The organism is Streptomyces sp. NPDC003300, assembly GCF_040610915.1.
Lineage (GTDB): Bacteria > Actinomycetota > Actinomycetes > Streptomycetales > Streptomycetaceae > Actinacidiphila.
This window is the reverse complement of sequence record NZ_JBEXNE010000014.1, coordinates 56749-168337: the sequence shown is the minus strand read 5'-3', so window position 1 is coordinate 168337 and position 111589 is coordinate 56749. Positions and strand designations below refer to the sequence as shown.

Below are 111589 nucleotides of genomic sequence, written 5' to 3'. Positions count from 1 at the left end.
CTCCCGTGTCCGCCTGTCCGGGTGTCCGCCTGTCCGGGTGTACGGGCCTGCTCTCGCGGGTGACACCATCGGTGGGTGATCGACCTCGGATACGCCCTTTCGCGCCGCTTTCCCGACCCGCCGCAGATGGATTACCGGACGGCGGATGTGCGGACCCTGCGGCACGATCTGTTCTGCGGGGATGTGTATGTGGCCGAGGACGAGCGGGAGTTGTCCACAGGCTGGGGATGGGTGCCGGTGCTGGACTTCGCCTGGGCGTTGTGCGACATCGTGGAGGAACTGGACCGGGACCCGGCGGGGAGCAGGGCGGCGCGGCCGCAATATGCGGAGTTCGACTTCACGGAGTCGGCGGACCGGCTGAGGTTCGTACGGCGTTTCGGCTATGTGGACGTGACGGCCGACTGGGTCGAGGACGAGCCGCCGTTGTCCTTGCACCACGCGGAACTACGGCGGGAGGCGCGGGATTTCCTGCACGATGTGGTGGCCGACCTCACGGATATGCACGAGGGCCTGGACGGAAATCCGGTGATCTGGGATCTGCTGAGCCGTTTCCCGCGGGTGCGAGGCGGGTGTGAGGCGGATGCGGGACGGGCGTGAAGCGGATGGTGTGAGGCGGTCACGGAAGTGAGGGCGCCGCTTGACCTCAAAGTCGCTTGAGGTTGTTGGCTGGGGTCCGCACGCGCCGCGCCCGTACCCCGACAGGAGACCCGCCATGCACGCCGTACGACTGCACGCCTTCGGCCCTCCGGAGAATCTGCGGTACGAGGAGGTGCCGGACCCCGTGCCGGGCGCGGGGCAGGTGCGGATCGCGGTCGAGGCGGCCGGAGTGCACCTGGTGGACACCACGCTGCGGGCCGGTAAGTACGAGGGCGGCCCGATGCCCGCGCCCGAACTGCCGACGATTCCGGGCCGGGAGGTGGCGGGCACCGTGGACGCGCTCGGGGACGGCACCGACCCGGCGTGGCTCGGCCGCCGCGTCGTCGCGCACCTGGGCATGGTGCCCGGCGGGTACGCGGGGGCCGCGGTCACCGACGCCGCCCGGCTGCACGCGCTCCCCGACGGCCTGGACGCCGCCGCGGCCGTCGCGATGATCGGCACGGGCCGTACGACGGTGGGCATCCTGCGGCTGGCGGAACTGCGGGCGGCCGACACCGTGGTGGTGCTGGCCGCCGCGGGCGGCATCGGGACGCTGGTGGTGCAGTACGCGCGGCAGCTCGGCGCGACCGTCGTCGGCGCGGCGGGCGGCGCGGAGAAGACCGAACGGGTCCGCTCGCTGGGCGCGGGCCTCGCCGTCGACTACGGGCGGCCGGAATGGACGCGGGAGGTGCGGGACTTCCTCGGGGGCGCGGGCGCGACCGTCGTCCTCGACTCCGTGGGCGGCGGCCTCGCGCGCGCCGCGGTCGGCCTGCTGGCGCCCGGCGGCCGGCACCTCGTCTACGGCTGGTCCTCGGGCGAACCGTTGCGTTTCGCCGACAGCGAACTCGCCGAGCGCGGCATCACCTCGCGGGTCGTCGTGGGCCCGGCCCTCCAGAAGTTCACCGGCACCCCGGAAGGGATGCGCGCCCTGGAGACCGAGGCGTTGGAGGCCGCAGCCGACGGCCGGCTGCGGCCCGCCGTACAGCGTTTCCCGCTCGCGGACGCCGCCGGGGCGCACCGGGCGCTGGAGTCGCGGGCGACGATGGGCAAGGTCGTCCTGATCCCGTAGCCGGGACCTCGGGCGGGGGACGGCGTACGGCCCGCACACGCGCTCGCCGGGTGCCGTCTTTCCGTCTTGGGAACTCCTTTACGCTCCCCGAGAGTTCTCAGATCGCGTACGGACCACGTACCGAACCCCGCCCGAGGAGAGACCCGCTCATGGCCCTGTGGGACCGCTTGAAAGACTCCACCAAGACGATGCAGACCCAGCTCAACGCGAAGAAGAACGACCTGAAGAGCGGGGCCTTCCGCGATGCCAGCATGGCGATGTGCGCGCTCGTGGCCGCCGCCGACGGCTCCGTCGACCCGTCCGAGCGGCAGCGCGTCGCGTCGCTGATCGCGAGCAACGACGTGTTGCAGAATTTCCCGGCGCCCGACCTCCAGCGCCGTTTCGAGGACTACCTGACCAAGCTCACCGCCGACTTCGCCCTCGGCAAGGTGGCGATCCTCCAGGAGATCGCCAAGGTGCAGAAGAAGCCGACGGAGGCGCGTGCCGTCATCCAGATCGGCATCGTCATCGGCGGCGCCGACGGCGACTTCGACAAGACCGAGCAGGCCGTCGTGCGCGAGGCGTGCTTCGCGGTGGGCCTCAACCCGGCGGAGTTCGACCTCTGACCGGCCCCGCGTGACCGGGGGTCTCCGTCACCGGGGGCTTCCGCGACCGGGGTTCGTGGTCCGGTCGAGTTCGTGATCCGGCGCCCCTGCCTCCGGCGGTGCGCGGCCTGGTGACAGCCGCGCCGCCGGGCGGCACATGCCGCGTGCCCATTTTTGGCCATATTGGGCTGTTCGAATGACATGACCCTCCGCGTCCCCATATCTTCATGCTGATACCAGCGGAAACCGGTACAGCACTGCGCGCCACCGGGCGACTCCTGGGGAAGCGAGGTGCTGACCGTGCCGGTGGGGGGCTCCGCGTGCCGCGCGGCGGCCGTGGCGGTACGAGCCGTCACACCGGTCGCCGTCGCCGTCTTCGCCGTCGCTGTCTTGGCAGGCGTCGTGGCCGGGGCGGGCCGGGCGTCGGCCGCGACGGAAACCGGCAGCGGCGGGGAAGCCGGGAGCGGCGGGCACCAGCCGGTGACCGTGGCGGTGTGCGTCGACGGCAGGATCATCAGCCGACTGCTGCATCTGGATGTCTCCTTACGGCTCCCGGTGGGCCGCCTCACCGTGAAGGTCGGTGAACCCTGCGGCCCCAGGCCGCCGTCCGGCGGGGGCTCGCCGACACCCACGCCGACGTCGTCCCCGACCCCCACCTCCTCCCCCTCCCCCACGTGCACCCCCACCGCGGCCCCGACGGCCTCGGGCCCCGTAGCCGTACCGCCGCCCGTGACGCCGCCCACGAATGGCGCGGGCCGCCCGACACCGTCCCCCGCGGGCTCCGCGCCCGTTCCTCCCCCCTCCGCAGCGCCGGCCGCCGCGTCCGCCCGGCACCGTACGGCCGCCGGGCCCGGCGTACGCCCGGCCGCGCCCTTGTCACCGACGCCGTCGTCGGCCGGGGACGACGACGCGAAGCCGCGCGGCACGGGCGCCGAACCGCCCTTCGACGCGCAGCCGCCGCCGTCGCCCGGCCCCGACGAGAGCGTGTCGCGCTGGTGGCTGCTGTCGATGCTGGCCGTCCTGTTGCCCGCCGCCCTCGCGGCCCTGCCGCGCTTCGTCGCACGTCGCCGCTGACCTCGGTTCGTCCGGAGCGGTCGCGTCGTCAGAAGTCACGTCGCCCAGAGGTCGCCTCGCCCAGAGGTCACCTCGTCCAGAGCAGGCGCGCACCCGCGCGCACCGAACCACCTGAGACCTGAGCACCGCCGTACCGAAGCCCCAGGAGTCGTATGTCCATGTACGTCGTCTCGCTGCTGTCCGTCCTCGGCGGTGTCGCCTTCGCCGTCCTGCTGGGCCACTTCCTCGGCCAGGAACAGCGGCTGGCGAGCGTCGAGTTCAACGGTCAGGCGCTGTCGCTCATCGGCGGTGTCCTGCTCAGTTCCTTCATCCTGCTGACCGGTTTCCAGGTCGCCGGCAGCTGGTCCGCGCTGAGCACCGCGCGGTCCCGTACGTACGACGAGGCCAGGGCGCTGGGTGACACGTACTGGGCGGCGGGCGGTCTCGCGAGCCCCGACCGCGTCAAGGTGCGGGCGCTGCTGCGGCAGTACACCTCCGACGTCAGGACCGTGGAGTTCCCCGAACTCGCCCACGGGCACACCAGCCCCGAGGCATGGCATGCCCTCGACCAGGTGCGCGCGGCCGTCGGCGCCGCCGCGCCCGGCCACCAGACGGCGAAGTCCGCCGCCACGACGGCGCTGGCCACGGTCTACGAAACGCGCACCGACCGCGCCGCCGAGGTCAAAGCGGGCATGCCCCGGATCACCTGGCTCGCCATGCTGGTCGCCGGCGGCTTCCTCATCGCCTTCCCCCCGGTCCTCGGCCTCACCGCCACCGCCCGCCATCTCGTGGCCCTCTGTTTCGTGGGCGCCGCCATCGCCTTCGCCATCTGCCTCACCGCCCAGCTCAACCACGCCTTCCAGCACCCCTTCGGCGTCCGCGACACCGCCTTCACCTTCGCCGAGTCCCGCTTCCACCAAATGGACGGCTGACGTCCTGCGGACGGCTCGCCGCCGCGAGCGCGCCTCAGCCGTAACGAACGGCAGCCCGTTGCCGCGCGGGTGGACGGCGGGGGCGCTTCAGGGGGCGGGGGTCACCACTGCACGTCCGCCACCAGGGGGCGGTGGTCGGACAGGGGGGTCAGGGGGGCGGTCGCCGAGGTCCGGGCGGGGCGGACCGAGGAGGGCGGGACGCCGTGGGCCAGGATGTGGTCGAACTGGACGAGGGGGCGGTGGGCGGGGTAGGTGGGGGTGCGGGCGAGGTCGTGCCAGCGCTCGCGGCCGGTGGCGGCGAGGACGGTCCTCGGTACGGCGCCGGTCAGGTTGAAGTCGCCCAGGAGCAGGTAGGGGCGGGGCAGGTCGGCGATCCAGCGGCGTACGGCGGCGAGTTGGCGGGCGTTCCAGCCGGGCACGAAGGACAGGTGCAGGGCGACGGCCGTGAACGGTCCGGCGTCGCCCTCCAGTACGGCGGCCAGCACGGCCCGCGGCTGGTCCCGTACCCATACGAGCCCCGGCCGTCCGGCCACCCGCAGCGGCAGCGCGAAGGGCGCGGGTGCGAGCCGCCGGGCCCGCCAGTGCCGTACCGGCAGCCGGGTGAGCAGGGCGACCCCGTGCGCGGGCGCATCGCCAGCCGCGTCCGTGTCCGTATCCGCACCCGCACCCGCACCCGCACCCGCACCCGCACCCGGTGGACCGTAGACCCGGAGGTCCGGCGCTTTCGGGTCGAGGACCCATCCCTCGCCCGGGACGGACCGGCCGTGGACGGCGGAGGCGAAGCGCCAGTGCGCGGCGCCCATCGCGTCGGCCGCGACCCGCGCCTGGTCGATCCGCCCGGACCGTTCCTGGGCGCGGTCGACCTCCTGGAGTGCCACGACGTCGGCGTCCAGCGCCGCCACGGCCGCGCCCAACGGCTCCCCCGCCGCCTCCCCCACCCCGAACGCCACCGGCCGCCCCCCGGTCATCGCCTGCCCATGCAGCACGTTAAACGTCACAAAGCGCACACTCCGACGATAGCCACACCCCCGGTGACCAGCAGCGCCCGACCGGGGCGGGCCGTATCCGCGAGTCGGGTGCCGCGAACCGCCCGGCGCGGACCGAGCCGTCGGTGAACCCCCTGCCGGTCGGCCGCCCCCCCGGTGCGCGGACTCCCGCGAGATCACCGACCCGCCGGAAGCCAACAGCCCGCCCGCCCAAGGCCGTTGGGGCCGGCCCGGCGCCGGGCCGCCCCGCGGGCAGCGTTCCGGCCACCACGGGCGGCCTCGGTCCCCCGCCCCCGGGCGGCAGCCCAGAGAGCGCTCTCACCACATCTTGACGGCAGCGCATGTACACGGGTTCAATCAACTTCGCTCAGTTGTCTACACCACCGGACGCCCCGCCTCCGCGCCGCGACCGGTTCACCGCCGCGCCCGTTGCACCCCCGCTGCATCCGCCGCACCCGTCACACCCCGCCGTACCACCGCATCCGCCGCCGTATCCGCGGCACCGCTCCCCCCTCCGCGTGTTCCCTGGCAACTCTTCCCGTCCGCCGATTGACGGACCGTCAGGAGCTCTCCGTGACCCACCGCTCATCCCCCCACAGCAGATCCCCGCGGTCGGCCTCGCGCGCCCGCACCTTCTCCGGACCCGCCGCATTCCGCGCCTTCCGCGCCTTCCGCGCATGGCGTCAACTCGCCCTCGCCACAGCGCTCGGCGCGCTCGCCGTGTTCGCCGTCGGCACCCCGTCCGCGGACGCGGTCACCGTGCCGGGCGCGCCGTCCGGCTGGACCACCGTCTTCAGCGACGACTTCGCCGGCGCGGCGGGCAGCGCGCCGAACGGGTCGAAGTGGACGTACGACACCGGCCCCGGTGCGAACTTCGGGACCGGCGAGATCGAGACGATGACCAACTCGACCAGCAACGTCCACCTGGACGGCAACGGTCACCTCAACATCACCGCGCTCGGCAGCGGCACCAACTGGACGTCGGGCCGCATCCACACGCCCACCGCGGTCGCGGGCGCCCCGGCGGGCGGCAAGTTGCAGGTCACGGCGTCGATCCAGCAGCCCAGCCCGGCCAACGGCCTCGGCTACTGGCCCGCGTTCTGGATGCTCGGCCCCGGCCAGTGGCCCGAGAACGGCGAGATCGACATCATGGAGGACGTCAACGCCCTGTCCCAGGTGGCGGGCACGATCCACTGCGGCACGTACCCCGGCGGTGTCTGCAACGAGGGCAACGGCATCGGCAGCGGCCTGCGCGCGTGTTCCGGCTGCCAGAGCGGCTTCCACACGTACTCGATGATCCTCGACCGGACGAACACGTCCAACGAGTCGATCACCTTCTACCTCGACGGCGCCTCGTACTTCAGCGTCAGCGAGGGCCAGGTCGGCGCGGCCACCTGGCAGGCGGCGTACGACCACAACCTGAACATCATCTTCGACCTCGCGATGGGCGGCGGTTTCCCCAACGGCGTCTGCGGCTGCACCTCGCCGAGTTCGGCGACGACGTCCGGCGGGACGATGAGCGTCGGATACGTGGCCGCGTACACGACGACCGGCGGCGGTACGACCCCGCCGCCGTCCGGCGGCAAGGCCATCACCGGCTACGGCGGCCTGTGCCTGGACGACCGCGCGTCGAGTACCGCCAACTACAACCCCGTTCAGGTCTACACGTGCAACGGCACGGCCGCGCAGCAGTGGACCGTCGTGGAGGCGGGCAGCACCCTGCACGTCCTGGGCAAGTGCCTCGACGTCAACGGCGGCGGCACGGCCAACGGGACGCTGGTCGATCTCTACGACTGCAACAACACCGGTTCGCAGGTGTGGATACCGCAGTCCAACGGGTCGTTGTACAACCCGCAGTCCAACAGGTGCCTGGACGACACCGGTTGGTCGACCACCGCGGGCACCCAGGTGGAGATCTGGGACTGCACGGGCGGAGCCAACCAGGTCTGGCACCTGCCGTCCTGACGGTATTTCAGCTCTTGACGACCTGAGGCCCCGACGGCCTACGGCACTCCCGGCCCCAGGTTCTGACGTTCTTCCAGGCAGTCCCCCCACGCGAGCCGCCGCCCCGACGCACCGACGGCGGCGGCCCGCCTGCCACCTCCAAGGAGGAGTACGTGGTCTCCAGACGATCCTTCGTCACCGCGGTCGGCGCGGGCGCCGCCGCCGCGAGTTCCCCGCTGTGGGCGCGCGGCCTGACGTCGCGGGCCGCGGCGGCCGGTCCGTCACTGCCCGTCTCGCTGAAGAACAACTCGGGCAACGGCACGGTCTACGCCTACATCAGCGGCTCCGACAGCTCCGGCTGGCCCGGCTTCGTCACCTCGTCCGGGCGCTTCCAGCGGCTGCCCAGCCCCTCATCCGTCCTGACCCCGATCGCCGACTTCTCCCTCCAGTTGGGCGCCTCGGGCTCGGCCGCCACCACCTTCACGCTCCAGGACTACGTGATCGGCGGCCGGGTCTGGTTCTCGGTCGGCAAGAAGATCCAGTTCTACGTCAACCCGCCCGGCGGCAACGGCGGCGTACCCGGTCTCGTACAGCCCGGTTTCACCAGTAGCGACCCCAACTGGCTGACCAACTGGACCTTCTGCGAGTTCACGTACAACAGCGCCAACCTGTACGCGAACATCAGCTACGTCGACATGGTGGCGCTGCCCGTCTCCATGGCGACGACCGGCAGCGGCGGTTCGCAGTCGGTCAGCCCGCTGCCCTCGGGCGCGCTGGCCTCCATCGCCTCCGGGCTCCAGGCGCAGCACGCCGCCGACGGGGCGCCGTGGGACAAGCTGGTCGCCACCGACTCCTCGGGCGCCGCGCTGCGCATCCTGGCGCCCTCGCACTCGCCGACCGACTTCGGCGGGTACTGGAACAACTACCTGAACAGCGTGTGGAGTTACTACCAGTCGCACACGCTGACCATCAACGGGCAGGGCGGCATCGGCTCGTACTCGGGCACCGTCTCCGGCAACACCCTGGTCTTCTCGGGTCTGAACACCAACGGCGTGCCGTTCACCAAGCCCAGCGCCGTCGACATCTTCGGCTGCGCCAGCGGCCCGCTCTACAACTCCGGCGGCGACGCCCGCGGCGCGGTCGCCGCCCGGCTGGCCGCCGCCCTCAACCGCAGCTCGCTGCTGGTCGGCGGCGGCAACAACCAGCCCGACGGCGTCGCGCCCTCCGCGTACTACACGGACGCGACGACCAACCACTACGCGCGGCTCGTCCACAAGTACGCCAACGTCGGATACGCCTTCCCGTACGACGACGTCGGTCCCACCGGCGCCGCTCCCGTCGACGGTCACATCCAGGACGGCGCGCCGACCTCCTGGACGGTCTCGCTCGGTCCCGGCGCGGGCTCCGGCACCACCCCGCCGCCCGGCGGTGGCGGCACGGGCGCCTACTCGACCGTCCAGGCGGAGTCCTACAGCGCCCAGAGCGGCACCCAGACCGAGGCGTGCACCGACTCCGGCGGCGGCCAGGACGTCGGCTACATCTCCAACGGCGACTGGCTCAAGTACGCGGCCCTCGACTTCGGTTCCTCCTCGCCCCTGCAGTTCACCGCCCGCCTCGCCTCCGGCGCCGACCCCGGCGTCAGCGGCGCCCTCCAGGTCCGCCTCGGCAGCACCACCGGGACCAAGATCGCCGAGATCGACTTCGGCAACAACGGCGGCTGGCAGAACTGGCAGACCGTCCCCGCCAACGTCACCGCCTCCGTCACCGGCACCCACGACGTCTATCTCGTCTTCTCGTCCGGCTCCTCCGCCGACTTCCTCAACATCAACTGGTTCACCTTCACCCACTGATCCGGGTCCGTCCCTCAGCCTCCGCCGGGTCCGGGCCGCGCGATGTGCGGCCCGGCCCCAGCGGGTGGGGAACGTCAGATCAGGACGTCCTTGTAGTAGACGCTCGCGTAGCGGGTGGAGCTGGTCATGGAGGGGCGGGAGGCGAAGCCGAAGCACAGGCGCGGGTTGTCGTTGACGGTCCGGTAGACCATCATCCCCTCGGGCTCGCGGTAGAAGAGGGTCTTGCCTGCCGCGGTGAAGGAGCGCTGGACGACCTTGCCGGTGTTCATGTCGGTGGCCGTCACGTAGGAGTTGATGTCGGCGGGGTCCTCGTGCCCTGTGCCGTCCAGCGTGTAGAGGTAGTTGTCGAGGAACGTGTAGCCCTGGAAGGTCACGGAGCCGTTGCCGAGGGTGGGTTGGGCGAAGTGCGCCAGCGGGCTGGAGAACTGGCCCGCGGCGGCGTCGGCGAGCGAGAACAGGCTGTAGTGCATGCCGCCGCTCTCGCTGCGGCGGACCAACAGCCGTTTGTTGACCGGGTCGGTGGCGCAGGAGATCGTCTTGCTGCCGGTGAGGAACTTCTTCACCGACGACGGGGTGCCGCCGTTGACGAATTTGAAGCGGGCGAGCGCCGTGCCGCGACCGGCGTCACTGTGCTGGTCGGAGTCGCACTCCATCCAGATGTAGGACGCGGTGCCGACCGGCTCCACCCCGATCGACACACCGTGCCCCGCGTTGCTGACGTGCATGTGGCCGGTCAGGCCGCCGCTGATGCTCAACTGGTTGACGCACAGGTCGTCGCCGTCGCTGCCGTTCTGGATCTGCGCGATGTACAGGCGCCGGTTGACGTTGTCGTAGGCCATGCCCTGCATCGCGTGGTGCGTCTCGTGCAGCGACACCCCGCGGAACCGCTCGTACGACGGTTGCGACAGGTCGAACCGTTGGGAGGCCGGGACGTCGGCCGCTGCCAGTGACTCGCTCAGCGCGACGCCCGCGCCGACTCCGAGCAGGCCGGTACCGGCCACTTTTAACGCCGTGCGGCGCGAGAGGGATCGCGACAGTGATTTCGACATTGCGCCACCCTGGCACCACCCTTCACACCCCGCAATGCCCAGGGCGGAGGCGGGGCGGGCAGTCCTACGGGGCGGGCGGCTGCACGGGGCGGTCGGTCAGACGGCGGCGGGCGGCTGCACGGGGCGGGCGCTGAGTTCCTTGGCCGCCTCCGTGAGGTCCTTGGCGGTGTCGATGGCCCGCCAGTAGGCGCCCTGAGGGATCGGGAAACCGGCCAGCCTCCGCTCGCGGGCCAGCCGCGGGAAGGTGGTGCGCTCGTGGTCGCCCCGGTCCGGGAGCTGGGCGGTGAAGCCGGGCGCGAAGACGTACACGCCCGCGTTGATGAGGAAGGGCGAGGGCGGGGCCTCGATGAAGTCCAGCACCTGGCCGAACTCGTTGGTCTCGACGGCGCCCCACGGGATACGGGGGCGGGCCAGCGCGAGGGTCGCGATCGCGTCGCGCTCACGGTGGAAGGCGGCCATCTCGCGGAGCGAGAAGCGGGTCCAGATGTCGCCGTTGGTGGCGTACCAGGCTTCGTCGGGCCGGGGCAGCGAGGCCGCCGCGTACTTCAACCCGCCGCCGCGGCCCAGCGGTTCGCGCTCGACGACCGTGGTCACGTTCAGCGGCTGCGGGGTGCCGTCCAGCCACTCCTGGAGCACCTCGGCGAGGTGGCCGCAGGACACGACGGCGTCGGTGACGCCCTCGGCGGCGAGCCACGCGAGCTGGTGCCCGATGATCGGCGTCCCGGTGCCGGGGATCTCCACCATCGGCTTGGGGCGGTCGTCGGTGTACGGCCGCAGCCGCGAGCCCTGGCCGCCGGCCAGGAGCACGGCCTGGGTGACCGGCGCGGCGTCGTGGCGCGAGGCGTCATCCGGCGCGGCGGCGTGGTGCGTGGCCTCGGCGCGCGAGGCGTCGTGGGCGGTCGAGGGGGAACGGTCGTCGGCGCGCGTCATGCAGCGCACCCTATGCGAAGGCGGCGTACGTCCCGCACCGGGCGGGCCGTACGCCGCAAGGGGTTCCTCGCGCGTGCCGGTGGTGGGAGGCGGCCGGAGAGGCCGCCGTCAACAGCGATGTCAGCCGACCGAGGCGACGCCCGTCGCGAAGGCGGTGTCGCACACCGGGCGCGACCACGCCTGGGCGCGCTGCGTGGCGCCGTCGTACTTGGCGACGGCGGCGCGCCCCAGCGACCGGGCGATCGACGCGCAGTACCGTGCGAGCGACGGCTGACGCGCCATCTCGACCTGCAACTGGGTCAGAGCGGCGCCGGGGTCCTTCTCCTGGAGTTCGTCCAACAGACGGCGGCGCAGCACCTCCTGCGGTGCCTTGGAGGCATCCTGCGCGGCAACCTGCTCCTTCGTCTTCGCGGATGCGGTGAGCACCTGCGAGTCGGAGGAGGAGTCCGCCCACGGGACGCGGGTGACGGCGAGCGTTCCCGACAGCACGAGAACGACCGGAAGAACGAGCGCGAATGTCTTGCCGAGACGGCGAGCTACCTGGTTCACGCATCGGATCGTAGCGACTGGTGATGATTTGGCGACATTTAGTCACCCTGACGAGGGAGTGAAAATCTCGGAGAGGGTGTTCGGGTGTTGACGAACACACCCGAAAGGCCGGATATGCGTATGTATTTGTCGACAACGTGTACGGATGGCGGGGGTGGGGGCGAGGCGGCGACGCGGCGGCGCGGCTCAGGTAGCGGCGGCTCACGTACCGGCGGGGCACGTACCGGCGGGGCACATACCGGTGGCACACGGCGACGGCCCGCCGGTACGTGAGGAGTCACGTACCGGCGGGCCGTCGGCGTGGAGGAACCGGTGGATCAGCGGTTGTCGGTCAGGCGCTCGCCGGAGGAGGTGGCGAAGACGTGCGTCTCACCGGCGCGCGGCACGACGTGCAGCACGGAGCCCTTCTCGGGGATCGCGCGGCCGCCGACGCGGATGACGACGTCCTTGTCCTCGTCGCCGACCTTGGCCGAGCCGTACACGTAACCGTCGGCGCCCAGCTCCTCGACGACGTTGACGGTGACGGCGAGACCCGCCGGGCCCTCCTTCGTCAGCGCCTTGGAGCTGTCGTTCTCGGAGACGATGTCGAAGTGCTCGGGGCGGACGCCGACGGTGACCGTACGGTCGCCCTTGTCGGACGCGGCCTGCACCGCTTCGCGCTCGACGTTCACGACCGCGTTGCCGAACTTCACGCCGCCGTCGGTGATCGGCACCTCGATGAGGTTCATCGCCGGGGAGCCGATGAAGCCGGCCACGAAGAGGTTCGCGGGGCGGTCGTACATGTTCCGCGGGCTGTCGACCTGCTGGAGGATGCCGTCCTTGAGGACCGCCACGCGGTCACCCATGGTCATGGCCTCGACCTGGTCGTGCGTCACGTACACGGTCGTGACGCCCAGACGGCGCTGGAGGCTCGCGATCTGCGTACGGGTCTGGACGCGGAGCTTGGCGTCGAGGTTCGACAGCGGCTCGTCCATGAGGAACACCTGCGGCTCACGGACGATCGCGCGGCCCATCGCGACACGCTGGCGCTGACCGCCGGAGAGCGCCTTCGGCTTGCGCGCCAGGTACTCGGTGAGGTCCAGGATCTTCGCGGCTTCCTCGACCCGCTTGCGGATCTCGGCCTTGTTGACGCCCGCGATCTTCAGGGCGAAGCCCATGTTGTCCGCGACGGTCATGTGCGGGTACAGCGCGTAGTTCTGGAACACCATCGCGATGTCCCGGTCCTTCGGCGGCAGGTGCGTGACGTCCCGCTCGCCGATCCGGATCGCACCCGCGTTGACGTCCTCGAGACCCGCGAGCATGCGCAGGGAGGTCGACTTGCCGCAACCCGAGGGCCCGACGAGAACCAGGAACTCGCCGTCCCCGACCTCGATCTCCAGGCCGTCCACCGCGGGCTTGTCGCCACCGGGGTAGATGCGGGTCGCCTTGTCGAACGTGACAGTTGCCATGACTGATTACAGTCCCTTCACCGGCAGGAACGTGCCGGACGATCCGAGTAAAGGAAGGATTGGTCCAGTCCACACTGTGTGAACCTTCCCGTGACGCTACCTTGCCCCCCGCCCCTTGTCACCAGCCCCCCGCCCCCCACTTTCCCTCCCACCCCCCGATCCGTGCCCGCTACACTTCTCCTGCGCCTCCTTAGCTCAGCTGGCCAGAGCACCGCTCTTGTAAAGCGAAGGTCGTCGGTTCGAATCCGACAGGGGGCTCTCTGTTTGTGCTGGTCAGGTGCCCCGCCGTCCTTGTGGGCGGTGGGGCCTTTCCCGTCCGGCACACATTCAGCACACATCGTGTCCCGGACGGGGTGGGGAGGAGGCAGCCGGTGCCTCCCAAGGACGAGTTGGCGAAGCGGCGGTACGACAAGCTCGTGGACCGGGTCGAGACGCTGGTGCGCGCGTCGCTGAAGCCGGAGTACCGGGGGTATGGCGGTCGGCTCGTCCTGAACGCCGAGGACATCGAGGAGCTGGGCGGCTCGCCCGACGAGATCCGCCGAGCGGCCCGTGCGGTCGGCCGGCGCCTGGGCTGGAAGACGCTGACCCGCGAGATCGACGGCCGGATCTTCATCCTGGACGACCGGGAGCCGCCGCAGCCGGTACGGGATTTGATGGCGCGGCGCGCGACGGACGCGCTGGACGCCTTCTTGGGCAGGGACGACTGACGGACGCCGCCCTCGCTCGGGAGTGGGGACGACGTCCGGCAGTGAGTGGGTCGGACGGTTGTCAGGGCGGTAGCGCGTTCTCCTCTGTCAGGGCGGCCAACTCCTCGGCGGCCTTCCTGGCTTTGCGTTCCGCCTTGGCGGCCTTCGCCTGGGCCTTGGCGAGGATCATGTTCCGGCGTTTGTGCATCTTCTTGGAGACCTCGTCCAGCCGGTCGGGGAAGAGGTGGCCGTAGACGTCGAGCGTGAGGGTCGCGGACTTGTGGCCGAGCATGGTCTGGACGACGTTGACGTCCGCGCCGCTCGCGATGGCGATCGAGGCGGCGGTGTGCCGCAATTTGTGCGGGGTCAGTTGGAGGTGGCCGAGGTCTGCCGCCCCGACCGCTGGGTCGAAGAAGCGCTGGCGGAAGTTGCGGATGCGGAGCGGGCCGCCGTGCGGGGCGGTGAACAGCAGCTCGTCGGGTGCGTGTTCGGCGACGTAGGCCGTGAGGTCGTCCACGAGGAACCGGGGTAGCGGGACGGAGCGCCGCTCGTGGTTCTTGGGCGTGTCCAGGTAGAGCTTGCCGCCGTCGTCCGCGTACGCCTCGGCGATGTAGGCCCGGCGTGCGCCGAGGTCCACTCGGCCGACCTTCAGCGCGGACGCTTCGCCCCAGCGCAGTCCGGTGTAGGCGAGTAGCCGGATGAACAGCCCGTACTCGCCCGCTGCTTCGGCGAGCGCTTCGACCTGTACCTCGTCGAGGTAGACGTGATCGGTGGGGGCGACTTTCGGAAGCGGGACGCCGGCTGCCGGGTTGAAGGCGATCCGGTGTGCCTTCACCGCGAAGCCCAGCACGCGGCTGAGGACGACGTACGCCTTGCGGACGCTGCGTGGGCTCAACTTGCGGCCTTCGGTGGCTTCCCCGGAGAGCAGGTCGGCGAGCCATTGAGCCACGTCGTCGTAGCGGACACGGTCGAGCGGGGTGCTTCCCTATTTGGGAAGGACGTGGACGTCGAGCACGTTGCGGTAGCGGTTGTGGGTGGAGCGCTTCAGGTGGACCTGCGCGGCGAGCCAGGACTCGGCTACCTCCGCCAGCCGGGCTCGTCCGGCGGACGGGTCGCGGTATGAGCCGTCGCCGAGGCGAGATTCGATCCGGGTCCGCTCGGCTTCGGCGTCGACCTTTCGCTGGACCGTTTTCATCTTCGGCTTGCCGTCAAGGCCGTACCAGCGCACGCGGTAGCGGCCGGGCGGGGTCCGTCCTGCCTGCCTCGCTTTGGCCACGGCCTGGGTATAGGCGGTGTGGTCGGCGCGATCCTCTATCCAGACGCGGGCCATCAGGCACCGGTCCGGTGGTGCGGGGTGTTCGTTATGAACAAGCGGTTCTGCTCCCTCTGTATTCGGTTAACGGGCTTGGTAAAGGTACCCGTCGCCCGCTCCGTTGAACACTGGTTCAGGCTTTTTCTTTTTCGCATCCGGGTGCCTGGTCGCAGTGTCCGGGGATGAATTTACGACCCCGTTAAGCCTGTCGTTTTGTTGGCGGCACATTCCGTGCCAGCTTCCCGCGCCAGAAGTTCTGGAGCGGCATGTCTCCTGGTGAGGTGCTGTGATGGGGCGGCTGGTCGGCGGGTTTGAGTTCTGTACGTTACCTCTGGTCCGGCCGCCGGTTGGCATCCTTCACGATATTTCAGAGTCAAGTGCCGAATTATTTGGTCGGCAGCCTTTCTGCTCCTACGGTTGTGTCCTTCCCGGTCGCTCGTGGCTGGGTTCTGTAACGGCCGCCGTTCGGCGGAGGAGAAAGCGAGAAGGATTGCAGAAGGCGAAGAATGATGTAGCAGGGGTGCGGCGTGCGCTGGCCACTCCGGTGGAGGTGTCGGAGTTCTTGGGCGTGCCGGTGGCCACCCTCTACCAGTGGCGGCACCGGGGCATCGGGCCGAAGGTCCACAAGCTCGGGCGGCACCTGCGGCCGGTCGTCGTCTGCGACAGGAGCCTTTCCCCTGTCGTCCTCTTGCACCATGGCGTGCCTCCTTGTGCCAGTGCACTGAGACAACCGGTTCGCGGCGGCTCCCGGCGGACATGCCCTCGGACGCCAGGGCGGACTTTTCGCGGCAGCGCGGACTTTTCACGGTCCCACCCGGCGCTACGGTGATCTCGGAGGCAGGAGGAACGCATGCCCGAGCAGACACGGTTCGAGCGCGAGTGCTACGACCGCGGATGGTCCCTGTCGACGACGTTCCTGGCCGCGTTCGCCAGGACGGCACAGGAGATCGGCGAGGAAGTCACCGTGACCGGACGCCAGTTGCGACGCTGGAAGCAGCCTGATCCGCCGCGCCCGCGGGCCGCTGCGTGGCGCACGCTGCACGCCATGTTCGGCACCTCCCCGGCAGACCGCGGGTTCCCGCAGCCTCCCGCCGGCTTGCCCGGTTACGACTCGTCGCACGGCATCGAGCGACGAGCGTTGCTCAGCGGAGCCTTGGGCACAGCCGTTGGCGCCACCTTCACCACCGACAGCGCCGTCGGTACCGCTCACCTCAATGAACTGCGCGAAGGCCTGCGTAGCCTGTTCGCCTTGGACAACGCGTACGGTTCCGCCGACGTACGGCCCTTAGCCGTACGTCACCTTGCACGCGTCCGCCGCGTCATCAACACCGGCACCTACCCTGACAGCATCGGCCGCCAACTCCACCTGCTCGCGGGAGAGACCGCCGAGCACTGCGGCTGGCTCGCCTACGACGCAGGCGCGCAGAACGACGCGTCGCGCTACTGGGGGGACGCGCTCACCTCGGCGACCATGCTCGGGGACGACAGCTTGCAGATCCTGGTGATGGCCAGCATGAGCCTGCAAGCCGTGCACGTCGATCGCCCCCGTGACGGCCTGGAGCTGGCTCGCGCCGCCCGGCGCAAGGCCAAGGCGCTGGGCTCCACCGCCTTGGAGAGCCTGCTCGCCACTCGCGAGGCCCGTGCGCTGGCGGCGATAAGAGACGCGCCGGAGGCCCGCCGGGCACTGGCCGACGCCATGCGCCTGACCGAACGCGCCGCGAAAGGCCGCCCAGGGCCGGCCTGGGTCGACTTCCACGGGCGGGCCGAACTCGACTTCGCCCAGGGCCTGCTGTTCACCGACCTCGGCCACCACCGCGCCGCCATCCCGTACCTCCAGGCCGCGCTGTCCCACCAGGAGAGCCAGTACGGCCGCAACCGTGCCCTGTACCGGCTGACTCTCGCACGCGGCCTCGTCCGGGCCGGAGAGGCGGACAAGGGCGCGGCCGAGGCCGTGGATTCCCTCGGCCATCTCGCTGAGGTCCAGTCGGGTCGCGTCCTGCACCGCCTCGCCGAGGTGCGCGACCTGCTCGCCGAAACCGGCAGTGCGGGCGTGCGCGAGCCGGTCGAAGTCCTCAGCCACCACATCCAGGAAGCGGAGAGCACAAGATGACCAGCATTGAGGTGACCGTGGGCGTACACGAAGGCCAGGACGCCGCCGAGCAGCTCGACGCCATCCTGCCGGTGTACGAAGAGGCGTACGCCGAACCGCCGTACCTCGAAGGTCCCCGGGATGTCGCGGAGTTTCTGGAACGCTTCGCCCGCCAGACCCAGCGCCCCGGCTTCCGCATGGCCGTTGCCTGCGACAGCGACGGCGCGCCGGTCGGCTTCACCTTCGGCTACCGCCTGCCCCCGGACACGACCTGGTGGAAGAGCGCCCTCACCCCGCTCCCCGACGACTTCACCACCGAGACCGGCGACCGCACCTTCGTCATCATCGAGCTGGCCGTCCGCGCCCCGTGGCGCCGCCGCGGCATCGCCCGCCGCCTCCACGACGCCCTCGTGACAGGCCAACCCGTCGAACGCGTCACCCTCACCACCCGCCCCGAACCCGAAGCCGCCCCCGCCCAATCCGCCTACGCCGCCTGGGGCTACCGCACGATCGGCCTATCCCAACCGTGGCCTGGGGCACCGATCTACAACTCACTCGTCTTGGACCTCGGCTGAACGGACGGGTGGTCCGGCTGATAGCAAGGAGTTAATGAGTCGGGTGGCCGCGGACCGGGACAGAATCAGCGCTGTGCTGCCCGATCCGTCAGCAGTTCAAGGGGAAGTCCGAGTTGTTGTGGCAGTGCTGCGAACCATGTGCTGAGTAGATCACCGACGCTTGTGGTCGCGATATCTGCGCGTGCGACTCCGACGCCTAGAACCTAGCGCGGCTCGCTCGGCCGACGAGCTTGCGGAACTTGGCTACGTCCCACCGGGCTTGGTCGAGCCGCAGCTTGCCGAAGTGCCCATCAGCGTGCGCGACTGGATCCCGGCTCAGACCTACGCGACCAAAGCCGTACGCGCCCAGGCACACGCCCGTGGCTCCGCGCACCGTCTGGCCACGCTCGCCACCGCCGACCTCGGTCGCGGCAACCCCGAGCAGGCCGCCGCCCACAGCCTCACCGCCCTCACCCTCGCCCAGGGCCAGGAATCACAGCGCCTGCGCGACCGCTTCGTCCGCCTGCGCGGCCTGCTCGCCGACCACGGCTCAGCCACCGCACGGGACGCTGTCGAGCAGATCGACGCGTCGCTGTCCCTGCCGCTGTGACCGGGCCGATGCAATACCGTCCCAGGCACCCCACAGGCAACCAGGGATGGAGCACGCCCATGTCGGTCTGGAAGAACCACGGCGAGAAGACCGTCTACGAGAACCCCTGGCTGACCCTCAACCTCGCCGACGTCGAACTCCCCGACGGCCGTCACCTCGACCACTACCTCATCCGCCAACGCCCCGTCGCCCTGGCCACCACCGTCAACGAAGCCGGCGAAGCCCTCCTGCTGTGGCGCCACCGCTTCATCACCGACAACTGGGGCTGGGAACTGGCCGCCGGCGTCGTCGAAGACGGCGAGGACATCGAAGCCGCAGCCGCCCGCGAAATGCTCGAAGAAACCGGCTGGCGCCTGGGGCCGTTGCAGCACCTCCTGACGGTCGAGCCCTCCAACGGCCTCACCGACGGCCGCCACCACGTCTACTGGTCCACCAACGCCAAACACATCGGCCACCCCGAGGACGACTTCGAATCCGAGCGCCGCGAATGGGTCCCGCTCTCCGCGGTCCCCTCCCTGATCGAACGCGGCGAGATCCGCTCGGCCAACGCGGTAGCAGCGCTTCTTCTTCTCCACCACATGCATGTGGTGGCCGGTTGATGCTGCTGGGGGCTACGCTCGTTTGGCCAGGTAACGTCTTGCGATTTCCCTCGCACCTGATGGGTTCATGCGCATGCGCGCGAACTCGATGCTGACATCGAAATGCTGGGCCACCCGGTCGTCTGGCCAACCGTTGATCGCAGCTCTAATGGCGGCCTTCTTGGGTACCAGAAGTTCTGCAGACAGTGCGAGAGCTTGCTTCTCACGCGGATCCCTACCAGGCTCCAAGGAACGGCACCCATCATCGCTGAAAAGAATGCTGTCGAACTCGTGCTCCAACAGCAGGTGGGCCATCTCATGGGCCACGTTCGACCGGCGTCGTTGTGGTGAGTGAGAAGAGTTCTCGATGATAAAGCGTCCGCTTCCCGCGGGCACTAGAGCTGCAGACCAACGTCCCGGCTGATCGTCTGCGAAGTGTTTCAACGCCTCAGCGGAGCAGCCTTGATCGGCGAGGTGGCTGATTGCGTAGACCGGGATTCCCCATTCACTGCAGAGCCGCGATAAGTCTAGGCAGTCGAACGGAGTCGTTCCTATGTGAGAGCGCTCCTCTAGGGCAAGCTCCTCCAAGGCCGACTTGGTCCATCGCTCTGCCATGCTTCACTCCGTACGGGCGTCCCGTTCTGCTGTGAAGCGACGCATTGCCGCGCCGATCACCTCTTCCAGATACTTAACATCTTCTTCGCTCAAATCGCTACGAGATCGAAGAAGAGGGGCTAGCTGCACCAGTAGCTCTGGCTCTCCCGCTGATTGCCTCGTGCTGCCAATCTCGGAGTCGACCATGAAGCTCTCCGCCGGCGCACCTAGCCAGTGCACCAGTGCCGCGAAGGCGTCGACGTCCGGCCGGTGTCCGTTGGCGAGGCGCGTCATGGTTGAGGGGCTCACTCCCACCTCCGCTGCCAGCTGCCGCCACGACAGCTTCTTTGTTGTCCGTGCGGCGTCCAGGGCTGCGTATAGGGCGACCACGTTCACGCGGGTCCGGGCCATCGCCCTCCTCCTTGGGTTGGTCGCTCCTTTCTATCAGTGTTCGACATCTCAAACGACACGTGCTAGCTTGATCACGCACTGTTCGACATCTCAAACAGTGACAAACTCTCGATCCATGTGGCTGAGGTATGGGCAAGACACGCTCATCACCGAACAGCACAAGAGGAGGAACCCCTGATGGGATACACCGATGACGCACTGACCGAGGTACGCGGCCAGATCGATGCGCACCCTGCGCCCCTCTCTGCAGCACGAGACCGGCTGAGCCTTGTTCGTTCCATCGCCGAAGGCTTCCACGGGGCACTGCGAACCTACTCAAGTGGTTCGTTGGCTCAGCGGACATTCATCCACCCCGTCGGCGACGGCGACGGTGGGCTGGTTCTGAACCGCAGTCAGTACCCGGAACTCGGCCCTGACGGTGGCGGGGAGACACCCGACCAGATCACGTCTGAGTTGTGCGCCGTGCTCGGGCCAGCAGTCCGCGAGAAGTACCGCAACGCTCGATGTACGACCTCGAAACGTGGGCCCAAAATCTTCTTCGGAGACCCCGTAGAGGACCAGGATCCAACGGTGGACCTGGTGGTGGCCCTGACCAGGAAAGGGAGGGCTGGACTATGGATTCCCAACCTCAAGACCAACGTGTGGGAGGCATCAGACCCTGAGGGGCACGTCGACCTGTTCACCTCCGGCACGTCGTCGGAAAGGCGGACGCGTCGTCGTGCGGTACGACTCCTCAAGGCGTGGAACAAGCAGTGGGCTGAGCCAGGCTTCTCCTCCCACAACCTGACCGTCTGGGCATGGGAGTTCATCAAGCCTGGTATGGGAGTCGCAGTTGCGGTGACCACCGTTCTCAATGAGGCTGCGAATCGCGTACGTTCAGGCGCTGCAACACAGGACCCGGCGGAAGTGTCGCCGAACGTCCGGTTGCTGATCGACCGTACGCGAGCCGAACGCCGACTTCGCATCGCTGCGGAGGCAATGACGGATGCGCTGGAGCAGGACGACGATCGTGACGCGGTCAAGGCGGCTCTCTACAGAGTGTTTGGCAGGGGTGGATACGTAAAAGAGCCCCCGCCCACCTTGGCGCCCAAGGCCACCCTTCTTCGCGGAACTGGCATTGTCACTACCACAGCGCTGGGTTTGAGCGGAGTTGCAAGGTCTTTGCCTGCCACGCGAGCTTACGGTGAACCCGGAGCGAACGAGTGACCCCGCGGCCGGCCTGGAATATACCGGCTTGGTACGCCAGGCCGGCCGCGCGGATTGTCTTCGTGCGACGCCTGATCGCGTGCGGTCAGGTCGCCCGGATCATGACGACGCACCCTGATTTCCCCGGTGCATTCTCGATCAACGTCAGATTGCGAGTGGACGATCTGCCTGTACGTAGCGTCACGATCGTGTTCACGCGCAGGAACGCCCTAGTTCCACGGGTATACGCGGATGGACCATCTCGCTCGCCCCACCGGTACACGGATCGTTCCTTGTGCATGTGGTACCCGTACGATCCGCCGGAGCAGCGCTGGAGACTGAGGGACGGCCCGGAGGTACTCCTGGGACTGGTCGTGGCGCATCTTCTTCGGGAAGAATGGTGGCGGCGCACCGGCGAGTGGCCGGGTGAGGAAGCACCCCATGCGCCACCAGAGGCATGAGGGACGGGGAGGTCGCCCGTGGTCACATCCCCGGTGGCCCTGTTCGCTTTATCCGGCGGCCTCCGTAACGCCGCAGGGGCCGGAAAATTACAGAGCAGCGCGGTCAGCATGTTGACGACCACGGTGTTGTCCGGGGTTGTCTTGGCTGCATTTGTCACAGCGGCCATCAATCTTTGGCAAACGCGACGGAGGTCCAAAGAAGAGGAGCGGGATCGCCTCTCGGCAGCGTTCGCGGAGGCCTACGCGGCGTACAGCGCGTACAACGAGATGCCCTTCGCCATACGTCGGCGTCGGCGTGACCAACCCACGGAAGAGCGCTACCGACTCTCCGAAGCCCTGCGCGACATACAGTCCAGGCTCGCCTACCACCTAGCCTGGACTGCAGTGGAGTCAGAGGATGTGGGTAAAGCATACGCGGAGTTGCTGCTTCAAATGCGACGGACCTCTGGAGTCGCGATGCATGACGCCTGGTTGTCTCCCGCCATTAGGCGCGATAGTTCCATGAACATTCCCTTCAGTGTGGTCGACCTCCGGTCGCTGAAGCCGTATGAGCAAGCGTATATAGACGCTGTTCGAAGGCATCTGGCGCTCCTCACGCCGTGGAAGGCGACGTAGCGGCGTTCGAGGAGCCCCGCGGCTGACCTGCCGGGTTGCTTGTCCACTGGCACACGCTCAGAACGCACAAGCCTGGAAACCGCCCGCACCACTGGGAAGGGCTGAACGCTGTTTCTGATGATCAGCCACGTGACAGCCGCGTCACTGTAGGCCAGTCGCCCGCCCCGAGGGAACGTGTAAAGCCGGGGTCGTCGGTTCGAACCTGACAGGGAGCTTCACCAAGTATTAGGGCACGCCCCATGTGACCGACCTTTTGTTTCGCTGACTCTCCTGTCGCTAGCAGCCTCCTCGAGGGGCACAGTTTAGGCCCTCCAGTGGCCGAACGTCCGAACGCTTCGTGCTCACGCGCCTATGTATGCGGACTATGCGGTGCCTACAGAAAATCGCCTGAGTGACCGCGGAAGGCGGCGTACGATCCGTCAAAGCCTTGCGAGGGGCGGTTACAGCGAGGGCATGGACATGACGCTGGCGCACGAGTGGCACGACAGAACGATCGCCGCACTGAAGAAGGCCCTTGACGAGGGTCTGGACCAGCCCGAGACGGCTGCGCGCATGATCGCGCTACTCGGCCCCGAACCGCAGGCGCACGCCGCCTCCGTCGTTCGAGCGTTGCAGTACCACCCAGTGCCACGACCGCATCTCAAGGATCCGGGTTCGCGAATCTACGCTCCGATGTTCGAGATCGGTGGAAGCTGCCATCCTGAGCCGCTGGGTGAGGCGACGGAGGAGACGCTCTCGGCCTGGGTGGATGCTCTTGATCTGCTTGCCGCATATCCGCTGGTGGTCGCGCGGCTCGCGGATCTGCTGTGGTTGCGACGGTTCGGTGCCAAGCCCTACGTGTACGCGCAGGCGGCACAGCAGGCCCTGCGTGCACTGTGGGGCTACCCGAGTATCGCGGAAGTGTATCGAGCCGACTGTCTAACCCGGGCGCTTGACATCACCGCCGAGGCGGGGATGAAGGAGCACGCCGTCGAGACCGTCGGGGAACTCGTTTCGGCGGCGAAGCAAGTTCTGGCGACTCCCGAGCCGATGCCAGGACCGTGCCTGCGGCTACTGACCCGGTTGGCCGCGCTGCCGGCCAAGCAACGTCCCGTGGAACTGGCCGGCCTCCTAGACGTCGCCGGTACTGCGTTCAGCGCGGATCCCTTCAGCCTCGGTGCGGTCATGCAGTTGCGCCTGCAGTTGGCAGGGGCAGATCCCGAGACGCGCCGGACCGTCGCCACCGACATCGTGGAGTTGTGGGAACAGGCAGCGGAAGACGCCGCCGCACCGCTGGTCGCGATTCGCGACCTTGAACAGGCCCTGGCGGTGGCGCGCACAATGGGTCTACGCGAGGACACGCAGCGCCTGCTGGTGCGCTTGCAGGAAATTAGCCGCGGCGACCAGGGTCTCGTCGAGTTCTCCGCAGAGGTAAACCTTCCGTCCGAGCACGTCGAGGCGTTCATTGGCCAGTTCCTCGCGGGAGACGATCCACGCGCATGGCTCGCCAGGTTCGGCAGTTACTGCCCTGTCCAGGCCGATCGCGATGCAGTCGCCGAGCAGGTGCGCGCCGCAATGCGCGAATCGCCGATTTACTATCTGATTACGCTCGTCAAGCTCAACGTGCAGGGACTGCCCGTCAAGATCCTCTCCGGAGACGACGCTCGCTTCGCCCAGGCCGTCATCGATCACGACACGCGCGGCATCACGTCCTGGGGCGTGTTCGCAGGCGAGATCCTCGGCCGGATCGTGGCTGACCCCCGGACGACGCCGGAAGCGATTGCTGGCTTCCTGACCGGGGGTATATTCGACGGACAGGTCTCCGGCGGTCTGGTGCGCGCCTTCGGCCACTTTGCCGCAGGCTGGTACGAAGAGGCCCTCCTATGCGCCGTTCCGCGCCTGGAAACGGCGCTTCGGTCAGCGTCGATGGAACTGGGCTTGGTCGTCTACACGGAACCGGCGGCCGCGCGAAACGGCCTGGGAACCTTCGTCGGCCTCGGCGAATTGCTTGCCGGACTCAAGGGGCGTACGCCCGATGCCGAGCGGGCCTACCTGACGCTGCTGCTGTCGGACCCGTTGAGCCTGAACCTGCGCAACAGGGCGCTGCACGGTCTCATGCAGCAGGTGTCCAAGCAGGACGCGGCGCTCGCACTGCACGCTGCCGCCACCGTCGCCTTGTGGCACAGGACCACCACCAACGAGGGTGGCGCGAGCCCAGCAGAGAGCTGACTATTTTCCCCGCGGCACCGCGGCCTTGGTGGTGCCTACAGGCGGCCGGGAGCGGTAGCGGGTCGCCCCCGTCGATAGTTGCCACGCTCGTCAAGTGGATCGAGTAGGAGAACGGTCAGGCGTACACCGAAGACTCCGGGGCAACCGAGCCCAGGTCTTCGTCCGTACGCCTGCGTACGGTCCGAAGTACCTGCAGACGCGGGCCGACGGCGTGTGGACGAACAACCTGTTGGCGCTTCCTGAGCGCTGATCGGCCTCGGACCGGGCCGGTAGTGCGGCCCGGTCCAAACGTTCACCCTTCGTATCCAGGTTCTCCCCGGACGGCTCTCGCCATGGGATGTCCGGGGCAACGTGCGTTCCACCTGTGTCCTGTACCTCAAGCCGTCAAGACCGCAGCGGCCCGCATCCGCCCGGCGACGAGCCCGCCGAACTCGGTTACGTCCAGCCCGGCCAATCGAGGCCCAACTCGCCGAAGCTCTGATCAGCTTCGGCGACTGGTACCTGGCCCAGACTTACGCCACCGAAGCCGTACGCGACCCACGCCCGCGGCCTGGCCACCCTCGCCACTGCCGACCTCGGCCGCGGCGACCCCGAACAAGCCGCAGCCCACAGCCTCACCGCCCTCGTTCGAGGCCAGAAATCACAGCGCCGGCGCGATTGCAAACTGCGCGAGATCTTGCGGTCCGTCGCTCCGCACCGGTATCGAAAGTCGAAGTCGCCAACTCAGTGCGACCTCGGCCCGATGGCATCATCGTCTCCTCCAAACACCGGGCCTCTTAAGCCGATGACGGTCAGCCGAACACTGCGCTGAAATCGCAGATCACGCTGATGACACATCTTCGGCCCTGCCCCAAGGGTGCCTTGGGGCAGCGATGTGTCGTTATTGCCCATACTGGCTCGCAACAGGTGACAAAATGCTGCTTCGCAACAAGGGGAGGGTGCAATGGGGTTTGGGTTTCGGGTGGGTGTTCCCGGTATGAGCGTGCGGGTTTCCACTCGTGGAGTGCGGGCGTCGGCTGGTCCCCGCCTGGCTCGAGTCAGTGTTGGCCGGGGCGGAGCACGCGTCTCCTCGGGGCTCGGACCCCTCTACGCATCTGGTGCACTCGGTGGAAGGCGGCGTCGTACGAGTACGCGTCGCGCGACTCGGACGCGAGCCGCAGTCCCTTCCGCGACCCAGTTGGAACGCGTTCGACGCCAGGTGGAGCGGGCGCGTCAAGACGCAGAGCGGGACGCGGCAATCGCGCAGCTGCGGGAGATGCGCCGACAGACGACCAGCGTGCACTTGCAGGAGTTCCCGCAAGCACATCCACCGGTGGTAGAGGCCCCTCCTCAACTCGGTCTGCCTTGGGCGCGCTCGGAAGCACGGTCCTTTCATTTGAGCGGTATCGGCGTTCTCGCTCGTGCTGACCGTGCGGCTGCGAAGCAGGCTGCCGATGCCGACGCTCCTGCGTATCTCGCGTCGGAGACCGCTCGCCTCCGTGCCCTTCACGAGCAAATGCGGACGGAGGCGGAGGACTGGTGGCGCGCACTTGTGGCGAACGATGAGACGACCGTCTGCGAGGCGGTCAACTTCGCATTCTCCGACAACCCTGCCTCGGGCTGCGCTGTGGGTGTCGATGGGTCAACGCTTTCCGTGGTGATTCGCCAGCCTGACATTGACTCATTGCCCAACCAGACGCCGAGCTTCACGCCCAGTGGCCGCCAAACCCTCAAGGCGCTCACCAAGCGGGACCGCACGCTGTGGTGGTTGACGTCATTGGGGTCCAACATCATCGCAACCCTCAAGGAGGGCTTTGCCACCGCGCCGGGGATCATGGCCATTGACCTGGCAGTGCTTACGCGGCTACCTGACACCATGCGCCTTGGCTTTGTCGCGTACGGACAGTGGACGCGGCGCACGATTGAGGCCGGCCCGTGGCGGGAGCCGCAGGACTCCCTGCGGTTTATGGACATCGGACAGGACGTCGCATGTTCGGTGACCACGACCTCATCCGGGAACCTGTCCAGCGCGATCAAGCCCCTCGATACCAGCCGACTCCCGGGCCTGCAGAGCCTACTGGAACACGTTCAGGACGACGGGGAACCAAGCGCGTCACCAATGGCAGACCTGGACGGTGATCTACGCGCGAATGTCCTCGATCGCGACCACGGGACAGTGCAAGATCCGTACCAGGCTCGTGCGTTCTCCGATTGGAAGCAAGAGGCTGAACCGCAGCGGTCCACAGCGGCTGTTTCCTCTCCGCCTCTGGCGCCGGAACCGGTGGCGATGACTCCGGGGCAGACAGTTCCACTCCCGGAGCAGGCATGGGATGGCCTACTAGTCGCCTTCACGTTCGCGGGTGCGGACGCAGATCTCACACTGTTCCTCACAGACGCGAACGGCCGTGTCAGCTCCGACGACGACTTCGTCTTCTACAACCAGCCCTCAGCCGCCCAGGGCGCGGCTCGCCTCCTGGGCAAGCAGAGGGAAGGCTGGTCCACGGTCGAGCGAGCCACCGTTCATCTGGCCGCCCTTCCCTCTGACGTCCACCGTGTGACCATCGCCATCAACATGGATGTCGACACCGGTCTTACCTGTGGCTCTCTTCGGCACGCCTCGCTGTACCTGGACTGTGCCAGCAGGGCCGCGTGGACGTTCCAACCAGCACCTGACTCGAACATCAGGGCGATGGTCGTTGCGGAGCTCTATCGGCATCAGGTCAACGGGCAGCCTGGTTGGAAGCTGCGGGCGCTCGGCCAGGGCTGGTCCGACGGGCTCGACGGCCTCGCGCGCGCCCACGGAGTCGATGTTGACTGATCGTGCAGGCGAGTCCGCCTGTGACCCGTCATAAGGCGCTGATGGCACGGATTCAGCACACATGGGCCTGGAAACTGACGCGAACCGACGGCAACCGGTGAACGGTGTTTTGGCTGTTCAGAGGCACTACGGTCCCCATCGCCGCAGGTCAGCCGCCCACCCCGAGGGAACTTGTAAAGCGAAGGTCGTCGGTTCGAATCCGACAGGGGGCTCTTCTTTTCACCCCGGATGACCTGCAGTTTTGGTCGTCTGGCGGCTTCGCCGTCGGCCTCGGACCCCTCGTCCGGGGCCTTCTGCGTGAGCGATGCGTGAGCGGACGCCGCGTCCGGCTGCGGCACGACGGCCAACGTGGGAGCACTTTTCGGCTGGTCCGGGTGGGCGGCGCGCGGGATGAGACCGGCCGCGCGTTCGGCGATGGCGCGGTCGAACTCCGGCAGCAGGCTGGTGTAGGTGTCCGCGCTGATCGCGATGGAGGAGTGGCCGAGGGTCTCCTGGATGTCCGCGCTCGGAGACCTCCTGCACACCACCGCCCGCAGTGCACCGCCAGACACCCAGGCTGAACTCCCGGCGGCTACCGAGTTCAACCGCGCCCGCCGCTCCGCCATCCGCGCCGACCCCACCACAGCAGCAGCCCTGCGAGCAGCGGCCAAAAACCTCGTCCACGCCCCGTCGGACCCCGGCGGCCTCGCCGTAGCCGTCATCTTCACCCTCCTACAACTGGCCATCGCCGCCGCCCGCTAGTACGAGCAGCGCGGCTACCAGCAGCAGGCAGCCGCCGCCCACGCCAAGGTCACCCACCTGCACGCCGGCTATCAGCAGGCCGCAGCCCCGGTCCTGGCCGACTTCGCCCACCGCACTCCGCGCCCGGAAACGGCCCAGCGATTCCAGACCGCCGTCCGGCAGGCCATCCCCGACCAAGCCGACCGCATCCTGGCCGACGCCGCCTGGCCCGCACTGGCGACCACCCTTGCCCAAGCCGAAAGCGCCGGACACCACCTCCCGAACCTCCTCCGGCAGGTAGCACCCGAACGCGAACTTGAAACCGTCCAATCACGCGCCGAAGTCATCAACTGGCGCCTCACCGCGATCCCAAACCGACGCGCCCATGCACCCCAGGCCCGCAGCACCACCGCCCGAGGTACGCCAGCCGCCTCGGGACACGTACAGGCGTCGCGACCGACCGACGCGCCTGACCGACGGGCACCCAAGAGGTCGTAGGTCGGCCACCAACCGACTGCTGTGCGGAGCAGTTCGGAGGGGTCCACCGCGTTTGTGGACCCCTCCGTGGCCGGACCCATCTTCATTTCATCCGCGGCTGAGCGAGCAATTTCCGTAGTTAGGCCCGGCGACTTCGGTGTTTCGCGCCGGCGCTCTTTGTCGGCGACTGTCCCGGCGCCGGCGGCGGGGCTGTCCCGGGCTGTGCTGGGCCGTCGGCTAGGAGTATTGCCTGCCAGGCCCGTTCCTGGAGTTCGTGGATGCAGGGTCCGCATGCGTACATCGGTGCTTGGACTCCGGCGACGTTCGCCGGGCCGATCCACAGGACGCGGGTCCACTGCTGGCCGCAGAACAGCCAGCAGTAGCCGTCGGTCCAGTCGTTGTTGTCATCAGTGGATGCCGGTTCAGGTAGGCCGCCGCGGGCGAAGGCGGCAATTCCGGGGATGACCCGGTGCTGTAAGGAGACTTTCGTCAGCACAGCTCTGCTCTCCGGTGCTCACTGCCTTCGCAGGGCCGCCGCGGGCTCGCCGCTCTTGTTGGTGTCGGCGAAAAGGAGGGTGGGTTCGGCGAGGATGTCGCGGCCGGCCTCGCTCTTGTAGATGGCGTCGACACTGCCGAAGCGGGCTTCCGAATAGTCGAGGCCGAGGCGGGCTGCGGCGTCGCGGACGGACGGCTCGTCGGGTCCTTCGATCTCCAGGAAGGTGGGGAGGTCGGGCCAGGTGTCGAAGTCGAAGGCGACGTCGCCGAGCTGCCATTCCTCGCGGAAGTTTTCCTGGTAACGGACCTCTCGCAGGCCGAGGTTGGTGAGGATCTCGGCCATGGCGTGGAGGTCGCCGACCTCGGTCTCGATCTCGGTCGTGCCGTGGATGGACGTGGCGTCGGTCACCTGCTTGAGGGTGAGGGTGGTGCGGGTGCCCTCGTTGCGCAGGCGTACCCACTGGGAGCCGTCGAGGACGTCGCTCTCGAAGATCTTCCGGGTGAGCAGGGTGCGGGGGAACGCCTGGACCGCACCGAGCCCTGCCAGCTTGGCCTGGAGGCCGGTCACGTCGACGGCGAGGAACTTCGCTTCGTATTCGTGCTTCATGATCGGTTCATGCCCTTTCGGAGGTCACTGGGAGGTGCGGGTCGCCAGGAGTACGCCCATGGGATGGGTGTGCGGGTGAGGCTGGCCGATGTGTGGAAGCTCGGTGAACTGCACAGTTCTCACGGTCAGTTGGATGTTCCACCAGTCGCAGAAGCGCTGGCTGAGCTTCTCGGCGGACGTGTAGTGCTCGCTCAGGTGGTGCCGGGCCGTGACGGGCATCATGAACTCCGCGCCGAACAGACCGTGGACGCGCACGAGGCCCTGCATACGGGTGATGAAGTCGGCCAGGGGACGGTGGTGGTTGGCACTGTAATTCCAGGAACAGCTCGTCCAGACGGCGTCGTACTGCGCGTCGGCGGGCAGCCCGGCGTCGAGGAAGTTCCCTTCCACGATGTCCACGCGATCGGACAGCCCTTCCTGCTGAAGCCGCTCGATCAGGCCGGGGGCGTGGGCCTCGGTGCCGTCGGGCAGGCGGACGAGTCCGCCCTGAAGGGCTACCGGGTCTCGTTCGATCGCAGTGACACGGTGGCCGGTTGCCGCCAACGGCAGTACCAGCCTGCCGTCGCTCGCGCCGATGACCAGCACAGTCGCGTCAGGGCCACCATGTTCCGACAGGGCCGCGCGGAACTGGGGGAAGAAGGTGAGGGTGTGCTCCCACCGGCTCAGGGTCTGCACCGCTGGCTCCTTGGGCAGTGACGTCGAGGATGGCGTGGACGACCTGTTCGGGCGTGCGGCCCGTGGTGTTCACGCGGTGCATCGGGAAGGGGGCGTAGGCGTGGGTGATCTGCTCGGCGACCTCTTCGGCGAGGCCGTCCCAGCGTGAGGTCGGCTTGTGGCGGGCGGCGAGTCTGCGTCGGCGTTCGGTCTCATCGCACACGAGGCTGTACGTGACGGGCTCCGGCAGGTTCGGCGGAAGGGTGATGCCGAGGCGGGAGCCGAAGGCGCGGTGGTTGGCCAGGCAGCGGGCGAAGTAGCTGTCCACGACGACCGGAGTGCCGGCGGACAGGTGCCGGCGGATGTCGTCGGTGGCGGTGAAGAGGGCGGAGAGGTAGAAGGCCATGCGGGCTTCAACGTTGTCCCGAGCGTCGATCTCCCGGCGCAGCGACAGGTAGAGCGCGGGCACGGTGGGGACCAAGACCGCCCTGCGGGCTGCGGCGAGCAGCGGTGCGACGGTGGACTTCCCGGTGCCGCGTAACCCTTCAAGGCTCTCGAAGAGCGGCTGGTCAGGCACGGGCGTAGATCACGCCGGGCACGGCGAGGGCGAGTTCGTCGGTGGCGGAGGGGCGGTGGACGACGTGCCCGGCTTCCTTGTCGTACCAGAAGGCGTTCGCGTCCTTGCCGACCGCCTTGCAGGACATCGTGAGTGCGCCGCGCGGGTCGGCCTCGATCCGGGGGATGGCGGCGGTGCCGCTGAGCGGTTCGCAGACCTCGGGTGCGCCGTCCTCCGACAGGTCCTCGTCCACGATGACCTCGATGGTGAGGTTGTCGGCGGTGCGGAGCTGCTCGCGCAGGCGGCCGTACGCGGCAGTGCCGCTGATGAGGAGTTCGGGGTGGTGGGCGGCGTTGCCGACCGGCCGCAGGTGGTGGAGCTTCAACTGCCTTGCGCCGTAGTCCTGGAGGGTGCGGGCGAGCGGCAGGACCTCGTCGATGTTCCGGGCGTTGACCGTCATGGTGGCGCCGGTGGGGATGCCCAGGTCGCGGGCGTGAGCCAGGGCGGACAGGGCGCCCTGGTAGCTGCCGAACTTGCGGATGGCGTCGTTGGTGGCGCCGTTGCCCTCCAGCGAGATCCGCAGCAGGTCCAGGTAAGGGGCGATCTCGGTGAGGCGGCGCTCGATGCGGTAACCGTTGGTGCAGATCTCCACGTGCAGGCCCAGCTCCTGCTTGGCGTACCGGACGACCTCGGGCAGATCTTTGTAGACGAAGGGCTCGCCGCCGAGGAGGTTGACGGCCTCGGTGCCGCACTCCTTGTGCATCAGCCGCATCAGCGTGATGGCTTCTTCAAGCGTGAACGCGTCGGCGTGCTGGAGGCGTTCGCCGTGGAAGCAGTGCTGGCAGGCGAAGTTGCAGCGGTAGAGCAGTTGCAGGTAGAGCATCCGGATCGTCTTGATGCCGGTGATCTCCGTGATCATGGTGACCTCCCTGGGCGTGGTGCCTGGGTTGAGGCCCTGATCGTGGCCGGGCTGCACGGGACCGCGTCACCGCGTAAAGGGACGCGCCCAGGACGTCCTGGGACGTTTTCAGGCTCGCGCGATGTCCTCCAGGAGGCGAAGGACGCGGTCGGTGTCCGACAGGTCGGGCAGGACGACGGGGGCGCCGGCGGCTTCGAGTGCGGCGGGGCTGTCGACACCGGTGGCCACGGCGATGATGTGCGCACCCGAGGTCAGGGCGGCCTCGACGTCCCGGGGCGTGTCGCCCACCAGCACGACGGGAGAGCCGGCGGGGAGGCCGCGGTCGCGCTGAACGCGGCGACGGGCGACGTCCACCAGGTGTGGACGCTCCTCGGCGTCGGCGCCGTACGCCCCGACCGGCAGGTCAAGAAGGGCGTCCAGGCCGAAAGCCGAGAGCTTCACGCGGGCGTTGGCGGCGATGTTGCCTGTCAGCACCGAGGAGACCCAACTAGGTTGTGCGGCAGCGGCTTTGAGTACGTCCTGCACTCCTGTCAGCGCTGTTCCCCGAGCTTGGAGCGCTCCAAGCCGACCCGCGCCCGCGCGGATCAGCGCGGCTTCGACGTCCGGCCACGCGGGCTCGGCCACACCGTTCCGGCCGAACATGTCCCGCATGATCAGGCGGTCCGTACGCCCCTCGGTGACGGCCGCCTCAACTGGACGGCTTCCCGTCACGGCCTCGTACGCGGTGGCGTAAATCTCCTTGCTCACACCGGCGTTGTCGATGAGCGTGTGGTCGATGTCCCACAGAACGATGAGCGCCATATGCCCAGCGTAGGTGCCGTACGGGAACGGCCGATTCCGCTGGCCGCGGACCAATCGGGCTTGCTCACCTGCCGCGCCCTGCACTTGTATGGCTTCTGTGAACGAGCGACTTCACTCCGTACTCGCCCAGCGTGGTGTCACGCCTGAGTTGCTCGCCGAGGCGTGCGAAGTGGACCCCAAGACCGTCGGCCGCTGGCTCGGCGGACGCATCCCTCACCCCCGGCACCGCCACCGCGTCGCCCAACACCTCCGCGTGGAGGAGACCTTCCTCTGGCCCGCCCCACAGGCTTTGAGCAGGCCGGCGGCCGGCGCCCAGGGCACGGAGCTGCTCGGCACGTACCCGAATCGGGCCAGCGTCCCGCGGGAGACGTGGCTGGGCCTGCTCCAACAGGCCCAGGAACAAATCGACCTCCTCGTCTTCTCCGGCACCTTCTTCGCCCAGAGCAACCCGCACGTCGTCCGTATGCTCGCCGCCCGCGCTGCCGACGGCGTCCGCGTACGGCTGTGCTTCGGCGACCCGAGCGGCCAGGCCGTCTCCATCCGGGGCCGCGAGGAAGGCATCGGTGACACCCTTGCCGCCAAGATCCGCGCCTCCCTCACCTACTACCGGTCACTGTTAACGGTGACCGGCTGCGAAGTGCGGCTGCACGACACCACGCTCTACACCTCGCTCTTCCGCTACGACGACACCCTGCTGGCCAACCCGCACATCTACGGCCACCCCGCCAGCGCCAACCCCGTCCTCCACCTCAAGTGGGCCGAGACCAACGGCTGGTTCGACACGTACGCTCACAGCTTCGACGCCGTCTGGGCCGGCGCACGCCCCTGGACGCCCGACTGGGAAGAGGCCACCGCGCATGGGCAGGACTGAGTACTACAACGACCCCAACGCCCCCAAGGCCAACACCCTCATCCCCGCCAGCAACCTCCTGGTCGTCGACGAGACCGGCGCGATCCTCCTCCAACGCCGCCGCGACACCGGCCAATGGGCGCTCCCCGGCGGAGCCCAGGACATCGGCGAGACCGCCGCCCAGTGCGCGATCCGCGAATGCCTCGAAGAGACCGGCATCATCGCCGAGATCACCGGCTTCCTCGGCGTCTACACCAACCCCAAGCACATCGTCGCCTACACAGACGGCGAGATCCGCCAGCAGTACGAGAACACCTACATCGGCCGCCCGGTCGGCGGCGAGCCGACCATCAACGACGAGGCCGACGGCGTCCGCTGGGTTAGTCCGAAGGACCTCGACGCGTACGACATCCACCCCAGCATGCGCCAGCAGATCGGCGACTACCTCGCCGGCACATACCCCTACCTCGGCTGAGCGTTCCCCATCGCCGCCTCCACCCGCGCCACGGCCGCGTAGATCTCCGGCTCCGCCCGCCGAATGAACCGCCCCACAATGCTGTCCGCCCCGTATCGGCTTACGATCTCGGCCACCCGCTCCGGCGCGGTGGTCGGCTCCCCGTCAGGCGTCGTCGTCATGTCGCAATACACCAGCGCATCCACCAACAACTGGTCCTCCAGTAGCGGAAACTCGGCCTCCAGCACCTCCCGCAACCCCCGCTCCTCCGCCTCCAACAACGCGAACGAATGATTCGCCACCAACCGCGTCACCCGCTCATCAACCCCATGCTCATCCCGCAGAAACCGCGCCCCGTCCAACGGATGAAACCCGGTGACCGCCAGTCGAGGCGCATACCCCACATCGTGCAGAACGGCGGCCGAGAGCAGCAGTTCGGCTTGGTTTCCCACGACGACGGTCAGGGTCGCTGCCCGCGCGGCGACACCCTGCGAATGCACCCACCGCCGTGGCAGCGGCAGCGCGAGTTCTGCCCCAGCGATCTCCCATGCCCAAGCCACAGATCCTCCGCCGTGTCCCGATGCCCGCGTAGGTCGCCCCTCGCTGAGGCTCTATCCCAACGTGTCCTGCGGACAGCATTCACAGAACCTACCCACGTCCCGTCCGTCCACCGAGTCTGCGCGGACCCACAAACGCCAAGCTCAAACGCCATCCGCGTAGCGCAGTTCTGAATTTTATGGACCGTATGTTCGAATTTGGCGTGCTTTGCAATCCAGTCCCACGCCGATCGCTGCACTGGGTTCTTGGTATGCACTATTCCCCTATACGTCGTTCCCCCTATCCTGGCGATCACGCGACGGGGAGGGGGGCCAGTGGCGTTAGAGGCGACCAGTTGGCAGAAGGAACAGGTCAGCCGCGCGTACGTGCACGCCCTTGCAGCACAGGGCGGCTATACGATATGCGACTGGAACGTCGACAAGGATGGCGTTGACGTCACCCTGAGGTCGCGCGGCCTGATGGTTGATATTCAACTCAAATGCACACAGAATCCGCGTACTGTCCGCGGTGGCTATAGTTTCGACCTCGATATCGAGACCTACGACAAACTGCGAGATCCGGAACGTTCAGCCCCAGGCCACCTTGCCTTACTGATCGTGCCACCGGACATCGGCCGGTGGGTAACTCATCAGTCGGAATCCATCGTTCTGTCTTGTCATGGTTACTGGGCTTCACTTCAGGACTTAGGGACGGCACGCGGCACCGTCTCAACGGTTGTCCGCCTGCCCGACTTTCAGCAGCTCACGGTGAAGGCCATGGGCAGTATGTTCGACGCAGCGCGGCGCATGACCACCGGTGCCGCCCGGGGGTTGCTCTGACATGGCGCACAACGAGTTGGAGTTCGGTCCTGAGCAGGTCCGCAGTTATCTCAAGGTGACCGGCTGGACGCCAGTCTCCGGCGGTGACCTTGCCGAGCTGTGGAGCCTTCCCGGTCCGGCGGAGGAGGTCGTCCTGATCCCCATGAAGCCGGGCGCACCGGACTTCCCGAAGAGGTCCCGTATCCTGCTCCGCGACCTCTCCCGGATCGAGACCCGTCATGAATCTGCGGTCCACGACGCCATCGCGACGGTCTACCACGATGTAACCGACCTCCGAGCCTCACACCCCTCGATGGCGGACGGCTCAATTCCGCTGGAGGCCGGCTATGAGATGTTCATCTCCGCCAAGCGGCTGCGCGTGGCATCGGCCGCAGCGACCATCCGCAGACAGGGCCACTTCCGTAATTTCCCCGCACGGGCACGTGATCAGGCCCGTGAAGTGCGGCTCGGTCAAACCCGTCGGGGATCGTACATTGTGCCGATCATCAGTCAGGCCCGGTCTTCCGAAGACGTTTATGCCCCAGGGCAGGAACAGATTGATATCCAAGTCGAGGAAACACTGTTCGACCGGCGCGTAACTGCCACGATGTCTCGCGCACTTGGCGTATTGGAGGAGATGGCCAGCGCCGAGCGAGAACCCACGACGAGCGAGATTTCCGACTCAGTCGGTGAAGGTGTCTCGTATGAGTTGTGCCAGGCGCTCAGTAAAGTGGTCAGCACGGAATCAGTCGATGCTCTGGATGTGACTTTCAACTGGTCAAGGGTGGCGGCACCGCCCCCTGGGTCCTCACCCCACGTGGAGTTCAATCACGCCGCCATCGAAGTCGTGAACCGGGTATCCGACCATCTCAAGACCAGGCTCTACACCCGCGAGCACATTGTCTATGGCATCGTCACCAATCTCAGTCGAGAGCCCGATGACGAAACTGGGCGGGTGGGTGTCAAGACGGTCATACACCGTCGCGCCAGGTCTGTGTGGATTGATCTCCCTGACGTCTCCTACCACGAGGCTGTCCGGTGCCACGATGCAGGCATCCCTGTGCGCGTCCGAGGGGTTCTCAGCAGCCCTCCGGGTGGTCAAGCCACCATGCAGGTCACTGATTTCGGCCCGGACCCCTCCCTCGGGCCCGAGTTGTAGGGCCTTCGTGACCTCTTGTCCTGGTCGTCCCTGACCTCCCCCCGGGAAGCCTTCGACGCCTTTGCTTTCCTAGCTGACTGAGGAGTGCGCCGCGGGGCGTTTGAAGACCTGACGACCGTGCCACACGATGTGCTTTGGATTCACGGCGGGGCGTCCGGGGCGGGACGTGGTGATGTTCTGACCATGCAGGGTGTCGACGGTGCGACCCGCCGCGCTACGGGTCACGTACGCCTGGGAGACCTGGATGGACAGGCTGGGGGTAAGACCAAGGACGCCTATATCGAACAGGGTGTGGTGAAGGGAGCACAGGGCCAGGCCGTTACTTAGTTCATCGGGGCCGTTCTGGCTGCGCCAACGGATGTGCGCGGCCTCTAGTCCGACGGGGTTGCGGCCAAGAGCGCCGTCGAATCCGCAGAAGGCGCAGGCGTACGCGTAAGCGCGCAGCACCTCCTCCGCGAATCCGGTCCGGCGGGGCCGCTTCTTTGCCGATGGATTGTGAGCTACGTCTTCAAGTGCCTGAAGGTCCAGGTCGGCGGCGTCGCAGATCGGGGTCTCCAGAGCAGGCGTGAAATGCTGCTCCAGCAAGAGCCGAACTGCTGCCGCCAGCGTGCCCGTGTCGGCCAACAGACGGTCGATGTGCGGGTGCAATCGGCCGTGGACACCTCGGTCGCGCAGGGCGCTGCCGCTCTCCTGGGCGTCCGGGCCGATGGGGTTTCCGTCCCGGTCCCGCAGGTCCCACAGCTCGCGCTCCAGGTGGACGAACGGCATAGCCGCCCGTGACTTGGCCCGCGACACGCTGGCCATCGGCGGCCCGAAGTCGTTGATCATCCGGCTGACGGGCTCCTCGGCCTCGTCGTACGTGACCACCGTGGTGCCCGTAGCGGCGAACCGACCAAGCAGCCACAGCACGAGCAGCGGCTTGTGCGGGGCCCGGCCACCGTTCACCTGGGCACGCCGGAGTTTCTTCAGCGTGCTCAGCAGTTCGTCACCTGTCACATGGACATACTTTCATCCCCGGAATCCAACTGCGGATGCGTGAGCACTGCGTGAGCATTGCGTGAGCGGATGCCCCGAGACAGGCCATCCGGAGCTGGACGGTGCAACCCACCGCATGGCGCTGACCAGCCGGGCCAGCACCACGCGACATGGTCAGCTATTCGGGATCATGATCTCTGTCGCGCTTGTAAGCGAAGGTCGTCGGTTCGAATCCGACAGGGGGCTCTTTGCTTGTGCTGGTCAGGGGCCCGGCCGCCCGAGGGGGCGGCCGGGGCCCTTCCCGTCCGGCACGCATTCGGCACACATCGCCCCGGGCGCCGGCTTGAGTGATCCTCGGCCGATCGCTGCGCGCACGGCGTCCTCACACCGGCGGTCAGCGGTCGGCGCTGCCGGACGGGACGACCCATTCAGCGGGCTGGCCGGTGAGGGAGGTGATCATGTCGAAGTCGCCGTCGTAGTGGAGGACCGTCAGCCGGTTCAGCTCAGCGGTGGCGGCGACAAGGAGGTCCGGAAGGGACAGAGCCCGATGGAAACCCGCGTTCAGCGCGTGGCGCTGGACCTCCAACGCGCGGGTGAAGGTGTCGTCATTGCTGTGGTGATAGTCGAAGGCGTGCAGCCAGGTACTGATCCGTGTTGCCTCCGAACCGTCCCGCGCGGAGTGGATCATCTCGTACTCGGTGGGCTGGCACACGGCGAGTAGGTAGCGCTCGTGAAGGGGCTTGAGCACTTCTCTGACGCTCGGTTTCGTCCAGCGTGCGAGAGCGGACTTGTCGATCAGGTAGCGGTCCTGCATCAGGCGGCGCGGCCCCCGTCCCGATCGCCGTCGTGCTTGAGGGAGCCGTCGGCGTTGCGGGGACCGGTGCTCTCGACGATCTCGCTGAAGTCGATTTCGCCGGCGTCCATGGCGTCGAAGAATTCCTGCCGCAGATGCCGCTTGACGGCGTCTTCCATCGCCAGGCGAACGGCCTTCGCCTTCGTCTTGGTGTCGAAGATGCGCATCGCCTCGGCGACCATATCTTCATCGAGGTCGATCACGGTTCTGGCCATGTCGGTGACCCTCCTCAGCGGCTAGTCCGACTAGAACGATACCGCTGATCATGGGAAGTCGATATCGTTTTGTCTCGGTCGTCATCATGGCACGCCTCGAACCAAGGGTCGGCTTGCCGGGCGAATCCGGAGCGCTTGCCGACGCTCAGCCATTGCGCCGCCGAGTGGGCCCGCCGTCGTTCTGGCTGCAGGGCGGCCAGCGGGAAGGCGGGCAGGCTCGGGCCCCGGGGGGATCGGCGTGGCGTGAGGACCGCGCCCTCTGGGGCGGGGGCGCGGTCCTGGGGGTGGGGAAGGGTCAGGAGGTGCGGGTGGGGGACGGAGCGGAGGGGTCTCCGAGGACGTGGAGGCCGAGGAGGCCGCCGATGGCGCCCTGGGTGGGCTTGGGGGCCGGGGCGGACGGGGCGGGAGCCTCCGGCTGGGAGGGCGGGGCGGGCGGCGGGGCCTGCGAAGTCCCGCCGGAGGAACCGCCGCTGGAGGAGGACGTCGAGCCGCTGGTCGGGCGGGAGCCCGCGGAGTGGCCGCCGCCGGTCGACGAGGAGGACGTGGACGACGAGGACGTCGGCGCCTTGGACGTCGGCTGCCCCTTGGCCTTCTTCTTGTCCTCGCCCTTCTTCTTGGACTTCGGGGACGCCGACGGCTTCGGCGACGCGCCCTGCGGCCCGCTGCCGCCCGAGACCTCGGGCAGCGGGGAGCCGGGCAGATTGTTGGTCGGGATGACCGTCGGCCGCTGCGGCCTGTCGTCGTGCGTGCTGGACGCGCGGACGGCGGCGCCGAGCACCGAGCCGATCAGCAGCGTCAGACCGGCGATCACGGTGGCGAGCACCGTGCCGCGCCGCAGCACCCGGCGGCGCAGGTCCCACACCGTGACGCGCGGGCCGAGCCGCCGCCAGGCGTCCCCTGCGAGGTGACCGTCGATGGAGTACACCGGCGCGCCCGCGATGATCAGCGGGCTCCACGCGGCGAGGTAGATGAAGTCCGGGGCGTCGTACACCGGGACCGTCCGCCAGCTCACCGTCACCAGCAGCGCGATCGACAGGCCCGCGCCGAAGAAGGCCGCGACACGCTGCCACAGACCGCAGACGGTCAGAACGCCGACGACCACCTGGAGGAAGGCGATGCTCAGGCCAGCGCCCACCGGGTGGTTGAGCGCGGCGTCGCGCAGCGGCTCCGCGAGGGCCCACGGGTGCAGGGAGTTGAGCCAGGTGACCATCGAGCCGCGCTTGCCGCCGTCGAAGTAGACGGGGTCGCAGAGCTTGCCCATGCCCGCGTAGATCGACACGAAGCCGAGGAAGATCCGCAGCGGGAGCAGCACGATGCCGAGGTTCATCCGGCGGTCGGGGTACCAGGCGTGCTTGGCCGGTTCGCCGTTGCGGGTACGCGGCCTGCGCTCGGCGCCGTCGACGGACGAGGAGTCGCCGACGTAGCCCACCCGCTGCTCGTCGGAACCGCCGTCCGCGCCCTCGTCGTACGCGCCGGTCGCCGGGCGTACGCCGCTGAGCAGGCCGGTCGGGGACTGCGCGCCGCGCTGGCCCACGACGGTCGGCACGGGGGGCGCCGCCGTGGTGTCGTCGATCCGCGGCAGCACCTGGGTGGCCGCGCCGGAGGAGTTCGCGCCGCCGGCCACGCCCGCGCGGCGGACCGCCTGGAGCAGTTCCCCGGCCGCCGGGTCGCCCGGCGTGGAGCGGCCCGACCACACCACCGGCGACAGCTTCCGCCGCCCGGCCGCGCCGGGCCGCGCTTGCGTCACGACGGGGATCTGCGCGGTGTCGTCGAGGCTGAGGGCACGGCCCGGGGTCGCGCCGAGCTGCACCCGGAAGCTCGCGTGATTGACGATGACCTGGGCGGGATCGCTCGGCACCCTGGCCATGCTCAACGGAGCGGGCTCGTCGAAGCCGGGCAACCCTCCCCCCGTAGGAGTGCGGGGTGTTCTGGTGTCCACACTCATCTAACCGAGTGACGGACGTTTAGGACACTGCCTCCGCGCCCCCACGATGTCCGAGACCCGTCAACGCCCGGTCAGCGCCCCGGCGATGACGATTCGAAGACGCGTCCGAGAACGCCTCAGGAAGGGTCACAGGGCGGCTCAGAGCCTGCGCCGCGCAAGCTTTTCAGGCCCGGCGCCACGACCCGGTGCCACGACCCGCCACAGACGCGGCGCCACAGCCCCGGCGCCACGACCACAGCTCAGGCCCGGCGCCACGACCCCGGCGCCACAACCACCGCTCAGGCCCTGCGCCGCGACGCCTCGTACAGCACAACACCCGCCGCCACACCGGCGTTCAGCGACTCCGCCGCGCCGCCCGGCATCGGAATCCGCACCAGCAGGTCACACGTCTCGCTGACGAGCCGCGACAGCCCCTTGCCCTCGCTGCCCGCGACGATGACGACGGGCCCCGACAGGGCGTCCAGCTCGTGCAGTTCGAGGTCGCCGTCCGCGGCCAGGCCGACGACGGTGAGCCCGGCCTTCTGGTACGACTCCAGGGTGCGGGTGAGGTTGGTGGCGCGCGCCACCGACACCCGCGCCGCCGTACCCGCGGACGTCTTCCACGCACCGGCCGTCATCCCGGCCGCGCGCCGCTCGGGCACGACGACGCCGTGCCCGCCGAAGGCCGCCACCGAGCGGACGACGGCGCCGAGGTTACGGGGGTCGGTGACACCGTCGAGCGCGACGATCAGCGGGTCCTCGCCCGCGTCGTGCGCGGCGGCGGCCAGATCGTCCGGGTGCGCGTACTCGTACGGCGGGATCTGGAGCACCAGGCCCTGGTGGTTCAGGCCCGCGGTGAGCCGGTCGAGCTCGGGGCGCGGGGCTTCGAGCAGCGGTACGCCGCGGTCGGTGGCCAGCCGCAGCGCCTCCCGTACCCGGTCGTCGTTCTCGATGAACTGCTGGACGTACACAGCTGTGGCCGGGATGTCGGCGCGCAGCGCCTCCACCACCGGATTGCGGCCGACGACCAGCTCGGAGGTCGACTTGGAGCCGCGGCCCGACGGGCGCCGGGACTGCGAGGAGACGGCCCGCTTGGCCGCCGCGTTGGCGACGCGGTTCTTCTTGTGGCCCTTGCGCGCCTCCGCGGGCGGCGTCGGGCCCTTGCCCTCAAGGCCCCTGCGCCGCTGCCCGCCGCTGCCGACCGTGGCGCCCTTTTTGTTGGATGTACGGCGGTTCCTGCGCTGGCTGTTCCCGGCCATGGGGCACTCTCACTTCGCTTCGGTCATGCTCGCCGGACATGGGTCCGGCGTACGGATATACGGGTCGGGTCGGGTCGACGGGTCGGGCCCGTCGGCCGGGGCCGCGGAGGCGATCCGCCAGGAGGCGGTCCGCCACGGAGGCAGTCGGCCGCTGAGGCGGTCGGCCGCGGGATCGGTCAGCCGCGCAGCGTCCAGCGCGAACCCGTCGGTGTGTCCTCGATCTCCAGACCCGCCTGTACGAGCTGGTCGCGGATCGCGTCGGCGGTCGCGTAGTCCTTGCGGGCGCGGGCCGACTGCCGCTGTTCGAGGACCAGCCGGACCAGGGAGTCCACGACGCCGTGCAGGTCGTCGCCGCGGTCGGCGCCCGTCCAGTGCGCGTCGAGCGGGTCGAGGCCCAGCACTCCGAGCATCGCACGGACCTCGGCCAGACGCGCGACCGCGGTCTCCTTGTCGTCCGCCGTCAGCGCGCTGTTGCCCTGCCGGACGGTGGTGTGGATCACGGCGAGCGCCTGCGGCACTCCCAGGTCGTCGTCCATCGCCTCGGCGAAGGCGGGCGGCACCTCGGCGGCGGGCTCGACCGGCCCGGCTTTCTCGATGACCCGCTGCACGAAGCCCTCGATCCGCGCGAAGGCGGACTCCGCCTCGCGCAGCGCCTCCTCGCTGTACTCGATCATCGACCGGTAGTGCGGGGTGCCCAGGTAGTAGCGCAGCACGATCGGCCGCCAGCGCTGCACCATCTCGGAGACCAGCACCGAGTTGCCGAGCGACTTGCTCATCTTCTCGCCGCTCATGGTGACCCAGGCGTTGTGCACCCAGTAGCGGGCGAACTCGTCGCCGTACGCCTTGGCCTGCGCGATCTCGTTGTCGTGGTGCGGGAAGATCAGGTCGATCCCGCCGCCGTGGATGTCGAAGACGCTGCCCAGGTACTTGTGGGCCATCGCCGAGCACTCCAGGTGCCAGCCGGGACGGCCGCGGCCCCACGGCGTCTCCCACGACGGCTCGCCGGGCTTGGTCGACTTCCACATCGCGAAGTCCCGCTGGTCCCGCTTGCCGGTCTCGCCCTCGCCCTCGGGCTGGCGCAGATTGTCCAGCTCCTGGTTGGACAGCTCCAGGTACTCGGGGAACGAGCGCACGTCGAAGTACACGTTCCCGTCGGCCTCGTACGCGTGCCCGCGCTCGATGAGGCCGCGCATCATCTCGATCATCTCCGGTACGTGGCCGGTGGCGCGCGGCTCGTACGTGGGCGGCTGGCAGCCCAGCGCGTCGTAGCCCGCGGTGAAGGCGCGCTCGTTCTCGTACCCGATCGCCCACCACGGGCGGCCCTGGTCGGCCTCCTTGGCGAGGATCTTGTCGTCGATGTCCGTCACATTGCGGATGAACGTGACGTCGTAGCCGCGGTAGCGGAACCAGCGCTGGATGATGTCAAAGTTGAGCCCGGACCTGATGTGCCCGATGTGCGGGGCCGCCTGCACGGTGGCGCCACACAGGTAGATCGAGACGCAGCCCGGCGTGAGCGGGACGAAGTCACGGACCTGGCGCGCGTTGGTGTCGTACAGGCGAATAGTCACTCCACAAGGGTAGTGGCCCGGAGCGGGTGCCTTGTGCGGTCTGACACAGGGCACACACAACGGTGACAATCGGCTGTACGGCGACCCCCGCGCCCCGGCCCCGCCCGGCTGGACGGCGGCCCGGCCGTACGGACGGCGGCCCCGCGCGGCTCAGCCGTGCTCGACGATCCGGTCCGCGCTCACCCGTACGACGACACGCACGTCCCCGGGCTCGTCGTTGCCGTACTCCTCACCGGTGTACTTCCGGCTCAGCGCGTTGATCAGGTCGTCGCCGCCCTCACGGGTGAGGGTCGCCGTGCCCCGGATCTCCAGGTACTTGTACGGGTTGTCGACCGGGGTCACCAGCACGGTGGTGCGGGGGTCCTTGAGCAGATTGAGGTGCTTGCGACGGCCCTCCTTGGTGGAGACGAGCACGTCGTCACCGTCACGCGTCACCCACACGACGGACAACTGGGCCTGGCCGTCGGGCTGGAGGGTGGCGATGGTCGCGAAATTCTTGCCGTCGATCAGGGCGCGGGCGGAGTCCGGGAGGGCGGCCATGAGCGGGTCCTTTCACATGCCGGGGCGGTGATCTTCCGGCTACGCAACGTGCCGGACGGGCGGAGAATTCCCTCACCCGCCCGTGGGTTTTCCTCGCTCACTCGTGCGGGTGAGCGCGGACCACCAGTGCCGTCGCGACGGCGGCGAGGCCGTCGCCGCGGCCGGGGAAGCCCAGGCCGTCGCTGGTGGCGGCGCTCACCGAGACGGGGGCGCCGACCGCCGAGGTCAGGACCTTCTGGGCCTCGTCGCGGCGGCGGCCGATCTTGGGGCGCTTGCCGACGACCTGGACCGCCACGTTGCCGATGACGAAGCCCGCGTCGCGCACGATCCGGGCGGCCTCGGTGAGCAGGGCGGTCCCGGAGGCGCCCGCCCACTCGGGCCGGTCGGTGCCGAAGTGGGCGCCGAGGTCACCGAGCCCGGCGGCGGAGAACAGGGCGTTGCAGGCCGCGTGGGCGACGACGTCGGCGTCGGAGTGCCCGGCGAGCCCCGGCCCCTCCCCCTCCCAGAGGAGTCCGGCGCACCACAGCTCGCGCCCTTCCTCGAAGGCGTGGATGTCGGTGCCGATGCCGACCTGGGGAAGCACGTAGCCGGGCGGCAGGCCGGAGCCGGGCAGACCGGGCGCGGACAGGCCGCCGCCGGGCAGACCGGACCCGGACGGATCGCCGCCGGGCAGATCGGACCCGGACACCCCGTGCCCGAGCGGGCCGTCAGTAGCCATCGGTGGCCCTCCTGCGGGCGAGTACGGCCTCGGCGAGTACGAGGTCCAGCGGGCGGGTGACCTTGAACGCCTCTTCGTGGCCCGGCACGACCAGCACCGGTACGCCGAGCTGTTCGACCATGCTCGCGTCGTCGGTGACATCGCGGGTGACGGTGGCGTGCGCCTTGGCGAGCGTGCCGCGGTCGAAGCCCTGCGGGGTCTGGACGGCGCGCAGCAGGGCGCGCTCCGGGGTGCCGGTGACCAGATGGGTGACCGCGTCGACGCTCTTGACGGTGTCGGCCAGCGGCAGCGCGGGGACGACGGCGGGGGCGCCGCCGCGTACCGCCTCGACCACGCCGTCCACGGTCTCCACCGGCACCAGCGGGCGGGCCGCGTCGTGCACGAGGACGACGTCCACGTCGTCGGGGAGCGCGGCGAGGCCGAGCCGTACCGACTCCTGCCGTACGTCACCGCCGGGGACGACCCGTATGTCGGTGGACTCGGGCAGGCCGTGGGCGTCGAGCAGCGCCCTGACCGCGGGGACGCCCTCGGGCGGGGCGACGACCACGATCACGTCGACGGCGCGGGCGCGGGCCATCGCGCGGACGGCGTGCACCAGGATGGGCACCCCGCCGAGGGTGCGCAGGGCCTTGGGCGCGCCGGGGCCGAGCCGAAGTCCACGGCCGGCGGCGGGAATGACTGCTGCGGTACGCAGGTTTGTGTCCTTGTATGAGGTGGGTATCGCCTGGGAGTACCCCCAGCCGAGGTTGGGGACAGTGCCGGGCAAGCGCTCACCGCGGACCCCTTCCGTGAAGTCCGCGGGGATGTGCCACGCCCGGTACCGCCTGGTGAGCGGTGCCGTATGTCTCCGGCCGTATGTCTCCGTACGCGGGCACAAGCATGCCGCAGCACCCGGTCGTCATGCCCGACCGGGTGCCGCGGTAATTCCCTCGGGTGGTGTTTCCGGGGGCAGTGCGTCGCCGTACGTCACGGTCGGCGTGGCCACGCCGATTGAGACGAGAAACGAGAACCTCGATGGCACGTGGTGGGCGCGCGCGAGGATCTTAGGACGCGAGAACCTCGTCGAGCAGCGCCTCGGCCTTGTCCTCGTTGGTGTTCTCCGCCAGAGCGAGTTCGCTGACCAGGATCTGCCGGGCCTTGGCGAGCATGCGCTTCTCGCCGGCCGACAGGCCGCGCTCGCGCTCACGACGCCACAGGTCGCGGACCACTTCTGCGACCTTGATGACATCGCCGGAAGCGAGCTTCTCCAGATTTGCCTTGTATCGCCGGGACCAGTTGGTGGGCTCCTCGGTGTACGGCGCGCGCAGCACCTCGAAGACCCGGTCCAGACCCTCCTGACCGACCACGTCGCGTACGCCGACGAACTCCGCATTGTCCGCGGGCACACGTACCGTCAAGTCGCCCTGGGCGACCTTGAGCACCAAGTAGGTCTTGTCCACGCCTTTGATCTGGCGAATTTCGATTGCCTCGATCAGCGCGGCCCCGTGATGGGGATAGACCACGGTGTCGCCAACCTTGAACGTCATGTGACAGGTACCCCTTCCGTGGCTATCCAGGGTAACACGGGAACGCCCTCATCTGAATGGCGTTTTCGCAGGTCAGAGCATATCTCAGGGCTTGACAACGGCCCCCGGGACGTGCTGGAGCATGCCTCCCGCGCGAGGTATCCGCAGGTGGGAGCAGGTATACGGGGAGGCTGAAACGCCGCCGTTACAGGCTCTACCGCCGCCGAACAAGGGGCAGTACGTCCCTATTTGTCGCTCCCGGACGAGTGGATCATCGCTACTCCGTTCGGGAACCTGCCCGCAGATGATCCAATTTTGCACAGTCGTGGAACAACGGCGGAACACTCGCGGAAAACCGGCCGCGCCGATCATGAACGACGTCGGGTAATCACGTCGGGGGAATGCGGAATGCAATGGGTACGCGCGCCCGGCCCGCCACCGGGCGGGTGAACCGCGCGGGTGAGCCGGGCTCCCAGGGGCCACCCGGTGCGCGGGCGCGTCAACGGCTCGGTAATCTAAGGCCGCTGGAAGATCTTCCGAACCTGATCTAGGAGATGCCGCCGCCGTGGTCCGCAGCTTCCGTCGCGGCGCCCTCGCCGCCGTTTTCGCGCTCTCGCTCGCCCCGCTCGCCGCCTGCGCGGCCGGGAACGACGCGCAGACCCTGAAGGTCCAACCGGACAGCGACTCCGTGACTCACGGCGTGATCAAGGTACAGAACGCCGTGGTGCTCACCCAGAGCGCCGGCAACGGACCCGCGACGGTCTCCGCGCGCCTGTTCAACAACGGCGACGACGCCCAGACCCTCCAGTCCGTCCAGCTCGGCTCGACCAGGGTCACGCTCGCGGACAAGGACGGCGGCCAGACCGTCAGCGTCCCCGGCCACGGCACCGTACTCCTCGGCGGCAAGGGCAACCCGTCCGCCGTCGTGGACAGCGGCACCGAGGCGCTGCGGGACGGCGACGTGCAGAACGCCGTGTTCGAGTTCAGCTCCTCCGGGCCCGTCGCGATCCAGCTCAACGTGATCCCGGCCACCGGCGACTACCAGCAGTTCGGTCCCAGCTCGCTGCCGACCACCCAGGCGCCGACGCCGAGCACCACGCCGACCGGTTCTGCCACGCCCACCGGCTCGGCCACGCCGACGGACACCGCGACCCCGACGGGCACCGCCACCCCGACCTCCTGAGGTCGGTTTTCGGACAACCTGAAACGGCCCGGTGGCACGCTCGCCACCGGGCCTTTCCCGTATACGAATCCGGGACGCGCTCTGCCGTCCGCGCGCTGTGTCAGGGCCCGGGTCCAACGCCCGGACCCGGGGTTACGGCTCGAACTTGTAGCCCAGGCCGCGGACCGTCACGAGATAACGCGGCGCGCCCGGGTCGGGCTCGATCTTGGCGCGCAGCCGCTTGACGTGCACGTCGAGGGTCTTGGTGTCACCGACGTAGTCGGCACCCCAGACCCGGTCGATGAGCTGCATACGGGTCAGGACGCGGCCCGCGTTGCGCAGCAGCATCTCCAGCAGGTCGAACTCCTTGAGCGGGAGGTCGACCTTGCCGCCGGAGACGGTGACCACGTGCCGGTCGACGTCCATCCGGACCGGACCGGCCTCCAGGGCGGCCGGGGAGATCTCCTCGGGCTCGCCGCGGCGGCGGAGCACCGCGCGGATGCGGGCGACCAGCTCCCGCGAGGAGAACGGCTTGGTCACATAGTCGTCCGCGCCTATCTCCAGGCCGACGACCTTGTCGATCTCGCTGTCCTTGGCGGTCACCATGATGACCGGGACATTGGACTTCAGCCGGAGCTGGCGGCAGACCTCGGTGCCGGGCAGGCCCGGCAGCATGAGGTCGAGCAGCACCAGGTCGGCGCCATTGCGCTCGAACTCGTCCAGCGCGTCGGGCCCGGTCGCGGATATGGCGACCTCGAAGCCCTCCTTGCGGAGCATGTACGACAGCGCGTCGCTGAAGGACTCTTCGTCCTCGACGACGAGTACGCGTGTCACGGAAGGACCTCCGGGGCGGGGATGTGTTCGGGGAGAGAGCGGAAGAGCTGTTCGTCCGACGGCTCGTCCAGCGACTCCTGGTCGGAATCGAGATCGGAGTCGCGGTCGGAGTCGGGATCGGAGTCGGGGTCCGCGTCCGCCTCGGCCACAGGATCGGTGCCGGGCGGCAGTGCGCGGTCGCGGGCGATCCCGGCTTCGGGAAGCCGCAGTGTGAAGGTGGAGCCCTGACCCTCGGCGCTCCACACGGTGACCTCCCCGCCGTGCGAGGCGGCCACGTGTTTGACGATGGACAGCCCGAGCCCGGTGCCGCCGGTGGCCCGCGAACGCGCCGGGTCGACCCGGTAGAAACGCTCGAAGACCCGGTCGCGGTCCTTCTCGGAGAGGCCGATGCCCTGGTCGGTGACGGAGATCTCAATGAGATCCCCGCCGGGTGCGTTGATCCTGCGCCCCGCGATGCCGACCCGCGTACGGGCCGGACTGTAGTTGACAGCGTTCTCGACGAGATTGCCGAGGGCGGCGGCGAGCTGGCCCCGGTTTCCCCATATGTGCAGGTCAGGGGTGGTTCCGGTAGCCATGGTGATCTGTTTGGTGTTGGCCTGGTGACGGCAGCGGTCGACGGCCTCGGCGACGAGGTCGTCCACGGCCACCGGCTCGGCGTCGTCGAGCAGGTCGTCGTCCTGGACCCGGGAGAGGTCGATGATCTCCTGGACCAGGCTGGTCAGCCGGGTGGCCTCGATCTGCATCCGGCCCGCGAAGCGGATGACCGCCTCGGGGTCGTCGGAGGCGTCCATGACGGCCTCCGACAGCAGGGAGAGCGCCCCCACGGGGGTCTTCAGTTCGTGGCTGACATTCGCCACGAAGTCACGGCGGACCGCCTCGATCCGCCGGGCCTCGGTGAGGTCCTCGACCAGCAGCAGCACCAGCCGGGAGCCCAGCGGGGCGACCCGCGCCGAGACCGCGAGACCTTCGCCGCGGCTCACACCGCGGCGCGGCAGGTCCAGTTCCACCTGCCGTATCTCGCCGTCCCGCCGGGTCTCGCGGGCCATCTGCAGCATCTGGTCGACGGCCAGCCGGCCGCCGCGTACCAGCCCGAGGGCGTACGCCGCCGAGCTGGCCTTGACCACCGTGTCGCCCTCGTCCAGGACGACGGCGGAGGACCGCAGGACCGAGAGGACGGTGTCCACGCCCGGCGGCAGCGCGCCGGTCATGTTGTCGGGCCGCATGGCCGTACGGGTGGGGCGGGCCTGTTCCCGCTCGCTCCAGCGGAACGCGAGCACGGCGATCACACCGGTCAGCAGACCGGCTATCGCACTGGCTGCGGCGACTGCCGCGTTCACGTCCATAGCCCCAGGTTAGGTGGGTCGCGCAAGCGATCCACAACCCCGGAAGCTACCTCTCGGATGCTCGTTGCCAAGAGTTCACCTTCACGTGGGGAGTGGTTCACTCAGGGTGTGCGGTCGGTACGCGTACGCCCATCAGCGTGGCAGCGTGGAGGAGAAACCTCTGTTCGGACGGAAGGAAAGCGATGCGGGACGCATATCACGAGGAGCTGGACTCGATCGGTGACGGTCTGGTCGAGATGGCCCGGCTCGTCGGCTCCGCGATCGGCCGCGCCACCACCGCGCTGCTCGACGCGGACCTGAAGGTCGCGGAGAGCGTCATCGCCGCCGACGAGAAGGTCGACGAGATCCAGCGGGAGCTGGAGAACCGGGCGATCACCCTGCTGGCCCGGCAGCAGCCGGTCGCCACCGACCTGCGGATCGTGGTCACGTCGCTGCGGATGAGCGCGGACCTGGAGCGGTCCGGCGACCTCGCCCGCCACGTGGCCAAGCTGGCCCGCCTGCGCTTCCCCGAGTCGGCCGTGCCGCGCGACCTGCACAGCACCATCCTGGAGATGGGCCAGCTCGCGCAGCGCCTGGTCGCCAAGGCCGGCGAGGTCATCGTCAGCAAGGACGTGGACGACGCGCTCCAGCTCGAAGCGGACGACGACCGCATGGACGAGCTGCACCGCACGCTCTTCCAGCACCTGCTGGACGACCGCTGGAAGCACGGCATCGAGACGGCCGTGGACGTGACGCTGGTCGGCCGGTACTACGAGCGCTTCGCCGACCACGCCGTGTCGGTCGCCAAGCGCGTCGTCTACCTGGTCACCGGTGAGCACGCGGACGAGATGACGCCGCAGACGCCGTCGGCGGTGGAGGGCGCGTAGCGCCGTCCGGCGGGGGCGGGGGGCTTGGGCGGCGCGCGGGCCGGTGGCGGCGCGGAGGTCTTTCGCGGGGGCGGGGGTCTTTCGCGGCGCGCGGGCCGGTGGCGGCACGGAGGGCTTTCGCGGCGCGCGGGCCGGTCGCCGCGCGTAGGGCGCGTAAGGCATTCGGGGGAGGCCGGAGTGCGCTCGTGCGCCGGGGGTGCGCTATTGAAGGGCGCGGCCGGCGCGGAGTTCACTGGTGGGTAGGCAAGCCTGAGGAGGGTGTACTGATGCAGGAATCCCCCGTCACGCCAACTCCCGTACGCGACCAGCCGTCTTCCGACCACGCCCCGCGGCCGCTCCGGACCCCGCTGCCGCTGGTCGCCGCGTGCGGCTGCGGCTCGGGGTGCGGCTGTGGCTGTCAGTCCGGCGGCGCCTGCCAGTGCGGAGGCTGCACCGGCTGACGCCCCGTCCGTCCCGACTCGTCTGATCCGTACCGTCCCGTCGCACCAACCGTTCACACGGACGACGGCCCGCGCTTCCTGACGGACGCGGGCCGTCGTCATGCCCGGCCAACGACGACGGCCGGGCCCTCGGACCGCCCTTGTGACGACTCGGAAGGCTCCGTCGAGGTCCTGCCGGCCGACGTGCTGCTCGGCCGCCGACCCGTGAACGACAACGCCCCCCGTCTGCGGGAAAACCCGCGGACGGAGGGCGTGGCGGTGCGAGAGGACTACTTCTTGCCCTGGTTCTTGACCGCCTCGATGGCGGCTGCCGCGGCGTCGGGGTCGAGGTAGGTGCCGCCCGGGTTGAGGGGGCGGAAGGAGGCGTCGAGCTGGTAGGAGAGGGGGATGCCGGTGGGGATGTTGAGGCCGGCGATGTCGGCGTCGGAGATGCCGTCGAGGTGCTTGACCAGGGCGCGCAGGGAGTTGCCGTGCGCGGCGACCAGGACGGTGCGGCCCGCGAGCAGGTCGGGGACGATGCCGTCGTACCAGTACGGGAGCATGCGCAGGACGACGTCCTTGAGGCACTCGGTGCGCGGACGCAGCTCCGGCGGGATGCTCGCGTACCGCGCGTCGTCGCTCTGCGAGAACTCGGCACCGTCCTCCAGCGGCGGCGGCGGGGTGTCGTACGAGCGGCGCCACAGCATGAACTGCTCCTCGCCGAATTCGGCGAGGGTCTGCGCCTTGTCCTTGCCCTGGAGCGCGCCGTAGTGCCGCTCGTTGAGCCGCCAGGAGCGGTGGACGGGCACCCAGTGGCGGTCGGCGGCCTCCAGGGAGAGCTGCGCGGTGCGGATCGCGCGCTTCTGGAGGGAGGTGTGCACCACGTCGGGGAGGAGACCGGCGTCCTTGAGCAGCTCGCCGCCCCGGACCGCCTCCTTCTCACCCTTGTCGTTGAGATTGACGTCCACCCAGCCGGTGAACAGATTCTTCGCGTTCCACTCGCTCTCGCCGTGGCGGAGCAGGATCAGTTGGTACGGAGCAGCAGCCATGGGCCCGAGCCTAATAGAAATCCCCTGGCGCCACCCGACCGCCCTCTGTAATATTCTCCAGCCGGTAGAGGTCATTACACAAAGGGGTCGCGGTGACGGCGTTCAGTCGGGCGGTACGGGAGACGGTGAGCGGTCTTCCCCGCCAGTTCTGGTGGCTGTGGACCAGCACCCTGGTGAACCGCCTCGGCGGCTTCGTCGTGACGTTCCTCGCCCTCTATCTCACCGTGCAGCGCGGCTACTCCGCCTCGTACGCGGGCCTGGTCGCGGCCCTGTTCGGGCTCGGCGGCGCCGGGGGCGCGGTGCTCGGCGGGGTCCTCGCCGACCGGATCGGCCGCCGCCCCACGCTGCTCGCCACCCAGCTCGGCGCCGCCGCCACCACCGCGGTGCTCGGCTTCGTGACCAACCCGCTGGCCATCGCCGCCGTCGCCACCCTCGTCGGCCTGACCAGCAGCGCCTCCCGGCCCGCGCTCTCCGCGATGATCGCCGACCTCGTACCCCCGAAGGACCGGGTGCGCGCCTTCTCCCTCAACTACTGGGCGATCAACATCGGCTTCGGCGTCTCGGCCGCCGCCGCGGGCTTCATCGCCTCCGAGGGATACGTGTGGCTGTTCGTCGGCGACGCGTTGACGACCGTGCTGTGCGCGGTGGTCGTGTACGTCAAGGCGCAGGAGACGCTGCCGGTGACGGCGAAGGTGACGTACGTGGACGGGAGGACGGTGGACGGGAGGACGGTGAACGGGAAGGCGGTGAGCGGGAAGGCTGGGAGTGGGACGACGGCGAGCGGGACGACGGCGAAATCCCGTCCCCGTAAGGCGACTTCGCGGCGCGCTGCGGACTCCACCGACATCCGGCTCTCCGACGTCCTGCGCGACCAGCGCTTCATGGCCCTGGTCGGCCTGACCTTCCTGCTCGGCTCGGTGATGAACCAGGCCAACTCCACGCTCGCCGTCGACATGGGCGCGCACGGCCTGTCCGCCCGCCAGTTCGGTGTCGTCATCGCCATCAACGGCCTGGTGATCGTGCTGCTCCAGATCCCCGTCACCCGGCTGGTGCGGCGGTACGGCAACGCGGCGCTGCTGGGCGTCGGTTCGCTGCTGATGGCCTGGGGCTTCGGCCTGACCGTCCTCGCGGGCTCGGTCGCCCTCTACTCGCTGACCGTCGTCGTATGGACCCTCGGCGAGATCGTGCACGCCCCCGCCTCGATGTCGGTGGTCGCCGACCTCGCCCCGGCCACCGCCCGCGGCCGCTACCAGGGCATGTACACCCTGTCCTGGTCCGCCGCGGCCTTCGCCGGTCCCCTGGTCGGCGGCGTCACCCTCGACCAGCTCGGCCGCACCACCGTCTGGCTGGGCTGCGCCGTCCTCGGCACGCTCGCGGGCGCCGGTTACTACCTGCTGCTGCGCGGCCGTCCGGCCGCCCCGGTCCTCCCCACCGCCCCTGTGGCGGCCGGAGTCGAGGCCCAGGCCCCGGCTCCCCGCGACGCCCCGGAACAGGTCGGCGGCTGAGCGCCGCGGGCCGTTCGCCGACCGGGACACCAGCCGGGACGCCGACAGGGCCACGAAGGCGCTCGACCGGAAGCCCCGGTCAGCGGCGGAGCCGCAGAGCGCGCTGCGCCTCGTAGAGGTTCGGCGGGTCGATCCCCGGAGTGCCGTAGGACTCCAGGCGCGAGTGCAGCGGGCCCGTGAAGTCGGGGACGTCGATCTGGCCGAAGGGGGTCACCGTGGAGATGCCGACGGTCGCGCTGTAGGGCGCGATGTCGTCGATCTTGACGCAGCCCGCGCGGCCGTTGGTGACGGTGACGTTCCAGTGGGTGAAGCGGGCGCCGTACAGCGGTCCGGCGGAGGCGTCGCCGCCGTGCTGACCGTCGTTGGAGACGGTGATGTCGGTACGGACGCAGGCGAACGGCAGGCCGCGGTGGGTGTCGAAGGTGCCCATCTCCATCCGGCCGCGCGACCAGACGTTGTACGACGACAGGCCCTCGGCGTTGATGCCGTGGAGCTGCGTACCGGACGGGGCGGGCACGGTGCGCCGGTCGATCGCGAAGTCCTCGACGAGGTTGTCGTGCGAGCCCTCACGGCAGGCGTACGGGTGGTGGCTGCCGCGCCCCGAGACGCGGGTACGGCGGAAGGTGGTGGCCTTCGCCGCGACCATCAGGAAGCCGTTGTCGACGTCGACGGCGTGCACGTCGTCCACCCAGCAGTCCCAAGTGCACTGCGCGACCAGCCCGTTGTACCCCTTGTCGAGCAGATGCGGCGACTGCGGTGTGGGCGTCATTTGGATGGTCAGGCCCTCCACACCGGAGTTGACCAGCGGCTCGACCATCGTGGTGATCCTCGGCCGCCACAGCAGCCGGGTGTCCAGCGGCAGCGGCCGGTCGAAGGTGACGCGCCGTCCCCGGACTTCGGTGATCAGGGCCGGCCATTCGTAGGGGACGTACGAGAGCAGCTTGCTCTTGTCGGACCAGTCGTACGTGGCCGCGCCGTCGACGTCGCCCGCCATGTGGTCGAGCAGGCCGTGCGCGGGGTCGTCGGCGTATTGCAGCAACACGCGTGCGCCGGGCCGCAGTTGGCTGGCGCTGTCGACGGTGACGCTCCAACTGCCCTGAGCGGCCTCCTCGGTGACGGTCGCGAGCGTCCGCCACTGGTCGCGCCTGTTGCCGGTCCAGCCCTCGAACGGCCAGTCCTTGGCGCGGATCGCGTCGGTCAGGGAGGCGTAGCGGTCGGCCGGGCACATCCAGACCAGGCCGCCCGCCCAGGACCACGACGACTTGTCGCCGCCGTACCGGCTGCCGTACGGGCCGATGAGGTCGGTCAGCGACCTGGTCGCGTACAGCACGGTGCGTCCGCTGCCCGCGCCGCGCAGGGTGGTGTTGCTCCAGCCGAGCCGGATGACGTCATCGATGCGGTACGTGCCCGGCGGGAGGTGGACGGTGCCGCCGCCCGCCCGGCCGACCTCGCGCAGGGCGCGGTTGATGGCGGGGGCCGCGTCGGCCGAGCCGTCCGCCTTGGCGCCGTAGCGCAGGACGTTCGCACGGACGGGGTGGCGGCGGAAGCGGCGGGAGCCGCCGTCGTAACCGGCGCGGGCGACGTACGGGATCTGCGGGTGGGTGTACGGGGTCGCGGTGAACTCCCGCCAGAGGGCGAGGGGTTGGCGGCCCCTCTGCCCGGACGGGTCGACGGCCGCGTCGGCGGCCTTCGCCGTACCGCCGAACGCCGTACCGCCGAACGGCGCGCCGCCGAGCGCCGTCGCGGCTGCCGCCGCCGAGGTGACCTGGACGCTCGCGGTCAGCAGCTTCCTGCGGCTCATCGCCATGCTTCCACCCTTCACACGTAGGCCGCTATCACGTATCTGAACGTGGTTCAGATCTACGACTGACGTGAGGGTGTCATGTGGTACGGACCAAGGGGAAGGGGTCGTGCGGTGATTCTTAGGACTGACCTTCGGTCAGGTGAGTGAACGCGTCCAGGTTCCTGGTGGACTCGCCGCGCGACACCCGCCACGCGTACTCCTTGCGGATGGAGGTGGCGAACCCCAGCTCCAGCAGCGTGTTGAAGGAGCCGTCCGCGTTCTCCACGACCGCGCCGAGCAGCCGGTCGACCTCCTCCGGCGTGACGGCGGCCAGCGGGAGGCGGCCGTTGAGGTAGACGTCACCGAGCCGGTCGATGGCGTAACTCACCCCGTACAGGCGAAGGTTGCGCTCCAGAAGCCAGCGGTAGAAGGCTTCCTGATTCTCGTCGGGGTGGCGGACGACGAAGGCGTTCAGCGACAGGGTGTGGGCGCCGACCAGGAAGGAGCAGGTGGTGGAGAGCTTGCGGGTGCCCGGCAGTTGGGTGACATACGTGTCCGGGCGCGGCGACTCCCACGGCAAGTCGGCTTCGCGCAGGGCCTGTTCGAGCGCGCGGACGGCTCGCGCCCGGAGGTCGCCGCGCGGGGCGTCGGGGGCCACGCCGCCATGGGCACCGTCATGGGCTCCGTCGTCGGTGTCACCGTTGACGTCCACCGGGGTCTCCTCAGCCATGCGCCGATCGTAGGTGACGGCGGTGTTCGGCCTGCGCAGCCGCGTACACCTCGGTGGTGTCGGCCGCGGCCTTCCCCCAGCCGAACTCCCGCGCGTGCCGGGCCGCCGCCGCGCCCAGCGAGTCGCCGAGCGCCGGGTTGTCGATGAAACGGCGCAGCACCCGCGCGTAGTCCCGGGGGTCGTGCCCCGGTACGAGGAAGCCGGTGCGGTCGTCCGCCACCGCGACCGGCAGCCCGCCGACCTCCGCCGCGATCACCGGCGTACCGCACGCCTGCGCCTCTATCGCGACCAGCCCGAAGGACTCGTTGTACGACGGCATGACCAGGACGGTCGCCGCCCGGTACCAGTCCGCGAGCCGCTCCTGGTCCACCGGCGGCTGGAACCGTACGACGTCGGACACGCCGAGCCGCGCGGCCAGCTTGTGCAGCGCCTCCGGCTTGGCCAGACCGCTGCCGCTGGGGCCGCCGACGATCGGCACGAGGAGGCGGTCGCGCAGCGTCGGGTCCTCGTCCAGCAGCACCGCGACGGCGCGGATCAGCACGTCGGGGGCCTTCAGGGGCTGTATCCGGCCCGCGAAGAGCGGGATCACCGCGTCCTGCGGGAGCCCGAGGCGCCGACGGGCCGCCGCGCGGCCCGGCTCCGGGCGGAAGCGGTCCAGATTCACGCCGGGGTGCACGACCGCGACCTTCGAGGCGGTCGCCTCGTAGTACCGCACCAACTCGTCTGCTTCCTCGGCGGTGTTGGCGATCAGGCGGTCGGCCGCCGCCACGACCTGCGTCTCGCCGATCACCCGCGCGGCGGGCTCGGGACAGTCGTCCTCGGCCAGCGCCGCGTTCTTGACCTTGGCCATGGTGTGCATGGCGTGCACCAGCGGCACGCCCCAGCGCTGCGCCGCCAGCCAGCCGACGTGGCCCGAGAGCCAGTAGTGCGAGTGGACCAGGTCGTAGTAACCCGGGCGGTGGCCCGCCCACGCCTGCATCACCCCGTGCGTGAACGCGCAGAGCTGCGCGGGCAGCTCTTCCTTGGCCAGGCCCTCGTACGGGCCCGCGTCCACGTGCCGCACCAGCACACCGGGGGCCAGCTCGACCGCCGGGGGCAGCGCCCCCGTGGTGGCCCGCGTGAAGATCTCGACCTCCACGTTCAGGTCGGCGAGGCGCTTGGCCAGCTCCACGATGTAGACGTTCATGCCGCCCGCGTCGCCGGTGCCCGGCTGGTGCAGCGGTGACGTGTGCACGCTCAGCATCGCGACTCGGCGTACGCGGCGGCCTCCGGTGCGGCGACCCCTCATCCCCAGCGCGTGCTTGTGCTTCTGCGCACCGCGCAGCGCGGCGAGCCGGGACGACGTCTGCTGGGTCACCATGCGTTCCTTCCGAAGGCCGTACCCCCGCGTTCAACCATGGGGAACGCCGGAACTGGCGGTTCCATTTCCTTGTTGCCGAAGCGTGACCTTGGGGGGTGGGTGGTGTCTTGGTCTTTTTGTCTTTTTTGCCCGCCCGCCCACCCGTGCGGGTGCTTTCTTCGTCTGCGGGTGCCGCCCGTGCCTGGTCGGTCCCGGCCCGGGGCACCTCCTCGGGCGACGAACCTGCGGCCACCTGCGCCTGCTTCTGCCCCTGCCCGTTCGTCCCCCTGCGGGGGCACCCCGCACCGACCCCTCCGGTCCGCCGGCGCCCGCCTGTCCGCTGTGGCTGAGGAGGGAGGGGTGGCAGGGGGTGCGGCCCCTGCGCGACCGACCGTCCACCCGGGGCGTGAGGAGGGGGTGGGTGGGCGAAGGGGGGTGGGTGGGGCGAGCCCGCCGGCGCCCGACGGTCGGAGGGGGTGGCGGAAGGGGGTGGGCGGGGGCCCAGGCCCTGCGCCCCCGACCGTCCAGCCGGGCGGGAGGAGGGGGAGGGTGGGCACCTCAGCGGTCGCCCGCTCGTGGTGGGCCGGGAGGAGGGCGGGCGCAGGTAAGCCTGGCGGCGGTGGCCCACCCGTGGGGGCGGCGAGTCAGGGCATGGGCGGGCGGGGTCGGCGGACTAGCTGGAGGGCACCCCCGGGGCCGGGCGGTGACGCGGGGCGGCTCGCCGAAAGACCCCCCTCCCCCGGCACCCCCACCGGACAGGCGGACGCCGACGTACCGGGAGGGGACGGGCCGGGGTGCCCCCGCAGAAATACGTTGACGGCCGGGTACCGGATTCGCAAAGGCCAGGTGGTACGGATTTCGAGGAGGTACCCCGGACCGGCACCGACCAGGCACAAGCGGCACCCGCAGACGAAGAAAACACCCGCACGGGTGGGCGGGCGGGAAAGACTAGAGTCGAGGAATGCGCGGCATGGTGGGGGTGGTGACCAGAGGAACCACCGGGCCCAACCGGCTGCGCCGGATGGACCGGTGGATCGCCACCGCGCTGGAAGCGGAACTGCGGCGAGCCGACCACCCCGTCGTCGTCGACCTCGGATACGGCGCCGCCCCCTGGACAGCGGTGGAACTCCTGAGCCGCCTCCAGGCGGTAAGAGAAGACGTCCAGGTCGTCGGCGTCGAGATCGACCCGGCCCGCGTCGCGGCAGCGAAACCGTACGAGCGCGACAACCTGAGCTTCATACACGGCGGCTTCGAAGTCCCCCTCCCCCACGGAAGCCGCCCCGTCCTGATCAGGGCGGCGAACGTCCTGCGCCAGTACGACGAAAGCGAGGTCGCCGCCGTATGGACCCGGCTGCGCGGCCGGCTCGCCCCCGGCGGCCTCCTCGTGGAAGGCACCTGCGACGAGATCGGCCGCCGCCACGTCTGGGTGGCGCTCGGCCCCGAAGGCCCCCGAAGCGTCACCTTCGCCACCCGCCTCGGCTCCCTCGACCGCCCCTCCGACCTGGCCGAACGCCTCCCGAAGGCGCTGATCCACCGGAATGTGCCCGGCGAACCCGTGCACGCGTTCCTCACCGCCTTCGACCGGGCCTGGGCCTCGGCCGCTCCCCTGTCCGCCCTGGGCGCGCGCCAGCGCTGGATCCGCGCCGTCACCTCGCTGCGCGCGGACGGCTGGCCGCTCGTGGACGGCCCCGCCCGGTGGCGCCAGGGCGAGGTCACGGTCGCCTGGCCCGCCCTCGCCCCGCACGCGTAACGCCCTCTCGCCCTTCCCCTTTACGGCTCGCCGTGCCACCATCCGCCAAGATGTGACGGCCCGTCAGATAAACCCTGCGTTCAGCGGCGCGAGCAGCCGCGCGAACAGCCACCGCGCCCGTGACGTGAGGGAGGCTCGGATGACCCGCGGAATCCGAAGCGGCGCCTGCGCGGCGGCGCTCATGGCGCTCACCGCCACGGTCGCGCTGACCACCGCCACGGCCACGGCCCCGGCGCAGGCCGCACCCCCGCGCACCTTGGCCCAGGTCAGAGCCGAGGTGGACGCTCTGTACCGGCAGGCGGAGGCGGCGACGGACGCGTACAACGCGGCCGGGGAACGCGTACGGGCCCAGCAGCACGACCTGGTGGCGCTGGCGGTGGCCATCGACCGTACGCAGACACGCCTGCGCACGCTCACCGCGCAGGCGGGGGCGCTGGCCCGCGCGCAGTACCGGGCCGGCGGGGTGCCGGACACGCTGCGGCTGGCGATGTCGGGGGACCCCGACACCTTCCTGTCGGACGCGGGACTCGCCGCCCGCGGCGCCCGCGCGGCGAGCGCCACGATCGACGCGCTGGCCGACACGCGCGGGAAGCTGGACGGCTACGCGCACGCCGCCACCGAGCGGTGGCAGCAACTGGTCGACGCGCAGCGGACGGCGGCGGGGGCGCGGCAGCGCGTACGGGCCAGGCTCGCCGAGGCCACCGCGCTGCTGGCCACGCTCAAGGAACAGGAGCGCGTCCGGCTCGCGCGGCTCGAGGACGAGGCGGCGTACCGCGCGCAGAGCGACTGGCTGGCGACCGGTGACGCGAAACGCCTGGTCACCGCCGCGTCCACGGCGTCCTCCGCCGCGGGCCGCCGCGCCGTGGCCTTCGCGACCCGGCAGATCGGGAAGCCGTACGTGTGGGGCGCGGCGGGCCCGTCCTCGTACGACTGCTCCGGGCTCACCTCCCAGGCGTGGGCGGCGGCGGGCCGTCCCATCCCGCGCACCTCGCAAGAGCAGTGGGCGCGCCTCCCCCACGTGCCCGTGGACCGGATGCGCCCCGGCGACCTCGTCATCTACTTCTCCGACGCCAGCCACGTCGGCATCTACGTCGGCGGCGGCGCGATCGTCCACGCGCCGCGCCCGGGGCGGGACGTGGTGGTGGCGGGGGCCGGTTCGATGCCGATCCTGGGGGTCGTACGACCGGGTTGATGACGGTTCGCGCGTGTCTGGACGGAGGGAGACGTGGGGCGCGGAGGGATACGTGGGCGGGTACGCGTACGGGCGGCGGGTACGCGTACGGGCGGCGGTCCGGATTCGGGCGGCGGTCCGGATGCGGGTCACGGCGGGGGCGGGGTTGTGGCCGCCACGCGTGACCTTGGTCATGTGCGGATCAACACATCCACCGCGAAATCCCCTGCTGACCGCCGCATATGACGCTGACGGTTCACTCTCTGCCCTCCCGTCACCTTGCCTCCAGCCACTAGGGTCTCCGGAGATCCTCGGGGGAGGGAAGGAGTCGCTTGATGTCCGCAGCCCAACGCGGCACCGATCGGCCCTCAGCCACCGACGAGACGCGCGGGGCCGAGGGCCCCGCTGCCGTACCCGGTTCGGGGACGGCTTCCACGGCCGGGTCCTCGCCCCTTTCCGTACCGCCGTCCGTACCGACATCGGTCGCCGTGCCGGGGTCCGTCCCCGTACCGGCGTCCGTCCCCGTACCGCCGTCCACCGCCGTACCGGCGTCCGTCCCCGTACCGGCGTCCACCGCGCCGTACACGGAGTCCGGCGCCCTCTCGCTGCCCCGGCAGCGGCAGGATCCGGGCAGCGGTCCCGCGATTTTCACGCTGCTGGTCATCGGCGAGGACGCGACGGACGCCTTCACCGCGCCGTGGTTCCAGGAGGGCGGCGGGCCGCGGATCCGTATCCTGCGGGCACGTAATCTCACCGCGGCCGGCCGTCTGCTCACCGACGACGTGCACTGCATCCTCCTCGACCTGCCCGACGTGCTGGACGGCCTGCGGCAGGTGCTGCGGCTCGCGCCCGGCACCGCCGTACTCGTCCTGACCGACGGCGCGGACGACGGGCGGGCCGCGGAGGCCGTACGGGTCGGCGCCCAGGACCACCTCGCGCGGCACGAGGTCGACGCCGGGACAGTCACGCGCGCCGTCCGCTACGCCGTCGAGCGCAAGCGCGCCGACCTCGCGCACCGGCAGCTCACCGAGACGAGGCTGCTCGCGCAGGAGAACTCCCGGCTGGAGCGCGGCCTGCTGCCGACCCCGCTGCTGGACGGCGCGAGCCTGCGTTTCGCGGCGCGTTACCGCCCGGGGCGCAGCCGCGCCCTGCTCGGCGGCGACTTCTACGACACCGTCCGCGCCCCCGACGGCACCGTCCACGCGATGATCGGCGACGTCTGCGGCCACGGCCCGGACGCCGCCGCCCTCGGGGTCCAACTCCGCATCGCCTGGCGTGCGTTGACCTTCGCCGGGCTCGGCGGCGACGCGCTGCTGCGTACGCTCCAGCAGGTGCTCGAACACGAGCGGTCGGACGACGAGATCTTCGCGACGCTCTGCACCGTCGACATCGCGCCGGACGCGCGCAGCGCCGATCTGCATCTGGCCGGACACCCGGCGCCGCTGCTCTCGACCCCCGGCGCTCCCGGCAGCGTGCCGGAACTGCTGCCGTACACGGAGGGCGGCCCGGCGCTCGGCCTGCTCCCGGACGCCCGCTGGCAGCGGATACCGGTACGGCTGCGCGGGGAGTGGAGCCTGATGCTCTACACCGACGGCCTGATCGAGGGCCGGATCGGCCAGGGCACACAGCGGCTCGGGCAGGACGGGATGGTACGGATGACCGCCCGGCTGCTGGCCGAGGGCCTACGCGGCGAGGAACTGCTCGACGCGACGCTCACGGAGGCGCGGGAGCTCAACGGCGGGGAGCTGACGGACGACGTGGCGGTCGTGCTGCTGGAGCGGCCGAAGCGGATCTGAGGCCGGTGCGCTGGGGAGCCGGTCCGCCCGATATATATGGCCCGGTGGGTACGGGCCCCGGTGGATACGGCCCGGGGGGTACAGGCCGGTGGGTACGCGTCAGCCGTTGTACGGGCCGTACGGGCCGTCGCTGCTGCTGCCACCGCCGCGGCGCCGCCGCAGGCCGCCGCCACGGCGGGGTCCGGTGATCTGCCGTACGGCGGGGCGTACGTCCACCATGTACACGATCACGGCGACCAGGCCGATGACCGGCAGGAACGACAGCACCGAGAACAGCTTCATCACCACGGCCGCGATGCCGAGGATGATCAGCCAGAACGCCTTGGTGTTCTTGTCCGCCGCCCGGTACGCGTCCTCACGGCGGATCGCCGCGTCGACGAAGGCGAAGGCCGCGAAGAGGAAGAGCGCCCACGACACCAGGCCGAGCACCCCGAAGAACCCCGTGATCAGCACGCCGTCCACCGCCCTTGTCGCTGTCGGCCGGCACCGTGCCGACCGTCCGCTTGTCGCCCGCCCAACCGTACCGGCTCCTGCACGAACAACGGGCCGGGCTCGCAAAGCGTGCCCGGCCCTCGCCTCACTCCGCGGACTTGTCGGTCGCCTTCTTCGCGCCACTCGGCTTGCGGGGCGTGGTCTTGCGGGCGGCCGGCTTGTCGCCGGACGTGTCGGCGGGCTTCGCGGCCAGCCGGTCGCCGATCGACTCGGTCAGCGGCTCGTCGGCCGGGATGTCCGCGAGCTTCACGGCCGGCGGGATCTCCATGATTTCGTCGGCCGCGCCGCCGCGCCACTGAGCGACCGCGCCCTTGCCGCGCTCGGCCAGCTCGTCGTACGTCTCGCGCGCCTTGACCGCGTACTCGGCGGCCCGGCCCACGCCCTGGAGCGCCAGGTCCTGCACGGACCCGCCGATCTTCTTCAGGTCCAAGTCGATGCCGCTGATCGTCTCGTTCAGCCGCGTCTGCGCCTTGGTCGACGCGTCCTTGGCCTGCGCGGTGACCCGCTGCTGCACGTCCTTGGGGTCGGTGCCGCGGATCTTCTCGATCCGCTCGGGCGCCTGGTCCTTCAGCTTCTCCAGCAGCGCGGGCACCTCGCGGAGCTTCGCCGCGGCGAGGTCCGCCGTGCCCGCGACCGCGTACAGCGGGGTCGGGTTGCGCAGGCTCTTGACGATGTCGTCGGTGATGGTCATTTCTCGGATTCCTCCCGTACGAGTGTCGGAGACGAATCCGCCTCCACGTTCTTCCGCTCTTCTTCGGCGTTCTTCTGTTCTTCTTCGGCCTGTCGTGCGGCTTCCTCGGCCTTGGCGGCCGATTCCGCGGCGGCGTTCTCTTTCCTGAAGGACTCGTAGATCTGGATGAGCACCTGCTTCTGCCGCTCGTCGATCGACGGGTCCGACATGATCACCGCCGGCACCTCCAGCTCGTCCCGCTCCCGCGCGTCGAGCATCCCCGCCTGCACGTAGAGCGTCTCCGCCGAGATCCGCAACGCCTTCGCCAACTGCTGCAGGATCTCCGCACTAGGCTTCCGCAGCCCGCGCTCGATCTGGCTCAGATACGGATTCGACACACCGGCCGCCTCCGCCAACTGCCGCAGGCTGAGCCGCGCCCCCCGCCGCTGCTCCCGCAGGTACTCCCCGACGTTGCCCACCTTCAGCGAAGCCATGCCTCCACCTTCCCCCACCCCGCTAACTTTTGCAAGCACACCGCTTGCAAAAGTGACCCTCCCAGCTGTGATTGGTCGAGGTAGTTGTCACTTGGTCGCGGCAACTGTCACCTCCGGCTGGGGTCCTGCCTGCATGTTGCGACTTTTCGAGATGGTTGGCGTGCATGATCAGCTCGGTCGTTATGCGTCCGTATGGCGGGTTTGCGTGAGGTTCGGCGGGTTGCACGCGAGGTGGTCGTGCAGCGGCACGATATTTCCGTAGCTTCGGCCGATGCCCGCAGGTCAGACTTGTCACCATGGAGAGTGTGATCGCTCGGCTGGTGGGTGAGCTGGATGCGGATTCGAGCGAGGTGGCCGAGGACGCCCAGCATGGGCTGACCGCCATGGGCCCGCAGGTGCTGGATCGGCTGATCGAGGCGGCGCCCGGTCTGAGTTCGTTCGGGCAACTGTGTGCCATCGAGGTCTTCTCCGCGCTGGGAGATCCGCGTCCGGGAGACGCTCTCGTCCGCATGCTGAGAAGTGACAACACGGTGGTCCGCCAGTGGGCAGCCGAGGCCCTGGCCGAGCTCGGGATCCACCGCGCGGTGCCGGATCTGCGGCAGGCATACGAGAACTTCCGGCGAGGCGGTGAAGCCCCCGATCACAGTGAGGGGGTGGGACTGCGCCGGGCACTCGCCGAGCTCGATGCACGCAGTGTCGTCCTTCCGCCCGCCGCCGCCGGACTGCGTCGCCACGTGGAGCACTTGGATCCAGCGTGGCCGACAGCGTGCCTTGCCGAAGTCGTCGACGATCTCGCTGCCCATGGCCAGGCAGTGCTCTACTTCCAGGTCTGGCAGGTCAGGGACGGCGGAGGGGCTTTCGGCGGTGGGGGGCCAAGCATCGACTGGGATGTCGACCGACAGAAGCCATGGCCGCAGATCGTCTCCGAATGCCGGGATTGGGCTCTGCTCGCTGCCGATGCCACTGACAAGGCTGCCCATCTGGTCGCGACGATCTGCTGGATCGGTGCGGAGGACCTCTGAGGACGCCGGGGCGGACGTGCCAACTAACTCGACCATTCCATGCCAACTACAGCGAAAACTAGAATCCTGCTGCCCAGGTCACCCCTCAACTACCTGCCCAATATCATGAAAAGTCGCACATGTCGAGTGCGATGTTGTCCCGTCGTACTCCAGCTGGCAGATTCTCAATGCTCTGCAGACCGACCTTGCGGATCCTCTTTCGCTGCGGAGGCGGGCCAAACGCCGAGGTCGCCTCCCGGCAGGGACACGAACCGCCATCCTCCAGGGCCTGTGATCTGCCACGCCTCGAACGCCGCATCGGTTGGACACGTCAGATGCGTGCCATTCTCGAACACCATTCGAAGCGTGCCGGACTTGAAGGCGACCGCAGAGACGACCTTCGTCCCGAAGAGCGAGAGGGCTGCGGCCACGTCCTGAGTCTCCGGCACCAGAAGCACGCCAGGATTGGTGTGGGCCGGCCCGGATGAGAGCCGAGCAGGCGTTTCGAGTACGACTTCCCAACCTTCGTCGAGGACCAGCGTGAGGCGGTAGTCGACAGTGATCCCAGCAACGCCCCACCCTCGGAGATTCAAGATCCACCGGTCATCGTGTTCGACCGGCTCTGCTTCGGCATTCGTCACCCCACCATGGTGCACGGTCCAGCCTAGGGCGAACGGTCATCAGGGATCCTGCCGAAGCCACGTCTGTTGAGAATTCGGCGAGGTGTGTTCTAGATCCACTTGGCGAATCAGCAGCTCAGCCCAAAATCCAGAGACAGCTCGGATAGGACGGGGCAGATGTGTGCGGCACGTAGTCTCGCGGGATGCACTCCCACAGGAGCTTTGAGAACCCGCCCGCCATGACTCATGCGGTCGTGGTCGAGACGTTGGAGCGGGCTCTGCATGACCGCGTGCACGAGGCCGAAGCAGCGACTGTCCTGGTCGGGAGCGCATTGAACGACGACGATGGAGACTTCGTCGAACATTGGTGCGTGCAGGTTGGGACACGGGCTGTGCCGGGAAGCCCGCTGCTCGGGCTGGCCGGACTGTGCCTGGGTCACACTGCTCGACGCTTCGGGCGTCTCAGCGATGAGGCTCTCGCCCTGGTGAAGTCGCTGGCGGTGCGAGCCGAGGTGGACGCGTCAGACGTGGATGGTCGAGCCCTCGATGGCTATGACGACGTCCGGAGCTTCTTGCATCTGTGGTGATGCCGGCTGTTGTCATCGCGATCCGGGCTGCGTTCGCGCTGCTCACGAGTGCATTGAGGTGCCTTTCGGCGGCTTTGCGGCAGCAAAGGCCTCGTGCGGCAAAGGGGGAGGCGTGACCGGTCAGTGCGGACTAGGCTCCGGTTCGTGTCCGAGTCAGCCCGTGATCCGGGATTGGAAACCTTGATCAACCAGCTCCAGCCAGGACCCGTGAGGACGGTGCAGGTCGTCGGATTCGACGGGACGGATCTCCTGGTGCAGCTCGTAGATGCCGAAGGAGAGGAAGCCGAGGTTGGTCGGGTCCCTCTGCATGAGGCGTCGATGCGTCGGGCGGAGCATCCATCCGAACTGTTCGAGGTCGGCGAGGAAATCGAGGCCGAAGAGATCGGGCGTTGGCGCGAAGGTCAGCTTTACCTCTCTGCGAGGGCGTGCGAGGTTCCGGCTCTCCGGTCCTTTCTCGTCGCGATGGAACGAGGGCGGGTCGTCACTGGGACGGTCTCCGAGGTTCACAACTTCGGGGTCTTCGTTCGCCTCGATGGTGAACCGGACGGTCTGTGCACCGGCTTCATCCGGGTGCCCGACCTGACGTGGACTCGGATCAATCACCCCTCCGAAGCGGTCGAGCCAGGCCAGAGGGTCACCGCTGAGGTGATCATTGCCGAGACGCGGTCCGGGCAGGTCGTGCTCTCGCTGAAGGCCCTGCAGGAAGATCCGCTCATTCAGTTTGCGGATCAGGCCGGCCGGGTTCTCACTGGGCCGATCACCAAGATCATTCCCTTTGGGGTGTTCGTGCGGCTCGCTCCGGGGGTTGAGGGGTTCCTTCACCTCTCGGAGTTGGCTGACGAGCCGGCCGAGACCCCTCATGGACTTGTCGATGAAGGCGAGCTGATCACAGTGAAGGTCGCCGAGGTCGATCTTCAGCGTCACCGGGTGCGCCTGGGGGCTGTTGCCGGTGGGAGAGGTTTCTAGCCGGAGCGCGGGCTGATGCCCGAGTCGATCTGCTTGCTGAGGGTGTCGCTATGTTGGAGCAGGAGTCCGCGTAGTGCTGTGTAGTGGTTCATGCGGCTGCGGGCGAGCTTGGCCCAGGTGCTGCTGCGTTGGCTGCTCCACAGCCTGCGGAGGTCTTCGGGCTGTTCTTCCTCGATTGCTCGCGGTGCGAAGAGGGGTTCACCGCATGTGACCTGCGCCCAGATGAACGCGGACGCCTCCTGGCGCATCCGGTCGTCCAGATTGGGCTGGAAAGGTCCGGGGACCGGCGGCAGGCGGTCAGTGATCTCTTGCCAGGCCTCGTGGGTCAGACTCCAGCGGTGGAGTGCCCCACGGCGCCTGCGGTAGTTGAGGGGGGAGGAGACGGCGTCGAAGTTGTTGGCAAGTTCGCGTAGAGCCTGGATGAACTGCTCCGGTCCGTGATCGTCCATCCACCGGTGGAAGCTGACCGTCCTGCTGTATCCGTAGTTTTTGGGCTTGATGCCGAGGTAGGCGGCTGCGTTGTTCATGGAGCCGCCAGCTGCCCACTGGACGAGGATGACAGCCCCGCGGCGGCGCATGGACTTCGCATGGGGGCCAGGTTCCAGCGGTCGGAGGTAGTGGTCGAACCACTCCTGCTCCAGGAACGCGGGGACGTTTTCAGGACTGTAGCCGATGGTGGGGTCAGGGCTTCGGGCTCCTTGAGGACGGTCGATCCGGTAGGAGCGTGTGGTCGGTGCGGCTGCCTGTCGCAGACGTTCCGAACAGGAGGACCGGTGTCGCTCGAAAACTTGGGACCAGCGACTTCTGCTGGGGGGCCCGTTCAAAGCTGCCCGTGTGTGCTGGGCCAGCACTTCGTCGAGGTCGGCGGTACTGAGCAGTGCCGACGCGGCGACCAGCAGTCCTGCTGTCGCGATTGGGTCTATGGGTGGTCTGTCGAGTGTGGGCCAGGTACTTGAGCGGAGTGTCCGGACGTGGTCGGCGACTGCTTCGTGAGCAACGGGGGCGATCATGTTCCGGCTGGCTGGCCAGATGCTGCAGAGGAAGGCGGTGGTCACGCGCAGGTCGGTAAAATACGAGGCGGCTGCCCTGGCTGTATGGCTGGGGCTGAGGAGGCCGAGCAGTTGCTGCTGGGCCTCGATCATGTTGGTGCTGGGCGGCGGCCAGGGGGCGGCGGCTCGGTCCAGGCGGGCTCCGCAGGAGGGACCTTTCCTGCCTTTGCGTGAGGTCGGGTTCTGGCCTCGAGCGCGATCGGGAATCGGCACTGGTCAGGGCGGAGGGTGTGGTCTGCGGCTTGAGGGATCAGTTGGACAAGCATGCGCTGGAGTCCGTGAGGCTGTCGGCAGCGGTGCCGCAGGAACACCTTGTGGGTGGGGCAGATGAAGGTGATGGGTAGGAGCCAGATCTTCTTCCAGGTCCCGCCGAACTGCTGCTGGACGGGACTGCCGTCGCCGGCGAGGCATTCCGGGCAGTAGCGGGGGAAGTCGTTGAACAGCCAGTTCTCCCGTATGCCCCGGGGGTCCCGGGACTCGAGAGATCGGGCGATGGGCGGATAGCGGCTCCGCCAGGGACGGAGTGTCAGCTCGGTGGCCTCGTCCTCGGTCAGCCGAGTGGCATGGGCGAAGCGGTCGATGTCCAGGTCGAGCAGGAGCCGGCGCCCCAGCGTCGTGTCTGTCGGCCGTCTGACGACGCCCATCAGCCGTGCCAGCCGGATGGGGGAGATCTGCAGGCGGTGGGCCAGGCGGAGGAGGAAGCCGACGAGGGACTCGTCGGGCAGGGGATCCAGGCTGCATGGCAGGGACGAGTCCGAGGCGGTCCACCGGGGTCACCCGGCCCGCTCCTCGAGTCCGCCGGGTTCAGTGCCGCCGCTTTCGGCGTCACCGTCAGCGGTCCGCGGGCCTTTGTCGTCGTAGACGCGGTTGCGGGGCCGTCTGGGCTTGGGTACGGCGGGCTGCGGGGGGAGTTCGGGAATCTCGCCAGCGCTGGCGTCGCGGCCGGGCAGGCCCTCGACGCTGATGGCGACCTGGTCCATCAGTTCGATGGTCAGTTCCTCGTGGCCGCTGTCGATGGCCCGTTCGATGGAGTCCTCGATGAGGCATTCCATCAGGCCGACGACGCCGCCGGTGCGGTCGCGGATGTAGTCGGGCATGTCGCCGGCGGTGAGCATGCCGGGGACGGCGTCGAACAGGCAGATGTGGTCCTCGATGCCCTTGAGGTGCTTGAGGAACGCGAGCTCGTCCTGCGGCGTCTCATAAGGGAAGGGGCCGAGGTCGACCATGGTGAAGCGCCGCAGGTGCTGGGTCCTCTCGCCCTGGCTGGCGGGCGCCCCGTGCTGGGCGGGCATGATCCAGTCACCGGTCCGGGAGTCGAGCACCGCGCCTTGCAGCAGTCCGGAGGCCGGGACGTCGACGCCGATCAGGACGAGCGTCGCGCTCATGTCCATGAAGCCCTTGAGCATGTCGAACACGTCCTGGTCGTCGCGCCTGTGGAGCTTGAGCCTCGTAATGTCGTCGAGCAGGATCGCGCGGGTGCCGTGCGCGTGAACGTGCCGACGGACGGCCCGGATCAGGGCCGGCAGGTCCATGCCCCTGTGGTCGGCTCCGTAGAAGTCGAGGATCGCCTTGCAGGTGCTCTTCGGCTTCGCGGTGACCGGGGTCTGGACGTAGGCGACGGGAATGTGCAGGTCCCGGGTGCCCGCGAGCGCGTCCGGGTTGATGTCGTGGTGCTGGTCCCGCCAGTACTCCTCGAACCACGCGGCGACCTCGCAGGCCGTCTCCGTCTTACCCTGGCAGCCGCCGCCGTTGATGATCAGCCCGCGCCGGGTCGAGGGCCTGACCTTGAAGGCGCCCAGCCGCAGCCGTGAGCGCATGACCCGGGAGACGGCCTGGGTCATCGGCGTCTCCTGCAGCGGAAGGTTGCTGTTCGTCACGTCCCGGTGCAGCAGGTAGTCCTCCTGCTCGGCCGGGCTCAACCGCGCGAACTCCTCGCGGGACAGCCTCCGGGCCGGCACGAAGCAGTGCCGGGTGCGGCACCAGCGCTGCCAGCCGGCCGCGGTCTGCCGTCCTCGGGCTCTGGAAGCCGGAACGGTGTCACTGTTCTCCCTCGCTGGCGTCGGCTACTGGTGGGAGGGCGAAGAGGTTGCGGCGGCGGACCTCGTCGCCCAGGCGGGGCGGTGCCTCCAGCGGGCCGTCCAGTGCCGCCTCGCGCCTGCGTCGCCGCTCGTCGCCGCCCGCCGGGGTGCGACGCGGGACCGGAGCCGGACGTGCGGGAAGTTGAGGGCGGTCGGCTGCCGCGGCCCGGGCCTGCGCGCGTTCACGGGCGACCTCGATGCGTTCGGACCTGGTCATCTGGGTCGCCCACCGGTCTACGGGGTTGACCTTGTGCATCAGGGCGAGCAGTTGCGGTAGCAGTTCCTGGTCGGTCCGGGGCTGCAGTCCGGCTGCCTTGACCTTCCGCAGCAGTTCGGAGACGCGCTTGTCGCCGAAGGCGGGGACCACGTCGTCCGGCGGCAGGCCGGTCCAGCGCAGGGGGTGCCAGTCGTGGGTGAGCGGGTCCTGGAAGAAGACCGTGCGCCGGTCGCGGGGGTCGCGGTGGATGATCCACGCGGTCTGCCGCTGGCCGCCGCGGCTCGACCGCTCGCCCCGGTAGGGCCGCAGGGCCGGGCCGTCATACCAAAGCCCGCGGACCTTGACGCCGCGGTGCTCGTCGACCTTGTGGACCGCGTGCTCGGGGAGGATCTTGTAGTAGAGGTCGGGGGACGGGATCTCCAGGGCGAAGCCCCCTGCGAGAACGCCGCGGCCAGCAGGGAGTTGGGGCTGTGGTCCCCGCCCGGGTCCCAGTGCGGGGCGTGGTCGGACAGTCGGCGCCTTTGCCAGGTCCCCACGATCCAGGTCGCGATGACGTACTCAAGCTCGGGGACGGTCAGCACCGCGTCGCCCTCGGGGTCCGCGCCGCGATCGGCGACGTCGACGCCGGTGTAGCCGGGAAGCCACTCGAAGAGCAGGGACCTGATGCTTCCGAATGCGCGTTCGACGCAGTTCTTGTCCTCCGGACGAAGGACGCGTGAGGGAAGGATGTTGCAGCCCAGGTCTTCCTGGACCTGCACCAGGTGGTGGTTTCGATAGACCGATCCGTGGTCGGTGGTCACCGTCTCCGGCTCGAAGAACGGCAGGCCGGCGACCTCGTGCCCGGCGAACTCGGCGACCACCGCTGCTGGGAGCCCCGGGTAGGGCCACTCCATCTCCTTGCCCCAGTCGTCGCGCATGGGAAGCGGCAGCATCACGTCCCGCAGCAGCATCGCGACGTCCACCGAGGTGTCGGACACCAGCGTCAGGCGGAATGCGCAGATCGAATGTGTGTAGGCGCAGAGCGCGATGGTGAGGTGGACTTTCACCGGCTCGTCGTAGACGCTCTCGCGGACCATCACCGGCAGCACCGTGGTGTCCAGGGCGACCACCTTGCCGGGGCGGTCGATCAGCACATAGCCGTGGCCGTTGTTGGAGACCAGGTCGATGGCCTGCTCGTTGCGCTGCCTTCCCCGGCCCGAGCCGAACCACTCCCGCCAGACCCGCCGCAGCACCGGGTAGCTGGGGACATCCTCGGGCTCGGTGCCGAACCGCTCGTGCATGTACTGGGTGATCAGACGGCCATACTGACCTTCGACAGGTGCCGGGTCTCCTGCCGGACGGCCAAGACGGCCTCGCAGACCTCCGCCGTGACCGACGGGTGGCCGCCGCTCTCGCGCAGCCACCGGTCGTCCGCGCAGCCGATCAGGCCGTCGCGCCGCCGCCGGTTCTCCCAGGGGATCAGCGTGCGCACCCCCACCTGGTCCAGGGCCAGCGCCTTCGCCTCCATGCGGCCCATCGCCTCCAGTTCGGCGACCTTCGCCAGCCGGCGCTGAGTCAAGAAGGTGGTGTCCGGGTCGTACTGAGGCTTCGGCTCGCCGGACTCGGGCCGTAGCGGATCCCCGCTGCGATAGCCCGTGTTGGTCTCCATCAGGTGCGCGAACCGAAGTTTGACCAGCGTCAACTGTCGTGAAGTCAGGTCGCTCAAGGTCTTGGGCTGCCGTCCCCGACCCGCTCCTTCGGCCCCGGTCCGTGAGGAGCTGTGGCAGTCGGGGTGGTGGGCGAGGAAACGGAACGTCACGCACTGCCGGCTCCCGTCCAACGCCACCAGGTGGACCCGTCCCGTGTGGGGCTCGCCGCGCTCCACCCGCCACTGGACGCCGTCCAGCACCAGTTCGGCACCCACCGACACGTCCATCGGCACCCCGGTCACTGCCCCACCTCGCCCAAGGAGATCACGGACCCGTCGCCCAGCGGCTCGCGCAGGTCCACCCCCAGCCGCCGATGCCACAGCAGATGCAGAAGCTGAGCCCGGGCCACCGGCTCGAAGGCACTGGACGCCGCCAACTCGCCGAACGTCCGGTCGCCCCGGCCGACTTGATCCAGCAGGACCGGCCCCACCCCCAGCGGGTCCTTCTTCGGGCGCCGCTGCGACGAGAACCAGTCCAGGGTGACCATCACGTGAGGCAGCCATCCCGCCGCGACTGCGAAATCCCAACCGCATGCCCTCGCCGTCTCGGCCGCCGCCGCGAACGACTCCCGATCCGAGTCCTCGATCAGCGCCGCGGGCCGGACATCGATCAACCACACCCCCGACCGGGTCCGCACCAGGTAGTCCGGGGTGTGGTCGCGCTCCCCGGCAGCACAGGTGAAGCGGATCCGAAGCGGCTGCGAGACGATCTCCGTGACCTGCGCGTCGAAGTCCAGGGCCAGCAGCAGCTTCGACTCCTCCAGACTCTCTGAGCCGTGCAGCCGCCCCGTGCTGACCATGAACGGCAGGCCGGGACGGTGGCGCTGGCCCCGGCGCCAAGTGAACCCCCTCATCGGCTCCAGCCCAGCCAGATTTCCCCGCACCACCCGGTCGAGCGGAGCGGAGGCATCCTCCCCGTCGCCCCGCCAGGTCACCGACCACCGACCCTGCCACCCCTCGCCCAGGTCCAAGCCGCTGCGGCCGGACGCGAGCTCCACCGGGACGAGCAAATCCACCCATGAACAGGAGTGCGACCACAACGCGCCCGGGCTGCCCGCCGCCGGATACCGGCTCAGATAGCTCCATCCCGCCAAGAAACCAGCCCGGCGGCCGACACTGGGCCAAAGCCCGATCTTGGTGACAACACGCACGAAAAGTGCGCGCCAGTGACAGATAGAACGACTAAACGGTGGCAACTACAGCGATCAGAACGACCGGAAACCTCAGGTCGGCCACCGCTCCAGGTGACAGGTATCTCGACCAGTCACGCCCAGCCTCACCGGCTGCTCCCCCCTGCCCCCGATGCCCCCCCTGCCGCCGGTACGTCCGGGGCCGGTGCTGTCAGGGCCGGGAGATAGCGTTTTCGGCGACACCTGGACCCTGGAGGCCACTTTGAGCTGGGACCTTCTCCTTCTGCCGCTTCCTGCGGACATCCCGTCGGTCGGCGAGCTCCCCGAGGGCTACCGCGACCGGGTTGCCGGTGACTCGCGGGGCGGTCGCTGACGGCCGACCGGAGAGAGCGGCGGCCGGATGCGCGATGGGGGAAATGGGCGCCTCGGGGGCGACGGGGAGGGGGGATTGAGGGGGCTCAGACGGGGTTTGGCCGCGCTTCCGGCGAGGGTGGGGAGTCGTGGGCCGGGAGGGGGCCGGGGGGCGGGCAGCGGGGCGGGCACGGGTTCGTCGTGTGGCGGCTGACCTGGTGTTTTACGCGGATTCGCCTAGGCTGGGGGGCTCGGGTGGACGCGGTCGGAGGGGGATCTCGTGAGTCGGGGCGGCGCGGAGGACGGCAGGGAGAAGGCCGGCGCGGAGGAGGTCCGCTGGCGGTACGAGGCCAGCGACATCACGGTGCTGGACGCGAGGGAGACCATTCGGCGGCGGCCTGGCATGTATGTCGGGACGACCGGCCGACGCGGGTTGCATCAGATGGTGTTCCAGGTCATGGGCCGGGCGGTGGACGAAGTGCTGGCCGGGCGGGCCGGGACCGTGGACGTCGTCCTGGGACCCGGCGGCGAGGTCAGCGTCGCCGACGACGGGCCGGGGGTCCCGGTGGAGGTCGCGGAGGACGGCGACGGCCTCGAAACGCTGCTGACCCGCACGGCCGGCAGGCCGCAACCCCCCGGTCGGCACTGCGCGGTCCTGGAGCGGGCGGGCTTCGGGCCCTTCGTCGCCAATGTCCTGTCGAGCAGCCTGACGGCCGAGGTACGGCGCGACGGGGTCCGGTGGGTGCAGGAGTACGAGCGCGGCGGCGCGATCGCGCCGCCGACCGTCGTGGGACCGGCGGCCGGCACCGGGACCACCCTCAGCTTCCGGCCCGACCCGGAGATCTTCCCGACCACGGAGTGCTCGTTCGCCGCGCTCGCGGACAGCTTCAGGGAGCTGGCGTTCCTGAACAGGGACCTGGAGATCTCGCTGACCGACGCGCGGTCACCGGGCGGGCAGCAGTCGGTACGGTTCCGATTCCCGTACGGGGTACAGGACTTCGTCGTCTTCCTCGACAGCCCCCACGGTCACGACGACCCCGACGCCCCGGCCCGGACACCCCTGCACCCCGACGTCATCGCCTTCGCCCGGGAGGACCCGCGGATGGAGGGGACGGCCGAGGTGGCCCTGCGGTGGTGCTCCTCCCCCGACGAGCGCATCCGGAGCTTCGCCAACAGCGCGCCCACCCGGAACGGCGGCGCGCACCTGGCGGGCTTCCGCGACGGACTCGCGCTCGCGGTCAACGCCTTCGCCCGCGAGCGGAGGCTGCTCTCGGCGGCCGATCCCGATCTCGGCGGCGACCGGATCGGCCAAGGACTGACCGCGGTCGTGTCGGTGAAGGTGGACCATCCCTGTTTCGAGGACCCGGTCCACGGCACGTTGGGCAACGCCGAGGTGCGCGCCTGCGTGAGGGAAGCGGTCAGGGAGCACGTCGGCAGGTGGGCGGAGGAGCACGCGGACCGGGCCGCGGCCGTCGTCGGGCGGATCGTAGGGGTCAGCGGGCGGGCGGGGTGAAACGGTCGTGGAGACCTCCCGACCCGACCGCCGCCGACGCGCCCGTCTCACCGGTCTGAGCGACGAGTCCGGCTCGGAAGAAGGAGGTAGGCGAGGAGGAGGGTCATGACGGCTACGCCGGCCCACATGGCTTGTTGCCAGCCGTCGACGAAGGACTGCTGGGCGGCGCGGACGAGGGCGGGGGCGGTGGGGCCGCCGGTGGCATGGGCGGCTTCGACGGCGTTGGCGATGCCTTCGCGGGCGGTGGCGGCGGTGGCCGGGGGCACGCCGTCGAGGCGGGGGCCGATGGCGCCGCGGTAGCCGGAGGAGAGGAGGGCGCCGAGGAGGGCGACACCGAGGGCGGTGCCGAATTCGCGGGTGACGTCGTTGAGCGCGGAGGCGACCCCTTGGCGTTCGCTGGGCAGCGAGCTGGTGATGGCCTCGGTGGCGGGGGTCATGGTGAGGCCCATGCCGATGCCCATGGCGAGCATGCCGGGCAGGACGGAGAGGTAGCCGCCGTCCACGGAGACGAGGGTGGCCATCAGGGCCAGGCCCGCGCCGCCGAGGAGGATGCCGAGGGCCATGGTGCGACGGCTGCCGACCCGTTCGGCGAGACGCGGCGCGAGGCCCGAGGTGGCCATCATCAGGACGGCCATCGGCATGAGGGCCAGCGTGGACAGCAGGCCCGACCAGCCCAACACGGCCTGGAGGAACGGGAAGAGGACGACGAAGATCCCGGCCTGGACGCCGAAGACGGCCAGCAGCGCGACGGAACCGCCGGCCAGGCCGCGCTCGCGGAAGAGGCGGACGTCCAGCAGCGGGCCGTGCCGCCGCAGCTCCCAGAGCACGAAGCCGGCGGCGGCCAGGACGCCGACCAGCAGGCTGAGCAGGGTCACGGGCGCGGCCCAGCCCCGCTCGGGCCCTTCCTGGAGTACGAAGATCAGCCCGACCACCGCGACCACCGAGGTCAGCGCCCCGACCGTGTCGAAGGAGTGCGTCGCCGCGTCGCGCGAGTCGGGCACGGACCGCACCGTCATCACGGCGGCCACGAGCACGAGCGCCACGGGCAGGACGAAGAGATAACGCCAGCTCGCCACGTCGACCAGCGCGGCCGACAGGAACATGCCCAGGATGCCGCCCCCGCCCGCGACGCCGGTCCACACCCCGATCGCCCGCCCGCGCTCCTCGGCCGGGAAGGTGGAGGTGATGACGGCGAGCGTCACCGGCATGATCATCGCCGCGCCCACACCGCTCAGCACCCGCGCCGCGATCATGACCTCGGCCGACGTCGCCAGACCGGCGACGACGCTGGCGCCGCCGAAGACGGCAAGTCCCGTGAGCAGCACGGGCTTTCGGCCCCATCGGTCGCCGACCGCGCCGAGCGGCAGCAGCAGCGCCGCCAGGCTCAACGTATAGATGTTGATGATCCACAGGATCGTGCTCTGCGAGGCGTCGAACGCGACGGCCAGGTCCGGCTGCGCGACGTTGAGGCCGGACACCGAGGCGATGACGGCCATCAGCGCGACGCAGACGGAGATCAGGATCGCGCGGCGCCGACGCGGGTCGTCAACACCCGCCGCGTCAGGGGCTGTTACGTCGACCGGTACGTCAACGCCCGCGCCCACGACTGCGGCTTCGGCACTGACCCGCGCGGGCCGGTTCGGACTCTCCGTACTCATCTGGACGGACCTTTCACCAGGGACGGTCAACAGGGGAAACGCGGGAGCGATCGTCGCCACGACCGGCCCCGATATGCAAAATTGTTTGCCGATCGGCAAACTGGGCTCCATGGATCACACGGACGGCACGGCTGGCGCGGGCGGCACGGCTAGCGCGAACGGCACGGCTGGCGCGGACGGCACCGACGGCACCGACGACGAAGTGGGCCGCACCCTCGACGCCGTCGGCCCCCGCCTGAAGAATCTGCGGCTCGGCCGGGACCTGACGCTGACGCATCTGGCGGCGGCGACCGGCGTCTCGGTCAGTACGCTGTCGCGGCTGGAAGCGGGCCTGCGCCGCCCCACCCTGGAGCAACTGCTGCCGCTGGCAAGGGTGTACGGCGTCACCATCGACGAGTTGGTCGACGCGCCCCGCACCGGCAACCCGCGCCTCAACCTGCGCCCGATCGCCTGCAAGGACGGCTCGACCGTGCTGCCGCTGACCCGCAGGCCCGGCGGCATCCAGGCGTACAAATTCGTCCTGCCCGCCCCGCCGCGCGGCCCCGTGGAGCCCGTCCTGCGCACCCATGAGGGCTACGACTGGATCTACGTGCTCAACGGCACGCTCCGGCTGGTGCTCGGCGAGCACGACCTCGTGCTGAAGCCGGGCGAGGCGGCCGAGTTCGACACCCGTACACCGCACTGGTTCGGCTCCACCGGCTCGGGGCCCGTCGAATTCCTCAGCCTCGTCGGCAAGCAGGGCGAGCGCGCGCACGTACGGGCGGCGCCCGACCCCGCCGCGTCAGAGCGCTCCTAGGGCGCGTCCGCCGCGGCGAGAGCCGCCTCGGTGTCGGCGGCGGCCAGGTCGGCGTTGATGTGCGCACCGGCCAGGGCGCCCGCGGCGGCGGAGGCGCCGACCTGGGCCGTCAGGTCGGTGGCGTTGCCCGCGACCCACACGCCCGGCACCGACGTGGTGCCCGCGGGGCCGGTGGCGGCGAAGCGGCGGCCCATCCCGCCCGGCAGCTCCTCCATCGGCAGACCGAGCCCGGCCAGTCCGTCGGTACGGGCCAGCATGCGGGTCGCGACGGCCAGGACGCGGCGCGGTACGAACCGGCCGTCGGTCAGCCGTACGCCCGCGATGTGCCCGCCCGCGGCGGACCCGGAGCCCTCCGTGGGCCCAAGGCTCGCCGTGGACCCGGAGCCCTCCGTGGACCCGGTCGACTCGACCGCCGCCACCGGGGTGTCCTCGACCCGGATCGCGCGGGCGGCGAAGCGCGTACGGGTCTCGTCGTCCAGGTCGGTGCCGCGCGTGAAGTAGACCAGGTCGTCGGTCAACTGCCGGAAGAGCAGGGCGTGGTGGACGGAGGCGGGGCCGACGGCGAGTACGCCAACGGGCTCGTCGCGCACCTCCCAGCCGTGGCAGTACGGGCAGTGCACGAGGTCGTGCCCCCAGTGCCGGGCGAGGCCGGGGATGTCGGGGAGTACGTCGCGCAGGCCGGTGGCGACCAGGAGGCGGCGGGCGCGGAGGGTGGCGCCGTCGGCGAGGGTGACCGTGAAACGCGGGTCGGCGCCGGGGACGGCCTCGGCGGCGGTCACCTCGCCGACCAGCACCTTGCCGCCGTACCGCCGTACCTCCTCCCGGCCCCGGCGCAGCAGCTCCGCCGGGGGGATGCCTTCGAGGCCGAGGAGGCCGTGGACACCGTCGGCGGGCGCGTTGCGCGGGGTCCCGCTGTCGACCACGGCGACGGAGCGGCGGGAGCGGGCGAGCATGAGGGCGCCGTTGAGCCCGGCGGCGCCACCGCCGATCACCACGGCGTCGAGGGTCGGGGCGAAGGCGTCGGCCCCATCGGCGGGGTCGGTCGCACCGGCTGGATCGGTCACACCGGCGGGATCGGTCGCACCGGCCGGATCGGTCGGATCGGCCGGATCGTTCACGTGCGCGGGAAGCGTCGCGGGCATGGGCGTACCTCTCTATACGTGTCGGCTCTCTACGCGTCGGCTTGCGCCCTTGCGATGAGCGGGAGCCCCGTCCGGGGCCCGGTACGACCACGCTAAGCGGAATTTGCGCGCAAGGCATAACATGTTGCCTATGACGCAAGACGATGAGGATCTCGACAGCCTGGTGCGCAAGCGGATTCGGGCGCTGCGGGTGGCGCAGGGCTGGTCGCTGGACGAACTGGCCGGCCGCGCCATGCTCAGCCCCTCCACGCTCAGCCGGATCGAGAACGGTCAGCGCCGCCTCGCGCTGGACCAGCTCGTGACCCTCGCGCGCGCCATGGACACCACGCTCGACCAGCTCGTCGAGACGGCCACGGAGGACGTCATCTCCAGTCCGATGATCGACTCCGCGCACCAGACGATGCGCTGGGCCGTGAAGGCCGACCCGGGTATGACGGTCGTACGGCAGCGCCTGACGAATCCGCCGCCGGACAGCCCCTCCCGGCTGCGCGCCCACCCCGGGCGCGAATGGCTCGTCGTCCTGTCGGGCACGGCCGTGCTGCTCCTGGGCAACCGGCGCTTCCGCGTGGAGACCAACCAGTCGGCCGAATTCCCGACGATGCTGCCGCACGCCATCGGCGCGGAGGGCGGGCCCTGCGAGCTGCTGGGCATCTTCGACCGTGACGCGCGGCGCGGGCACCAGCGCGGCGACGAGAAGAGCGGCGGCGAGGGGGACGGGGTCTGAGCCCGTTCGGCGAATCGGGTACGCCGGGGCCCGCGCAGGCCGGGGCCCGCGAATCGGGTACGTCGAGGCCCGCGCAGGCCGGAGCCCGCGAATCGAGCAGGCCGGGGCCCGCGACTCGCGCGGGCCAGGGCGCGCGACTTGCGCCGTCGGCAGCCCGGACGCCCACCGTCTTGCCGTTCCCGAAAGCGACCGGGCGGCCCGCCCACGGCCCTCATACGGTGGGCGCCATGACTCACGCAGCCCCGCACGCGGCCCACGACGCCCATGGTCACGCCCATGGCCACGCCCCGCACGACCACGATCACGGCACCCCAAAGGCCAGCGCCTCGCACCACGACGCCGAGGCCGACAGCCAGGCCGACATCCTCGACCTCGACGCGGAAGTCCTCGCCGAGCACACCGCCTCGATCACCGCGTGGCTGCCCGTCGAAGCCGCCCCCCGCCACATCGTGGACCTCGGCTGCGGCACCGGAGCCGGGACCCTCGCCCTGCTCCGGCGCTTCCCCGAGGCCGAGGTCATCGCGGTCGACACCTCGGCCGACCACCTGCACCGCCTGCGCCGCAACGCGGAGGCGGCCGGGGTCGCCGGGCGCGTCCGTACGGTCCAGGCCGACCTCGACACGCGGTGGCCCGACCTCGGCTCGCCCGACCTGGTCTGGGCGTCGGCCTCCCTGCACCACATGGCGGACCCGGAGCGCACGCTGCGCCAGGTCCGCGACACGCTCGCGCCCGGCGGGCTCTTCGCCGTCGTCGAGTTGGCGGGCTTCCCGCGTTTCCTGCCCGAGGACGCGCCCGCGGAGCGCCCGGGGCTCGAAGAGCGCTGCCACGCCGCGCTCGACCACCACCACGCCGAGCACGTGCCGCACCGCGGCGCCGACTGGGGGCCCATGCTGAGCGCCGCGGGCCTGACCGTCGTGGGCGAGCGCGTCGTGACCGTGAACATCGGCCCGCCGCACGCCGAGGCCGTCGGCCGGTACGCGCTCACCAGCCTGACCCGTATGCGCGACGGCATCGCCGAGACCCTGGCACCGGAAGACCTCGCCGCGCTCGACCGGCTCCTCGACGCCGAGGGACCGGACAGCATCGCGCGCCGCGACGACCTGACCGTGCGGACCGAGCGCACGGTGTGGGCGGCGCGGCGCGCGTGAGTACGGCCGTGGCCAGCGCCTGATCCGGGACGTTCGTCCGTACGACCATCCGCCGGTACGCCCCGCCGTGGACCGGCACCGGATCGGCCGCGGTGCGGGCCGTGCGGCGCGTGGGCAGCGGGCGGTGCGGTGACCGGGCGGACAGTCGAGGCGCCAACACCCTTGCCCGTCAAGGCCCTTGCCAGTCAAGGCCCTTGCCCTCGACTGCCCTTCGGCCAGAGTTCATCCGCCACCGGTGGGCTCGTCCGCCGCCCCGCTGCTCCAATGGATGCCGCCGATGGCCAACTGGCCTTGTCAGCGGTCGACATGGAGGTTCGGGCTGATGAAGATCTGGCGAGCGGGAAGCACGGTGGCCGTCGCGGCCACCCTGGCGCTGCTGCCGCAGGCGGCGTACGCGACGACCTGGCAGCGCCTTCCCGCGTACTCCACCTGGACGGGCATCACCGCCCTGGAGCGCGGGCAGGGCATCGCCACCGACGGCACGTACTTCTACTACTCGGGCACGTACAGCCTCGACAAGGCGACGGTCGAGGGGAACCACGAGACGGCCTCCAACGCCCTTGCCATTCCTGGTGCGTTGAGCGGCGCCTACGGCTCCGACCACATCGGGGACATCGACGTGTACGGGGGCTACGTCGTCGCCCCGATCGAGGATGGCAACGGCTACCGGAACCCGCTGCTCGCCCTGTACTCCGCCAACGACCTGAGCTGGACGGGCCGTTACGTACGCCTGCCCCTCGCGCTGCTGCCCGGCGGCGTCCCGTGGGTGGCCGTCGACCCGGCCACCGGCCTCGTCTGGACCGCCCCCTGGAACCAGGACAGCGCCCAGGGCACCGACGAACTCGTCGGCTACCGCCTCAGCGACCTCCTCTCGCTCCCCGCCGGAGCCGAACTCCCCGTCGCCACCACCGTCCGCCTCTCCCGCCCCCTCAGCCGCATCCAGGGCGCCACCATGCTCAACGGCTCCCTCTACGCCTCCGTGGACGGCGACGGCGACAAGGCCGTCTACGCCATCGACCCCGCCACCGGCACCGTCACCCGCGCCTTCACCCAGGACGTCCAGCCCGACGACGAGGTCGAGGGCATCACCGCCCTCGACCTCGGGCCCTCCGGCGGCCGGCTCCACGTCCTCAACGTCGGCAGCGGCTGGAAGTCGATCTTCCTCTACCTCCAGCACTACCAGCCGGTGGGCTGACGTACCGGCGCCGTCCCGACCCGCCTCAGCGGGCGAGGCGGGTCGGGACGGGGCCGAGGCGGGTGAGTTTCTCGGGGTTGGCCACCGCGTGGCGGCCCGGGCCGGCGAGGAGGGCCGCGACGCGGGCGTCCCCGTGCACGGGGACGCGGGAGGCGGGGGCGGGGCCGTCGGCAACGGCGACGAAGACGACGTCGGGGGCCGTCAGCAGCGGCTCCGGCAGCCACTCGCCGACGTACTCCTCGCGGCGGCGCGCCAGCGTGCGCAGCCGGTCGAGCGACTGCCGCGTGACGACCCGTACGAGGTACGCCCGCGGGTCGCCGACCCGCGACCGCTGACCAGATCTCTCCCGTGTACGGGGACCTGCACACCCACCGCGACCAGGCGGAACGGATCTTCACCGTCTGACCGTCGCCGGAACGGCGGATCTTCACCGTCTGACCGCCGCCGGAGCCGGAAACCGGCGGCACCGCACCCCCGACGGGCACGGGTCCCGCCGGGCCGCCGCCCGACCACGCGTCCCCGACCGCGTCGTGTTCCGGCGGGCGGGCCTCCGGATCAGCGGGCGAGGAGGTCGCGGAGGGCCGTGACGACCGTCGCCGGGGACTCCTCCGCCATGAAGTGGCCGGTGTCGACCGTGGTGTGCCGGAGGTCGGGGGCCCACGCGGACCACAGCGCGGCGGCGTCGAACCCGAGAGCCGCGCCCCAGTCCTGCTGGAGGACGGCGACGGGCATACGCAGCCGGTTGCCCGCGGCGCGGTCGGCCGCGTCGTGGGTGACGTCGATACCGGCCGAGGCGCGGTAGTCCGCGACGATCGAGGGGATCGCGGCCCGGCAGGCGGCCAGGTAGACGGCGCGCACGTCGGCCGGGACGGCCTCGGGAGCCCGGACCCACAGGTCCAGGAAGTGGCCGAAGAAGAGATCGGGGTCGGCGGCGATCATCCGCTCGGGCAGACCGGGCGGCTGCGCCATCAGGTAGAGGTGGAAGCCGACGGCGGCCGTGGTGCCGTGCATGGCGTCCCACATGTCGAGGGTGGGCAGGACGTCGAGGCAGGCGAGGTGCGTGACCGTTCCCGGGTGGTCGAGGGCGGCGCGGAAGGCGACCAGGGCGCCGCGGTCGTGGCCCGCGAGCGCGAAGCGGTCGTGTCCGAGGGCGGCGGCCACGGCCACGATGTCGGCGGCCATGGTGCGCTTGGCGTAGACGGCTGGTGCCGTCCCGGCGGGGCCGGCCGTGTCGTCGGCCTCGGCCGGCTTGTCGCTCGCGCCGTAACCCCGCAGGTCGGGGCAGATCACGGTGTGGTCGGCGGCGAGGTCGACGGCCACGTGCCGCCACATCAGGTGGGTCTGCGGAAAGCCGTGCAGCAGGACGACGGGCGGCCCGGAGCCGCCGACGGCGGCGGTGAGGGTGACGCCGTCGGCCGCGGGGACGCGGCGGAGGTCGAAGCCGGGGATGGCGGGTGGCATGGGGTGCCCCTTTCGGTGGGTGGACGTACGCGGGCCGTGCCCCGTACGCGGCGGTGCCGGTCGGTCAAACGCGAGCCGTGCGCGTACGCGGGCCTGGTCCGTACGCGGGCCGTGCGCGTACGCGGGCCGTGCGCGTACGCGGTCCGGGCGTATACGCGGTCCGTGCGCGTACGCGGTCCGGGTCGTACGCGGGCCCGGCGCGTCAACGGGCTCGTGCTTCCAGCGTGTGGGCGACGGATGAGCAGCCGATGAGCGCGCTACCGTGACCTGGGGGAACTCCCGGAGAGGCGGTACGCGGTGCGGGTGGCGTTCGGCGTGCTGGGGCCGGTGGCGGCCTGGGCCGAGAGCGGGGACGGCCCGGACGAGGCGGTACGCGGTGCGGCCCTCGCGCTGAGGGGGCCACGGCACCGGGCCGTACTGGCCCGCCTGGTCATCGCCCGCCGCCGCGTCGTACCGGTCGCCCGGCTGGTCGAGGACCTGTGGCCGGAGCGGCCGGGGAACGACGGCGCGGGTCCGGGCCACTCCCCCGCACCGCCCGCCGACCCCGTCGGCACCCTCCGTACCTTCGTCGCGGCCCTGCGCCGCACCCTCGAACCCGACCGGCCGCCGCGCGCGCCCGCCCGGCTGCTGGTCACCGAGGGCCCCGGGTACGCGCTGCGCGCCGCGCCCGACACGGTGGACGCGTGGCGCTTCGAGCAGGCCGTGACCGAGGCCGCCGGGCTGCCGCCGAAGGACGTACTCGCCCTGCTCCAGCGGGCGTTGGGGTGGTGGCGCGGGCCCGCGTACGCCGAGTTCGCCGACCAGGCGTGGGCCCGCGCCGAACGCTCGCGCCTGGCCGAACTGCGGCTGCACGCCGTGGAACGCCGGGCCGAGGCCCGCCTCTCCCTCGGCCTGGCCGCCGAGGCCGCCGCCGACCTCGACGCCCACGCGGCGGAGCATCCCTGGCGCGAGGACGCCTGGCGCCTGCTGGCCCTCGCCCTCTACCGTTCGGGCCGCCAGGGCGACGCCCTGGCCGTGCTGCGCCGCGCCCGCGCCCTCCTGGTCGAACAGCTCGGCGTCGACCCCGGGCCCGGCCTGCGCGCCCTCGAAGCCGACATCCTCCGGCAGGACGACGACCGCCTCGACCCCGGCGCGGGCGGCGCCGAACGCGTCTGGGCCGAGGCCACCGCCGCCTACGACCGCACCGTCCCCACCGGCGCCCGCGCCCGCCTGGAATCCACCGTCACCCTCCTGCGCGGCCTCGCCGTCACCGGTGGCGACGGGCTCCGGTCCGCCCGCCGCCACCGCCTCGCCGCCGTCTCCGCCGCCGAAGAACTCGGCGACCCCCACCTCTGCGCCCGCGTCATCGGCGCCTACGACGTCCCCGCCGTCTGGACCCGCCTCGACGACCCCGCCCAAGCCGCCCAGGTGGTGGCCGCCGCCGAGCGCACCCTGACGGCCCTGCCGCCGGGCCCCGCCGAAGAGGCCCTGCGCGCACGGCTGTTGGCGACGATCGCGCTGGAGACGCGGGGCGCGGACGTCGGCGGCGCGAACGTCGGCGGCGGGGGCGGTGGCGGCGGCCGCGGGGCGCAGGCGGCCCGGTTGGCGCAGGAGGCGGCGCGGCGGCTGGACGATCCGGTGCTACTGGCGTTCGCGCTCAACGCGACCTTCATGCAGACGTTTCAGCGGGCGGGTCTGGCGCCGGAACGCGATGCGATCGGTGCGGAGCTGGTCGAACTCTCCTCGCGGCACGGCCTGTTCACGTCCGAGGTGCTCGGCCGGCTCATCCGGCTCCAAGCGGCCTGCGCACGGGGTGACTTCGAGGCGGCGGACGAGCACGCCGCCGCCGCCGACCGGCTGGCGGAGCGTCATGAGCTGCCGCTCGTAGGGGTGTTCACCCGGTGGTACGGGGCGCTGCGGCTCGCGGAGACCGGGACCTTCGAGGCGGCCGAGGCCGCGTACGGGGATGCCGCCGCCGAGCTGACGGGGGCCGGGATGCCGGGGCTGGAGCGCGGGCTCCTCCCCCTCGCCCTTCTGTGCCTGCGGCTCCGGCACGGCCGCGACCTGCTCGTCCTCGCGCGGACCGACGCCGACTGGGGCCCGTACGCCCCGTGGGTCCGCCCCCTCCTCCTGCTCGCCGAGGACCGCCGCCCCGAGGCCGCCGCCGCCCTCCGGGGTGCCCCCGCGCCCCCGCACGACCTCCTCTACGAGGCCATGTGGGCCCTCACCGCCCGCGCCGCCCTCGCACTCGACTCCCCGCCAGCCGCGCGGCGTGCCCACGCCGAACTGCTGCCCGCCGCCGGTGAGCTGGCCGGCGCCGCCAGCGGACTCCTGAGCCTCGGCCCCGTCGACAGCCACCTGCGCGACCTGGCCGCCGCCCTGCGGACCCCCTGACCGAATTCGACGTGCCCCGACCCGCCTTCCCCCGCCATCATCAGTCCATGGTCCACATCGAGGTCGTCCAGGGCGACATCACCAAACAGGCCGTCGACGCCATCGTCAACGCCGCCAACGAGTCCCTCCAGGGCGGCGGCGGAGTCGACGGCGCCATCCACTGGGCCGCCGGCCCCCGTCTCGCCGAGGCCGGCGCCGCCGTGGCGCCCTGCGCGCGGGGGGACGCCGTCGCCACCCCCGGGTTCGACCTCGACCCCCCGATCCGGCACGTCATCCACACCGTCGGTCCCGTATGGAAGGGCGGCGCCTCCGGCGAGGCCGACGTCCTCGCCTCCTGCTATCGCCGCTGCCTCGAAGTGGCCGACACCCTCGGCGTCTCCACCCTCGCCTTCCCCGCCATCTCGACCGGCATCTTCGGCTTCCCCGCCGACCAGGCGGCTCGCATCGCCGTCGCCGTCCTCACCCACGCGTCGACTCGCGTCGAACACGTACGCCTCATGGCCTTCGACCGCCCCTCCCACACCATCCTCACCACCGCCCTCGCCGAAGCCTGACCCCTCCCCGGGACCCGTGGCGACACTCAGCCCCGTCGTGCCTCGTCGCGCCCACGCGGCGCCAGCCGCCAATAACACACAGCCCCGCGCCCCTAAAAACCTCGACCCACCCACCCCGCACGAGGCCGAACCCCGCAGCGGCGCGGGGAACGGCGCGGACAGCCACGGCGGTGGCGCCGTTCGCACGGCGGGTCGTGCCCCGAAGGGGCGCGGGGAACGGCGCGAGTAACCCCCACCGGACCGGCGGCCGGCAACCACCGGCACCACCCCGACCGGCGAGGCCCAGCGGGCCACCGCAGGGGCGCGGGGAACGGCGCGGGCAAGCCCTGCCGGACCCGGGAGGCGGGAAAGCGGGGGGGGCCGGGCCGGGAGGGGGCGGGACCCCCCGTCAGGGGGGCTGGTCGCGGTGGAGGGTGAGGCGGGTGAGGTCGATGACCAGGCGGAGCAGAAAGGCGAGGAAGACGAGGTCGATGAGGACCTGGACGCTGACGAGAATGCGGGCGAAATCGCTGGTGGGGGCGATGTCGCCGTAGCCGACGGTGCCGAGGGTGACGATGGCGAAGTAGAGCCCGGCGGTGCGGTCGACCGGCTCGGTGAAGCTGCCGGGTGAGAGGTGGGAGAGGGAGACGTAGGCGCTGGCGAAGAGCGCGAGGAAGAAGGCGAAGGTGACGACGAGTGTCTCCACGGCGCGGAGCTGAGGAAGATCGGCGTGGAGGATGCGGCGGAGTTCGAGGAGCATGACCGCGACGAAGACGACGGCGCCGATGCCGAGCCGGATCAGGGCGGCGGCGTCGGGACGGCCGCCGTTGAGCGGCAGGAAGTAGTACAGGACCAGGATCGCCGCCGTGGACAGCACGCAGCGGACCACACTCGCGGCCATCGCCCGGCGCCGCTCGGGGCGGTCGAGGTCGGCCAGCCGCCGCGCGCTCATCGCATCACTCCCTCGCCGGACGGACCGCCGGTCTCGATCGTCCGACGCCCGCACCCCGGCGGCAATCCGGCCGGGTCCGAACGGGAACGGACGGGAACGAACGGGAAAGGACGGGTCCGAACGGGAACGCACCGCGTTCCCTATTTCCCCTCCTCCCCCTCCCACCCCTTCCATAGTTCGCGTCACGAACCACCACCCGATCGCCCCTATCCCGTAGGCTGGCGGTATGGGGAAGGACGCGGGCGAGCACATGGGAGTCGTCACCGCATTGGTGCGCTCCTCCTTCCTGGTGAACGCCGTGTACGCGGAGGCGGGCCGGGGGTACGGACTGACGCCGCAGCAGGGGCAGTTGCTGTGCGTGCTGATGGGACAGCCCCTGGGGATGGGCGAGTTGGGCAGCATCCTGGGGCTGGCGAAGTCGAGCCTGACCGGTCTTGTGGACCGCTGCGCGCAGCGCGGGCTGGTACGGCGGGAGGCCGATCCGAGCGACGGCCGCGCGGTACGGGTCGCGCTCACCGCCGAAGGGCGGTCGCTGGTCGACGCGTTCTACGCCGACACCTGCCGCCGCGTCGAGGAGTTGCCGTCCGGCCTGACCGAGGCGGAACGCGTCACGCTCGCGGGTCTGCTCAGCCGCGTGGTCCGCGACAACAAGGTGCCCGCCGTCTTCCTCGAACTGGACGAGGGCCCCGTCGCGCACTGAGCGCGCGCCACGTCCCGTACTCGAAGGCTCAGCCCGTGCCGAAGAGCGCCGCGAACCGCCCCACGAGCAGATCCCGCCCCTTGTACGCGGCCACCCGCTCGGCCGGCAGGAGCACGGGTACGGGGGTCGGCCGGTCGTCGGACAGGGTCTGGCCGACACCCCCGCCGGGCCCGAGCGGCAGCAGCACGGACGGTACGGGCGAGGGCCGGTAGACGGCCGAGGGCCGTTCGCCGCGCACCTGGGCGAGGATGTTCTCGGCGACGACGGCGGCGTGCTTCATGGCGTACCCCGCCATCTTGGCCTCGGCGAGGTCGGTGAGGTCGCCGAGCGCGTAGACGTGGTCGTGGACGTGGACGTGGACGCGGTCGTGGACGCGGTCGTACGTCCCGCCGTTGCCATGGACGTTGAGCGTGTCGGTCACGCGGACCTGCCCCTTGGGCGTACGGGCGGTGAGGCGGCCGTCGGCGAGGTAGTGGCTGTTGACGCGTACGCCGTAGCAGCGGAACCAGATGTCGGCGGTGACCTGGTCACCGGAGGACGTGGCGACCGTGAACGTCTTCGCCTGCCCCGGCTCGGTCGGCGGCTGCGCGGCCAGGGTCGTACCGAGGCGCAATTCGACGTCCAGCGCGTCCAGTTGGCGCAGCAGGTCGTCCCGAAGCTCCGGCATGAAACCGGACAGCAACCGCTCGGCCGGGTCGAGGACGACGATGTGCTTGTCCGGCCACACGGCCCTGATCTCACCGGCGAGTTCGAGCCCGACGGGGCCCGCGCCGACAATCAACACCCGCTCGGACAGCGCCAGTTCGTCGTGACCGACGCGCAGCCTGCGCAGCGCCTCGGCCGTGGAGTCGGTCTCGGTCTTCGCCGGGAAGGCGTAGTCGGAGCCGGTGGCCAGGACGAGGAAGTCGGCGTCGACGCGGGCGCCGGAGGCCAGTGTGACGCCGCCGGGGTCCACCGAGGCCGCGCGCTCGCGGACCACCCGGCCGCGCGCCAGCAGCCGGTCGTACGGGAAGAACATGTTCGCCGCCCAGTCGGGCCTGACCAGGGCGCGCAGCGCGCCCGCCGCGTGCACGAAGGCGTCCTTCGGCTCGATCAGGACGACGTCCGTGTCCTGGTCCAGCGCCTTGGCGACGGCGGCGCCCCCGTACCCCCCGCCGACGACCGCGACCGTCCGCACCGCACGCGCCGCGCCCTCCGTACCCGCACCAGCACCACCACCCACGCCTGAATCCGCACCCGCACCCGCACCCGCCATGTTCACCACTCCCCGCACGCCTCGACATTTCGTTCGCTCTACGAACCATATTAGTTCGTAGAGCGAACCGTAAAGCCGCGCAGGTGAGGGCGCGGACGGCGGGAGAGGCGGAAGGCCGCGGACCTGCTTGACTCTCACGTCGGGGAAGACCCCAGCATCGGACGCGCGCCGGACGGAGGCCCGGCGCGAGGAGGGACGGAGGAGCGCGGGCATGGAGCGGGACACGGGACCCGGCCTGATGGGCATCGGGGCCTTCTCGAAGGCGGCCAGGCTGTCGCAGCGGGCGCTGCGGCTCTACGACGAGCTGGGCCTGCTCTCCCCCGCCCGCGTGGACCCGGCGACCGGCTACCGCTGGTACGCACCGGAGCAACTGGAGAAGGCCCGCCTGGTGGCGTGGCTGCGCCGCCTCGGGATGCCGCTGGCCGGAATCCAGGAGGTCTGCGCCCAGGAGGGCCGGGACGCGGCCCTGTCGGTCCGCGCGTACTGGACCCGCGTCGAGGCCGACACCGCCGCCCGGCGGGACCTGGCCGCCTTCCTCATCGACTACCTGTCCTGGAAGGACCCCGCCATGTCAGCCGCCACCGCACCGCTCGGCATCCGTTACGCCGCCCTGTCCGACACCGGGCTCGTCCGCGAGAACAACCAGGACACCGCCTACGCGGGCTCCCGCCTGCTCGCCGTCGCCGACGGCTTCGGGACCGGCGGCGCCCCCGCGGGCGCCGCGGCCGTCGACGTACTGAAACGCCTCGACGCGGGCGCGAACACCGTCCCCGCCGGCGAGCTGCTGAACGCCCTGGAGGACGCCGTCGAGCAGGCCGGGCGGGCCGTCCGCGGCGTCGCCGCCGCCGAGCGCGAGCCGGGACACGTCGGCACCACCCTCACCGCGATGCTCTGGACCGGCTCCCAGCTCGCCCTCGTCCACATCGGCGACTCCCGCGCGTATCTGCTGCGCGACGGCGGCTTCTTCCAGATCACCCACGACCACACGATGGTCCAGTCGATGGTGGACGAGGGCCGCCTCAGCCCGGCCGAGGCCGAGTCCCACCCCCAACGGTCCCTGCTGGCACGGGCGTTGTCGGGTACGGGTCCGGACACCGGCGGGAGCGCGGGCGCCGACATCCGGCTCCAGGACGCCCGCCCCGGCGACCGCTATCTCCTCTGCTCCGACGGGCTGTCCGCCGTCGTCCCGGCCGACGACGTACACGCCACGCTCGCGACGACCCCGGACCCCGACGACGCGGTCCGCGCGCTCGTGGCCCTCGCCAACCGCAACGGCGGTCCGGACAACGTCAGTTGCGTGGTCGCGGATGTCGTGGAGCTGCCCGCCTGACGCCCATGGCCCGCTGATCCGCCGGACGGGCCCTAGGACTTGGGCCCTAGGACTTGGGTTCCAGCACGTCCACGCGCGGCAGGTCCCGGTGCCGGTGGTGCGCGTCGGCGACGGCGGCCAACGCGGGCCGGTCCAGGGCACGGTAGGCCGCGGCCAGCAGCTCATGGGCGTGACCCTCGCGGGTCGCGTCGCCGACCGAGGCCCAGTGCAGGTCGCGGCCGAGGACCAGCGCCTCCGTCGGATCACCGGCCGCGAGGCGCCGCCGCGCCTCGGCGACGGCCGCCGCCAGCTCGCCGGGGTCCGCGAAGACCGCGGCCATGTGCGTGCCGAAGGCGTGCTCGTCCGCGCCGTTGTGCGGCGGGCGGCCGAGCGCGGTCTCGCCCGCCGCGAGGGCGCCGCCGCCGTCGAGCGTGGTGATCCGGCCGGGCTCGACCGGCGGGCGCCGGTAGCCGTACGTGTGGGCGCGTACGCAGTCCGCGCCGGTCGCGGTACGGTCGCCGGTCTCGAACTCGCCGATTTTCGACCGGAGTCGGGCCATCCCCGGCGCGCGCTCCGCGACCTCCTCCGGCTCCCGGCCGGTGTCCTCGTGAAGGTCGTACCAGTGGCGTTCGAGCGTGACGCGGACCGCCTCCAGCGGGGTGCGGCAGGTGCGGTCGATGCCGCCGCCGTCGTTGTTGTAGTACGAGCCGACGCCCGCGCAGGTGCGGCCGTCGTCGTACCAGAGGCCGTAGTGCAGGCCGTCGGTGCCGCCGTGCAGAAAGGTCAGGAACTCGGGCGGGTCGCGGTAGTAACGGCCGTGCGCGCGGATGTCGACGCCGTCGCGGGCTCGCGCGCCGGGGGCGTCGAAGAGGTCCATCACGCCGTACGGCCACAGCTCCAGGTCCGCGAAGGCCGACGCCTCGACGGCGTCGAGCGACCCGATGAAGTCGTGGAACCGGAACAGCGAGTCCGGCAGCTCGAACCCCCAGTCCGCCAGCACGCGCGCCTCGACCGCCGCCCGCAGCCGCTCCCGGTCCCGTTCCTGCTCCCGGTTCCGGTCCCGTTCCTGCTCCCGTTCCTGCTCGCTCATCCGTCCGCCCCGTTCGACGACGCCCCGCGCCCGGCTCTGTCCCTGACCCGCGCAGGCTAGCGAAGGCCGCGCAGCCGGGGCGGGGGCGGGGCCGGGCGCGGCACTTGGGCGGGCGGCAGGCGATGATCGGACCATGAGCGAAATCGTGCTGATGTCGGATCCGCGCATCGCGGCCATCCCCGTCAAGGACTGTGACGAGCCGCTGCTCGACGTGCGGAGCGACGTGCGGAGCAACGTGCGGGGCTGCGGACGAGGCGGTGGCGTACGAGGCGGGGCGGGAAGCGGCGGCCCGGGTACGGACGGACCGCTCGGCGCCGTCGACCCGCGCCGCCAGGACGACGACGGCAGCTTCGCCCACCTGCGCGAGGGCGTCCTGACCCGGCTCGCGCACGCGCGCACGCTGCTGCCCGACGGCGTCGGCCTGCTGTTCGTGGAGGGCTACCGGCCGCCGTCCCTCCAACGCGCCTATTTCGAGGGGTACTCGGCGCAGCTGCGCGCCGCACGGCCGGAGTGGACGCCCGCGCGGATCAGGGAGGCCGCCAGTCGTTACGTGTCCCCGCCGGAGATCGCGCCGCACAGCGCGGGCGCGGCCGTCGACCTCACCCTCGTCGCGGACGGCCGCGAACTGGACATGGGCACCCGCGTGAACGCCAACCCCGAGGAGAGCGCGGGCGCCTGCTACACCGACGCGCCGGGGCTGTCGGCCGAGGCCCGCGCCAACCGCCGTACGCTGTCCGCCGCGCTCACCGCCGCGGGCCTGGTCAACTACCCCACCGAGTGGTGGCACTGGTCCTACGGCGACCGCTACTGGGCGCTGGCCACGGGTGCGCCGCACGCCCGCTACGGCCCCCGCGAGCGGCCCGGTTCCTGACCCCGCCGACACCCCCGTACCGGGGCGTACGGGCCCCCGTACCGGGCCTCACTGTCCCCGTACGCGACGTCCGATACCCGCCAGCGACCGGCGGCCCCGCGCACAACACTGGCCGTATGACCTCAGAGATCACCGCGGCGACCGCACCCGCCGTCCACTCACGCATCGAGCCCGGAATCCTCTACTTCGGCACGCCCGTCGTGCTGCTCTCCACCGTGAACGAGGACGGGTCGGCGAATCTCGCGCCGATGTCGTCGGTGTTCTGGCTGGGGTGGCGGGCGATGCTGGGGCTCGGGGCGCGGTCGCAGACGGCGCGCAATCTGCTGCGCGACGGCGCGTGCGTACTGAATCTGCCCGAGGACTCGATGGCGGCGGCCGTGGACCGGCTGGCGCTGACCACCGGGCGCGATCCGGTGCCCGAGGGGAAGGCGCGGCGCGGATACCGTTACGAGGGCGGCAAGTTCGAGCTGGCCGGGCTGACCCCGGTGGCGTCGGAGACGGTCGCGGCACCGCGCGTCGCCGAGTGCCCTGTGGCGCTGGAGGCGGTGGTCGAGGCCACCCACCCGCTGGCCGAGGACGACCCTCAACAGCGCGGCGGGATCGTGGTGTTCGAGGTACGGATCACGCGCGTGCTGGTGCACGACAAGGTACGGGCGGCGGGCACGCGGGACCGGATCGATCCGGACATGTGGCGGCCCCTGGTGATGAGTTTCCAGCACTTCTACGGGCTCGGCCCGCGACTGCGGGAATCGGCGCTGGCCACCATCCCCGAACGCCTCTACCGGGGGCCCGACATCGGGCGGTCGCGCGCCGACTCGGGGGCCACGGGGCGCTCTTGACACCCGGGGGCGGCCCGCACAGCCTTGGGTGGCGCGCCCACGGCACCCGAACTCCGCTACTCCGCCGGTGGCGCGCGATGTGCGATACGCGGCGCGCCGGTTCGGAGCGCGGTGGGGGAGGGCACGGCGAGTGGACGCCGCCGTGGTCGTGGATGTGGGACGAGGAGGAGCCGTCATGCGCGGGCCAGACGCGTATCCGACCGTGTCAGGTGTCGCGGCGGCGGCCCGCGTACTGACCCGGCGGCATCCCGACCTGTGCCGGATGCGGCTGGCCGGGGAGTCGCGGGCCGGGCGGCCCCTGTGGCTGCTGTCGGTGGGACACGGCAGCCGGCACGTGCTGGTGGTGGCCGGAGCGCACCCGGACGAGCAGACGGGCGGGGCGAGCGCGCTGTGGCTGGCCGAGCACGCGGTCGCCGACCGGCAGCGGCAGGCCGACGCGGATCTGACCTGGGACTTCCTCCTCTGCCTCGACCCCGACGGCACCGTGCTCAACGAGACGGGTCCGGCCGGGCCCCGGCCGCCCGCCGTCCACTACCGGCACACCTACCGCCCGGCGCCGGCCGATCAGCCCGAGCGGGCCGGGGCCTTCCGCGCGCCGGGTGACGAACTGCCCGAGACGATGGCCCTGTTGGCGGCGATCGACGAGCTGAAGCCGTTCCTCCAGTGCACGCTGCACGGCGCCGACGTCGGCGGCGGTTGGGTGCGGCTGACCGCCGATGTGCCGGGCCTGGCCGAGCCGTTCGGCAAATACGCGGCCGAACTGGAGATCCCGGTGCAGACCGGCGCCTACGACGCGCTGCACTCGACCGGGTCGGGGCCCGGCGTCTTCGTGCGGCCCCCCGCGGGCACGCCCGGGCGGTTCACCGACGAGCCGGAGAACGCGACGGGCTCCACCTGGGCCCGCCCGCACCGGCACGGCGGGCTGACCGCCGTGGTCGAGGTCCCGATGTGGGCCACCCGGCGCGTGGCCGACCAAGACGCGCACCCCGGCCCCGCCCAGGCCGTCGCCTCCCTCGCCGCCCGGCTGCGCAAGGACGGCGCCGCCACCGCGTCGGCGCTGGACCGCGCCTGGCGCCTGCTCTCCCCGCAGGCCGCGCACAGCCCGCTGCTGCGCGGTGTCGAGCAGGCCGTCGGCGCCTTCTCCGGCCTCGCCGACGACTACGAGACGCTCGCCGACGCCTCCCCCGTCCCCCTGACCATGGCCCACGTCGCCGCCCTCGACATCGCCGCCCGCCGTATGCCGCTGCGCGCCTCCGGGATGCTGCTGCGGCTGCTCGACGAGGAGCGCGGCGGCGAGGGCGACCCCGGCGGCGACCACGGCCGCCTGCGCGGCCGGCTGGAGCGCCGGATCGACTCCGGCGCCCGTGACCTGTTGGCCGCGACCGACGCCCACTGGGTGCCGGTCGGCGACCAGGCCGAACTCCAGGCCAGGACCGTCCTGGCAACCGTCGACCTCGCGTCGACGCGGTGACCCGCCCCCTCAAGGACCCCGCCCGCACCCCGGAGAGATCGGCTCACCGTGCCGGGGGCACGTCCCGGCCGAAGGCCGGGGAAGGAACCGCGCGCCCGACCGCCACGCTCCCGCAGGTCACCACCCGCCCCCGGGGGGCAGCCCGGTGGTATCCGGACCACCCGCCGGTGGTGGGTTGCTCGCGCACCTGACGGGGCGCACCGCCTTTCGTCCGGGCGGCGAGCCGGTCAGTTGGGCGCGCTCGGGCACGACGCTTCCGCAGGTCACCACCCGCCGATGGGGCCTTGGGCCCTTACGTGGGGTGGTCGAGCGGGCCGCAGGCCGGGCAGTCGGGGCGGCGCGGGTGGCGTTGGAGTACGGGGTCGCCGAGCGCCATGAGGTTGATGCCGTAGCGGAAGCCGGGGCGCATCCGCGGGACGCCGGTGAGCAGGGCGATGGCGGCGTGGGCGACGAGCGTGCCGGACAGACCGGCGGTGACGGCGCTCGCCGGATTCCACGGCATGCGGGGCGAGGCGGCGTCCTCGCTCTGGCCGGGGCGCAGCCGCAGATCGCGCCGTGCGTCCTCGCCCGCGCGCTGGCACTCCCAGCAGGGCCCGTCGCCGGGTACGTGGACGCCCGCGGTGACCAGCGGGCCGCGGTAACCGCCCTCCACCCAGGGCAGGTTGAGGGCGATGCAGACGCGGTTGGCCCAACGGCGGATCTCCGGCGGCCGGTCGGCGCCGAGGACCAGCAGATCGTACGGTGACCGGCCGCCGCCGTCCGGGGCGAGGAGCGCGGCGAGGGCGTCGGGGCCGCGGATCTCCCGCCGTTCACCGGTGACGGTGACATCGGAGTTGAGGGCGCGCAGCGCGGCCACCGCCGCGTCGGCTTTCGGCCGCCCGATGTCGGCCTCGCGGTAGAGCGTCTGCCGGTTGAGGTTGGACAGTTCCACGACGTCGGGGTCGACGGTGTGGACGTGACCGACACCGGAGGCGACCAGCGCCTGCGCTGCCATGCCGCCCGTACCGCCGACGCCGAGGACCAGCACGCGGGCGCCCGCCAGGCGCAGTTGGGCGTTCCACGGGCTGGCCCGTGAGCTGAGGTCCATCCAGCGCAGCAGCGCGACACCGCGGGCGTGCCGTACGCGGTCGCGGTCGACGAGCCCCGCGGGCAGCGGCGCCGCCGCGTCGTCCACGAAACCCGCCTCCCGTAAGTCCGCCATCGCGGAGCCGATCGTGGCGGCGTCCAGAAGTAAGCGGGGGTGCGCGGCGGCGACTTCGGCGGCGATCTGCGCCGCGGTGCGTGTGCCGTCCATCGCCTCGGTAAGGGTCCAGATCCAGCCGTCAGGGTCCTCGATCTCGGCGCCGATCCCGTAGATCACACTGCCGATCCTGACGTTGCCGTCGGCGGTGCGATAGGGCTGGTGTTCGGGTTTGATCCGCGGCCTGAGCAGCGCCTCGGAGTCATCGGTGTGCGGTTCGGTGTGCGGTGGTGCCGTCATCAGCCGACCCCCTCGTGCTCCGCCCGTACGCATGAGTACGTACGGACCTTGACACTGTCGCCGGGCCGCCGGAGCCTTGGCAAGGTGCGGGGGAATCAGTGGGGGATCCAGGGGCCAAACCGTTCAACTCCTCAGCGCTGCACCCTGCTTGGACAGAGAGGAGTCACCGTGGCGAACACCACTCTCGTCATCCGACGGCTGGACAAGGAAGAGACCACCGGCGACAGCAACTCCAACGGCACGTGACGTCGGACGCCGACGCCTATCCCAGCGTCGCGGAGGTCGCAGCGGCGGCCTCCGCGTTCGCGTACTCGCGGCCCGTGCTGAGCACCCTGCGGGTGGTCGGCCGGTCCCGGCAGGGGCGTCCGCTGCATCTGCTGACCGTCGGGCGCGGCCGACGGCACATCCTGGTCGTCGCGGGCCCGCACTCCGACGAGCGCGTCGGGCCCGCGACCGCGCTGCGGCTGGCGCACCGGGTCGCCGCCGACAGCCGCCTGCACTCCGGGGCGGGCGCCTCCTGGCACTTCCTGCTCTGTCTCGACCCGGACGGGACCGTACGCAGCGAGGCCGGCCCGCCGGTGCGGCGCACGCCCGCCGAGCACTTCCGGCACGCCTACCGTCCGCCCGCCGACGAACAGCCGGAGTGGGCGCCGTCGATCCGGCCGCCGGACGACCAACTCCCCGAGTCCCAGGCGCTGGTGAGCCTCATCGACGAGCTGCGGCCGGAGTTGCAGTGCTCGCTGCACGGCAACGACCTCGGCGGCAGCTGGGTCCAACTCACGCGTGACATACCGGGGTTGGCGGAACCTCTCGGCAAGCTCTCCGCCGAGCGGGACGTGCCCGTGCAGACCGGCACGTACGACGCCCTGTACTGGACGGTGTCGGGGCCCGGCGTCTATCTGATGCCCGCGCCTGGCCAGCGCGCCCAGTTCGAGAACCTGCCCGAGGACGTCAACCGTTCGACCTGGATCCGCCCGCACCGCTACGGCGGGATGACCGCGCTCTTCGAGGTCCCGATGTGGGCCAGCCGCGATGTCGCCGACACCACGGCGCACCCGGACCCGGCCCGCGCGCTCGCGGCTCTCGCCGCGCTTCTGCGCCGCCACGCCGACCGTACCCACGCCCTGCTCGACGCCGTACGGCCGCTGGTCCCCGACCCCGGCTCCCCGGCCACCCGCCCCCTCCTGCGCATCACGGGCGGCATGCCCGCCATCATGCGCAGCGTCGCCGACGACTGGGACGGGCTCCACCCCTCCCCCGTCCCCCTCACCCTCGCGCACCTCAACGCCCTCGACATCGCCGCCCGCCGCATCTCCCTGCGCGCCACCGGGATCATGCTCCGCCTCCTCGACGGCCGCGGCGGCTCCGCCGCGCGCACCCTCCACGGCGTCTGTTCCGCCCAGCACGCCCGCTGGGCGGCCGAGTTGGCCGCCGGTCATGAGTTGACGTGGGTGCCGGTCCCCGACCAAGTTGACCTTCAGTCGGAAACAGTTCTCGCCGCCTTCCGCCTCCTCAACGAGACCTGACCCCCCTCCGCGGCGCGCCCCCACCCCACCGCCCTCGCGCAGGGCGGTGCTTTCAGGGCGCTGGGGGCGTACGCCCGAGGGGGGCTAGAGCGCCGCGGTAGCGGCAAGCTCGGCGGCGACGAGCTCGGCCACCTGAACGGCGTTCAAAGCGGCCCCCTTGCGAAGGTTGTCGTTCGAGACGAAAAGCGCGAGCCCGTTCTCGACGGTCTCGTCGAGGCGGATGCGGCCGACGTACGACGGATCGCGCCCGGCGGCCTGAAGCGGCGTGGGAATCTCGGAGAGCTCGACGCCGGGTGCGGACCGCAGAAGGTCATAGGCACGGGCGACGCCGAGCGGCCGGGAGAAGCGGGCGTTGAGCTGGAGGGAGTGGCCGGAGAAGACGGGGACGCGTACGCACGTGCCGGAGACCTTGAGCTCGGGGATCTCGAGGATCTTGCGCGACTCGTTGCGCAGCTTCTGCTCCTCGTCGGTCTCGAAGCTGCCGTCGTCGACGAGGTTGCCCGCGAGGGGGACGACGTTGAAGGCGATGGGCCGGGCGTAGACGGCGGGCTCGGGGAAGGCGACGGCGTCGCCGTCGAAGGTGAGCTGGTCGGCGGATTCGACGACCTTGGTCGCCTGGCCGTGCAGCTCGGCGACGCCGGACAGGCCGGAGCCGGAGACGGCCTGGTAGGTGGTGGCGACCAGGGCGGTCAGCCCCGCCTCCGCGTGCAGCGGGCGCAGCACCGGCATCGCGGCCATGGTGGTGCAGTTCGGGTTGGCGATGATGCCCTTGGGGCGGTGGGCGATGGCGTGCGGGTTGACCTCGGAGACGACCAGGGGGACGTCGGGGTCGCGCCGCCAGGCGGAGGAGTTGTCGATGACGACCGCGCCCTGGGCGGCGACCTTCTCGGCGAGGGCGCGGGAGGTGGCGCCGCCCGCGGAGAACAGCACGATGTCCAGGCCGCTGTAGTCGGCGGTGGACGCGTCCTCGACGGTGATCTCGCCGTCGGCCCACGGCAGGGTGCTCCCGGCGGACCGGGCGGAGGCGAACAGCCGCAGCTCCGTCACCGGGAACGCGCGCTCGGCCAGCACCTTGCGCATGACCGAGCCGACCTGTCCGGTCGCTCCGACGATTCCGATCCTCATCCGGCTCTCTCCGATCGATGTGTGCCGTTCCGTACGGCTGCGTGCCGTTCCGTACGGCTGCGTGCCCGCCCGGTCGAGTATCCCCCGAGGCGGGAGCGGGGCGGCGGGGCATTTCAGGGGACGAGACGCAGCCTGGTCAGGGCGTCGTCCACGACGGCGGGCGGCGGGGGCAGCAGCGGCAGCCGTACGTCGGGGGTCGGTATGCGGCCCTCCGCGTGCAGCACGGCCTTGATGACGGTCGGGTTCGGCGCGCGGAAGAGGGCGGCGGCCAGGGCGGCGAGGCGGTGGCCGAGGGCCGTGTCCCCCTTGGCGTCCCCCGTGGCCGCGGCCTCCGCCAGCCCGGCCCAGCGGGCGGTGGCCAGGTGCGCGGAGGCGAGGATGCCGCCGGGGGCGCCGAGGGCGAACAGGGCGGGCGCGAAGACGTCGTCGCCCGCGAGGATCTCGAAGCCGTCCGGGTGATCGCCGAGCAGGTCGACGGTCTCGGCGTCGATGCCGCCGGTGGCGTACTTCACACCGGCCACGCCCGGCAGCGCGGCCAGCTCGCGCAGGGTGCGGGCGGTCAGCGGCTGCCCGGTGCGGTACGGCACGTGGTAGACGATCAGCGGTACGGGACCGGCCGCGGCCAGCGCCGCGAAGTGGGCGAGGACCCCGGCCTCGCCCGGCCGGGAGAAGGACGGCACCGTGGCCAGTACGGCGTCAGGCACCACCGGCGCCCCGGCGAGCGCCCCCAGCTCCCGTACGGCCGCCGCCGTGGCGCCGCCGGCCGCGCCGAGCACGAAGCGCGCGCCGTGCTCGCGGCAGACCCGGCCGACGACCGCCGTCACCTCGGCGCGTTCGCCGGGGTCGAGGGCGGCGGCCTCCGCGGTCGTGCCGAGCGCCACGAGCCCGGCCGCGCCGTCCCGCAGCACCTCGTGCGCGAGCCCTTCGAGGGCGCCCACGGCGACCCGGCCCTGTGTGTCGAACGGCGTGACCAGCGGTACGAGGATCATGTCCGCGAGTCTGACCCGAGCCCATGGCGAAGGTCCAGTTAATTGTCGTGCACGGAACCGTTAAGCAGCGCTACTCTCCCGCGCATGTACGAGATCTCCGCGGACCCGGCCCGCCTCGACGTCCCCCGTATCCACGACTGGCTCTCCACCGACGCCTACTGGGCCCTGGGCCGCACCCTCGCCACCCAGCAGGCGGCCATCGACGGCTCCCTCAACTTCGGCGCCTACCACCCCGCCACCGGCGCCCAGCACGCCTACGCCCGCGTCGTCACCGACCTCGCGACCTTCGCCTACCTCTGCGACGTCTACGTCGACCCCGCCACCCGCGGCCAGGGCCTCGGCACCACCCTCGTCACCGCCATCCGCGACCACCTCACCCCCTACGGCCTGCGCCGCGTCGTCCTCGCCACCGCCGACGCCCACGCCGTCTACGCCAAAGTCGGCTTCACCCCCCTCACCGACCCCGACAACTGGATGACCCTGGGCCTCCAGAACCCTTCGGCGCGGGAGCCGCGGAACCGCTGACGCGGCCTCAGCGACGCCAGCGGCGCACACGGCCTAAGGGAATGCGCGGCTCACGGGGCCTGCGGGCATACGCGGCCTACGCGGCCTCGGCGATGTCACCGCGCAGCGGCGGGACGCGCACGCCGTCGCGCTGCCGCTTGCGCACCCAGTCCACCAGCGCCCGCTCGACCTCCGTACGCGTGGCCACCCGGCGCAGCCGCAGCGGCACCGCGGCCAGGTGCAGCGCCGCCCGCACCCGGCTCACCCCGGCCCCGACCATGCCAGGACCCGGATGCGCGTCGAGCGCGAGCGCCACGCGCATGGTGTCGGCGAACAGCGACTGGGCCCGTTCGTAGGCGGTGTACACCGGCAGGTCCCGTTCGAGCCCGGCGGCGGCCTCCGGGTGTACGCGGAGCACCGCACGCCGCCAGCGCTCGATGACCTCGGGCCGCTGGTCGGCCGGGTACCGCATCCGCACCAAGTGGATGGCCAGGTCGTGCAACGGGTCGCCCCACATGGCGAGTTCCCAGTCCACGACGGTGAGGCCGCCGTCGGCGCGGACGATGAGATTGTGCCGGTGCAGATCGCCGTGGAGCAGCGCGAAGGGCCGCCGGCGCAGCGGCGGCATCCGGTCGCGGAACCAGCGCAACGCGTTCGCCGGGACTTCCAGCGCGGCGAAGAGCGGTGCGAAGTCGGCCCAGTTGGCGGCGCGCACATCGTGCTCGGCGAAGTCCGCGCGGGCTCTGAGGAAGGCGTTGGAGTCGCCGTCCGCGGCCCAACCGGCGGGCAGCGGGGGCAGATCGGCCGCCGACACCCGGGTGAACCCCGCCATCTGACCGACGATGGCGTCCACGACGAAGGGATCCACCGGCTTGCCCGGCGCGCAGACCTCCGCCAGCGCCTGCCCTGGCACGTACTCGTGGACGGAGAATCCGCCGAGTCCCACGTAGTGCCGGGGGGTGTTCTCCACAACCGCCGTGCGCTGCAAGGCGTTCAGGATCTCGCCCTCGTCGGGCCAGACCCGCTCCACGACCTTCAGCGAACCGTCCAGCGGCACCCGCACCTTGACCGGGGTGTGCGCCTCGAAGCGCAGACGCTCCGCCATGCCGGGCGCCAGATCGATGACGTAGTTGCTGTTGTGATGACCTGTCAGCCGCTCACCGAAGCGCGTGGCATCCTGCCGGACCGTGTCCCAAGCGGCAGCAAGGCTCTGCTCCCGGCCGGTCGTCAGGACGCCCAAAGCATCGCTCCCACGCGCTCGCGCACTCACGAGACCGCCGAAGGGCGGCCAGTGTTTGGCACGAACATTAGTGGGTAACGGCAGCCCCCGCCATCGGAGAGCCGTTAAGACCCGGTTACGGACCGCGACGCCTCACCCGTTCGGGCGACGACTCAACGCGCTCGCGGCGACGACGAGGTCACGCATCCCGACGACCACCGGATGGGGCTCGATCTCCTGGAGCCGCGCCACCCGGCTCCTGGACCGCGCGTAACCGAGGAAACGTACCCGCGCCGCCCGCGCCGCCTCCGCGTCCCGCGGCGAGTCACCGATCATCAGGCACTGCTCCGGCCGTACCTTCAGCGCCGTCATGGCCCGCAGCAGGCAGTCGGGGTCCGGCTTCATCCTGGCCGGGTCGTACTGGTCACGGCCGTAGATCCGCGACCCGAAGACGCTCTCCAGCGAATGGCTCTTCAGATACGTCTCGACGGCCTGGGGCGAGTTGTTGGTGGTGATGGCGAGCAGTCGGCCACTGAGCGCCACGGCCCGAACGAATTCGTCGGCGCCCTCTGTCTCGTGCGCGGACGGTACGGCCGACTCCTCGCCGTGCGCGAGTATCCGCTCGAGCTCGGCGGCCACTCCGGGCGGCCAGGGCTCGCCGAGCATGGCGTGCGGGTCCTTGCTGCGCGCCGTCGCCGGATTCGGGGGACGTATCCCGTGCCGGTCGAGGTACCGGCGCATCTCTTCCGCTATCAGGCTGGCCGAATGCCTCGCGAACAGTTCGCAGACCGGTCCGTCGAAGTCGAGCAACAGGCATTCTGCCGCGTCGAGCAGGGCGAACGGGCTGCTCTCAGGTGATTCGAAGTACGTAGGAGTCACTCAAGGAGTGTCAGCGGCTCGGCGATCGTTGACCAGAGTGAGTCAAACCACTCCTGGGACTCGGTGACGAACTGCGAGTCCCGCTCCTTGGGCTTGTCGGTGTTCAGGCCGAACGAGAAGAGCGTCGCGGTGATGCCGAGGACGTCGTAGATGTTGCCCTTGCCCCGCTGGCCGAACTCGACCTCGCGGTCGATCACTTGATAGTGGCCGAACAGCGCGGTCCGCCCGTTGATGAGGTAGAGCTTGTGCATCGGGGTGATCGGTACGGTCCGCACCTCGACCGACTGCTCGACGTCGGGCTGGAATTCGGCCAGGGCCGCGAAAGCGGCGCGCACCGTGAGGACATGGGCGCGGACGAGTTGTCGTAGCCGCCACAGCGGGCGCTCGTCGGAGGCGTCGGCGACCAGCCGGGGAATCGCCAACTGCGCGGACAGGCTGGGCATCATGAGGCGGAGGCGGATCGACTCGGGCTTGAGGTCGCCGTCCTGAACCCGCGTCAGAGGTACGACCAGCGCGCGGCTGAGGGTTTCCGTGGTCAGCGAGTAGGCGTCGATGGTGACGTGCTGGTGCGTGAACGCCTCGTCGATGTGCGGCCGGAGGGCCTTGGAAGCACGTCCCGGCTCCTGGAGCCGAGTCTGCGAATCCGGGCGGTCTTCCTCCCAGCGCAGCACCTCGGACGGGCGTCCGCGCTGATTGTCGATGTAGCCGTCGTCGCGGAGTACGCCCAGCGCACGCTGGATCGTGGGACGGGAGACGTTGAAGCGCTCTTCCAACTCCGCCTGAGAAGGTATGCGTCCGCCGACCGGGTAGCGACCGTCGACGATCTCACCGCGGAGTACGTCCGCGATGTAGCGATATGGGGGTCGGGAACCGTTGGTTCCGGCGTCTTCCTCGTCCACAAGACGACGTTACAACTTCCGGCGGGACAACGGTGCTTACCTGACCCGAGTTTATCGATCTCGGCCAACTGGGCACACCCTTGATAGAGGCAGCCTCTCTCAACTTCTCATTCGGGTAGGGAAGTTGAATGATCCAGCCTCATCGGGGGTCGCCAACTTCCCGTCCGATGGCGTGCGGGACATCGCAGCCACCCGCCTTCTGCAAAAGCGCGGAGTCGCGAAGGAGGGATCGGTCATGCTCGCTCTCAGTTTGTGCGCATATGCCTTCGAAGAGATCATCCAGTGGCGGTACGGCGCGGCAGGGGCCATCGCCGTCGGGCTGGTGGGACTCGGTCACAAGATGCGGAACACCACGTTCACCTGCATAGGGATCACCGCGATAGCGCTGCTGCTGGCGCAGTGACGGGCCGCGGAAAAGCGGGCAACCGGGTAAGCGGGTAAGCGGGTAAGCGCGGGGATCAGAAGACGTCGGGGCACCAGGGCCGGCGTGGGGTGCGGAACAGGGCGTCGGCTGTCCTGGCCGCACCCGTTCGGTGTTCGGAGACACGGCCGAGGGCGGCGAGGCGGACCGGGGACTCGTCGCCGAGGTAGAGGCAGCCGAGGTCGGCGACGGACAGGGAGAGGTCGGCGGAGGCCGAGGTGGGGGTGCAGGAGGCGGCGCCCGAGGGCGAGGTCTCCAGGAGGAAACGGCCGCCGGCCAGGCCCGCGGGGTCGTGGACGTCGAGGACGAGGGCGGCGGGGCCGCCCGCGTAGGTGCGGGCGGACAGGGCGGCGGGCACGTCGAGCATCCGCAGCCACATGAAGTCGGCGTAGGTCTCGGTGCGGGCGGCGCGCGGGTCGCCGAGGAGCAGCGGCAGGAGGTCGTCGGGCGCGCGGTGGCCGGACTTCAGCAGCGTCACCCAGTCCAGCGCGAGCAGGAAGCGCCACAGCGCGGTCTCGGCGGCCGGGGAGGCGGCGATCAGCCCGTGCACGCTCAGCTCGACCTTGGGGAACTTGCCCGGCCAGTGCTCTTCCTTGGCGGCGTACGCGGCCAGGCCGTCGACCCGGCCGTCGGCGTCGCGGTAGACCACGAAGAAGGGCTCGGTCCACGGCTGGGAGTCCAACGGCCGCTGTCCGGTGTTGACTTCCCACCAGTAGGGGGTGCGGTTGATCGCGCCGGGCGTCACCGCGCGGACCCGCTCGTGCAGCGCGGGGCCGACCTTGCGTACGTCCTCGACGGTCACGAGGTCCACCCGGCCGCCGTCGGTCGGACCCGCCCAGCGCCGGTCGAGGCCCGCGCGCGGCACGTCGATCTCCCAGTCCGTCACCCAGGTCGCCGCGCCGAAGCCGTACCGTCCGTAGATCGGATATTCGGCCGCGACCAGGATCGACACCGGCTCGCCGCGCTCCTTGGCGGCGGCCAGGTCGGCCGCCATCATCCGGCTGGCCAGGCCGCGGCGGCGGTGCGTGCCGGTCACGGACACGTTCGTGACGGCGGAGGCCGCGACGGCCGCGCCGCCGGGCACGGTGAGCTGACGCGGCATGCTGCGGAAGGTCGCCACACAGCGGCCCTGGTCGAAAGCGCCCTGCGTCCGGCTCAGGTCGAACGCGGCCCTACGGGCCTCGACCTCCGCCGCGCTCACCGAGGGCGCGAGATGGAAGCCGGCGAGCTTGGCCCGCACCCAGTCGGCGACGTCGGATTCGGCCAGCGTGCGGATCTCAGGGCTCGAGGTCATACGCGCACGCTACGGACGCCCCCGGCCGTCCGCACCCGAATTTCGGCCGGGGAGCCGCCGGGCGCGCCGACCCGCCGTCACCCCGCGCCGAACCGCCCTCACCCCGCGCCGAACCGCGCCGGGCCGCCCCACCGCGTCCGACGGCACCGCCCTCACCCGTCCGACAGCAGGTCGTCCACCTTCGCCTCGCCCTCCCGGTACCGCCGGGTGATCTCCGCGCTGCACCCGTCCACCGTCTGCTGGAGGGCCTGGCGGCGGCGTGAGACCTGCTGCTCGTTGCGGACCAGGCGGCCCATCGCCGCGTCCAGCTCCGGGTCGGTGCGGGCGTCGAGGTCGGACAGCTCCACCTCGGCGAGCATGTCCTCGGCGAGCTGCCGCACCCGCTCGGTCAGCGGGGTGCCGAGCGTGACGTGGCGGGCGGAGGAACGGACCCGCGAAGGCCCGTCGGTCAGGATCTCCGAGAGCCGGTCGAGCACGGGCGACGTACTCGGCGCGTCGGGGCCCTGCCCCGCGGCCGTACCGCGCGCGTCCCGCCCGCTGCGCCTGGCCTGCTCGGCCTGGAGGATGTCGATCCTGCCGTGCAGCATCCGCCGCAGATACGACAGGTCGGCCTCCTCCTGCTGCGCGTCCCTGCGCAGGGCGCGCAGCGCGCCCAGGTCGAGCGCGCCGAGGTCGGGCGCGGGCAGGTCGGCGAGCGGGTTGCGCGGCGCGGGCGTGCGCAGCGGACCCCGTGAACCCAGCGGACCAGATCCGTCGGCCTTCAGCATGCGGTGGCCCTTCGTGGTGGGCGCCGTCGGTACGGCAGTGCCGGAAGTCTCTCCAGCGCCGGAAGTGGTCATGCCTGTTGTCCCCTCCGTGGCGGCGCCTGCGCCGCCACCCTTCCGATGCTGCCACCTGCCCCTGTCACCCCGCAGCGACTCTGCACCCGAACGGCCGTCGCAACTGTTGTGCGAAGCCGCCGACCGGGCGTACGTTCCCCTCCCCGCGCTCCCCCTCACCCGTGTGGGTGGCGTGCGGGCGCGGCAGGCCACAATGGGCGCATGCGAGCGGTGGCCCAGCGGGTGAGCGAAGCGGAAGTCGTGGTCGACGGGGAGAGCGTCGGTGCCATTACGGGGCCCGGCCTGTGCGTCCTGGTCGGCGTGACGCACGACGACACGAAGGAGAAGGCCGCGGCGCTGGCCCGCAAGTTGTGGACGCTGCGGATCCTGCCCGACGAGCGGTCCTGTTCCGACATCGGCGGCCCGCTGCTCGTCATCAGCCAGTTCACGCTTTACGGTGACGCCCGGAAGGGTCGCCGCCCCACCTGGAACGCCGCGGCGCCCGGCGACCTCGCCGAGCCTCTGGTCGACGAGGTCGTCGCCCAGCTCAGGGCGCTCGGCGCGACCGTCGAGACGGGCCGGTTCGGCGCGGAGATGAAGGTCTCGCTGACGAACGACGGCCCGTTCACAGTGGTCATCGACATGTGAGGCGGCACCCGCGCCCCGAATTGCCACACGCGCCAACGGACCTACGGCGCCACGACCGTCTCCTGCGACGCCGCCGTCTGCTCCGCCATCAGCACCGCGTCCTCCGGCGTGTTCCGCTTCACCAGGGCCAGTGCGATCGGCCCCAGCTCCCAGTGCCGGGCCGAGGACGTGACGAAGCCGATCGCGCGGCCGTCCTCGCCGTCCGAGGCGAGCCGGACCGGGGCGCCGTGGCCCGGCAGCCGCACCTCGCTGCCGTCCAGGTGCAGGAAGACCAGACGGCGCGGCGGGCGGCCGAGGTTCTGGACGCGGGCGACCGTCTCCTGTCCGCGGTAGCAGCCCTTCTGGAGGTGCACCGCGGTCTCCAGCCAGCCCAGCTCGTGCGGGATCGTACGATGATCGGTCTCCAGGCCCAGCCGCGGCCGGTGCGCCTCGATACGCAGCGCCTCCAGGGCCAGCGCGCCGATCGGCGGCGCGGCCTTCGCGGCGAAGGACTCCAGCTCGGCGCGCGGCACGAAGACGTCCCGGCCGTACGCGGTCTCCCGCACGGCCCACTCCGACGGCACCGCCGTGATCGAACCGGCGGGCAGGTACACCACCGCGTAAGCGTCCGTGGCGTCCGCGGTCTCGACGCGGTAGAAGAACTTCATGCTCTCCAGGTAGGCGAGCAGCGCGCCCTGCGTGCCGGGCTCGACGTGCATCCAGGTCGTGGTGCCGTCGTCCACCAGGTAGAGGGCGTGCTCGATGTGGCCGTTCGCCGACAGGACCAGCGCCTCGGTCGCCTGCCGGGGGGGAAGTTTCTCGACGTGCTGGGTGAGCAGCAGGTGCAGCCAGGACAGCCGGTCGTCGCCGGACACCGTCACCACACCGCGGTGCGACTGGTCCACGAAGCCGGTGCCGTCCGCGAGGGCGCGCTGCTCGCGGAAGAGGTCGCCGTAGTGCGCGGCCACTCCCTCGTCGGGGCCCTCGGCGAGGACAGCGCCGGGCAGCGACAGCAAAGGACTCTTCTTCACGCCGGTGGTCGCGCCGTCCGTCATGTTCACGCCGTCAGTCATGCCGTCAAGACTACGACTCCGCGCCGGTGCTACGACTCCGCGTCCGAACGCCTGTCCGCGCAGTCCCGGCAGCGGCCGAATATGGCGAAGTGCTTCATGTCCGTCTCGAAGCCCAGCTCCGCGCGCAGCCCGTCCTTCAGCGGCTCGGCCAGCGCGACCGGCACCTCCGTGACGGAGTCGCAGTCGCGGCAGACCAGGTGCATGTGGTCGTGCCGGTCGGCGAGGTGGTACGTGGGGGCGCCGTGGCCGAGGTGGGCGTGGCTGACCAGGTCCAGCTCTTCCAGCAGCTCAAGGGTCCGGTAGACGGTGGAGATGTTGATCCCCGAGGCGGTCTTGCGGACCTCGCACAGGATGTCGTCGGGCGTCGCGTGCTCCAGTACGTCCACGGCCTCCAGCACGAGCTGGCGCTGGGGCGTGAGCCGGTAGCCGCGCTGCCGCAGATCGGTCTTCCAGTCGATGGTCACCACACGGCCAGTGTAGGACCGTCCCGGAAAGCCGACCGTCCCGGAAAGGCGCCCTGGCTTCCCCGGCGTACGCGGGGCGCGGACCCGGGCGTACGCGCGATGCCGGGGCGTACGGCCGGCTCCGCCTCCGTGGAGCCCGGCCTACTTGAAGAAGGCGATGCCGTCGTCCGGCAGGTCCTTCAGGTCGGCGGCCCACTCCCGCGGGTCCACGACCTTCTTCAGGTGCGCCGACATGTACGCGCGCAGCGGCACCGCGGGGGTGGCCTTCTCGCCGACCCACATCAGGTCGCTGTTCACGTACCCGTACAGCCGCTTGCCGCCGCTGTAGTCGGGCGCGCCCGCGAGCCGTGCCACGGCGTCCGTGACCAGGTCGATCTGCGGCTTGCCGTCGGCCAGCTCGCCGGTCCAGATCTCCACGACGCCCTCGTCACGCGTGGTGGTGACGTCGACCTTGCGGTCCTTGTCGATCCGCCAGAAGCCGCTCTCGCTCTCCAGCGGCCTGACCTTCTTGCCCGCCTCGTCCAGCACCCACGAGTGCGAGGTGTACTCCAGGAACGGGCGGCCGTCGTGCGTGAAGACGACCTCCTGCCCGAAGTTGCACTTCTCGGAGCCCGGGAAGTCGTGGACGCCCGCGCCCTCCCACCGGCCGAGCAGGAACACCAGCGGTACGAGGTCGGGGTGCAGGTCGGACGGGATCTCGATCATGTCAGCGCTGGCCCTGGTAGAGCTTCTTCACCGCGTAGAACGCGAAGAGCGCGACGCCCAGGCAGACGAGCACGAGCAGGGCGTCGTAGACATACTCAATTTGCACGGGACGTGCTCCTCGGACGGATCATGCGGACGGGCCGCGCACGAGTCTAGTGCGCCGCCCGTCCGAAGGCGCGGCCAGGCCGCGTGACGTGCGCCCCAGCGCCCCGCCCCGCCGCCCCGCCGCCCGCGGCTTCAGGCACTCAGCCGAGCAGCTGCGCCTGAAGCCGTACGGTCTGGCGGAACGGCACCGCGGGTGTGCCCCGCTTGACGCCCGCCTGCCGGCCGGTCGACTGCACGACCAGCGCCAGCGTGTCCCCGGCGTGGACGAAGGCGTACCGCGTCGCCGTGTCGTCGTACGGCGGGGTCTGGGCGTACGCGGAGACGGTGACGGGGACGGGCAGGGAGTCCGACTCCACGGAGTTGTCGCCCTCCTTGCTGTCGACGCCGGTCAGCGTCGTGTACTCGGCGCTGGTGGCGTAGTCACCGGCGTAGGCGGTGCTGATGAACTGCACGAGGTAGATCTGCGTACGGGTGCCGTCCGGCATGGACCAGGCGCGGCCCGCGATGTGCCGCAGGCCCTGTGCCGTGAGCGTGGTCCCGGCGGCGGCGCGGTCGCCGACGTCGAACCGCCCGACGTAGTCCTCGGCGGGCACCCAGCCCTTGACGCCGGGCAGCATGGTGTCCTCGACGGCGCCTTCGGGCAGCGGCAGCAGCAGTGACCTGAGGTCGGCGTAGTGGCGGCCCGAGGGGTTGACGCCCGTGTCCAGCGCGCCCGGCTTGCCCGCGGGCAGCTTCGGCAGCGCCAGCGGCGGAAACGTCCACCGTCCGTCGTCCGGCGTCTTGAGCCCCGGCACCTTCGTCCGCTCCGGCTGCGTCACCGCGTACGCCGTCGCCCCGCCGAACGCCGCGAAGACCAGAACGGCGGCCGTCCACCGCGCCAGCGCCAGCAGCCGCCGCCTCGGGCGGCGGGCCACGGGAAGGAGGTGCGGCTCGACGGCCGGCGCGCCGCCGGGCCCCTGGGACTCCGGCCGGGACTCGGAAAGCCGCTCCGGCTGAGACGGCGGCTGCGGCGCGAGGGGGGTGGCGGGCTCAGCCGCAGGCGAATTGTCGGGCATCAGACGGCCTCTCCCGGGTCCTTGATGCGGTCGAGTTGCTGGGCGAGGAGTTTGGCGGCCTCGTTCTTCTGGAGCGGGACGACACCGGAGGCGGTGACCGTGACCATGAGGTCGCCCTCGGTGGCCTGGCAGAGCATCTCGTCGAGTTTTTCGCCGGGCTCGGTCGGCGGCAGCACGCACGTCGCGCCGGGGTGGCCGTCGATCGTGGGCCCGTTGCGGAAGACGCCCAGCGCCTTGGTGAACTCGGTGAAGTAGTCGGTCTGGGCGTGCGCCGCCGACTTGTTCTTCATCTGGACGATCTCGATCTCGACGATCAGATTCTCGATCGACCGGTACGTCCGCATGCCCGCGCCCTCGATGTGCAGCTGCGCGAGAGCCTTCTCCGTCTTCGCGCGCTGCTTCTTCGTCAGCCCGCCGAGGTCGCCCTTGACCAGGTCGGCGGCCTTCGCCGCGTTCAGTTCCACGTCGTTGCCGAAGCCCTCGACGTCCGGCCCCGGCCCGTAACCGGCGGGCATCGGCAGCAGCAGCTCGCTCAGGCTGCCGTAGTGGCTGCCGCCGGACTTCGCGCCGAAGTCCTCGGTGGCGGTCGGCGCGGGCGGCGTCCAGGGCGTGGCCACGGCGGGCTTGGCCGACGTGCCGTCGTCGCGCTGCTTCAGCACCGCGTAGCCGATCCCCCCGCCCGCCGCGACGGCCACCAGCGCGCCGACGGCGATCAGCGCGGGCCCGCGCCGCGACCGTACGGGAGCGGGCACGGGTGCCGGAGCGGGCAGGGGTACCGCCGGGGGCCCGAAGGGGGCGGCGGGGAGGGACGGCGGTACGTTCTCGGGCTCGTCGGTCACAGCCGCTCCAGTTGCCGCTTGATGAGGGACAGGACGGCCTTGACCTTGACCGGGTGCTCCGAGTCCAGGACGACCTCGACGAAGAGGTTGCCGACGCGGGCGAATCCGATGCCCCGGTACTGGGGCAGATAGCCGTCGCTCTCGTACGGCATTCCCGAGCCCCACGCCTGGCCGTCGGCGGTGCCGGGCACGGGCGCGTTGTGGGCGAAGTGCGGGTTGGTGCCCGCGGCTCCCACCTGCTCGGTGAGGTGCCTGCCGGTGTACAGGGTCGCCTCGTCACGGAACTGCACGACTTCCACATGGGAGAAGTCGTGGCGGGCGTCCGTCCAGCCGGCGCCCGCCACCCGGCGGAAGTCGTTCTGGGCCAGCCGGGTGAAGGCGATGTCGGGGCGGCCGTAGCCGTCGGCGTATTCGACCAGCGACTGCCAGCCGCGTTCCAGCTCCTTCGTGCCCTTCGTCTTCGGTGTCGGCACGAGCAGTTTCAGCAGGTCGCCGTCGTAGACCGCGTTCCGGTCCTGGGCGACGGGGAGGGCCGGGACGTCCGGGCCCGTCCCCTTCGGCTGCGCCAGCGCGGGGCCGGTCAGCGGGGGCAGCGGCGTCGGCTCACGGTCGTGCTGGATCTTGTAGCCCACGCCGCCCCCGGCCAGCACGCCGAGCACCAGCGCGGCGGCGATCAACAGCGTCGTGCGCCCGCGCGGGCGCGGCGGGTGCGGCGGGTGCGGCGGCGTGGGCGGGAGGCCCGGCGCGGGCGGCAGGGGCGGGAAGTCCGGCGCGGGCGGCGCCTCGGGCTCCGGCTCGGGGCCCCGCTCCTGGGCAGGGGTGTCTTCGGACAGGGACAAGGGGATCTCCACGAGATGGTTCGGAAGGAGAAGGTCGCGCGGCCGGACCCGAGGTCAGTGACCGGTCTTCAGCCGCTGGAACTGGGCGTCGAGCAGGCGCTGGACCAGCGCGGCGGACGGTGCCTTGCCGCCGGTCAGGGTGATCGTGATGTGGACGTCGCCCTGGTGGGCGACGGCGACCACGGCGCTGGTGCTCTCGGCCGAGGAGGACTGGAGGTTGTAGGCGCGGGCCGGATAGGCGGTGGTCAGCGGAATCCGGGCACCCTGGTACGAGTGCTGCGCGTCGTACGCGGCGGTCTGTTCCGCGCTGCCGAAGCGGATCAGCCGGGCGCTGACCTCGAAGGCCCCGTCCCCTGTGAGGTAGGTGCGGTAGGCGCCGGCCCGGAAGCCGTACGTCTTCAGGGCCGCTCGGGCGTCGGACGGGTCGGAGGCGCTGCCCGCGATGTCGTCGGCGGTGTACGGCGAACCGTCCGGGTCGCCGTAGACGTCGGCGTCCGAGGGCGCGGGGAGCAGGAAGAAGCGCAGGTCACCGGTGTGGACGCCGTGCGAGACCCGGCCCGGGACGCGCGCGGCGGCCGTAGGGGGTGCCGTAGAGGGCGTGGCCGCGCCGGTCGTCGGGGCCGCTGCCGCGGCGGAGGGCCTGGCGGGCGGCGCGACGGACGCGTCGGCGTGGCCGGAGGAGGAGCCGAGGGCGACGACCGCCCCCGCTGTCACGGCAGCCACGGCGACCAGTCCGGCCACGGCGCCGAACAGCGCGCCACGGCCGCGGCGGCGTACGCCACCGTCGTTCAGTTCCACAGAAGCCCCCCCGGGCGTACACGCGTGCGATGCACGCGGACTCGCATTATGTCGAGACGACACAGCGGCTTCACAAC

110 protein-coding genes, 1 tRNA gene and 2 pseudogenes are annotated in these 111589 nt (G+C 70.8%); 48 read left to right on the top strand and 65 right to left on the bottom strand.

Going from position 1 to position 111589, the window contains the following annotated elements; translation table 11 throughout:
* Positions 1 to 75 precede the first annotated feature (75 nt).
* The 5 genes from ABZX65_RS21590 to ABZX65_RS21570 all read left to right on the top strand — a co-directional run bounded on the left by ABZX65_RS21590 (position 76) and on the right by ABZX65_RS21570 (position 4274).
* Entirely contained in the window at positions 76 to 597 is a 522-nt protein-coding gene (locus ABZX65_RS21590) for a hypothetical protein (protein ID WP_355342217.1), read from the top strand.
* Between the two features lie 115 nt (positions 598 to 712).
* A complete protein-coding gene (locus ABZX65_RS21585; RefSeq protein WP_355342214.1) occupies positions 713 to 1705 on the top strand; it encodes a zinc-binding dehydrogenase in 993 nt (330 codons plus the stop codon).
* Between the two features lie 149 nt (positions 1706 to 1854).
* The gene (locus tag ABZX65_RS21580; protein ID WP_355342211.1) at positions 1855 to 2310 is read left to right on the top strand and encodes a TerB family tellurite resistance protein; all 456 of its coding nucleotides are present in this window, start codon (positions 1855 to 1857) and stop codon (positions 2308 to 2310) included.
* Between the two features lie 279 nt (positions 2311 to 2589).
* Positions 2590 to 3363 carry a hypothetical protein gene (locus tag ABZX65_RS21575; protein ID WP_355342208.1) on the top strand — a complete coding sequence of 258 codons (774 nt, stop codon included), beginning with the start codon at positions 2590 to 2592 and terminating at the stop codon, positions 3361 to 3363.
* 152 nt (positions 3364 to 3515) lie between these two features.
* Positions 3516 to 4274 (top strand): hypothetical protein, encoded by a 759-nt coding sequence (locus ABZX65_RS21570; RefSeq protein ID WP_355342205.1) that lies wholly within the window; start codon positions 3516 to 3518, stop codon positions 4272 to 4274.
* Positions 4275 to 4375: 101 nt separating this feature from the next.
* On the opposite strand, the gene ABZX65_RS21565 is transcribed toward ABZX65_RS21570, so the two are convergent.
* Positions 4376 to 5272: an endonuclease/exonuclease/phosphatase family protein gene (locus ABZX65_RS21565; RefSeq protein ID WP_355342202.1), complete on the bottom strand. Its 897-nt coding sequence runs from the start codon at positions 5270 to 5272 to the stop codon at positions 4376 to 4378.
* A gap of 561 nt (positions 5273 to 5833) precedes the next feature.
* Between ABZX65_RS21565 and ABZX65_RS21560 the strand changes: the two genes are divergently transcribed.
* Positions 5834 to 7225 carry a ricin-type beta-trefoil lectin domain protein gene (locus tag ABZX65_RS21560; RefSeq protein ID WP_355342199.1) on the top strand — a complete coding sequence of 464 codons (1392 nt, stop codon included), beginning with the start codon at positions 5834 to 5836 and terminating at the stop codon, positions 7223 to 7225.
* A gap of 152 nt (positions 7226 to 7377) precedes the next feature.
* Entirely contained in the window at positions 7378 to 9054 is a 1677-nt protein-coding gene (locus tag ABZX65_RS21555; protein WP_355342196.1) for a beta-1,3-glucanase family protein, read from the top strand.
* Between the two features lie 74 nt (positions 9055 to 9128).
* Here ABZX65_RS21555 and ABZX65_RS21550 read toward each other — a convergent pair whose 3' ends face one another.
* From ABZX65_RS21550 to ugpC, 4 genes are all read right to left on the bottom strand, one after another.
* The gene (locus tag ABZX65_RS21550; protein WP_355342193.1) at positions 9129 to 10055 is read right to left on the bottom strand and encodes a teichoic acid biosynthesis protein C; all 927 of its coding nucleotides are present in this window, start codon (positions 10053 to 10055) and stop codon (positions 9129 to 9131) included.
* 144 nt (positions 10056 to 10199) lie between these two features.
* A complete protein-coding gene (locus ABZX65_RS21545; RefSeq protein WP_355342190.1) occupies positions 10200 to 11033 on the bottom strand; it encodes a nucleotidyltransferase family protein in 834 nt (277 codons plus the stop codon).
* Between the two features lie 120 nt (positions 11034 to 11153).
* On the bottom strand, positions 11154 to 11582 hold the full coding sequence (locus ABZX65_RS21540) for a hypothetical protein (protein WP_188280613.1): 429 nt from the start codon (positions 11580 to 11582) through the stop codon (positions 11154 to 11156).
* 317 nt (positions 11583 to 11899) lie between these two features.
* Entirely contained in the window at positions 11900 to 13030 is a 1131-nt protein-coding gene (gene ugpC, locus ABZX65_RS21535) for a sn-glycerol-3-phosphate ABC transporter ATP-binding protein UgpC (RefSeq protein WP_355342187.1), read from the bottom strand.
* A 184-nt stretch (positions 13031 to 13214) separates the two neighbouring features.
* On the opposite strand from ugpC, the gene ABZX65_RS21530 reads away from it, so the two are divergent.
* Both ABZX65_RS21530 and ABZX65_RS21525 read left to right on the top strand, forming a co-directional pair.
* A tRNA-Thr gene (locus ABZX65_RS21530) sits at positions 13215 to 13288 on the top strand.
* A 113-nt stretch (positions 13289 to 13401) separates the two neighbouring features.
* Positions 13402 to 13737 carry a hypothetical protein gene (locus tag ABZX65_RS21525; RefSeq protein ID WP_355342184.1) on the top strand — a complete coding sequence of 112 codons (336 nt, stop codon included), beginning with the start codon at positions 13402 to 13404 and terminating at the stop codon, positions 13735 to 13737.
* 61 nt (positions 13738 to 13798) lie between these two features.
* On the opposite strand, the gene ABZX65_RS21520 is transcribed toward ABZX65_RS21525, so the two are convergent.
* The gene (locus ABZX65_RS21520) at positions 13799 to 14665 is read right to left on the bottom strand and encodes a site-specific integrase (protein WP_355342181.1); all 867 of its coding nucleotides are present in this window, start codon (positions 14663 to 14665) and stop codon (positions 13799 to 13801) included.
* Between the two features lie 36 nt (positions 14666 to 14701).
* Positions 14702 to 15046 (bottom strand): hypothetical protein, encoded by a 345-nt coding sequence (locus ABZX65_RS21515; protein ID WP_355342178.1) that lies wholly within the window; start codon positions 15044 to 15046, stop codon positions 14702 to 14704.
* Positions 15047 to 15518: 472 nt separating this feature from the next.
* Here ABZX65_RS21515 and ABZX65_RS21510 point away from each other — a divergent pair.
* The 5 genes and pseudogenes from ABZX65_RS21510 to ABZX65_RS21490 all read left to right on the top strand — a co-directional run.
* Positions 15519 to 15674, top strand: a pseudogene (locus ABZX65_RS21510) (helix-turn-helix domain-containing protein); the annotation flags it as partial.
* 204 nt (positions 15675 to 15878) lie between these two features.
* Positions 15879 to 17138 carry a hypothetical protein gene (locus ABZX65_RS21505; protein WP_355342175.1) on the top strand — a complete coding sequence of 420 codons (1260 nt, stop codon included), beginning with the start codon at positions 15879 to 15881 and terminating at the stop codon, positions 17136 to 17138.
* The gene (locus ABZX65_RS21500; protein WP_355342172.1) at positions 17135 to 17692 is read left to right on the top strand and encodes a GNAT family N-acetyltransferase; all 558 of its coding nucleotides are present in this window, start codon (positions 17135 to 17137) and stop codon (positions 17690 to 17692) included. Before ABZX65_RS21505 ends, ABZX65_RS21500 begins: the two co-directional genes overlap by 4 nt.
* 283 nt (positions 17693 to 17975) lie before the next feature.
* A complete protein-coding gene (locus ABZX65_RS21495) occupies positions 17976 to 18281 on the top strand; it encodes a hypothetical protein (RefSeq protein WP_355342169.1) in 306 nt (101 codons plus the stop codon).
* Positions 18282 to 18340: 59 nt separating this feature from the next.
* Entirely contained in the window at positions 18341 to 18880 is a 540-nt protein-coding gene (locus ABZX65_RS21490; protein WP_355342166.1) for an NUDIX hydrolase, read from the top strand.
* 12 nt (positions 18881 to 18892) lie between these two features.
* Here the strand turns inward: ABZX65_RS21490 and ABZX65_RS21485 are convergent, their stop codons facing one another.
* Both ABZX65_RS21485 and ABZX65_RS21480 read right to left on the bottom strand, forming a co-directional pair.
* The gene (locus ABZX65_RS21485; RefSeq protein WP_355342163.1) at positions 18893 to 19474 is read right to left on the bottom strand and encodes an ImmA/IrrE family metallo-endopeptidase; all 582 of its coding nucleotides are present in this window, start codon (positions 19472 to 19474) and stop codon (positions 18893 to 18895) included.
* 3 nt (positions 19475 to 19477) lie between these two features.
* Entirely contained in the window at positions 19478 to 19864 is a 387-nt protein-coding gene (locus tag ABZX65_RS21480; RefSeq protein WP_355342160.1) for a helix-turn-helix domain-containing protein, read from the bottom strand.
* Positions 19865 to 20041: 177 nt separating this feature from the next.
* Here ABZX65_RS21480 and ABZX65_RS21475 point away from each other — a divergent pair, with 177 nt between their 5' ends.
* From ABZX65_RS21475 to ABZX65_RS21455, 5 genes are all read left to right on the top strand, one after another.
* Positions 20042 to 21070, top strand: coding sequence for a hypothetical protein (locus tag ABZX65_RS21475; protein WP_355342157.1), 1029 nt, complete (start codon positions 20042 to 20044; stop codon positions 21068 to 21070).
* A gap of 1508 nt (positions 21071 to 22578) precedes the next feature.
* Positions 22579 to 24333, top strand: coding sequence for a DUF4209 domain-containing protein (locus ABZX65_RS21470; RefSeq protein ID WP_355342154.1), 1755 nt, complete (start codon positions 22579 to 22581; stop codon positions 24331 to 24333).
* A gap of 94 nt (positions 24334 to 24427) precedes the next feature.
* Positions 24428 to 24583, top strand: a complete 156-nt coding sequence (locus ABZX65_RS21465; RefSeq protein ID WP_355342151.1) for a DUF3892 domain-containing protein — start codon at positions 24428 to 24430, stop codon at positions 24581 to 24583.
* Positions 24584 to 25708: 1125 nt separating this feature from the next.
* Positions 25709 to 27130 (top strand): TerD family protein, encoded by a 1422-nt coding sequence (locus ABZX65_RS21460; protein ID WP_355342148.1) that lies wholly within the window; start codon positions 25709 to 25711, stop codon positions 27128 to 27130.
* 450 nt (positions 27131 to 27580) lie between these two features.
* The gene (locus ABZX65_RS21455; RefSeq protein WP_355342145.1) at positions 27581 to 27871 is read left to right on the top strand and encodes a hypothetical protein; all 291 of its coding nucleotides are present in this window, start codon (positions 27581 to 27583) and stop codon (positions 27869 to 27871) included.
* Here ABZX65_RS21455 and ABZX65_RS21450 read toward each other — a convergent pair.
* The 6 genes from ABZX65_RS21450 to ABZX65_RS21425 all read right to left on the bottom strand — a co-directional run bounded on the left by ABZX65_RS21450 (position 27842) and on the right by ABZX65_RS21425 (position 32359).
* The gene (locus tag ABZX65_RS21450) at positions 27842 to 28180 is read right to left on the bottom strand and encodes a hypothetical protein (protein ID WP_355342142.1); all 339 of its coding nucleotides are present in this window, start codon (positions 28178 to 28180) and stop codon (positions 27842 to 27844) included. The genes ABZX65_RS21455 and ABZX65_RS21450 overlap by 30 nt on opposite strands.
* Before the next feature lie 661 nt (positions 28181 to 28841).
* Positions 28842 to 29429, bottom strand: a complete 588-nt coding sequence (locus ABZX65_RS21445) for a class IV adenylate cyclase (protein ID WP_355342139.1) — start codon at positions 29427 to 29429, stop codon at positions 28842 to 28844.
* A gap of 24 nt (positions 29430 to 29453) precedes the next feature.
* Positions 29454 to 30104, bottom strand: coding sequence for a class I SAM-dependent methyltransferase (locus ABZX65_RS21440; RefSeq protein WP_355342135.1), 651 nt, complete (start codon positions 30102 to 30104; stop codon positions 29454 to 29456).
* A complete protein-coding gene (locus ABZX65_RS21435; protein WP_355342132.1) occupies positions 30022 to 30660 on the bottom strand; it encodes an AAA family ATPase in 639 nt (212 codons plus the stop codon). The genes ABZX65_RS21440 and ABZX65_RS21435 overlap by 83 nt, the downstream gene beginning before the upstream one ends.
* Positions 30653 to 31558 (bottom strand): radical SAM protein, encoded by a 906-nt coding sequence (locus tag ABZX65_RS21430; protein ID WP_355342129.1) that lies wholly within the window; start codon positions 31556 to 31558, stop codon positions 30653 to 30655. The genes ABZX65_RS21435 and ABZX65_RS21430 overlap by 8 nt, the downstream gene beginning before the upstream one ends.
* A gap of 108 nt (positions 31559 to 31666) precedes the next feature.
* The gene (locus tag ABZX65_RS21425) at positions 31667 to 32359 is read right to left on the bottom strand and encodes an HAD hydrolase-like protein (RefSeq protein ID WP_355342126.1); all 693 of its coding nucleotides are present in this window, start codon (positions 32357 to 32359) and stop codon (positions 31667 to 31669) included.
* Positions 32360 to 32456: 97 nt separating this feature from the next.
* On the opposite strand from ABZX65_RS21425, the gene ABZX65_RS21420 reads away from it, so the two are divergent.
* Together ABZX65_RS21420 and ABZX65_RS21415 are read left to right on the top strand one after the other, a co-directional pair.
* On the top strand, positions 32457 to 33230 hold the full coding sequence (locus ABZX65_RS21420; protein WP_355342123.1) for an XRE family transcriptional regulator: 774 nt from the start codon (positions 32457 to 32459) through the stop codon (positions 33228 to 33230).
* A complete protein-coding gene (locus tag ABZX65_RS21415) occupies positions 33217 to 33684 on the top strand; it encodes an NUDIX domain-containing protein (protein ID WP_355342120.1) in 468 nt (155 codons plus the stop codon). The genes ABZX65_RS21420 and ABZX65_RS21415 overlap by 14 nt, the downstream gene beginning before the upstream one ends.
* Here the strand turns inward: ABZX65_RS21415 and ABZX65_RS21410 are convergent.
* Positions 33672 to 34223: an HD domain-containing protein gene (locus ABZX65_RS21410; RefSeq protein ID WP_355342117.1), complete on the bottom strand. Its 552-nt coding sequence runs from the start codon at positions 34221 to 34223 to the stop codon at positions 33672 to 33674. The two genes, ABZX65_RS21415 and ABZX65_RS21410, sit on opposite strands and share 13 nt — an antisense overlap.
* A 312-nt stretch (positions 34224 to 34535) precedes the next feature.
* Between ABZX65_RS21410 and ABZX65_RS21405 the strand changes: the two genes are divergently transcribed.
* Positions 34536 to 35039 (top strand): DUF4365 domain-containing protein, encoded by a 504-nt coding sequence (locus tag ABZX65_RS21405; RefSeq protein ID WP_355342114.1) that lies wholly within the window; start codon positions 34536 to 34538, stop codon positions 35037 to 35039.
* Between the two features lies 1 nt (position 35040).
* Entirely contained in the window at positions 35041 to 36177 is a 1137-nt protein-coding gene (locus ABZX65_RS21400) for a hypothetical protein (RefSeq protein ID WP_355342111.1), read from the top strand.
* A 69-nt stretch (positions 36178 to 36246) separates the two neighbouring features.
* Here ABZX65_RS21400 and ABZX65_RS21395 read toward each other — a convergent pair whose 3' ends face one another.
* From ABZX65_RS21395 to ABZX65_RS21350, 10 genes are all read right to left on the bottom strand, one after another.
* A complete protein-coding gene (locus ABZX65_RS21395) occupies positions 36247 to 37173 on the bottom strand; it encodes a phosphorothioated DNA-binding restriction endonuclease (RefSeq protein WP_355342108.1) in 927 nt (308 codons plus the stop codon).
* Between the two features lie 373 nt (positions 37174 to 37546).
* Complete coding sequence (locus ABZX65_RS21390; protein WP_355342105.1) at positions 37547 to 37966, bottom strand: PIN domain nuclease; 420 nt, start codon at positions 37964 to 37966, stop codon at positions 37547 to 37549.
* Positions 37966 to 38220: a type II toxin-antitoxin system VapB family antitoxin gene (locus ABZX65_RS21385; RefSeq protein ID WP_355342102.1), complete on the bottom strand. Its 255-nt coding sequence runs from the start codon at positions 38218 to 38220 to the stop codon at positions 37966 to 37968. The genes ABZX65_RS21390 and ABZX65_RS21385 overlap by 1 nt, the downstream gene beginning before the upstream one ends.
* Before the next feature lie 295 nt (positions 38221 to 38515).
* Positions 38516 to 40165, bottom strand: a complete 1650-nt coding sequence (locus ABZX65_RS21380) for a DoxX family protein (protein ID WP_355342099.1) — start codon at positions 40163 to 40165, stop codon at positions 38516 to 38518.
* Positions 40166 to 40443: 278 nt separating this feature from the next.
* The gene (gene rlmB / locus ABZX65_RS21375; RefSeq protein WP_355342096.1) at positions 40444 to 41403 is read right to left on the bottom strand and encodes a 23S rRNA (guanosine(2251)-2'-O)-methyltransferase RlmB; all 960 of its coding nucleotides are present in this window, start codon (positions 41401 to 41403) and stop codon (positions 40444 to 40446) included.
* A 176-nt stretch (positions 41404 to 41579) separates the two neighbouring features.
* Positions 41580 to 42971, bottom strand: coding sequence for a cysteine--tRNA ligase (cysS, locus tag ABZX65_RS21370; RefSeq protein WP_355342093.1), 1392 nt, complete (start codon positions 42969 to 42971; stop codon positions 41580 to 41582).
* A gap of 150 nt (positions 42972 to 43121) precedes the next feature.
* Entirely contained in the window at positions 43122 to 43511 is a 390-nt protein-coding gene (locus tag ABZX65_RS21365) for a PPOX class F420-dependent oxidoreductase (RefSeq protein ID WP_355342090.1), read from the bottom strand.
* A gap of 97 nt (positions 43512 to 43608) precedes the next feature.
* Positions 43609 to 44229: a 2-C-methyl-D-erythritol 2,4-cyclodiphosphate synthase gene (gene ispF, locus ABZX65_RS21360; RefSeq protein ID WP_355342087.1), complete on the bottom strand. Its 621-nt coding sequence runs from the start codon at positions 44227 to 44229 to the stop codon at positions 43609 to 43611.
* Positions 44219 to 44950, bottom strand: a complete 732-nt coding sequence (gene ispD / locus ABZX65_RS21355) for a 2-C-methyl-D-erythritol 4-phosphate cytidylyltransferase (RefSeq protein ID WP_355342355.1) — start codon at positions 44948 to 44950, stop codon at positions 44219 to 44221. Before ispD ends, ispF begins: the two co-directional genes overlap by 11 nt.
* Positions 44951 to 45272: 322 nt before the next feature.
* On the bottom strand, positions 45273 to 45755 hold the full coding sequence (locus tag ABZX65_RS21350) for a CarD family transcriptional regulator (protein ID WP_033174074.1): 483 nt from the start codon (positions 45753 to 45755) through the stop codon (positions 45273 to 45275).
* A gap of 544 nt (positions 45756 to 46299) precedes the next feature.
* Here ABZX65_RS21350 and ABZX65_RS21345 point away from each other — a divergent pair.
* Positions 46300 to 46917 carry a DUF461 domain-containing protein gene (locus ABZX65_RS21345; RefSeq protein WP_355342083.1) on the top strand — a complete coding sequence of 206 codons (618 nt, stop codon included), beginning with the start codon at positions 46300 to 46302 and terminating at the stop codon, positions 46915 to 46917.
* Positions 46918 to 47049: 132 nt separating this feature from the next.
* Here the strand turns inward: ABZX65_RS21345 and ABZX65_RS21340 are convergent, their stop codons facing one another.
* Together ABZX65_RS21340 and ABZX65_RS21335 are read right to left on the bottom strand one after the other, a co-directional pair.
* Complete coding sequence (locus ABZX65_RS21340; RefSeq protein WP_093716893.1) at positions 47050 to 47730, bottom strand: response regulator transcription factor; 681 nt, start codon at positions 47728 to 47730, stop codon at positions 47050 to 47052.
* Positions 47727 to 49073 (bottom strand): ATP-binding protein, encoded by a 1347-nt coding sequence (locus tag ABZX65_RS21335; RefSeq protein ID WP_355342080.1) that lies wholly within the window; start codon positions 49071 to 49073, stop codon positions 47727 to 47729. The genes ABZX65_RS21340 and ABZX65_RS21335 overlap by 4 nt, the downstream gene beginning before the upstream one ends.
* 182 nt (positions 49074 to 49255) lie before the next feature.
* Between ABZX65_RS21335 and phoU the strand changes: the two genes are divergently transcribed.
* Positions 49256 to 49939 (top strand): phosphate signaling complex protein PhoU, encoded by a 684-nt coding sequence (gene phoU / locus ABZX65_RS21330; protein WP_355342077.1) that lies wholly within the window; start codon positions 49256 to 49258, stop codon positions 49937 to 49939.
* Positions 49940 to 50648: 709 nt separating this feature from the next.
* On the opposite strand, the gene ABZX65_RS21325 is transcribed toward phoU, so the two are convergent.
* On the bottom strand, positions 50649 to 51407 hold the full coding sequence (locus ABZX65_RS21325; RefSeq protein WP_355342074.1) for a phosphoglyceromutase: 759 nt from the start codon (positions 51405 to 51407) through the stop codon (positions 50649 to 50651).
* A gap of 92 nt (positions 51408 to 51499) precedes the next feature.
* Between ABZX65_RS21325 and ABZX65_RS21320 the strand changes: the two genes are divergently transcribed.
* Positions 51500 to 52912 carry an MFS transporter gene (locus tag ABZX65_RS21320; RefSeq protein WP_355342071.1) on the top strand — a complete coding sequence of 471 codons (1413 nt, stop codon included), beginning with the start codon at positions 51500 to 51502 and terminating at the stop codon, positions 52910 to 52912.
* Positions 52913 to 52991: 79 nt separating this feature from the next.
* Here ABZX65_RS21320 and ABZX65_RS21315 read toward each other — a convergent pair whose 3' ends face one another.
* The 3 genes from ABZX65_RS21315 to mshA form a co-directional block, all read right to left on the bottom strand.
* Positions 52992 to 54713, bottom strand: coding sequence for a glycosyl hydrolase family 28-related protein (locus ABZX65_RS21315; protein ID WP_355342068.1), 1722 nt, complete (start codon positions 54711 to 54713; stop codon positions 52992 to 52994).
* A gap of 121 nt (positions 54714 to 54834) precedes the next feature.
* On the bottom strand, positions 54835 to 55425 hold the full coding sequence (locus ABZX65_RS21310) for a YbjN domain-containing protein (RefSeq protein WP_355342065.1): 591 nt from the start codon (positions 55423 to 55425) through the stop codon (positions 54835 to 54837).
* Complete coding sequence (gene mshA / locus ABZX65_RS21305) at positions 55418 to 56713, bottom strand: D-inositol-3-phosphate glycosyltransferase (protein WP_355342352.1); 1296 nt, start codon at positions 56711 to 56713, stop codon at positions 55418 to 55420. The genes ABZX65_RS21310 and mshA overlap by 8 nt, the downstream gene beginning before the upstream one ends.
* Positions 56714 to 57725: 1012 nt before the next feature.
* On the opposite strand from mshA, the gene ABZX65_RS21300 reads away from it, so the two are divergent.
* The 3 genes from ABZX65_RS21300 to ABZX65_RS21290 all read left to right on the top strand — a co-directional run bounded on the left by ABZX65_RS21300 (position 57726) and on the right by ABZX65_RS21290 (position 61481).
* A complete protein-coding gene (locus ABZX65_RS21300; RefSeq protein WP_355342062.1) occupies positions 57726 to 58514 on the top strand; it encodes a class I SAM-dependent methyltransferase in 789 nt (262 codons plus the stop codon).
* 139 nt (positions 58515 to 58653) lie between these two features.
* A complete protein-coding gene (locus tag ABZX65_RS21295) occupies positions 58654 to 59706 on the top strand; it encodes a C40 family peptidase (RefSeq protein ID WP_355342059.1) in 1053 nt (350 codons plus the stop codon).
* Between the two features lie 314 nt (positions 59707 to 60020).
* On the top strand, positions 60021 to 61481 hold the full coding sequence (locus tag ABZX65_RS21290) for a fused response regulator/phosphatase (RefSeq protein WP_355342056.1): 1461 nt from the start codon (positions 60021 to 60023) through the stop codon (positions 61479 to 61481).
* 99 nt (positions 61482 to 61580) lie between these two features.
* Here ABZX65_RS21290 and ABZX65_RS21285 read toward each other — a convergent pair whose 3' ends face one another.
* From ABZX65_RS21285 to ABZX65_RS21275, 3 genes are all read right to left on the bottom strand, one after another.
* The gene (locus ABZX65_RS21285) at positions 61581 to 61934 is read right to left on the bottom strand and encodes a DUF2516 family protein (RefSeq protein WP_355342053.1); all 354 of its coding nucleotides are present in this window, start codon (positions 61932 to 61934) and stop codon (positions 61581 to 61583) included.
* Between the two features lie 124 nt (positions 61935 to 62058).
* Positions 62059 to 62664, bottom strand: a complete 606-nt coding sequence (locus tag ABZX65_RS21280; RefSeq protein ID WP_355342050.1) for a hypothetical protein — start codon at positions 62662 to 62664, stop codon at positions 62059 to 62061.
* Positions 62661 to 63137 (bottom strand): helix-turn-helix transcriptional regulator, encoded by a 477-nt coding sequence (locus tag ABZX65_RS21275; RefSeq protein WP_355342047.1) that lies wholly within the window; start codon positions 63135 to 63137, stop codon positions 62661 to 62663. Before ABZX65_RS21275 ends, ABZX65_RS21280 begins: the two co-directional genes overlap by 4 nt.
* Before the next feature lie 296 nt (positions 63138 to 63433).
* On the opposite strand from ABZX65_RS21275, the gene ABZX65_RS21270 reads away from it, so the two are divergent.
* Positions 63434 to 64159 (top strand): HEAT repeat domain-containing protein, encoded by a 726-nt coding sequence (locus ABZX65_RS21270; RefSeq protein ID WP_355342044.1) that lies wholly within the window; start codon positions 63434 to 63436, stop codon positions 64157 to 64159.
* A 164-nt stretch (positions 64160 to 64323) separates the two neighbouring features.
* On the opposite strand, the gene ABZX65_RS21265 is transcribed toward ABZX65_RS21270, so the two are convergent.
* Positions 64324 to 64779: a DUF6188 family protein gene (locus ABZX65_RS21265; RefSeq protein ID WP_355342041.1), complete on the bottom strand. Its 456-nt coding sequence runs from the start codon at positions 64777 to 64779 to the stop codon at positions 64324 to 64326.
* A gap of 218 nt (positions 64780 to 64997) precedes the next feature.
* On the opposite strand from ABZX65_RS21265, the gene ABZX65_RS21260 reads away from it, so the two are divergent.
* Positions 64998 to 65345 (top strand): hypothetical protein, encoded by a 348-nt coding sequence (locus tag ABZX65_RS21260; RefSeq protein ID WP_355342038.1) that lies wholly within the window; start codon positions 64998 to 65000, stop codon positions 65343 to 65345.
* 318 nt (positions 65346 to 65663) lie between these two features.
* A complete protein-coding gene (locus ABZX65_RS21255; protein WP_355342349.1) occupies positions 65664 to 66311 on the top strand; it encodes a S1 RNA-binding domain-containing protein in 648 nt (215 codons plus the stop codon).
* Here ABZX65_RS21255 and ABZX65_RS21250 read toward each other — a convergent pair.
* The 7 genes from ABZX65_RS21250 to ABZX65_RS21220 form a co-directional block, all read right to left on the bottom strand.
* The gene (locus ABZX65_RS21250) at positions 66308 to 66838 is read right to left on the bottom strand and encodes a hypothetical protein (protein ID WP_355342035.1); all 531 of its coding nucleotides are present in this window, start codon (positions 66836 to 66838) and stop codon (positions 66308 to 66310) included. The genes ABZX65_RS21255 and ABZX65_RS21250 overlap by 4 nt on opposite strands.
* A gap of 611 nt (positions 66839 to 67449) precedes the next feature.
* Positions 67450 to 68094: a TniQ family protein gene (locus ABZX65_RS21245; protein ID WP_355342346.1), complete on the bottom strand. Its 645-nt coding sequence runs from the start codon at positions 68092 to 68094 to the stop codon at positions 67450 to 67452.
* A 39-nt stretch (positions 68095 to 68133) separates the two neighbouring features.
* Complete coding sequence (locus tag ABZX65_RS21240; RefSeq protein WP_355342032.1) at positions 68134 to 69279, bottom strand: hypothetical protein; 1146 nt, start codon at positions 69277 to 69279, stop codon at positions 68134 to 68136.
* A gap of 118 nt (positions 69280 to 69397) precedes the next feature.
* Positions 69398 to 69655 (bottom strand): hypothetical protein, encoded by a 258-nt coding sequence (locus tag ABZX65_RS21235; protein ID WP_355342029.1) that lies wholly within the window; start codon positions 69653 to 69655, stop codon positions 69398 to 69400.
* A 38-nt stretch (positions 69656 to 69693) separates the two neighbouring features.
* Entirely contained in the window at positions 69694 to 70935 is a 1242-nt protein-coding gene (locus ABZX65_RS21230; RefSeq protein ID WP_355342026.1) for a hypothetical protein, read from the bottom strand.
* A gap of 11 nt (positions 70936 to 70946) precedes the next feature.
* On the bottom strand, positions 70947 to 71585 hold the full coding sequence (locus ABZX65_RS21225) for a hypothetical protein (protein WP_355342023.1): 639 nt from the start codon (positions 71583 to 71585) through the stop codon (positions 70947 to 70949).
* Complete coding sequence (locus ABZX65_RS21220; RefSeq protein WP_355342020.1) at positions 71582 to 72358, bottom strand: TnsA-like heteromeric transposase endonuclease subunit; 777 nt, start codon at positions 72356 to 72358, stop codon at positions 71582 to 71584. The genes ABZX65_RS21225 and ABZX65_RS21220 overlap by 4 nt, the downstream gene beginning before the upstream one ends.
* Positions 72359 to 73103: 745 nt before the next feature.
* On the opposite strand from ABZX65_RS21220, the gene ABZX65_RS21215 reads away from it, so the two are divergent.
* Entirely contained in the window at positions 73104 to 74336 is a 1233-nt protein-coding gene (locus tag ABZX65_RS21215; protein WP_355342017.1) for a DNA gyrase subunit B, read from the top strand.
* A gap of 47 nt (positions 74337 to 74383) precedes the next feature.
* On the opposite strand, the gene ABZX65_RS21210 is transcribed toward ABZX65_RS21215, so the two are convergent.
* On the bottom strand, positions 74384 to 75832 hold the full coding sequence (locus ABZX65_RS21210) for an MFS transporter (protein ID WP_355342343.1): 1449 nt from the start codon (positions 75830 to 75832) through the stop codon (positions 74384 to 74386).
* Positions 75833 to 76103: 271 nt separating this feature from the next.
* Here ABZX65_RS21210 and ABZX65_RS21205 point away from each other — a divergent pair, with 271 nt between their 5' ends.
* The gene (locus ABZX65_RS21205; RefSeq protein WP_355342014.1) at positions 76104 to 76790 is read left to right on the top strand and encodes an XRE family transcriptional regulator; all 687 of its coding nucleotides are present in this window, start codon (positions 76104 to 76106) and stop codon (positions 76788 to 76790) included.
* Here ABZX65_RS21205 and ABZX65_RS21200 read toward each other — a convergent pair.
* Positions 76787 to 77932, bottom strand: a complete 1146-nt coding sequence (locus ABZX65_RS21200; RefSeq protein ID WP_355342011.1) for an NAD(P)/FAD-dependent oxidoreductase — start codon at positions 77930 to 77932, stop codon at positions 76787 to 76789. The genes ABZX65_RS21205 and ABZX65_RS21200 overlap by 4 nt on opposite strands.
* Before the next feature lie 121 nt (positions 77933 to 78053).
* On the opposite strand from ABZX65_RS21200, the gene ABZX65_RS21195 reads away from it, so the two are divergent.
* The 3 genes from ABZX65_RS21195 to ABZX65_RS21185 all read left to right on the top strand — a co-directional run bounded on the left by ABZX65_RS21195 (position 78054) and on the right by ABZX65_RS21185 (position 80999).
* Positions 78054 to 78656 (top strand): XRE family transcriptional regulator, encoded by a 603-nt coding sequence (locus ABZX65_RS21195; RefSeq protein ID WP_355342008.1) that lies wholly within the window; start codon positions 78054 to 78056, stop codon positions 78654 to 78656.
* 227 nt (positions 78657 to 78883) lie between these two features.
* Positions 78884 to 79804 (top strand): class I SAM-dependent methyltransferase, encoded by a 921-nt coding sequence (locus tag ABZX65_RS21190; protein WP_355342005.1) that lies wholly within the window; start codon positions 78884 to 78886, stop codon positions 79802 to 79804.
* Positions 79805 to 80126: 322 nt separating this feature from the next.
* Positions 80127 to 80999: a hypothetical protein gene (locus tag ABZX65_RS21185; RefSeq protein ID WP_355342002.1), complete on the top strand. Its 873-nt coding sequence runs from the start codon at positions 80127 to 80129 to the stop codon at positions 80997 to 80999.
* Positions 81000 to 81198: 199 nt separating this feature from the next.
* Here the strand turns inward: ABZX65_RS21185 and ABZX65_RS21180 are convergent.
* Together ABZX65_RS21180 and ABZX65_RS21175 are read right to left on the bottom strand one after the other, a co-directional pair.
* Positions 81199 to 81466 (bottom strand): annotated as a pseudogene (locus ABZX65_RS21180) (hypothetical protein); the annotation flags it as partial.
* A gap of 88 nt (positions 81467 to 81554) precedes the next feature.
* Positions 81555 to 82460, bottom strand: coding sequence for an alpha/beta fold hydrolase (locus ABZX65_RS21175; protein ID WP_355341999.1), 906 nt, complete (start codon positions 82458 to 82460; stop codon positions 81555 to 81557).
* Positions 82461 to 82757: 297 nt separating this feature from the next.
* On the opposite strand from ABZX65_RS21175, the gene ABZX65_RS21170 reads away from it, so the two are divergent.
* Together ABZX65_RS21170 and ABZX65_RS21165 are read left to right on the top strand one after the other, a co-directional pair.
* Positions 82758 to 84833 carry a BTAD domain-containing putative transcriptional regulator gene (locus ABZX65_RS21170; RefSeq protein WP_355341996.1) on the top strand — a complete coding sequence of 692 codons (2076 nt, stop codon included), beginning with the start codon at positions 82758 to 82760 and terminating at the stop codon, positions 84831 to 84833.
* 47 nt (positions 84834 to 84880) lie between these two features.
* Positions 84881 to 85387: a macro domain-containing protein gene (locus ABZX65_RS21165; RefSeq protein WP_355341993.1), complete on the top strand. Its 507-nt coding sequence runs from the start codon at positions 84881 to 84883 to the stop codon at positions 85385 to 85387.
* A 388-nt stretch (positions 85388 to 85775) separates the two neighbouring features.
* On the opposite strand, the gene ABZX65_RS21160 is transcribed toward ABZX65_RS21165, so the two are convergent.
* Positions 85776 to 86318, bottom strand: coding sequence for an ion channel (locus tag ABZX65_RS21160; RefSeq protein WP_355341990.1), 543 nt, complete (start codon positions 86316 to 86318; stop codon positions 85776 to 85778).
* 250 nt (positions 86319 to 86568) lie between these two features.
* Between ABZX65_RS21160 and ABZX65_RS21155 the strand changes: the two genes are divergently transcribed.
* Positions 86569 to 87018, top strand: coding sequence for a MarR family transcriptional regulator (locus tag ABZX65_RS21155; RefSeq protein WP_355342340.1), 450 nt, complete (start codon positions 86569 to 86571; stop codon positions 87016 to 87018).
* 28 nt (positions 87019 to 87046) lie between these two features.
* Here the strand turns inward: ABZX65_RS21155 and ABZX65_RS21150 are convergent, their stop codons facing one another.
* Positions 87047 to 88240: an FAD-dependent oxidoreductase gene (locus tag ABZX65_RS21150; protein ID WP_355341987.1), complete on the bottom strand. Its 1194-nt coding sequence runs from the start codon at positions 88238 to 88240 to the stop codon at positions 87047 to 87049.
* A gap of 244 nt (positions 88241 to 88484) precedes the next feature.
* Here ABZX65_RS21150 and ABZX65_RS21145 point away from each other — a divergent pair, with 244 nt between their 5' ends.
* Positions 88485 to 89603 carry a MerR family transcriptional regulator gene (locus ABZX65_RS21145; protein ID WP_355341984.1) on the top strand — a complete coding sequence of 373 codons (1119 nt, stop codon included), beginning with the start codon at positions 88485 to 88487 and terminating at the stop codon, positions 89601 to 89603.
* 46 nt (positions 89604 to 89649) lie between these two features.
* On the opposite strand, the gene ABZX65_RS21140 is transcribed toward ABZX65_RS21145, so the two are convergent.
* Positions 89650 to 90672 carry an ADP-ribosylation family protein gene (locus ABZX65_RS21140; RefSeq protein ID WP_355341981.1) on the bottom strand — a complete coding sequence of 341 codons (1023 nt, stop codon included), beginning with the start codon at positions 90670 to 90672 and terminating at the stop codon, positions 89650 to 89652.
* A gap of 133 nt (positions 90673 to 90805) precedes the next feature.
* On the opposite strand from ABZX65_RS21140, the gene ABZX65_RS21135 reads away from it, so the two are divergent.
* From ABZX65_RS21135 to ABZX65_RS21125, 3 genes are all read left to right on the top strand, one after another.
* Positions 90806 to 91543 (top strand): M15 family metallopeptidase, encoded by a 738-nt coding sequence (locus ABZX65_RS21135; protein WP_355341978.1) that lies wholly within the window; start codon positions 90806 to 90808, stop codon positions 91541 to 91543.
* A gap of 116 nt (positions 91544 to 91659) precedes the next feature.
* The gene (locus ABZX65_RS21130; RefSeq protein WP_355341975.1) at positions 91660 to 92382 is read left to right on the top strand and encodes a flavin reductase family protein; all 723 of its coding nucleotides are present in this window, start codon (positions 91660 to 91662) and stop codon (positions 92380 to 92382) included.
* Positions 92383 to 92557: 175 nt separating this feature from the next.
* Complete coding sequence (locus ABZX65_RS21125; protein ID WP_355341972.1) at positions 92558 to 93853, top strand: M14 family zinc carboxypeptidase; 1296 nt, start codon at positions 92558 to 92560, stop codon at positions 93851 to 93853.
* Positions 93854 to 94145: 292 nt separating this feature from the next.
* Here ABZX65_RS21125 and ABZX65_RS21120 read toward each other — a convergent pair whose 3' ends face one another.
* On the bottom strand, positions 94146 to 95270 hold the full coding sequence (locus tag ABZX65_RS21120) for a ThiF family adenylyltransferase (RefSeq protein WP_355342337.1): 1125 nt from the start codon (positions 95268 to 95270) through the stop codon (positions 94146 to 94148).
* A 305-nt stretch (positions 95271 to 95575) separates the two neighbouring features.
* Between ABZX65_RS21120 and ABZX65_RS21115 the strand changes: the two genes are divergently transcribed.
* Positions 95576 to 96859, top strand: coding sequence for a M14 family zinc carboxypeptidase (locus ABZX65_RS21115; RefSeq protein WP_355341969.1), 1284 nt, complete (start codon positions 95576 to 95578; stop codon positions 96857 to 96859).
* 84 nt (positions 96860 to 96943) lie between these two features.
* Here the strand turns inward: ABZX65_RS21115 and ABZX65_RS21110 are convergent, their stop codons facing one another.
* Together ABZX65_RS21110 and ABZX65_RS21105 are read right to left on the bottom strand one after the other, a co-directional pair.
* Positions 96944 to 97984 (bottom strand): aspartate-semialdehyde dehydrogenase, encoded by a 1041-nt coding sequence (locus tag ABZX65_RS21110; RefSeq protein WP_355341966.1) that lies wholly within the window; start codon positions 97982 to 97984, stop codon positions 96944 to 96946.
* A gap of 113 nt (positions 97985 to 98097) precedes the next feature.
* Complete coding sequence (locus ABZX65_RS21105; RefSeq protein WP_355341963.1) at positions 98098 to 98973, bottom strand: dihydrodipicolinate synthase family protein; 876 nt, start codon at positions 98971 to 98973, stop codon at positions 98098 to 98100.
* Between the two features lie 84 nt (positions 98974 to 99057).
* Here ABZX65_RS21105 and ABZX65_RS21100 point away from each other — a divergent pair, with 84 nt between their 5' ends.
* Positions 99058 to 99498 carry a GNAT family N-acetyltransferase gene (locus ABZX65_RS21100; protein ID WP_355341960.1) on the top strand — a complete coding sequence of 147 codons (441 nt, stop codon included), beginning with the start codon at positions 99058 to 99060 and terminating at the stop codon, positions 99496 to 99498.
* 76 nt (positions 99499 to 99574) lie between these two features.
* On the opposite strand, the gene ABZX65_RS21095 is transcribed toward ABZX65_RS21100, so the two are convergent.
* The 3 genes from ABZX65_RS21095 to ABZX65_RS21085 all read right to left on the bottom strand — a co-directional run bounded on the left by ABZX65_RS21095 (position 99575) and on the right by ABZX65_RS21085 (position 102474).
* Positions 99575 to 100717, bottom strand: coding sequence for an aminoglycoside phosphotransferase family protein (locus ABZX65_RS21095; RefSeq protein ID WP_355341957.1), 1143 nt, complete (start codon positions 100715 to 100717; stop codon positions 99575 to 99577).
* Between the two features lie 132 nt (positions 100718 to 100849).
* The gene (locus tag ABZX65_RS21090; protein WP_355341955.1) at positions 100850 to 101575 is read right to left on the bottom strand and encodes an HAD family phosphatase; all 726 of its coding nucleotides are present in this window, start codon (positions 101573 to 101575) and stop codon (positions 100850 to 100852) included.
* A complete protein-coding gene (locus ABZX65_RS21085; protein ID WP_355341952.1) occupies positions 101572 to 102474 on the bottom strand; it encodes a GntR family transcriptional regulator in 903 nt (300 codons plus the stop codon). The genes ABZX65_RS21090 and ABZX65_RS21085 overlap by 4 nt, the downstream gene beginning before the upstream one ends.
* Before the next feature lie 235 nt (positions 102475 to 102709).
* Between ABZX65_RS21085 and ABZX65_RS21080 the strand changes: the two genes are divergently transcribed.
* Positions 102710 to 102877 (top strand): hypothetical protein, encoded by a 168-nt coding sequence (locus ABZX65_RS21080; protein WP_355341949.1) that lies wholly within the window; start codon positions 102710 to 102712, stop codon positions 102875 to 102877.
* A 55-nt stretch (positions 102878 to 102932) separates the two neighbouring features.
* Here ABZX65_RS21080 and ABZX65_RS21075 read toward each other — a convergent pair whose 3' ends face one another.
* Together ABZX65_RS21075 and ABZX65_RS21070 are read right to left on the bottom strand one after the other, a co-directional pair.
* The gene (locus tag ABZX65_RS21075; protein WP_355341946.1) at positions 102933 to 104189 is read right to left on the bottom strand and encodes a GNAT family N-acetyltransferase; all 1257 of its coding nucleotides are present in this window, start codon (positions 104187 to 104189) and stop codon (positions 102933 to 102935) included.
* 152 nt (positions 104190 to 104341) lie between these two features.
* Positions 104342 to 104956, bottom strand: coding sequence for an ABC transporter substrate-binding protein (locus ABZX65_RS21070; protein ID WP_355342334.1), 615 nt, complete (start codon positions 104954 to 104956; stop codon positions 104342 to 104344).
* Positions 104957 to 105229: 273 nt separating this feature from the next.
* On the opposite strand from ABZX65_RS21070, the gene dtd reads away from it, so the two are divergent.
* Positions 105230 to 105655 carry a D-aminoacyl-tRNA deacylase gene (dtd, locus tag ABZX65_RS21065; protein ID WP_355341943.1) on the top strand — a complete coding sequence of 142 codons (426 nt, stop codon included), beginning with the start codon at positions 105230 to 105232 and terminating at the stop codon, positions 105653 to 105655.
* A gap of 41 nt (positions 105656 to 105696) precedes the next feature.
* Here the strand turns inward: dtd and ABZX65_RS21060 are convergent, their stop codons facing one another.
* The 7 genes from ABZX65_RS21060 to ABZX65_RS21030 form a co-directional block, all read right to left on the bottom strand.
* Entirely contained in the window at positions 105697 to 106707 is a 1011-nt protein-coding gene (locus ABZX65_RS21060; RefSeq protein WP_355341940.1) for a folate-binding protein, read from the bottom strand.
* Between the two features lie 29 nt (positions 106708 to 106736).
* Positions 106737 to 107174, bottom strand: coding sequence for a Fur family transcriptional regulator (locus ABZX65_RS21055; RefSeq protein WP_355341937.1), 438 nt, complete (start codon positions 107172 to 107174; stop codon positions 106737 to 106739).
* 138 nt (positions 107175 to 107312) lie between these two features.
* Positions 107313 to 107876 (bottom strand): FABP family protein, encoded by a 564-nt coding sequence (locus ABZX65_RS21050; RefSeq protein WP_355341934.1) that lies wholly within the window; start codon positions 107874 to 107876, stop codon positions 107313 to 107315.
* Between the two features lie 245 nt (positions 107877 to 108121).
* Entirely contained in the window at positions 108122 to 109036 is a 915-nt protein-coding gene (locus tag ABZX65_RS21045; protein ID WP_355341931.1) for a hypothetical protein, read from the bottom strand.
* The gene (locus tag ABZX65_RS21040) at positions 109036 to 109875 is read right to left on the bottom strand and encodes a hypothetical protein (protein ID WP_355341929.1); all 840 of its coding nucleotides are present in this window, start codon (positions 109873 to 109875) and stop codon (positions 109036 to 109038) included. Before ABZX65_RS21040 ends, ABZX65_RS21045 begins: the two co-directional genes overlap by 1 nt.
* Complete coding sequence (locus tag ABZX65_RS21035; protein WP_355341926.1) at positions 109872 to 110714, bottom strand: hypothetical protein; 843 nt, start codon at positions 110712 to 110714, stop codon at positions 109872 to 109874. The genes ABZX65_RS21040 and ABZX65_RS21035 overlap by 4 nt, the downstream gene beginning before the upstream one ends.
* Before the next feature lie 54 nt (positions 110715 to 110768).
* The gene (locus tag ABZX65_RS21030; protein WP_355341923.1) at positions 110769 to 111512 is read right to left on the bottom strand and encodes a hypothetical protein; all 744 of its coding nucleotides are present in this window, start codon (positions 111510 to 111512) and stop codon (positions 110769 to 110771) included.
* Positions 111513 to 111589 lie beyond the last annotated feature (77 nt).

Coding starts and splice junctions, on each gene's coding strand:
- dtd (WP_355341943.1), top strand. CDS start 105,230: ATGCGAGCGGTGGCCCAGCGGGTGAGCGAAGCGGAAGTCGTGGTCGAC.
- ABZX65_RS21280 (WP_355342050.1), bottom strand. CDS start 62,664: ATGACCATCACCGACGACATCGTCAAGAGCCTGCGCAACCCGACCCCG.
- ABZX65_RS21310 (WP_355342065.1), bottom strand. CDS start 55,425: ATGGCTGAGGAGACCCCGGTGGACGTCAACGGTGACACCGACGACGGA.
- ABZX65_RS21585 (WP_355342214.1), top strand. CDS start 713: ATGCACGCCGTACGACTGCACGCCTTCGGCCCTCCGGAGAATCTGCGG.
- ABZX65_RS21270 (WP_355342044.1), top strand. CDS start 63,434: ATGGAGAGTGTGATCGCTCGGCTGGTGGGTGAGCTGGATGCGGATTCG.
- ABZX65_RS21050 (WP_355341934.1), bottom strand. CDS start 107,876: ATGATCGAGATCCCGTCCGACCTGCACCCCGACCTCGTACCGCTGGTG.
- ABZX65_RS21385 (WP_355342102.1), bottom strand. CDS start 38,220: ATGGCCAGAACCGTGATCGACCTCGATGAAGATATGGTCGCCGAGGCG.
- ABZX65_RS21230 (WP_355342026.1), bottom strand. CDS start 70,935: ATGCACGAGCGGTTCGGCACCGAGCCCGAGGATGTCCCCAGCTACCCG.
- ABZX65_RS21255 (WP_355342349.1), top strand. CDS start 65,664: ATGCGTCGGGCGGAGCATCCATCCGAACTGTTCGAGGTCGGCGAGGAA.
- ABZX65_RS21155 (WP_355342340.1), top strand. CDS start 86,569: ATGGGAGTCGTCACCGCATTGGTGCGCTCCTCCTTCCTGGTGAACGCC.
- phoU (WP_355342077.1), top strand. CDS start 49,256: ATGCGGGACGCATATCACGAGGAGCTGGACTCGATCGGTGACGGTCTG.
- ABZX65_RS21275 (WP_355342047.1), bottom strand. CDS start 63,137: ATGGCTTCGCTGAAGGTGGGCAACGTCGGGGAGTACCTGCGGGAGCAG.
- ABZX65_RS21160 (WP_355341990.1), bottom strand. CDS start 86,318: ATGAGCGCGCGGCGGCTGGCCGACCTCGACCGCCCCGAGCGGCGCCGG.
- ABZX65_RS21325 (WP_355342074.1), bottom strand. CDS start 51,407: ATGGCTGCTGCTCCGTACCAACTGATCCTGCTCCGCCACGGCGAGAGC.
- ABZX65_RS21475 (WP_355342157.1), top strand. CDS start 20,042: ATGGGATACACCGATGACGCACTGACCGAGGTACGCGGCCAGATCGAT.
- ABZX65_RS21200 (WP_355342011.1), bottom strand. CDS start 77,932: ATGCCCGCGACGCTTCCCGCGCACGTGAACGATCCGGCCGATCCGACC.
- ABZX65_RS21580 (WP_355342211.1), top strand. CDS start 1,855: ATGGCCCTGTGGGACCGCTTGAAAGACTCCACCAAGACGATGCAGACC.
- ABZX65_RS21135 (WP_355341978.1), top strand. CDS start 90,806: ATGAGCGAAATCGTGCTGATGTCGGATCCGCGCATCGCGGCCATCCCC.
- ABZX65_RS21470 (WP_355342154.1), top strand. CDS start 22,579: ATGGACATGACGCTGGCGCACGAGTGGCACGACAGAACGATCGCCGCA.
- ABZX65_RS21445 (WP_355342139.1), bottom strand. CDS start 29,429: ATGAAGCACGAATACGAAGCGAAGTTCCTCGCCGTCGACGTGACCGGC.
- mshA (WP_355342352.1), bottom strand. CDS start 56,713: ATGAGGGGTCGCCGCACCGGAGGCCGCCGCGTACGCCGAGTCGCGATG.
- ABZX65_RS21110 (WP_355341966.1), bottom strand. CDS start 97,984: ATGAGGATCGGAATCGTCGGAGCGACCGGACAGGTCGGCTCGGTCATG.
- ABZX65_RS21105 (WP_355341963.1), bottom strand. CDS start 98,973: ATGATCCTCGTACCGCTGGTCACGCCGTTCGACACACAGGGCCGGGTC.
- ABZX65_RS21425 (WP_355342126.1), bottom strand. CDS start 32,359: ATGGCGCTCATCGTTCTGTGGGACATCGACCACACGCTCATCGACAAC.
- ABZX65_RS21380 (WP_355342099.1), bottom strand. CDS start 40,165: ATGAGTGTGGACACCAGAACACCCCGCACTCCTACGGGGGGAGGGTTG.
- ABZX65_RS21430 (WP_355342129.1), bottom strand. CDS start 31,558: ATGATCACGGAGATCACCGGCATCAAGACGATCCGGATGCTCTACCTG.
- ABZX65_RS21070 (WP_355342334.1), bottom strand. CDS start 104,956: ATGCTGAAGGCCGACGGATCTGGTCCGCTGGGTTCACGGGGTCCGCTG.
- ABZX65_RS21190 (WP_355342005.1), top strand. CDS start 78,884: ATGACTCACGCAGCCCCGCACGCGGCCCACGACGCCCATGGTCACGCC.
- ABZX65_RS21350 (WP_033174074.1), bottom strand. CDS start 45,755: ATGACGTTCAAGGTTGGCGACACCGTGGTCTATCCCCATCACGGGGCC.
- ABZX65_RS21295 (WP_355342059.1), top strand. CDS start 58,654: ATGACCCGCGGAATCCGAAGCGGCGCCTGCGCGGCGGCGCTCATGGCG.
- ABZX65_RS21545 (WP_355342190.1), bottom strand. CDS start 11,033: ATGACGCGCGCCGACGACCGTTCCCCCTCGACCGCCCACGACGCCTCG.
- ABZX65_RS21045 (WP_355341931.1), bottom strand. CDS start 109,036: ATGCCCGACAATTCGCCTGCGGCTGAGCCCGCCACCCCCCTCGCGCCG.
- ABZX65_RS21205 (WP_355342014.1), top strand. CDS start 76,104: ATGGATCACACGGACGGCACGGCTGGCGCGGGCGGCACGGCTAGCGCG.
- ABZX65_RS21415 (WP_355342120.1), top strand. CDS start 33,217: ATGGGCAGGACTGAGTACTACAACGACCCCAACGCCCCCAAGGCCAAC.
- ispF (WP_355342087.1), bottom strand. CDS start 44,229: ATGGCTACTGACGGCCCGCTCGGGCACGGGGTGTCCGGGTCCGATCTG.
- ABZX65_RS21365 (WP_355342090.1), bottom strand. CDS start 43,511: ATGGCCGCCCTCCCGGACTCCGCCCGCGCCCTGATCGACGGCAAGAAT.
- ABZX65_RS21500 (WP_355342172.1), top strand. CDS start 17,135: ATGACCAGCATTGAGGTGACCGTGGGCGTACACGAAGGCCAGGACGCC.
- ABZX65_RS21080 (WP_355341949.1), top strand. CDS start 102,710: ATGCTCGCTCTCAGTTTGTGCGCATATGCCTTCGAAGAGATCATCCAG.
- ABZX65_RS21235 (WP_355342029.1), bottom strand. CDS start 69,655: ATGACCAGGTCCGAACGCATCGAGGTCGCCCGTGAACGCGCGCAGGCC.
- ABZX65_RS21185 (WP_355342002.1), top strand. CDS start 80,127: ATGAAGATCTGGCGAGCGGGAAGCACGGTGGCCGTCGCGGCCACCCTG.
- ABZX65_RS21400 (WP_355342111.1), top strand. CDS start 35,041: ATGGCGCACAACGAGTTGGAGTTCGGTCCTGAGCAGGTCCGCAGTTAT.
- ABZX65_RS21505 (WP_355342175.1), top strand. CDS start 15,879: ATGCCCGAGCAGACACGGTTCGAGCGCGAGTGCTACGACCGCGGATGG.
- ABZX65_RS21300 (WP_355342062.1), top strand. CDS start 57,726: ATGCGCGGCATGGTGGGGGTGGTGACCAGAGGAACCACCGGGCCCAAC.
- ABZX65_RS21490 (WP_355342166.1), top strand. CDS start 18,341: ATGTCGGTCTGGAAGAACCACGGCGAGAAGACCGTCTACGAGAACCCC.
- ABZX65_RS21250 (WP_355342035.1), bottom strand. CDS start 66,838: ATGAACAACGCAGCCGCCTACCTCGGCATCAAGCCCAAAAACTACGGA.
- ABZX65_RS21075 (WP_355341946.1), bottom strand. CDS start 104,189: ATGACCTCGAGCCCTGAGATCCGCACGCTGGCCGAATCCGACGTCGCC.
- ABZX65_RS21315 (WP_355342068.1), bottom strand. CDS start 54,713: ATGAGCCGCAGGAAGCTGCTGACCGCGAGCGTCCAGGTCACCTCGGCG.
- ABZX65_RS21195 (WP_355342008.1), top strand. CDS start 78,054: ATGTTGCCTATGACGCAAGACGATGAGGATCTCGACAGCCTGGTGCGC.
- ABZX65_RS21125 (WP_355341972.1), top strand. CDS start 92,558: ATGCGCGGGCCAGACGCGTATCCGACCGTGTCAGGTGTCGCGGCGGCG.
- ABZX65_RS21100 (WP_355341960.1), top strand. CDS start 99,058: ATGTACGAGATCTCCGCGGACCCGGCCCGCCTCGACGTCCCCCGTATC.
- ABZX65_RS21290 (WP_355342056.1), top strand. CDS start 60,021: ATGTCCGCAGCCCAACGCGGCACCGATCGGCCCTCAGCCACCGACGAG.
- ABZX65_RS21130 (WP_355341975.1), top strand. CDS start 91,660: ATGACCTCAGAGATCACCGCGGCGACCGCACCCGCCGTCCACTCACGC.
- ABZX65_RS21165 (WP_355341993.1), top strand. CDS start 84,881: ATGGTCCACATCGAGGTCGTCCAGGGCGACATCACCAAACAGGCCGTC.
- ABZX65_RS21060 (WP_355341940.1), bottom strand. CDS start 106,707: ATGACTGACGGCGTGAACATGACGGACGGCGCGACCACCGGCGTGAAG.
- ABZX65_RS21480 (WP_355342160.1), bottom strand. CDS start 19,864: ATGGCCCGGACCCGCGTGAACGTGGTCGCCCTATACGCAGCCCTGGAC.
- ABZX65_RS21140 (WP_355341981.1), bottom strand. CDS start 90,672: ATGAGCGAGCAGGAACGGGAGCAGGAACGGGACCGGAACCGGGAGCAG.
- ABZX65_RS21570 (WP_355342205.1), top strand. CDS start 3,516: ATGTCCATGTACGTCGTCTCGCTGCTGTCCGTCCTCGGCGGTGTCGCC.
- ABZX65_RS21175 (WP_355341999.1), bottom strand. CDS start 82,460: ATGCCACCCGCCATCCCCGGCTTCGACCTCCGCCGCGTCCCCGCGGCC.
- ABZX65_RS21260 (WP_355342038.1), top strand. CDS start 64,998: ATGACTCATGCGGTCGTGGTCGAGACGTTGGAGCGGGCTCTGCATGAC.
- rlmB (WP_355342096.1), bottom strand. CDS start 41,403: ATGGCCGGGAACAGCCAGCGCAGGAACCGCCGTACATCCAACAAAAAG.
- ABZX65_RS21485 (WP_355342163.1), bottom strand. CDS start 19,474: ATGGCAGAGCGATGGACCAAGTCGGCCTTGGAGGAGCTTGCCCTAGAG.
- ABZX65_RS21390 (WP_355342105.1), bottom strand. CDS start 37,966: ATGCAGGACCGCTACCTGATCGACAAGTCCGCTCTCGCACGCTGGACG.
- ugpC (WP_355342187.1), bottom strand. CDS start 13,030: ATGGCAACTGTCACGTTCGACAAGGCGACCCGCATCTACCCCGGTGGC.
- ABZX65_RS21335 (WP_355342080.1), bottom strand. CDS start 49,073: ATGGACGTGAACGCGGCAGTCGCCGCAGCCAGTGCGATAGCCGGTCTG.
- ABZX65_RS21515 (WP_355342178.1), bottom strand. CDS start 15,046: ATGGCCCGCGTCTGGATAGAGGATCGCGCCGACCACACCGCCTATACC.
- ABZX65_RS21145 (WP_355341984.1), top strand. CDS start 88,485: ATGGAGCGGGACACGGGACCCGGCCTGATGGGCATCGGGGCCTTCTCG.
- ABZX65_RS21210 (WP_355342343.1), bottom strand. CDS start 75,832: ATGGCCGTCATCGCCTCGGTGTCCGGCCTCAACGTCGCGCAGCCGGAC.